The 115343-nt window shown below is 35.4% G+C and carries 88 protein-coding genes and 1 pseudogene (1 of these 89 running past the window's edge); 41 read left to right on the top strand and 48 right to left on the bottom strand.

What is annotated here, in order from left to right:
• The 4 genes from NBX25_RS18720 to NBX25_RS18705 form a co-directional block, all read right to left on the bottom strand.
• Positions 1-93: the beginning of a TonB-dependent receptor plug domain-containing protein gene (locus NBX25_RS18720; protein ID WP_250254893.1), read on the bottom strand. 4404 nt of this gene lie to the left of the window's left edge; 93 of the gene's 4497 nt are visible here — the first part of the coding sequence; the start codon lies at positions 91-93; its stop codon lies off the left edge, out of view.
• Between the two features lie 3 nt (positions 94-96).
• Entirely contained in the window at positions 97-2868 is a 2772-nt protein-coding gene (locus NBX25_RS18715) for a hypothetical protein (protein ID WP_250254891.1), read from the bottom strand.
• 67 nt (positions 2869-2935) lie between these two features.
• Positions 2936-5329 (bottom strand): vWA domain-containing protein, encoded by a 2394-nt coding sequence (locus tag NBX25_RS18710; protein WP_250254890.1) that lies wholly within the window; start codon positions 5327-5329, stop codon positions 2936-2938.
• A 12-nt stretch (positions 5330-5341) separates the two neighbouring features.
• Positions 5342-5860 (bottom strand): RNA polymerase sigma factor, encoded by a 519-nt coding sequence (locus tag NBX25_RS18705; RefSeq protein ID WP_250254889.1) that lies wholly within the window; start codon positions 5858-5860, stop codon positions 5342-5344.
• A 199-nt stretch (positions 5861-6059) separates the two neighbouring features.
• Between NBX25_RS18705 and NBX25_RS18700 the strand changes: the two genes are divergently transcribed.
• The gene (locus NBX25_RS18700; protein ID WP_250254888.1) at positions 6060-7262 is read left to right on the top strand and encodes a C1 family peptidase; all 1203 of its coding nucleotides are present in this window, start codon (positions 6060-6062) and stop codon (positions 7260-7262) included.
• Positions 7263-7368: 106 nt separating this feature from the next.
• Here NBX25_RS18700 and NBX25_RS18695 read toward each other — a convergent pair whose 3' ends face one another.
• Positions 7369-7791, bottom strand: a complete 423-nt coding sequence (locus tag NBX25_RS18695) for a hypothetical protein (RefSeq protein WP_250254886.1) — start codon at positions 7789-7791, stop codon at positions 7369-7371.
• Between the two features lie 198 nt (positions 7792-7989).
• On the opposite strand from NBX25_RS18695, the gene NBX25_RS18690 reads away from it, so the two are divergent.
• The 3 genes from NBX25_RS18690 to NBX25_RS18680 all read left to right on the top strand — a co-directional run bounded on the left by NBX25_RS18690 (position 7990) and on the right by NBX25_RS18680 (position 8642).
• Positions 7990-8145: a hypothetical protein gene (locus tag NBX25_RS18690; RefSeq protein WP_250254884.1), complete on the top strand. Its 156-nt coding sequence runs from the start codon at positions 7990-7992 to the stop codon at positions 8143-8145.
• 54 nt (positions 8146-8199) lie between these two features.
• The gene (locus NBX25_RS18685; protein ID WP_164464470.1) at positions 8200-8361 is read left to right on the top strand and encodes a bacteriocin-like protein; all 162 of its coding nucleotides are present in this window, start codon (positions 8200-8202) and stop codon (positions 8359-8361) included.
• Positions 8362-8486: 125 nt separating this feature from the next.
• Positions 8487-8642, top strand: a complete 156-nt coding sequence (locus tag NBX25_RS18680) for a bacteriocin-like protein (protein ID WP_250254882.1) — start codon at positions 8487-8489, stop codon at positions 8640-8642.
• 187 nt (positions 8643-8829) lie between these two features.
• On the opposite strand, the gene NBX25_RS18675 is transcribed toward NBX25_RS18680, so the two are convergent.
• The gene (locus tag NBX25_RS18675; RefSeq protein ID WP_250254880.1) at positions 8830-9891 is read right to left on the bottom strand and encodes an NADH:flavin oxidoreductase; all 1062 of its coding nucleotides are present in this window, start codon (positions 9889-9891) and stop codon (positions 8830-8832) included.
• A gap of 122 nt (positions 9892-10013) precedes the next feature.
• Here NBX25_RS18675 and NBX25_RS18670 point away from each other — a divergent pair, with 122 nt between their 5' ends.
• Complete coding sequence (locus NBX25_RS18670) at positions 10014-10391, top strand: winged helix-turn-helix transcriptional regulator (protein ID WP_123910875.1); 378 nt, start codon at positions 10014-10016, stop codon at positions 10389-10391.
• A gap of 145 nt (positions 10392-10536) precedes the next feature.
• Here NBX25_RS18670 and NBX25_RS18665 read toward each other — a convergent pair whose 3' ends face one another.
• Positions 10537-11262 carry an HNH endonuclease gene (locus NBX25_RS18665; RefSeq protein ID WP_123910874.1) on the bottom strand — a complete coding sequence of 242 codons (726 nt, stop codon included), beginning with the start codon at positions 11260-11262 and terminating at the stop codon, positions 10537-10539.
• Positions 11263-11506: 244 nt separating this feature from the next.
• Between NBX25_RS18665 and NBX25_RS18660 the strand changes: the two genes are divergently transcribed.
• A complete protein-coding gene (locus tag NBX25_RS18660; RefSeq protein ID WP_250254878.1) occupies positions 11507-11923 on the top strand; it encodes a carboxymuconolactone decarboxylase family protein in 417 nt (138 codons plus the stop codon).
• Between the two features lie 51 nt (positions 11924-11974).
• Here NBX25_RS18660 and NBX25_RS18655 read toward each other — a convergent pair whose 3' ends face one another.
• Together NBX25_RS18655 and NBX25_RS18650 are read right to left on the bottom strand one after the other, a co-directional pair.
• On the bottom strand, positions 11975-12826 hold the full coding sequence (locus NBX25_RS18655) for a GLPGLI family protein (protein WP_250254876.1): 852 nt from the start codon (positions 12824-12826) through the stop codon (positions 11975-11977).
• 161 nt (positions 12827-12987) lie between these two features.
• Positions 12988-15420 carry an alpha-ketoacid dehydrogenase subunit alpha/beta gene (locus NBX25_RS18650; protein ID WP_123910871.1) on the bottom strand — a complete coding sequence of 811 codons (2433 nt, stop codon included), beginning with the start codon at positions 15418-15420 and terminating at the stop codon, positions 12988-12990.
• Between the two features lie 137 nt (positions 15421-15557).
• Between NBX25_RS18650 and NBX25_RS18645 the strand changes: the two genes are divergently transcribed.
• Entirely contained in the window at positions 15558-15851 is a 294-nt protein-coding gene (locus NBX25_RS18645) for a hypothetical protein (protein ID WP_123910870.1), read from the top strand.
• Position 15852: 1 nt separating this feature from the next.
• Here NBX25_RS18645 and NBX25_RS18640 read toward each other — a convergent pair whose 3' ends face one another.
• The 5 genes from NBX25_RS18640 to queA all read right to left on the bottom strand — a co-directional run bounded on the left by NBX25_RS18640 (position 15853) and on the right by queA (position 21253).
• Positions 15853-16830: a polyprenyl synthetase family protein gene (locus NBX25_RS18640; RefSeq protein ID WP_250254874.1), complete on the bottom strand. Its 978-nt coding sequence runs from the start codon at positions 16828-16830 to the stop codon at positions 15853-15855.
• A gap of 73 nt (positions 16831-16903) precedes the next feature.
• Entirely contained in the window at positions 16904-17782 is an 879-nt protein-coding gene (locus tag NBX25_RS18635; RefSeq protein WP_250254872.1) for a hypothetical protein, read from the bottom strand.
• Positions 17783-18074: 292 nt separating this feature from the next.
• On the bottom strand, positions 18075-19022 hold the full coding sequence (locus NBX25_RS18630; protein ID WP_123910867.1) for a sterol desaturase family protein: 948 nt from the start codon (positions 19020-19022) through the stop codon (positions 18075-18077).
• A gap of 75 nt (positions 19023-19097) precedes the next feature.
• A complete protein-coding gene (gene rlmN / locus NBX25_RS18625) occupies positions 19098-20132 on the bottom strand; it encodes a dual-specificity RNA methyltransferase RlmN (RefSeq protein ID WP_123910866.1) in 1035 nt (344 codons plus the stop codon).
• 71 nt (positions 20133-20203) lie between these two features.
• Positions 20204-21253 carry a tRNA preQ1(34) S-adenosylmethionine ribosyltransferase-isomerase QueA gene (queA, locus tag NBX25_RS18620; RefSeq protein ID WP_250254869.1) on the bottom strand — a complete coding sequence of 350 codons (1050 nt, stop codon included), beginning with the start codon at positions 21251-21253 and terminating at the stop codon, positions 20204-20206.
• A gap of 313 nt (positions 21254-21566) precedes the next feature.
• On the opposite strand from queA, the gene NBX25_RS18615 reads away from it, so the two are divergent.
• From NBX25_RS18615 to NBX25_RS18590, 6 genes are all read left to right on the top strand, one after another.
• Complete coding sequence (locus NBX25_RS18615) at positions 21567-22259, top strand: AIM24 family protein (RefSeq protein WP_250254868.1); 693 nt, start codon at positions 21567-21569, stop codon at positions 22257-22259.
• A gap of 54 nt (positions 22260-22313) precedes the next feature.
• Complete coding sequence (locus NBX25_RS18610) at positions 22314-23855, top strand: M61 family metallopeptidase (protein ID WP_250254867.1); 1542 nt, start codon at positions 22314-22316, stop codon at positions 23853-23855.
• A 45-nt stretch (positions 23856-23900) separates the two neighbouring features.
• On the top strand, positions 23901-24974 hold the full coding sequence (locus NBX25_RS18605) for a serine hydrolase domain-containing protein (protein ID WP_250254866.1): 1074 nt from the start codon (positions 23901-23903) through the stop codon (positions 24972-24974).
• Positions 24975-25214: 240 nt separating this feature from the next.
• On the top strand, positions 25215-26612 hold the full coding sequence (locus NBX25_RS18600; RefSeq protein ID WP_250254864.1) for a Gfo/Idh/MocA family protein: 1398 nt from the start codon (positions 25215-25217) through the stop codon (positions 26610-26612).
• On the top strand, positions 26602-27510 hold the full coding sequence (locus NBX25_RS18595) for a sugar phosphate nucleotidyltransferase (protein WP_250254861.1): 909 nt from the start codon (positions 26602-26604) through the stop codon (positions 27508-27510). Before NBX25_RS18600 ends, NBX25_RS18595 begins: the two co-directional genes overlap by 11 nt.
• Positions 27501-28532 (top strand): phosphotransferase enzyme family protein, encoded by a 1032-nt coding sequence (locus NBX25_RS18590; RefSeq protein ID WP_250254859.1) that lies wholly within the window; start codon positions 27501-27503, stop codon positions 28530-28532. The genes NBX25_RS18595 and NBX25_RS18590 overlap by 10 nt, the downstream gene beginning before the upstream one ends.
• Before the next feature lie 150 nt (positions 28533-28682).
• Here the strand turns inward: NBX25_RS18590 and NBX25_RS18585 are convergent, their stop codons facing one another.
• From NBX25_RS18585 to NBX25_RS18545, 9 genes are all read right to left on the bottom strand, one after another.
• Positions 28683-29177, bottom strand: a complete 495-nt coding sequence (locus NBX25_RS18585; RefSeq protein ID WP_250254858.1) for a DNA-deoxyinosine glycosylase — start codon at positions 29175-29177, stop codon at positions 28683-28685.
• Positions 29178-29411: 234 nt separating this feature from the next.
• On the bottom strand, positions 29412-31406 hold the full coding sequence (locus NBX25_RS18580; RefSeq protein ID WP_250254856.1) for a S9 family peptidase: 1995 nt from the start codon (positions 31404-31406) through the stop codon (positions 29412-29414).
• A 289-nt stretch (positions 31407-31695) separates the two neighbouring features.
• Complete coding sequence (locus NBX25_RS18575) at positions 31696-32040, bottom strand: phage holin family protein (RefSeq protein WP_123910857.1); 345 nt, start codon at positions 32038-32040, stop codon at positions 31696-31698.
• A gap of 120 nt (positions 32041-32160) precedes the next feature.
• A complete protein-coding gene (locus tag NBX25_RS18570; protein WP_228412763.1) occupies positions 32161-32559 on the bottom strand; it encodes a PaaI family thioesterase in 399 nt (132 codons plus the stop codon).
• Positions 32560-32913: 354 nt separating this feature from the next.
• Positions 32914-35040 (bottom strand): type IA DNA topoisomerase, encoded by a 2127-nt coding sequence (locus NBX25_RS18565; RefSeq protein ID WP_250254854.1) that lies wholly within the window; start codon positions 35038-35040, stop codon positions 32914-32916.
• 274 nt (positions 35041-35314) lie between these two features.
• The gene (locus NBX25_RS18560) at positions 35315-36196 is read right to left on the bottom strand and encodes an AraC family transcriptional regulator (RefSeq protein WP_250254852.1); all 882 of its coding nucleotides are present in this window, start codon (positions 36194-36196) and stop codon (positions 35315-35317) included.
• Positions 36197-36341: 145 nt separating this feature from the next.
• The gene (locus tag NBX25_RS18555; protein WP_250254850.1) at positions 36342-37229 is read right to left on the bottom strand and encodes a helix-turn-helix domain-containing protein; all 888 of its coding nucleotides are present in this window, start codon (positions 37227-37229) and stop codon (positions 36342-36344) included.
• 185 nt (positions 37230-37414) lie between these two features.
• Positions 37415-37852, bottom strand: a complete 438-nt coding sequence (locus NBX25_RS18550) for a MarR family winged helix-turn-helix transcriptional regulator (protein ID WP_250254848.1) — start codon at positions 37850-37852, stop codon at positions 37415-37417.
• 13 nt (positions 37853-37865) lie between these two features.
• On the bottom strand, positions 37866-38618 hold the full coding sequence (locus NBX25_RS18545) for an SDR family NAD(P)-dependent oxidoreductase (RefSeq protein ID WP_250254846.1): 753 nt from the start codon (positions 38616-38618) through the stop codon (positions 37866-37868).
• A gap of 620 nt (positions 38619-39238) precedes the next feature.
• Here NBX25_RS18545 and NBX25_RS18540 point away from each other — a divergent pair.
• The 5 genes from NBX25_RS18540 (at position 39239) to NBX25_RS18520 (ending at position 45387) form a co-directional block, all read left to right on the top strand.
• Positions 39239-40237, top strand: a complete 999-nt coding sequence (locus NBX25_RS18540) for an EamA family transporter (protein ID WP_250254844.1) — start codon at positions 39239-39241, stop codon at positions 40235-40237.
• A gap of 18 nt (positions 40238-40255) precedes the next feature.
• Complete coding sequence (locus NBX25_RS18535; protein WP_250254841.1) at positions 40256-41284, top strand: methionine ABC transporter ATP-binding protein; 1029 nt, start codon at positions 40256-40258, stop codon at positions 41282-41284.
• Complete coding sequence (gene metI, locus NBX25_RS18530; protein ID WP_250254839.1) at positions 41277-41933, top strand: methionine ABC transporter permease MetI; 657 nt, start codon at positions 41277-41279, stop codon at positions 41931-41933. Before NBX25_RS18535 ends, metI begins: the two co-directional genes overlap by 8 nt.
• Before the next feature lie 100 nt (positions 41934-42033).
• Positions 42034-42840 carry a methionine ABC transporter substrate-binding lipoprotein MetQ gene (gene metQ / locus NBX25_RS18525; protein ID WP_123910848.1) on the top strand — a complete coding sequence of 269 codons (807 nt, stop codon included), beginning with the start codon at positions 42034-42036 and terminating at the stop codon, positions 42838-42840.
• A 288-nt stretch (positions 42841-43128) separates the two neighbouring features.
• A complete protein-coding gene (locus NBX25_RS18520; RefSeq protein WP_250254837.1) occupies positions 43129-45387 on the top strand; it encodes a glycoside hydrolase family 3 C-terminal domain-containing protein in 2259 nt (752 codons plus the stop codon).
• Between the two features lie 424 nt (positions 45388-45811).
• Here the strand turns inward: NBX25_RS18520 and NBX25_RS18515 are convergent, their stop codons facing one another.
• From NBX25_RS18515 to NBX25_RS18480, 8 genes are all read right to left on the bottom strand, one after another.
• The gene (locus NBX25_RS18515) at positions 45812-47995 is read right to left on the bottom strand and encodes an outer membrane beta-barrel family protein (RefSeq protein ID WP_250254835.1); all 2184 of its coding nucleotides are present in this window, start codon (positions 47993-47995) and stop codon (positions 45812-45814) included.
• A 325-nt stretch (positions 47996-48320) separates the two neighbouring features.
• Complete coding sequence (locus NBX25_RS18510) at positions 48321-48875, bottom strand: DUF2652 domain-containing protein (protein WP_123910845.1); 555 nt, start codon at positions 48873-48875, stop codon at positions 48321-48323.
• Positions 48876-48932: 57 nt separating this feature from the next.
• Positions 48933-50345: an efflux transporter outer membrane subunit gene (locus NBX25_RS18505; protein WP_250254834.1), complete on the bottom strand. Its 1413-nt coding sequence runs from the start codon at positions 50343-50345 to the stop codon at positions 48933-48935.
• A gap of 17 nt (positions 50346-50362) precedes the next feature.
• Complete coding sequence (locus NBX25_RS18500) at positions 50363-53503, bottom strand: efflux RND transporter permease subunit (protein WP_250254833.1); 3141 nt, start codon at positions 53501-53503, stop codon at positions 50363-50365.
• A gap of 9 nt (positions 53504-53512) precedes the next feature.
• The gene (locus NBX25_RS18495; RefSeq protein WP_250254832.1) at positions 53513-54658 is read right to left on the bottom strand and encodes an efflux RND transporter periplasmic adaptor subunit; all 1146 of its coding nucleotides are present in this window, start codon (positions 54656-54658) and stop codon (positions 53513-53515) included.
• 215 nt (positions 54659-54873) lie between these two features.
• Positions 54874-55800 (bottom strand): helix-turn-helix domain-containing protein, encoded by a 927-nt coding sequence (locus NBX25_RS18490; protein WP_123910841.1) that lies wholly within the window; start codon positions 55798-55800, stop codon positions 54874-54876.
• A gap of 169 nt (positions 55801-55969) precedes the next feature.
• Positions 55970-56716, bottom strand: coding sequence for a metallophosphoesterase (locus NBX25_RS18485; protein WP_250254830.1), 747 nt, complete (start codon positions 56714-56716; stop codon positions 55970-55972).
• 109 nt (positions 56717-56825) lie between these two features.
• Complete coding sequence (locus NBX25_RS18480) at positions 56826-58214, bottom strand: MFS transporter (protein WP_250254828.1); 1389 nt, start codon at positions 58212-58214, stop codon at positions 56826-56828.
• Positions 58215-58356: 142 nt separating this feature from the next.
• Between NBX25_RS18480 and NBX25_RS18475 the strand changes: the two genes are divergently transcribed.
• Positions 58357-58827, top strand: coding sequence for an Lrp/AsnC family transcriptional regulator (locus tag NBX25_RS18475; protein WP_123910838.1), 471 nt, complete (start codon positions 58357-58359; stop codon positions 58825-58827).
• Between the two features lie 866 nt (positions 58828-59693).
• Here the strand turns inward: NBX25_RS18475 and NBX25_RS18470 are convergent.
• A complete protein-coding gene (locus NBX25_RS18470) occupies positions 59694-60209 on the bottom strand; it encodes a phage tail-like protein (RefSeq protein WP_250254826.1) in 516 nt (171 codons plus the stop codon).
• A 139-nt stretch (positions 60210-60348) separates the two neighbouring features.
• Positions 60349-61248 (bottom strand): hypothetical protein, encoded by a 900-nt coding sequence (locus NBX25_RS18465; protein WP_250254824.1) that lies wholly within the window; start codon positions 61246-61248, stop codon positions 60349-60351.
• A 713-nt stretch (positions 61249-61961) separates the two neighbouring features.
• Here NBX25_RS18465 and mnmE point away from each other — a divergent pair.
• The 6 genes from mnmE (at position 61962) to NBX25_RS18435 (ending at position 67933) form a co-directional block, all read left to right on the top strand.
• On the top strand, positions 61962-63347 hold the full coding sequence (gene mnmE / locus NBX25_RS18460) for a tRNA uridine-5-carboxymethylaminomethyl(34) synthesis GTPase MnmE (protein ID WP_123856873.1): 1386 nt from the start codon (positions 61962-61964) through the stop codon (positions 63345-63347).
• A 267-nt stretch (positions 63348-63614) separates the two neighbouring features.
• Entirely contained in the window at positions 63615-64166 is a 552-nt protein-coding gene (locus NBX25_RS18455; RefSeq protein ID WP_250254823.1) for a helix-turn-helix domain-containing protein, read from the top strand.
• Positions 64159-65385: a site-specific integrase gene (locus NBX25_RS18450; protein WP_250254821.1), complete on the top strand. Its 1227-nt coding sequence runs from the start codon at positions 64159-64161 to the stop codon at positions 65383-65385. The genes NBX25_RS18455 and NBX25_RS18450 overlap by 8 nt, the downstream gene beginning before the upstream one ends.
• Complete coding sequence (locus NBX25_RS18445; protein ID WP_250254819.1) at positions 65382-66455, top strand: hypothetical protein; 1074 nt, start codon at positions 65382-65384, stop codon at positions 66453-66455. The genes NBX25_RS18450 and NBX25_RS18445 overlap by 4 nt, the downstream gene beginning before the upstream one ends.
• Before the next feature lie 201 nt (positions 66456-66656).
• Positions 66657-67019: a helix-turn-helix domain-containing protein gene (locus NBX25_RS18440; RefSeq protein WP_250254818.1), complete on the top strand. Its 363-nt coding sequence runs from the start codon at positions 66657-66659 to the stop codon at positions 67017-67019.
• A 17-nt stretch (positions 67020-67036) separates the two neighbouring features.
• Entirely contained in the window at positions 67037-67933 is an 897-nt protein-coding gene (locus tag NBX25_RS18435; RefSeq protein ID WP_250254816.1) for a hypothetical protein, read from the top strand.
• 73 nt (positions 67934-68006) lie between these two features.
• On the opposite strand, the gene NBX25_RS18430 is transcribed toward NBX25_RS18435, so the two are convergent.
• The 14 genes from NBX25_RS18430 to NBX25_RS18365 all read right to left on the bottom strand — a co-directional run bounded on the left by NBX25_RS18430 (position 68007) and on the right by NBX25_RS18365 (position 81480).
• Complete coding sequence (locus NBX25_RS18430; RefSeq protein WP_184555948.1) at positions 68007-68948, bottom strand: restriction endonuclease; 942 nt, start codon at positions 68946-68948, stop codon at positions 68007-68009.
• A 22-nt stretch (positions 68949-68970) separates the two neighbouring features.
• Positions 68971-69624 carry a hypothetical protein gene (locus NBX25_RS18425; protein WP_184555951.1) on the bottom strand — a complete coding sequence of 218 codons (654 nt, stop codon included), beginning with the start codon at positions 69622-69624 and terminating at the stop codon, positions 68971-68973.
• Positions 69625-69634: 10 nt separating this feature from the next.
• Positions 69635-70366 carry a hypothetical protein gene (locus tag NBX25_RS18420; protein WP_250254814.1) on the bottom strand — a complete coding sequence of 244 codons (732 nt, stop codon included), beginning with the start codon at positions 70364-70366 and terminating at the stop codon, positions 69635-69637.
• Positions 70363-71955, bottom strand: coding sequence for an RNA-directed DNA polymerase (locus NBX25_RS18415; RefSeq protein ID WP_194304317.1), 1593 nt, complete (start codon positions 71953-71955; stop codon positions 70363-70365). The genes NBX25_RS18420 and NBX25_RS18415 overlap by 4 nt, the downstream gene beginning before the upstream one ends.
• Positions 71956-72266: 311 nt before the next feature.
• Complete coding sequence (locus NBX25_RS18410) at positions 72267-72614, bottom strand: hypothetical protein (RefSeq protein ID WP_250254812.1); 348 nt, start codon at positions 72612-72614, stop codon at positions 72267-72269.
• Between the two features lie 3 nt (positions 72615-72617).
• Positions 72618-73064: a hypothetical protein gene (locus NBX25_RS18405; protein ID WP_184555959.1), complete on the bottom strand. Its 447-nt coding sequence runs from the start codon at positions 73062-73064 to the stop codon at positions 72618-72620.
• Positions 73065-73296: 232 nt separating this feature from the next.
• Positions 73297-74565, bottom strand: a complete 1269-nt coding sequence (locus NBX25_RS18400) for a hypothetical protein (protein WP_250254811.1) — start codon at positions 74563-74565, stop codon at positions 73297-73299.
• A 743-nt stretch (positions 74566-75308) separates the two neighbouring features.
• Entirely contained in the window at positions 75309-76301 is a 993-nt protein-coding gene (locus NBX25_RS18395) for a tail fiber domain-containing protein (protein ID WP_250254809.1), read from the bottom strand.
• Between the two features lie 148 nt (positions 76302-76449).
• Positions 76450-76788, bottom strand: coding sequence for a helix-turn-helix domain-containing protein (locus NBX25_RS18390; RefSeq protein ID WP_250254807.1), 339 nt, complete (start codon positions 76786-76788; stop codon positions 76450-76452).
• Positions 76785-77240 carry a helix-turn-helix domain-containing protein gene (locus tag NBX25_RS18385; protein WP_250254805.1) on the bottom strand — a complete coding sequence of 152 codons (456 nt, stop codon included), beginning with the start codon at positions 77238-77240 and terminating at the stop codon, positions 76785-76787. Before NBX25_RS18385 ends, NBX25_RS18390 begins: the two co-directional genes overlap by 4 nt.
• The gene (locus NBX25_RS18380) at positions 77240-77446 is read right to left on the bottom strand and encodes a hypothetical protein (RefSeq protein ID WP_250254804.1); all 207 of its coding nucleotides are present in this window, start codon (positions 77444-77446) and stop codon (positions 77240-77242) included. Before NBX25_RS18380 ends, NBX25_RS18385 begins: the two co-directional genes overlap by 1 nt.
• Before the next feature lie 716 nt (positions 77447-78162).
• Positions 78163-79962 (bottom strand): POTRA domain-containing protein, encoded by a 1800-nt coding sequence (locus NBX25_RS18375; protein WP_123910819.1) that lies wholly within the window; start codon positions 79960-79962, stop codon positions 78163-78165.
• A 141-nt stretch (positions 79963-80103) separates the two neighbouring features.
• Positions 80104-80802, bottom strand: coding sequence for a DUF1826 domain-containing protein (locus tag NBX25_RS18370; RefSeq protein WP_123910818.1), 699 nt, complete (start codon positions 80800-80802; stop codon positions 80104-80106).
• A 204-nt stretch (positions 80803-81006) separates the two neighbouring features.
• Positions 81007-81480 carry a hypothetical protein gene (locus NBX25_RS18365; RefSeq protein ID WP_250254803.1) on the bottom strand — a complete coding sequence of 158 codons (474 nt, stop codon included), beginning with the start codon at positions 81478-81480 and terminating at the stop codon, positions 81007-81009.
• A gap of 391 nt (positions 81481-81871) precedes the next feature.
• Here NBX25_RS18365 and NBX25_RS18360 point away from each other — a divergent pair, with 391 nt between their 5' ends.
• Positions 81872-82681 (top strand): phospholipase D-like domain-containing protein, encoded by an 810-nt coding sequence (locus tag NBX25_RS18360; RefSeq protein WP_123910816.1) that lies wholly within the window; start codon positions 81872-81874, stop codon positions 82679-82681.
• A gap of 120 nt (positions 82682-82801) precedes the next feature.
• On the opposite strand, the gene NBX25_RS18355 is transcribed toward NBX25_RS18360, so the two are convergent.
• The gene (locus NBX25_RS18355) at positions 82802-87712 is read right to left on the bottom strand and encodes a PKD domain-containing protein (protein ID WP_250254802.1); all 4911 of its coding nucleotides are present in this window, start codon (positions 87710-87712) and stop codon (positions 82802-82804) included.
• Between the two features lie 425 nt (positions 87713-88137).
• Here NBX25_RS18355 and NBX25_RS18350 point away from each other — a divergent pair, with 425 nt between their 5' ends.
• The 15 genes and pseudogenes from NBX25_RS18350 to NBX25_RS18280 all read left to right on the top strand — a co-directional run.
• A complete protein-coding gene (locus NBX25_RS18350; protein ID WP_250254800.1) occupies positions 88138-89370 on the top strand; it encodes a BamA/TamA family outer membrane protein in 1233 nt (410 codons plus the stop codon).
• Between the two features lie 155 nt (positions 89371-89525).
• Complete coding sequence (locus NBX25_RS18345) at positions 89526-90830, top strand: ArnT family glycosyltransferase (RefSeq protein ID WP_250254798.1); 1305 nt, start codon at positions 89526-89528, stop codon at positions 90828-90830.
• Positions 90831-91076: 246 nt separating this feature from the next.
• Positions 91077-92090, top strand: coding sequence for a glutaminase A (glsA, locus tag NBX25_RS18340; protein WP_123910812.1), 1014 nt, complete (start codon positions 91077-91079; stop codon positions 92088-92090).
• 907 nt (positions 92091-92997) lie between these two features.
• A complete protein-coding gene (locus NBX25_RS18335; RefSeq protein WP_250254796.1) occupies positions 92998-100041 on the top strand; it encodes a type I polyketide synthase in 7044 nt (2347 codons plus the stop codon).
• Positions 100042-100060: 19 nt separating this feature from the next.
• Positions 100061-104317 carry a type I polyketide synthase gene (locus NBX25_RS18330; protein WP_250254794.1) on the top strand — a complete coding sequence of 1419 codons (4257 nt, stop codon included), beginning with the start codon at positions 100061-100063 and terminating at the stop codon, positions 104315-104317.
• A complete protein-coding gene (locus NBX25_RS18325) occupies positions 104305-104604 on the top strand; it encodes an acyl carrier protein (protein ID WP_002977699.1) in 300 nt (99 codons plus the stop codon). The genes NBX25_RS18330 and NBX25_RS18325 overlap by 13 nt, the downstream gene beginning before the upstream one ends.
• Positions 104595-105377 carry an alpha/beta fold hydrolase gene (locus tag NBX25_RS18320; RefSeq protein WP_250254792.1) on the top strand — a complete coding sequence of 261 codons (783 nt, stop codon included), beginning with the start codon at positions 104595-104597 and terminating at the stop codon, positions 105375-105377. Before NBX25_RS18325 ends, NBX25_RS18320 begins: the two co-directional genes overlap by 10 nt.
• Positions 105370-107772, top strand: coding sequence for a glycosyltransferase (locus NBX25_RS18315; protein WP_250254790.1), 2403 nt, complete (start codon positions 105370-105372; stop codon positions 107770-107772). Before NBX25_RS18320 ends, NBX25_RS18315 begins: the two co-directional genes overlap by 8 nt.
• Before the next feature lie 18 nt (positions 107773-107790).
• Complete coding sequence (locus NBX25_RS18310; RefSeq protein WP_250254789.1) at positions 107791-109062, top strand: condensation domain-containing protein; 1272 nt, start codon at positions 107791-107793, stop codon at positions 109060-109062.
• Entirely contained in the window at positions 109059-110309 is a 1251-nt protein-coding gene (locus NBX25_RS18305; protein WP_250254787.1) for a condensation domain-containing protein, read from the top strand. Before NBX25_RS18310 ends, NBX25_RS18305 begins: the two co-directional genes overlap by 4 nt.
• On the top strand, positions 110306-110839 hold the full coding sequence (locus NBX25_RS18300; RefSeq protein ID WP_250254785.1) for a hypothetical protein: 534 nt from the start codon (positions 110306-110308) through the stop codon (positions 110837-110839). The genes NBX25_RS18305 and NBX25_RS18300 overlap by 4 nt, the downstream gene beginning before the upstream one ends.
• Positions 110840-111017: 178 nt before the next feature.
• The gene (locus tag NBX25_RS18295) at positions 111018-111344 is read left to right on the top strand and encodes a nucleotide pyrophosphohydrolase (protein ID WP_123856911.1); all 327 of its coding nucleotides are present in this window, start codon (positions 111018-111020) and stop codon (positions 111342-111344) included.
• A 6-nt stretch (positions 111345-111350) separates the two neighbouring features.
• Positions 111351-113525 carry a DUF2075 domain-containing protein gene (locus NBX25_RS18290; RefSeq protein ID WP_250254783.1) on the top strand — a complete coding sequence of 725 codons (2175 nt, stop codon included), beginning with the start codon at positions 111351-111353 and terminating at the stop codon, positions 113523-113525.
• Between the two features lie 616 nt (positions 113526-114141).
• The gene (locus tag NBX25_RS18285; protein ID WP_250254781.1) at positions 114142-114783 is read left to right on the top strand and encodes a hypothetical protein; all 642 of its coding nucleotides are present in this window, start codon (positions 114142-114144) and stop codon (positions 114781-114783) included.
• 13 nt (positions 114784-114796) lie between these two features.
• Positions 114797-115343 (top strand): annotated as a pseudogene (locus tag NBX25_RS18280) (hypothetical protein); the annotation flags it as partial.

Here is a 115343-nt window from a genome sequence, read left to right as displayed (position 1 = left end):
TTCAAAATCCTTAAATGAATCCTGTGCCTTTAGCAATACTGATGAAAACAATAGGCTCAGTGATATGATATATGATATAAATTTGAAATTCATGGGTTAAAATTTGAATGAAACAATGCAGCCAAATGTTTTAAAAGAGGGAAGATTAAAGAAATCCAGTCCTCTTCCATTGTCTGTATCATAGAAATTCTGGTTGGGATCTACTCCTTTATTCGCCTGCCAGAGCATGATATTATCTACATACAACGTAATTTTCATAGATCGCTGGCTATTATTCAGAGGAAAAAAAGTGGATAATGAAATATTATTAATCCTTATATGATCTGCCTTCTGAATATAGGTTTCTGCCACCCCAAGATATCCATATCTGGACCATCTGTTTTCATGAACGTTTTGATGAGGATCATAAAAATCCACCAGAGTCTGGTTATGATTACCATTAGCCAATACTCCCTGAAAAACATAATTTTTGATGTTTCTTTCTTCTCCGGAATCATAGGAACGTCCATAATAATCCATAACAGCCTGAGTTCCATCCCAGATCTGGCCTCCTTTTTTCCATTCCCAGTTGATATCTAAAATCCATCTTTTATAGACTAAATTATGATTGAATTTCATTACAAAATCAGGAGTTGGATCTGCAATAATCTTCATTCCGGCAGCCTTTTTCGGGAATCCGGAATCGTCAATAATGAGCTGTCCTTCAGAATTCCTTTCAAAATAACTTCCCTTGACAGCTCCCAACACCTCTCCTTCCGCAAGAGTTTTATAAATATCCTGAAATCCTGAAATCGAAGTATTGTTATAACCGGATATCACACAACCTACAATATCTTTATATTTGAAAAATGAAATTTTGTTTGTTGCAAAAAAATCATTTGCCAGAAAAAGTCTATCATAAGCAAAATTAAATTCATACCCGCTATACGTATGATCTGCCATATTTTTTAGCCTTAACTGATTGTTGTCAAATACCGGAAAAACATCGCCTTCAGTTTTTCTGTTAAAATATTCCCCTTCAAGGCTAATACTATATCCGAAATTGATCTTTCCACCTATTTTCCATTCTTTTGTATTGATATTAGATAGCCCTTTGAAACTTTCCACTTCGTGTACGGGAAAATAACGGTAATAACTTTCTGCTTTCAGTAAAGTAGAAGCATAGGAGGCGTAGGACCGAGTAATTTCAGGCTCTGAGCTGAGATGGCTATAGTTTCCTGAAATTTTAAATTCATAGTTATACCAGTCAAATATATCTTTAAACCGCAAATATCCAGCTGCCTTTGGAAGCCAGTAATTGTTTTTATCTGATGTATTGGAGACATAAAAGGAATTTCCAAGATTAAAATCAGCTTCAAAATCACCGGACCTGAGTCCCATATTATAGTTGAAAATATAATCCTGAGAGGTTCTTTGATAACTATATCTTTTATTGATTAGGCTATTGTAAACGTCAGATTTGATACCATTCAGAATAAAATTAAGATTAAAAACATTCTTAAAATTATAATTACCCAATTCATATCTCCCTTGTATATTAGAGTGATATAACCTGTTATTTTGTTCTCTTTTACTGGTTATTCCATTATTGAATCCATAAGTAGATGGTTGATATTGATCCAGATTCCAAATGAAATTACTTTCGTAAGACTGAACGATATTTAATTTAAAATTTCCAAAGGTTTTATCTGCATTAAGGCTAAACTGCCGCTGCCGGTTTTGATAACGGTATTTTTGATCCTGTACAAAAAGGAATTCCGGATTATCGGCATTTTGGCTGTAGCTTCGTTGCTTTCCATTATCCAAAAAGGTCTGCTGAGCATTTGAGAACGAAACGGGAGTCAGTAAAGAATTTTGAAATGCTCTATTGAAAAGCCCTATCCTATTGGTATTTGTTGCTTTATTCTCTTCATAATTAAAGAAAAACTTCACCAAATAGCCTCCTAAATCTGTGTTCAGCTTTGTTTTAATAGAATTGATCAGATTAAATTGATCAATGAAGTATAATTGATTTTTTTGCTGCCCCAAATCCAATGAAAGGCGAAATTTCTCCTTGTATCCTTGTTTTATAATTGTATTGACATTAAGCTGATTGTTATATCCAACCATCGTTTGAAACAGATTATTATTATAGAGTACAGCCTGCTTATTTCCGTCAGCTAAAGGAACCAGTCTGCCGTTCTGATCGTATTGATAAGGGATTCCATCAAAAGCTAATGTAGAAATATCAGGTCCAAAGCTAAACACTTCATTGGTGCCAGGATCATTCCAGATAAGGGTTCCATTACCGGATCTTCCTTGTACATATTTATTCTGAGTTGCTGGAAGGGCATTATGGCTTTTGACATCCAAAGAAGAGGTAAACCCGCCATTCAATAATAACGTCCACTTCTTTTGCTCTTTCAGGACATACATACTGTCTTTTCTCTGCTTAATCTTTCTTACACTGTTAAAATACCTGTCGGAATTATTATTTAGAATTGTTGAGGCATTCTCAATACTGAACTTATCATAATTCTTTTGTGAAACCAGGCTGTCATATGTTTTATTGTAAATTTCCTGTACATTTTTTTTCTCTACCTGACTTTCAAGAATGTTTTTCAATTCTCTTAACTGATATGATACAACAATCTGGGTACTTTTTCCTTGATTCCAAACTAGAGTATCATAGGGTTTGGCTGCAATGATTGCAAATCCTTCTTCATCAGTTAGTTCATATACACCACTGTTTTTATTATAGACTTTTAAAAAGTTTTGTGGTTTATCTTTATGATTTAAAAATTTTCCTGAATAATATAAGGTTGAATTTTGCGCCTGCAATACCGTAACAGTAAACGGCAGCAGTAACAGTAAATAGTTTTTTCTCATCTTCATGGTAATGTGTACTAAAATAAGGAAAAAGAAATTTCCGGGGAAATTTCTTTTTCTCAGATTTTTATTTTTGTGTTGTTTTATAAGACTCTATCAATCGTATAAACTCTGATCGATAACCTTGTTCATCTTTATTCTTGCCCTGCTTGGCCAGGTTTTCAATATCAGAAAGGTCTTTTTTTGTAATCAGCTCGGAGTTTCTTAGTACCAAACCAAACCATGCTACTGAGGAAGCGAATTTAAAGTCCAAACTGGCAGAAGCCATTCTTTTATCAATGTTTTTAACAATCTGAGTGATTTCACGACTGGTATCTCCATCAGGCTCTTTATATCTGAATTTTATAGTCGCCAGCTCATCTCCGAACTCTTTCGAGGAAGCATTCAGAGTATATTTCAGGTTGCTATCTTTGGGAATGAAGTCTGATTTTATATCTGTAGGAATGACTTCATACAAAGCAGTTACAGTATGTCCGCTTCCCAATTCTCCAGCATCTATTTTGTCATTGACAAAGTCTTCATTTCTCAGTTTTCTGTTTTCGTAGCCAATTAAACGATAAGATTTTACATATTCCGGGTTAAATTCAATCTGAATCTTTACATCTTTAGCAATAGCATACATATTTCCTGCAAATTCTTTCCCAAGGAACTTATTAGCTTCCTGCATATTATCAATATAGGCATAGTTTCCATTTCCTTTATTGGCCAATGTTTCCAAAGTATTATCCTTATAATTACCCATTCCAAAACCTAAACAGGTTAGAAATACTCCAGATTTTCTTTTATTCTCAATAAGAGTTTGAAGGTCTGATCCTGAAGATGCACCTACATTAAAATCTCCATCCGTAGCAATAATAACACGGTTATTCCCTTCCTTTACAAAGTTTTCCTGTGCCATTTTATAAGCCAACTCTATTCCTTCTCCTCCCGCAGTACTTCCTCCTGCCTGAAGACGATCTAAAGCCTGAATAATTTTATCCTTATCACCTGCAAATGTAGATGGCAGGACCACCCCTGCATTTCCAGCATAGACTACAATTCCCACTTTATCTTTAGGCCGGAGCTGGCTCAATAATACCTTGAAAGAAGACTTCAATAATGGCAGTTTATTTTGTTCATTCATGGAGCCAGATACATCAATAAGAAAAATAAGATTAGAGACTGGTAAAAGATTCATCGGAATATTTTTCCCCTGCAATCCTATCTTCAACAGTTTATGATTGGAATTCCAGGGAGCGTCATTGTACTCCGTGTTGATGGAAAACGGATCATTGTTTTTTGGCTGCGGATAATCATATTTAAAGTAATTAATCATTTCTTCAATCCTTACCGCATTCTTATTTATGGTTTCTCCATTGTTAATCATTCTTCTGATATTAGAATAAGATGAATTATCCACGTCTATAGAAAATGTTGACAAAGGTTGATTTTGTGTCAGTTCAAATGGGTTTTCAACAAATGCATCATAACTTTCCTCATTAGGTGTAGATAAAATCTGTTTATGTTTACTAATCTCTTCCTGAAGCTTCTCCATTCTTTTTCTTTCTCTTTTTGAAAGCTTTTTAGTGGTTGCTATGATTACCCCATGTGAGGCTTTACTTCCATATATTGCAGTAGCAGAAGCTCCTTTCAGAATATTCAAACTTCCAATTTTATCAGGATTTAAGCTTCTGAAGTAATCCGCTCCTTCTACTTTTCCATTGATGATATACAAAGGAGTATTTTCTGCACTGATAGAAACAGCACCTCTGATCATTACCGGTTTATTGTCAAGATAACCGGAATTGATATTGTTAAAAGTATTTTTAATCTCATTGTTTCTTTGGAGTCTGCTATCTGATGATGTTATTTGTATCCCTGCCACTCTTCCTTGTAATGTGTTAACAGCAGAATATTGAGGGGAAATATTTGTTGTAGTGACAACAGTTGAGCTTGATGTTGTTGATTCTACCTTTTTTTTAATACCATATCCAGTCATTACAACTTCATCAATACTCTTTACTGCATCAGAAGTTTCTATGTATGTTGGTGGGGAAGCTGTAGACACATGATTAGGCATTCTTAATGGCTCCGGAACATAATTACTATATACTATTGCCTTTTCTACTTTAGGATACACTTTATTCTTCTCTTTCTGAAGATTCTCTTTTGTTGTATGGTCTATTTCCACAATATGCGTATCAGTTATAGGTTCCTGTAATATTTTGTGTTCTGCCATTTCCGGTTTTACAGGCTGCTCTTTTTCTTTTTTATTCAGGAAATATAAAGCACCTATTCCTATCATTAGGCTTGCTGCTATCCCGTAAGGGAACCAGACAGGAATGATTTTCTTTTTTTCTTTTTTTTGATCTAATTTTTCTTCTACTTTGTCCCAAACTTTATCAAAACCAGTAAAAACGGTTGGTTCTTCTGAAAGTTTAGAAGCTTCATTGAATTGTTGATCGATATGATTATTTTCCATTGTTGTAAAAGTTTAAATGTTTTGATTCACCAAAAGTTCCTGAAGTTTTTTTCGTGCAAAATTGAGCTGGGATTTTGAAGTTCCCTCACTAATGGAAAGCATGGAAGCTATTTCCTTATGTGGATATCCTTCAATGGCAAAAAGATTAAAAATGGCTCTGCATCCTTCAGGAAGAAAGTTGAGCAGACTCAGAATATCTTTTTCAAAGGAAATATGCTCTGAAGATCTTTCTGAAGGTTCATTCAGACTTTCTTCCAGGGAAATAAATAAGGCTTTATTATTTCTTAATTTCTGGAGACATTCATTTACTGCAATCTTTTTTGCCCAAGCTTCGAAAGTATCCGGATTCTGAAGCTGGCTTATTCTTGTAAAAATCTTATAGAAGGTATCGGCTAATACTTCTTCTATATCTTCATCGTTTTTCAAATAACGTTTGCAAACTGAATACAGCTTACCCGCCATTTTATCGTAGACTTTCCGCTGTGCTTTGCGATCGTTACGCTGGCATTCTATTAATAATTCTCTTTCCATTGTCAGAAGTTATACTATAATAGATGCAGGAACTTTAGCTGGGGTTGGAAACATGGTCAACTTTTTTAGAACAAAAGATTATTTTTAAAATTAGCTTATTTGTTTTTTTCAACAATATTTTAATTTCAAATTTAACTTTTCCCTTTGTAACAAATCTCTATTATCAACGACTATTAATACAAATAATCTTTTTATAGTAATGAAAAATGCGAAAATTGCATCATTACTTTTTGTTTTGTCTGCAGGAAGTATGATGTTTGCCCAAGATGACTTAATCAATAAGTTAAAAAACAACCACTCACAAAATGCTAATTTTCAGTTCACAACGTTAAAAGACGTTGGTGCTACTTCTGTAAAGAACCAGGGTTCATCCGGAACTTGCTGGAGCTACTCAGGAAACTCTTTCCTTGAATCTGAAATGCAGAGAATGGGCAAAAAACCTGTAGATCTTGCTGAAATATTTACCGCAAGAAATTCTTATCATGATAAAGCGAAGTTATATGTTTTAAATAACGGTGCTATCAGCTGGGGTGACGGTGGAGAACTTCACGATGTCATCAACATGTACAAAAAGTATGGGGCAGTTCCACAAGATGTGTATTCAGGATTAAAAGCTGGACAAACGACCAACAACTTCAAAGAAATGCAAGGGAAGCTAAAGCCGGTTCTTGACAGCCTTGTTCAGGCTTCTTCTAAAGGAAAACTTACTGATAACTGGATGGATTCTGTAGATGCTATTCTTGATGAATATTTAGGAAAAGTGCCTGCTAACTTCACGTATGAAGGGAAAAACTACACGCCAAAGACTTTTGCTAAAGAAGTAGTAGGAATCAACCCTGAAGATTATGTAGAATTATCTTCTTACAAAGATTATGCTTACTACCAGAAATTTGTAGTTCCAATTCCTGATAACTGGAGCCACGATTCTGACTGGAATGTTCCAATGAAAGACATTACAGCCATCATTGACAATGCAGTAACTAAAGGATATTCTGTAGGTTGGGCTACTGACGTTTCTGAGCCTTATTTCTCTTATAAAAATGGTGTGGCATATGTTCCGGATATGGATTTAGATCAGATCAATGCAGAGAACAAACAGACTTTGTTTACAGAGCCTAAAAAAGATAAGACGATCACTGAAGATATGCGTCAAAAAGGGCTTAACAACCTTTCTACAACGGATGACCACGGGATGCACATCGTAGGATTGGCAAAAGATCAGACTGGTAAGGAATATTATATGGTTAAAAACTCCTGGGGAGTAACCAATGACTTCGCAGGGTATCTTTATGTAACAAGACCGTATGTTGAATATAAGTCGACTGCTATTTTGGTTCACAAAAATGCGATTCCAAAGAATATCTTAAAGCAGTTGAAACCAACTAAAAACATTGGTTTATAAGAAAATCACTTCTGTCATTTTAACGTGGCAGTTTTAGATATTTAAATCTGTTAAAAAACGCGCTCCCATCATGATGGGAGCGCGTTTATATTGATCTATATAGAGATTATTTTTCGGTTATATGACGATAATAATCTACTAAAGAGTATATCGTAGGTTTTGAACCTGGTTTATAATCAATGACCAGCCATTTATTTTCGGAGCGGCTTTTATCAAAGACATAGTTTTCTTTTGGAAAGTCAATAATTCGATACCCTGTAAAAATAGTTGCAGGCACAATTTCAAATATTTCTGCTGAATAATAGTTAGCGTCATCAACAATCGTATAGAAATTATCTTCTCCCTGTTTCTTTTTGATTTCCTCTACCTCTTTATCATCAGGACCTAACAGTAATATCGTTGATTTTGTGATGATGGTATCGGCTTTTATTTTTTGACTCTCAATATTATATTCTTCTTTTTTCTGTTCCGGAATATTTTTTTCTACAGCCTGAAACTCTGTTTTCTTTACCTCTTGTTGACAGGACATCAAGAGAAATAGTAATGTAAGTAATAAACATTTATCTGCCATTTTATTAAATTCTTCAATTTGAAAATTAACTGATAGGCAAATAAAGCAAAAAACGTTTCTATCCTCAAATTTTAAATCATTCGCACTATTTCAAACAAAGTATTGCAAGATTAATAAAAAATATTACATTTGTAACCTCAAACAAATCACTACAATATGAAAAACAATAAAAAATTAGCAAAATCAGAATTAAAGAAAATCAATGGTGGAAATGCCCCGGAATGCCCAACAGGAACTCAGGCATGCTACTACACCGGCAAAGACGGATCTCAACGATGGAGATGTATTTCTGAGACTGCAGAGTGTCCTTAATCCGTTAAAAGGATCAAATCAATACTTATAATAACAATCTACAAATTATTACACATGAAAAATTTAAAAAAAATTGCAAAATCAAATCTAAAGAAAATTTATGGAGGAAATGCTCCTGTATGTGAATATGGACAAATAGCATGTCGCTATCCTGCTGCAGACGGTTATCCTGCCTATTGGGACTGTGTGCCGGTAGAATACGGATGCAGACGTTAAAGAAAGCTTTCAGATTCTCTAAATCAGTTTATTTACCCTTCAAGAAAACTGAAAACTTTTTTATTGAGTAAATAGGCCAGATGATTTAGAAAATATAATATTTTCAACCTATACAAACCTTAAACATGAAAAATCTAAAAAAATTAGCAAAATCAGAACTAAAGAAAATCAATGGCGGAAATGCTCCTGTCTGTGAACCTGGAGCAAGACCTTGCCGTTATAAAGCAGAAAATGGGCAACCAGCCTACTGGAATTGTGTAACAAACGAATACGCCTGCTAATAAAAACAAAAACCCGCCTTCAGGAAATCTGAAAGCGGGTTTCTTTAATAAATAGGTGAAAATTAAATATAAAATAAAGTGAATTATGATAATTAATATGAATCGTGAATGATTAATTTGCTTCGCAAGAATAAAATATGCTGTAAAAAAATTGACAGCGAAACTCATTAACTATTCATCATTCCTATTAAAATAATACGCCCATACTTTCTGCTGTAAAGTCCAGAATTTCTCCTGTATTCCCTTCTTTGATCTTTTTTACCCACTGATAGTCCTGCAAAATAGCACGCCCTACCGCAACAAGATCAAATTCTTCATTGTCTAGTCTTCTTATCAATTCTGTAAGATCCGTTTTTTCCGTTCCTTGTCCCGCAAATGCATTCAGGAAATCTCCGTTTAATCCTACAGAACCTACTGTAATGGTTGGCTGTCCTGTAATCTTTTTTGCCCAACCTGCAAAGTTTAAATCAGAACCATCAAATTCAGGTTCCCAGAAACGACGCTGTGAACAATGGAAAATATCAACGCCTGCTTCTTTTAAGGGTAACAGCCAATCTTCCATTTCATTGGGAGTAAGAGCGAGCTTCGTTTTATAATCTTGCTGTTTCCATTGAGAAAGACGGATAATAATAGTAAAGTCATCTCCTACTGCTGCTCTGATGGCTTTCACTACATCAACAGCAAAACGGCCTCTTTCCTTTAAGGTTTTGCCACCATACTCATCTGTTCTAGTATTGGTCACTTCCCAAAAAAACTGATCGATAAGATAACCATGTGCACCATGAATTTCAAGACAGTCGAAACCAAGATCTTTCGCTGCTTTTGCTGAAGCAGCAAACTGTGCAATTGTATCCTGAATATCTTCAATCGTCATTGTGGAAGCTTTTTCCATCGGTAATAACGGATAGTCTTCTGACATTCTGGTATCTCCAACATGCCAGATCTGAGGTCCCATTTTCCCACCATTCTGATGTACGGTATCAATTACGTTTTTCCAGCCGTTTAAAGCTTCATTTCCATAGAAATCCGGGATATTCCGCAGATTTTTTGAACCTGGTCTGTTGATAACAGTTCCTTCTGAAAGTATCAATCCTACTTCCGAAGCAGCTCTTCTTCCATAATAATCAGCTATATCCTGTGTAGGAACTCCATTGTCAGATTGAGCTCTGGTCATAGGAGCCATTACGATTCTATTTTTAAGCTGCAGATTCTTATATTGAAACGGTTTAAATAATGATGATGTGTTCATATTTAAAATAACATTTTATAATTGTTACACAAAGTAACTAATAATAGTTCATTTTTGTATCCTTTATAAAAAAAATAGTGGTAACTTCGCAGTAACTTACATTAGTAACATCAAAGTAACGTATGAAAAAGAACGAATTAATGCAATACAGCTGTCCTTTAGGCAAAGCAATGGCCGCCTTGGGAAGCAAATGGAAACCAATTATTGTATTGGTGATTAAAGACCGAAAGTTACGTTTTGGAGAACTTGCTGTGCGTATTAATGTTATCTCCAGAAAGGTATTGACCGATCAGCTGCGTGAAATGGAGGCTGATGGTTTAGTAATTCGTGAAGAATTTAAGGAACTTCCTCCAAGAGTAGAATATTCTCTTACAGAAAAAGGATTAGCCTTATTACCTATTTTATATCTTCTGGAAGAATGGGAAGCGAAATATCAGGTGAAAGGAACCTATTCGGAAGAGTGTATCGAATTGATAAAGAAAAAGGCCATTAAAATTTAAAATTATATACAAATTCATATTCTCTATTATTCTGACAAAGGAAAAATCTCATTGACCATTAGATTTTTCATTTCACTTTGTTACATTCAAAATGACATAATAGAATAAAACAAATGTATATAATATTGTATATCCTTACCTTTTTTTAATTATTATTAATAATCTCCTTTAGTCTTTCAATAGACATATCTTTAATATTCCTATGGAGCATCCTATGGCAATTTGAACATACCAAAGCCAAGTCTTCCAATGTGGTTTTCTGTTTAGATTCATAAGTCGACAATGGTCTTATATGATGACATTCAATAAATTTATATCCAAGTTCTCCATAGATATCATAGAAATTGAAACTGCAAACTTCACATTCTAGCTTACCCATCTCCTTTAGTACTTTTTGTTTTTTCTTATTTATCAGTCCACTATCTCGCTCTCTTAATTTGTGAAGCTTATATAAAACACCCCCCTCAGAGCCTTCCATAACATGATCAGATTCATTTTCTATACTGTAAAGTTGAATCAATACTTCTTTCTCCTGAATTGAATTCAAAATTAAGTTAGCAATCTGCTTTAATTCATTTATTCTCCCATAAAATTCATTGAAAATTTCTTCATCTTTTTTAGAGTAACTTGATAATCCTCTATTCGTATTATCTATATCAATAGCCATAAAATTACTTAATTTCATAGCCACACCATTGGCATTTCTGAAATTCAAATTTCTCTCTTCTTGTGAATATATGGGAAGGCTATTTAATTGTTTAGACAACTCAATAATCTTAGAATTAGTATTCGTAAATAACTTAGAATCAAGATTATAATACAAATTCAACGTTAAGATCAATTCATCTCTCTGCCACTTAGGGTTTCTCATAAAATATTTTAAAGTAAAATTAACACATATTACTTCAAAAATGTCATTTTGATTAAAATATTAAACACACATTCAAAAACTACATAAGTAATTTAAAATAAATTACTAAATATTAATTATATATTCCTTGATCAATTAAACCATCATAGATAACCTACTTTCAAAAAGGTTAGTATAACACGAAAAAGTAAGGATAGAGTTTCACAACTGTTTCTGGCGCAAATTTGCAGAAAAAATTGTCATTATGAATTACAAAGAAATTGCGAAAGAAACCATTGGTCATCTGTATAAAGCCCATTCCAGCATCAGAAAGTCTGGCATTGATGAAAAACTGATTGCATTAGCAGAACTTCGCGTATCACAAATCAACGGATGTGCTTACTGCTGCAGTTATCACGCCAAAGAACTTCTTAATTTTGGTATTGAACAGGATGTCATTAACAGATTACCCCGGTGGAAACACACCAATGCCTTTGATGTAAAACAGAAGCTTGTTTTGAGCTGGACAGAAGCTATAACTTACCACAATAATAATATACAGGAAATCAGGGAAAGGTTGTTACAGCATTTTACAGAACGGGAATTTGTGGAATTGAATGCAAGTATAACTTTGATGAGTACTTTAAATAAACTGCGGATTACTCTAGCTGAAGAGGATTAATATTAAATGGGCTGTTGCATCAGACAGCCCGTTATCCTAACCTGATATAAGTTATTCCAGTTCTATAGGGTTTAAATACTTTCTGTTCAGATCTAATTCTTTCTGCCTTTGATTGATCTTTTCCTGGCCCCCTAAGATAGTAGTTCCAGAACTAGCCAATACGGCTGCAATATTTTCATTATGGGCTTTTAGTGCCTGTTGAAATTTCGATTGGGTAGTTTCAATAGCTTCAGTATATCGTGTTTTCTTTATATTAATGAATTTTCCTTCCAATTCAGAAGTAGGTACAGATTTTACGAGTTCAAAATCATATTCATTTTTTTCATCTGCTATTTTGATGATTAATCCTGGTAATCCACTGAATTTGTAAGGACCATAAGGAAGTGGAATTTCGGTCGAATACCATGCGATCCAGTTTCTTCCTTTATAGGTAACTGTTGCTTTTTTACAGGTAATTGTATTAATCGTTTTTGTTTCATCAATGAGTTTCCAATTCCCTATTATTGGCTCTTTATAAGTAAGTACTGCCATCCCCACCGGTTGAAAGTACTGTATTTTTTCATTAGATTGTATAATGGTATAAGGAAATTTTGTTTTTGGCAGTGATGTACCGTTTTTGAGACTCATGACTATACTTCCATCAGGGTTTTTGGTGGATACAATAGAGTTTGCCATCACTGTATCTTTTTTAAGAGATTGGACACTCGCAAAAAAAGTACGATTTTCACCTATGTGTAATGAGAAAAGTTCTTCGTGTATATAATCAGGAGTCTGTGTATTTATTTTAGCTTTTAACAGATAGGTAAAATTCCCATGCAAAAGCTCTTTTTTGTCTGATTGAGAATAGAATAAAACACTTAAAAATAAGAGTGATAATTGAAATAATTTTTTATTGTAATCCATGGAGAGCGTTTTCACTATAAAAATGCATATATTTTTTATCATGACAAAAGCAAAACTGAATAACTACTGATAAAAAAACAATTTCTACCTGATAATCCCGGCATTATAATCAAAAAAACCGCTTCCTTTTGAAAGCGGTTCATATTTATCTTTAATCCTAATTAGAATATCGCTGGATATTTCTGAGGATTGGTTTCATTAAACATAGCGTAAATCTTTTCTACCATATCATCTGCAGACGGCTTACTGAAATAGTCACCATCACTTGCATACGCTGGTCTGTGATCGTTAGCAGAGATCGTTAACGGATCTGAATCCAGATATCTGAAAGCTTTCTGTTTTTCTAATATCTGCTGTAAGATAAATCCAGTAGTTCCACCTTCTACATCTTCGTCAATCACTACTAATCTATTCGTTTTCTTAACGCTTTCAGCAATTTCGTGAGATAAATCGAAAGGAATTAATGACTGGATATCGATTACTTCTGCAGAAATTCCTAATTTTTCTAGTTCATTAGCAGCTTCTGTTACAATTCTCCAAGTAGAACCGTAAGTTACCAGAGTAACATCTTTTCCTTCTTTTGTCACTTCAATTTTACCTACAGGAACAGTGAATTCTCCTAAGTTATCAGGTTGCTTTTCTTTTAATCTGTATCCGTTCAGACATTCTACGATGATTGCAGGTTCGTCCGCCTGAAGCATTGTGTTATAGAATCCGGCAGCTTTCGTAAGATTTCTTGGTACCAATACTAAAATACCTTTTGAAAGATTAAGAATTCCCGCCATTGGAGAACCTGAATGCCAGATTCCTTCCAATCTGTGTCCTCTTGTTCTGATAATTAATGGAGCTTTCTGTCCTCCTTTGGTTCTATAATGTACCGTTGCCAGATCATCACTCATTCCCTGTAGACAGTAAAGAACATAGTCTAAATACTGGATTTCAGCAATTGGTCTCAACCCTCTCATGGCCATACCAATTCCCTGTCCAAGAATTGTGGCTTCACGAATTCCGGTATCAGCAATACGCAATGCTCCGTATTTCTCCTGCATACCTTCTAATCCCTGGTTTACGTCACCGATGTTTCCGGTATCTTCTCCAAAGATTAATGTTTCAGGATATTTTTCAAAGATTTTATCAAAATTATTTCTGATCACGACTCTTCCATCTACATCTTCAGAGTTGTCTGAGTAAACAGGTTTAATTTCCTGAATGTTTTCAGCTTTCCACTCAGATTCAGAATATAAGTGAGATGAATAGTTATCTTTTTCAACTTCAGAGGCTTCATTGTACTTCTGCATCAACTGATTTCTTTCTGCAGAATTGGTACCTCTTGTTGCCAATAAAGCTTTTCTCGCCAAATGGAATACATCTTTCTTCGCTTTTGAAACCAATTTGTTGAAGTGAGTAAGCGCTGTTTCTACTTCCGTATTCTGACCTTTAAGGTTTTCTACTAAAGGAACAATAGACTGAATTAATTCCTTGATAGCAGCCTGATAGTTATCCCAAGCTGTTTTTTGTCCAGCCTTAGCAACTTTTTTAGCTTCTTCATCAATAGCATCCAATTCTTCAGCCGTAGCAATTACCTCTTCTTTTCCATCAATTTCAATAGAATAGTTTAGAATCCACTCTTTGAATTTCACCAACCCGTCAAACTCAGCTTCCCAAGCTAAACGCGCTTCATTTTTATATCTTTCGTGAGATCCTGATGTAGAGTGCCCTTGAGGTTGGGTAACATCTACCACATGTACTACTACAGGAACACTTTCTGTTCTTGCAAAATGCTCTGCTTTCGCATAAGCATCCAATAATGCTGCATAATCCCAAGCTTTCACCTGAATGATCTCACATCCTTGGTTCTCTCCTTCTTTTCTTTGGAAACCGCTTAGCATTTCGCTGATATCAGCTTTTGCTCTCTGGTTTTTAGTAGGAACAGAAATTCCGTATCCGTCATCCCAGATTGAAACGATCATAGGAACCTGAAGCGCACATGCTGCGTTCAATGTTTCCCAAAAATGACCTTCTGCTGTAGAAGCATCACCAATTGTTCCGAAAGCAATTTCATTTCCTTCTCTTGAAAACTTCTCAGAACCGTCAAATTTTACATTTTTATATATAGTAGAAGCCTGAGCCAATCCCAATAATCTTGGCATTTGTCCTGCGGTAGGAGAAATATCGGAAGAAATATTTTTCTGTGCCGTTAAATCTTTCCAGCTTCCGTCTTCATTTAAGCTTCTTGTGGCAAAGTGCCCATTCATCTGTCTTCCTGCTGAAGCCGGTTCTCTTTCCACACTGGTATCAGCATACATCTGTGCAAAGAAACTTTCTGCCGTTAAAGCATTAATGGCCAATGCAAAAGTCTGATCTCTGTAATACCCTGAACGGAAGTCTCCATTTCTGAAAACCTTCGCCATTGCAAGCTGAGGAAGTTCTTTACCATCCCCAAAAATTCCAAATTTAGCTTTTCCAGTCAGTACTTCTCTCCTTCCGAGATAAGACATTTCACGAGAAACTCTTCCTAACCTGTAATCATCAAGTATCTGATTTTTAAAGTCCTGGAAGGATATTTGCTGTGTTTCAATATAGGTTGTTTGCATAGCTAAGTAAAAAAGTTTTTGTTCTTCAAGTATTCCGCTAATATACACTTTTTAAATTAATTTTAATTTTTAATAATCTTTTTTAAAAATTTGATAATAAAAAAAATTGTGCTTTATTTTGAAAAAATTTGTAAAAGATGGAAAAAAAATCACCTCATATCCTGAATGCATCAAGCAATCTTTTAGGGTTTTCATTGATAATCATTACCTCTCTGAAGATCGCTAAAATCAGCCAAAATACGTATTTAGATGAATTTGCAGGATTTGCCTGTATCCTTTTTGCATGCAGCTGTTTCTTTTCCTTTCTGGCAATCAGAACAGGGAATAAAAAGCGGGAATACTCGTTTGAGAGTATTGCGGATTATTTATTTTTAATTGCTTTATTTTGTATAGTTCTAGCCGTTATTATTGTAACCCTGAAAATTATTTAATTTAAAATTTTCGCTCAATTACATAATCCAGCATAATGTGTAAAGACGTTCTTGCTTCAGATTCCGGGAATTCATTCAGAATATCTTTTGCCTTCTGCTGGAAATCTTTCATTACGGTGATGGCGTACTCTAATCCACCTGAGTTTTTAACGAACTCAATCAGTTCTTTTACTCTTTTAGGATTGTTATTATAACGCTTGATGGTATCAAAATAGTATTTTCTGTCTTTTTCACCGGCTATTTTCAGCGTATGAATCAAAGGCAAAGTCATTTTCTTTTCTTTAATATCAATTCCAACCGGCTTACCAATGACATTAGAGCTTAAATAATCAAAAAGGTCATCTTTGATCTGGAAAGCCATTCCCGTGAAAGTTCCGAAGTCCTGCATCTTTTTGGCAAGCACTTCATCCGTACTGTTAGACAATACTCCAATTTCACAACAGGCAGCAATCAAAGTTGCTGTTTTCTGACGGATAATTTCATAATAAACATCTTCTGTAATATCCAGTTTTCTGGCTTTTTCCAATTGAAGAAGCTCGCCTTCAGACATTTCACGAATTGTTCTTGAAATAACCCCCAATAAATCGTAATCTTTATGATCTGTAGATAACAATACTGATTTTGATAATAGATAATCTCCTACCAAAACAGCAATTTTGTTCTTCCATAATGCATTAATAGAGAAAAAATTACGACGCTTAAAACTTTCATCCACCACATCATCATGTACCAGAGTAGCTGTGTGAATCAGCTCAATCATGGAGGCACCACGATACGTTTTTTCAGTAACACTTCCTACCAGCTTGGCACAAAGAAAGACAAACATAGGACGCATTTGCTTTCCTTTGGTAGTAACAATAAAACGGGTTACTTTATCCAATAAAGCTACTTTACTCTGCATTGACTCATAAAACTTCTGTTCAAAAAGTTTCATTTCATCGTTGATCGGTCGTTTAATTTCTTCTACTGTATTTGCCAAAATCTGCGAATGCTGGGTGAATAATCATTAATTCTCACAAAGATAATTTTTTTCGCTCAATTTTAAGAGAAAATTAATCTTTGAGTTGCTCTTTGGGGATAAAATAAAGTGAGGGCTTTGTCTTTCCTAATGGAGACTTAAACTTTTCTCCTGAAATAGAAATGCCTGTTTCATCTACTGCTATCCCCTCAATTTGCCCTATGGACAAAGCACTTCCTAAATAATAATGCTTTGGTCTTTCTTTAAAAAATACTCCCGGCTCAGTTTCAGAAAATACATCCATAAAAACCTCTGTTTTCTTGCTATATCCTACCAGATAAAGTTTTTTATCAAAATAAGCGGCATCAGTCACCATGAAGTTTGTCTTATAGGTTTCTGCCTTTAAAGCATCCTGCTTTTCATTCTTTTCAGGATCAATTATATAATGTACCGTTGATTTTGAAACCCATTCTTTGGTAAACAAATGAAGTTTTCCATGAGCATATACCATGGCTTCTGCATCATAATCGGTATTAAAATAGCTGGATTTATAGTCAGTCTGTTCCGGATAATGAAATTTTATCTCCTTTACCTGGCTGTTTTGCAGACTATCTCCCTGAAAAGGAACTTTATAAATGGTAAGATGCCTTCTACTGCCATCGTTATTTCCGAAATCCCCAATATAGAAATTGCTGCCATCATTGGTCAATGCTTCCCAGTCGGTATTTCTGGCATTTACTTTTAAGGTTTTCACCACTTCTCCTGAGGTTTTATTGATTTCAAACAATTCCGGAGCGTTTCCGCTATCATTGAAGGTATATAGCTTTCCATTAAAGAAATTGAGTCCAGATGTCTCCTGGATCTTATCATCCAAATGATTGATTCTGTATTTTTTTATTTTCAGGAAATCTGTTTGTTGAGAAAATGCTGTTTGAAAGGCAAGAAAAGCCAGTAGAAGAAATGTTCTTTTCATAGTGCAAAAATAGGACTTTTAGTTTAAATAGAGGATTTCGGGATAAGAGAGTTTTAGAGTTTGCAGGATGGGAATGAGTAAAATAATGCAAAAAATACGCGGAACTGTTTGGGCGTTTTTTCGTTTTTTAATCAAATCCTTTGTGAACCCTACGCTGAAATACTATGCAGGGTTTAGGTTATTTATTTAAATACTTTACTGTTTATCTATAGATTTTAAGCTTCAAAAAAATAAAAAGGTGAGCCAAAAGCCCACCTTTCTTTATAGATTCTTATTGATTTTCTTTTTGAAATTAAGCAGTTTTCTGTTGCTTCTGATTCTTTTCTTGCTCTTTTCTAGCCTGTTTTGCAAAATATTCTTTCTGATATTGTCTTACTGTTTTTCCGGTTCCGTCATGCCTCCATCCCGGTGAATTGAAAATATAATTAATTCTATCAGTAAATTTTAGGCCGGGCTGTTTAAGATCTTTCCAGATTTTTCTCCATTCATAGAAGAGCACCGTATCAGGTCTGTTGTCCGGCATTTTTGGATAAATTCCATATTTCACGGGAATATTCGGATCTTCTTTCTGGAAGGTCCCAAATATTTTATCCCAGATAATAAGGCACATTCCCATATTTTTATCCAGATACTTGATGTTACAAGCATGATGTACACGGTGGTGAGAAGGGGTTACCAGAATATGTTCTAAAACGCCCATACTTTTTACCGTCTGTGTGTGTACCCATGTTCCATATACCTGTCCAATAGCATAGGCCACCATGATATGCCACGGATTAAAGCCTAAAAATGCTAATGGGGAAAAGTATAAATATCTGTAAAGTGGCTGTAAAACCGGGCTTCTGAAACCTGTTGTAAGGTTAAAGAACTCTGAACTATGATGCGTAATATGAACAGCCCAGAATGCTCTGGAACGGTGATCCACATAATGCAACACATAGTAGGCAAAATCCGTGATTACAAAACAAGCCAGTAAATACCAGATGCTAAGATCCCATGAAAAAAGTCTGTGGTGGTAAAAGAAAAACATGACCCCCATTGCAAACGCCTTCATAATCAGGTCAAGACCAAAGTTCATCAAAGCAAGATAAACATTTGTAGCAAGGTCTTTTCCACTGTATAACTTCGCCTCAGAAACGTGGCTGTAAATCATCTCAGCTAAAATAACCGTAGCATGCAATGGAATGGACCATGCATATACGTTTTCTAGCCCGTTCTCGCTCATAAAATACTCCATCATCACAAAATAATTTTGTGCAAAGGTAGGGTTTTAAGCGATGCTTTAAGAGAATTTTAAGGTTTTTTTAAGGAAATTTTAATCTGCATTTTTGTTGGCTAATTGCCCACAGGCAGCATCAATATCTCCTCCACGGCTTCTTCTGACCATTACGGTAATACCTGCATTTTCAAGCTGACGGATATAGTTTTCTTCAGCCTGCTTGTTGCATTGGTCATATTTTCCGTCCCCGATCGGGTTGTATTGAATAAGGTTTACCTTTGAAGGAACCTGCTTACAGTATTTAATTAAAGCTTTAATATCTTCATCTCCATCATTAATTCCTTTCCATACACAGTATTCAAAAGTGATTACGGAACCTGTTTTCTGATACCAGTACTGAAGTGCCTCCATAATATCTGTCAATGGGAATTTATCTGAGAAAGGCATAATTTCATTACGCTTTACTTCAATGGCTGAGTGAAGGGACAATGCCAGTTTCACACGCAATTCATCATCAGCAAGCATTTTGATCATTTTTGGAATTCCTGAAGTAGAAACAGTAATTCTTCTTGGAGACATTCCCAATCCTTCCGGCTGAGTGATTTTTCTGATGGCTTCCACTACATTTTTGTAGTTCATCATCGGTTCTCCCATTCCCATGAATACAATATTGCTAAGCGGTCTGTCAAAATACATTCTGCTTTGGCTGTCAATCAGGGCAACCTGGTCTACAATTTCCGCTACTTCAAGATTTCGCATTCTTTTCAGTTTTGCGGTAGCACAAAATTCGCAGTTCAATGAACAGCCTACCTGTGAAGATACACAGGCTGTAGTTCTTGTTTCTGTTGGAATAAGAACAGATTCTACCAATAATCCGTCGTGAAGTTTTACTCCGTTTTTGATAGTTCCGTCGGTACTTTTCTGAAGAAGATCTACGGAAACAGGATTAATGGTATATTCTTCGGAAATTTTTTCACGAAGAGATTTCGAAAGATTCGTCATTTCATCAATCGAATGGAGGTTTTTACTCCATAGCCAATCATAAACCTGCTTCGCACGAAACGGTTTTTCTCCTAAAGATACAAAGTAGTCTTTAAGCTGATTTAATGATAATATACGGATATCTTTCATTGTAAGGTTGTAGATTGTAGGCTTGAGGTTGCAGGTAATTACTCCCTGCAACCTGTACCTAATATCTTTTTTTATAGAATTAACATTGCGTCACCGTAAGAATAAAACTTATATTTTTCTCTTACTGCTTCTTCATAAGCCTGCATTACAAAATCTCTTCCAGCAAATGCTGCAATCATCATCAATAATGTAGATTTCGGCGTATGGAAATTCGTGATCATTGAAGTCGCTACTCCAAAATCGTGAGGCGGATAAATAAATTTATTCGTCCAACCGTTGAAAGCAGAGATTTTTTTGTTTGAAGAAACAGAAGTTTCCAATGCTCTCATCGTTGTAGTTCCTACCGCACAAACTCTTCTGTGAGAATCTACAGCTTTGTTAATGATATCAGCGTTTTTCTCATCAATAATGATTTCTTCTGATTCCATTTTGTGCTTAGAAAGATCTTCCACCTCAATTGGGTTGAAAGTTCCTAATCCTACGTGAAGGGTAACTTCAGCAAAATTGATTCCTTTGATCTCTAATCTCTTTAGCAAATGTTTAGAGAAGTGAAGACCTGCTGTAGGGGCAGCTACTGCTCCTTCTACTTTAGCATAAATAGTCTGATATCTTTCTGCATCTTCTGGTTCTACTGCTCTTTTGATATATTTTGGAAGTGGAGTTTCTCCTAATTCCTTCAGTTTTGTTCTGAATTCATCATAAGAACCGTCGAATAAGAATCTTAATGTTCTTCCTCTTGATGTAGTGTTATCGATAACCTCAGCTACCAAAGACTCATCTTCAGTGAAGAATAATTTGTTACCAATTCTTATTTTTCTTGCAGGATCTACCAAAACATCCCAAACTCTTGTTTCCTTATCAAGCTCTCTTAAAAGGAAGACTTCGATTTTAGCACCTGTTTTCTCTTTATTTCCATAAAGACGTGCAGGGAAAACTTTAGTATTGTTGAAGATGAACAAATCGTCCTCGTCAAAATAATCCACTACATCTTTGAATAATTTGTGCTCGATAGTTTGTGTTTTTCTATCAAGAACCATTAATCTAGCCTCATCTCTATGCTCTGATGGGTGTTCTGCCAATAATTCCGCAGGAAGATCAAAATTAAAATCTGATGTTTTCATTTTTTAAATTACGGTTTAAAAATTATTGAAATTACAAGGTGTAATTTTCGGAGTGCAAATATACAACATTGAATACCCCTTTGTCAAGTATTATTTTCAATCAAATGTAAAACAGTGATTAGATGGGAGTTTTTATGTTAAAAAAGTTTATTTTAGTCAAAAAATAAAATAGATTGATGGAATCAGTTAGCAAAATTCACTTTCTAAACGGTTCGCATCTTATTTCTATAATAAAAAAAATAAACAAAGAGAGGTCTACAAGAGCTTCCCTTCCATTTAAAACATTATAACAACTCTAAAACTACGAATTAATATGAGCAAATATTCAATTGAAGCATTTATCAACGAAACGAAGGAGAACCCGCAACAAAGGGATTATTTTGAACTGGAAACCAAACACCTTTTAGAAATTAACCTGAATAATCAGGCAGTGTGGACTAAAAAAGGCAGTATGGTAAGCTATGTGGGAAATATCAACTTTGAACGACAGGGAATGCTGGCAGGGGGTATTGGGAATCTTCTAAAGAAAGCCATCAGCGGAGAAGGAAGTAAACTGATGAAAGCTGAAGGGATAGGAAAATTGTACGTTGCCGACTCTGGTAAGAAAGTTCGTATTCTTTACCTGAATAATGAATCTGTTTGTGTGAATGGGAATGACGTTCTAGCTCATGAACAAAGTGTAAAAAGTGATATTACCATGCTGAAAAGTATTGCAGGAATGATGTCTGGAGGGCTTTTCCAGGTAAAATTATCTGGAACCGGCCATATTGCGATTACCACCCATGGAGATCCTTTAACTTTACTTGTGACTCCGGACGCTCCGGTTTTCACTGATCCGAATGCTACCGTTGCCTGGTCCGGAAACCTCAGCCCGGAACTGAAAACCAATGTTTCCTTTAAAAGCCTTATCGGAAGAGGAAGCGGCGAAGAATTTCAAATGAAGTTCTCAGGACACGGCTGGGTATTGATTCAACCTTATGAAGAAGTGTACTTTATGGAAAAATAAATTCAACTCCACTTGGGCAATTTTTGTATTTTCGTACTAACTAAAACAAAGCGTATGAATACCCTGATCAAGTTAGTTTTCGTACTGATGATCTTTCCTACTACACTTATTGCCCAATCCCAATTATCAAAGAAAAATTACAATTACAATATAGACCTACTTCATATGTCTAATGATGAAGTCACGGTTTCTTTTGCTCCCCCTAAGAACAATCTTAAACAGGGGAAATTTATTATTCCCAAACTGGTTCCCGGGTTTTATCAGGCTATGAATTTTGGACAGTATGTCTCTAATCTGGTTGCTACGGATAAAAATGGAAAAAAAATTTCCACCGAACGTTTGGATCAAAATAGCTGGATCGTACATGATCTTCAACATGTCAAGAAAATATCATATAAGGTAGCTGATGGGTGGGATTCTTTAGAAAAGGATACTCATGAAGCTAAATCTGCCGGCAGTATGTTTATTAAAGATAGTGTTTTTGTGATTAATTATAACTCTCTTGTAGGATATTTTGAAGAAATAAAAGATGTTCCTTATCAGATTAATGTTACAAAAAATAAAGATTTTTATGCTTCGTCTGCTTTGGATTATAAACAGAAAGATAAAAACACAGATATCGTTTGGGCAAAAAATTACCGACAATTGGTAGACTCTCCCGTTTTATATTGTGTTCCCGATACAACCTGGCTGAAAATAGGTCATACCGAGGTGCTTGTCTCTTTTTATAATAAAAAAGAACGACAGTATTCAAAAAAAATAGCACATGAGATAGAGAATATTTTGAAAAACCAGCAAGCCTACCTGGGAGGAACTTTACCCGTAAATAAATATGCTTTCTTAATTTATTATGAATCTTCAAATGAACAGGGATTCATGGGAGACGGGCTAGAACATTCTCAATCTACCGTATGCCTCTACCGTTCGGGAAGCATGAAGTTTCTTCCTAATGCTTTAAACAGAGTGGCTTCTCATGAGTTCTTCCACATAGTGACTCCACTTAACATCCATTCTGGAGAAATTCAACATTATGACTTTCTGAATCCTGTTATGTCTAAACATCTTTGGTTATACGAAGGAATGACGGAATATGCAACCATTCATATGCCTATAAAACAAAAAATGGTCAGTTTGGAAGATTTTGAAAAGACTCTGGAAGAGAAGATAAAAGGGATGAAAGAATTTGATGACCAACTATCTTTCACAGAAATCAGTAAAAATGCCATGGCCAGACAGGATCAATACATGAATTTTTACGAAAAGGGACCATTATTAGGATTATGCCTGGATATAAGGTTACGGGAACTCTCAGGAGGAAAAATGGGCACTCAGGATCTGATGCTGCAGTTGATGAAAAAATATGGAGAAGGCAAATATTTTAATGATGATGATTTATTTGATGAAATTACAAAAATGACTTATCCTGAAATCCGTACATTTTTCAATAATTTTATAGAAGGCACTCAGCCTGTTCCTATTAAAGAATATCTGGCGAAAGTCGGTTTTACTTATGATGAAAATACCGGAAAAGTAAATCTTATTTTAAGCCCTGATTCAAAACAACTGGCTTTAAGAAAAGCTTGGATAAATCAGTAATCTTTAAATTCTTTCATCTATTTACCGTATTAAAAAACTGCTGTTATGAAAAAACAACTTTCAGGATTCTTATTGATTATAATTCATTTTGTTTATCCACAAATACAGAAAGTGGAGCAAGTAATCGATTCCTGTGTAAAAAAAGATAATTTCAATGGTTCTGTTTTATTAGCTCAGAATGGAAAGACTGAATTACTTACTTATAAAGGTTTATCCAACAGACATTATAATATCCCTTTTTCTGATGAAACCAGATTTCATATTTTTTCACTTACTAAGACTTTTACGGCTGCATTAATCATGCAGCTTTATGAAAAAGGAAAAATTAATCTGGACGCTCCTATTTCCACTTATTATCCGGAATACAAAGGTGAGGCAGCAAAGAAAGCAACCATAAGAAACCTTCTTACCTACAGCAGTGGCCGGGAAAATAAGGATATCAGTTCACCGGAACTCATTCATCAGGCTTACGACAATACCCTTTGGAACCTGGACGATTTTATCACAACTTTCCTTTCTGAAAAATTAGCAGACCAACCCGGAACCAAGTTCAGTTATAACAATGGGGATTTTATCCTTCTAGGCAAAATTATTGAGAAAATCTACAACAAGCCTTTTGAAGAGGTGCTCAAAGAACAAATTTTAGTTCCTCTCAAAATGAAAAATACCGGTTTTCTTCATCACAATGACATCATCAAAAATATAGATGAAGGCTACTCAGCAGATCCATCAGATCCATTTGCTCTGCATACTCCTACCAATACTTATATTGATAATTTTTATTCTGCAGGAGCTATGTACTCCACTCCTAAAGATTTATTGATCTTTGACCAGGCAATATTTAACGCTGTGCTGTTTTCAAAAAAAACTTTAGAGATAATGCTTACGGCAGACAAGAAACTAGAGGATACAGCATTAGGTTTTTGGGTATATCCTAAAAAATTCGGCGCTGTCAACACCCTATTTGCAGAACGTCAGGGAGAAGGCTATGGTCATAGTGCGAATTGGGTACATTTAATTGATAAAAACCTCAGCATCATCATATTATCCAACACCAAAGATATCAAGTATCTGAATAAAATGAGAGAAAGGTTAATTAAAGCTTACTATGGACAGTAATTTTTTCAATATTTCAACTTTTTTAATTGTTTAAAAACATTCCTAATCACTCCGTCAAAAATCCTTCGAATTTTTGCTTCCCCTCCAAAGAATGGATATCCTTTGGGATGATAGATTTTGTAGAATTAGCGAGATCTTATGCAATTTACAATCATCCTTTAAAACGGTCATACTCTCAAACCCTGAACTCCCACCCCATCGCCTTTTGCAAAAGTTTTAATATATTTAGGAAAAAAATAAATGGACAATAGCACTTCCCGCAGAAATTTTATCAAAACAGCAGCTTTGGCAGGTTTTGGTGCATTGGTTGTACCCAATTCTTTATTTGCCTATTCAAATGATTTTAAAACAGATAAAAAAGTCCGTGTGGGCTTTATTGGTGTAGGACTTCGTGGTCAGGAACATGTAAAGCTATTGGCGAAACGTAGTGATGTAGAGATTGTGGCTTTTGCTGATCCGGATAAAAGAATGCTGGCCGCTTCTCAAAAAATATTAAAAGACAACAATAAACCGGTCGCTCAGGAGTTTTCAAACGGTGAATATGACTATCGAAACCTTTTAAAATTGAAAACGATAGATGCTGTAGTCATTGCTACTCCATGGGAATGGCATCTTCCTCAGGGTGTAGAAGCTATGCGTGCTAAAAAAATTGTCGGGATGGAAGTTTCCGGAGCCATAAAACTTCAGGATTGCTGGGAATTCGTAAAAGTATATGAAGAAACTAAGGTTCCTATTTTCATGATGGAAAATGTATGCTACCGAAGAGACGTTATGGCCATTCTGAATATGGTCCGTAAAGGTATGTTTGGAGAATTGGTTCATGGAAGAGGCGGTTATCAGCATGATCTGAGAGGTGTACTTTTCAATGATGGAGTTACCCCTTATAATTCAGGAGCTGAATTTGGAGAAAAAGGCTTCAGTGAGGCTAAATGGAGAACTGAACATTATGTAAAACGCAATGGAGAGCTTTATCCTACCCATGGACTAGGTCCTATTGCCATGATGATGGATATTAACCGTGGAAACCGTTTAACAAGACTTTCTTCATTCTCATCCAAATCTGTGGGATTGCATAAATATATTACAGAACATGCAAAAGGTGGGGAAAATCATCCTAATGCCAAAGTAAAATTTAATCAGGGAGATATTGTTACCACACAAATTGCCTGTGAAAATGGGGAAACTATTCTTTTAACTCATGATACCAGCTTACAGAGGCCTTACGATCTTGGATTCCGTGTACAGGGAACAGAGGGATTATGGCAGGACTTCGGGTGGGGAGACTTCAACCAGGGGCATATTTATTTTGAAAAAACAATGAATCACACGCACCGTTGGGACAATACGGAAAAATGGATGAAAGAACATGACCATCCGATGTGGAAGAAGTTCGAAAGCACCGCTGCAGGAGCAGGGCATGGTGGAATGGACTTCTTTGTAATGAATACCTTCATTGAATGCATCAAACGAAATATCGAATTCCCTATGGATGTTTATGATCTGGCTTTATGGTATTCGATCACGCCATTGAGTGAAGAGTCTATTGCCAAGGGAGGCCAGGTCGTTGAAATTCCTGACTTCACGAACGGTAAATGGAAAACCCGTAAACCTGTATTTGGAATGACTGATGAATTCTAAGAAAACATTACTCATTCTGGCAGGTGGATTAGGCAGCCGGTACAAAGGCCTTAAGCAAGTGGATGGAATACTCGATAATGGTTCACCTATTCTGGAGTATTCCATCTATGATGCTCTGCAAGCCGGTTTTTCTAAAGTGGTTATTATCGTTAATACATTGATTCCTCAAAGCTATATTGAACGCCTCGATGCTATTTCTAAAACTAAAGGTTTTGAGCTTCATTGGGTATACCAGGAACTGAATAGTATTCCTCTACAGGGTTTTGATTATCCTGAACGTGAAAAACCGTGGGGAACTGCACATGCTGTTTTATGTGCAAAATATGCAATACAGGCGCCATTCATTATGATTAATGCAGATGATTTCTATGGAAAAGAAGCCTATTTACTCGCTGCTGATGAAATTAATCACCATCATATTTCCGACTCTCAATTGGGCATGATTGCTTATCCTGTAAGTACAACATTGAGTGGTCATGGGACTGTAGCCAGAGGAATATGTACTTTGGATTCTGAAAATAACCTGATCCGTGTAGAGGAACAAACCTCTATTCAAAAGCTTAATGGCTCAATCATTTATAGGGAAAACGGACAGAATATCAAACTGAATCCCGATACATTGGTATCCATGAATTTTTTTATTTTTCATCCTCATATTTTCTGCTCTCTGGAAGCCTATTTTTATGATTTCATAGAGTCTGATCCAACGTCAAAACAGGAATTCTACATTCCCAGCGCAGTGCAAAAAATGATAGATGAAAAGAAAGTAAAAGTAATGGTAAAGGCTTCTCCTTCTCAATGGATGGGCGTAACTTATGCTGATGATAAACAAAATATTAAGGATTTTCTGATGTCAGAAATTCAGAATAACAGATACCCGACAGATCTATGGAAATAAATAATATTGTAACACAGTTTATCAATACTGGCAATTATACTCTTTCTCCTATCAATGACGGCCTAATTAATACGACTTATCTTTTAGAAGATCTGGATCAGCAGAAAAAATTTATTCTGCAAAAGATCAATCACTCTGTTTTTAAGCAGCCGGAAGTGATTGTCAGCAATCATTTAATGGTTAATGAACTTCTTAGATCGAATAATTATGAATTTCAAATCATAGAGCCTATCCCTTCTCTTACGGGCCAACTTCTGGTAAAAGATGCCAATGATGAACCATGGCGAATGTTAAGCTTTGTAGAAAACAGCATTACCTTTCTTACCGTTCCTTCTTTACAAACCGCTTTTGAGGCCGCTAAAGCCTTCAGCTATTTCCTGAATATCGTAAATACTGAAAAGCTGCCCGCTATTGAAGATACGCTTCCTCATTTCCTCAATTTCAAAAAAAGAATTGAAGACTACAAAAAGGCACTAGAAAACGCTGTTCCTCATTTAAAAGAGAGTGCAAAGGCTGAAATAGAAATCACCAACCAGCTTATTTCCTTACCTGAGGAATGGATAGAAATGGAGAAAAGCAATCTGATCCCTAAAAGAATCATCCATGCTGATGTAAAAATCAGTAATATCCTCTTCGATCAAAATCATCAGCCATTAGCGGTAATCGATCTGGACACCATGATGATTTCTACTATTTTATATGATTTCGGAACAATGATTCAGTCTTACACCAATACCACTCATGAAGATGACGGAAGTGCTAAAAACAATTTCAATCCTGAAATGTATGAAGCTGTAAAAAAAGGATTTCTTTTCTATTTAAAGGAAAAACTGACTCCGGAAGAGTATGCCCACCTTGATTATGCTGCACAAGTCGCCATTTATATTCAAGAGGTTCGTTTTTTAACTGATTATCTGAATGGAAGCGTTTATTATTCTACAAAATATCCGGAACATAATCTGGACAGGACAAGAAATCAACTGGAATTATTGAAAGGACTGAGAGCCTATTTAAGCTACTAACTTTTTATTCTTATCAAAATACAATATTGGGATTCCTACGGAATGACAAACAGAGCGTTTAGACTATCCTCACACTTTGTCATTCTGTAGGAGTCTATACTTTTATAACTCAGGATAGATATTAAAACTTAAAATCGCACTCTAATACTCTCAAACCTTCAAAAACTCCAACACCTTCTTCCATTCTTCAAATTTTCTTTCAAATGAAATGGTATGAAGCGGACTTGTTGATGGCATGAGGAAAATAGGAAGTTTATAGTTTTTTCCTAAAAGCTTTTGCAGGTTTTTATACGATTTTCCTCCATTGCAAAAGATGGCTTTCACATTCGGATGATCTCTCAGCAATTCATCAATCTGATTGGCTTCTTCATTTTTAATCTCGGAATCCAGACTTCCTTTTCTTTCGCAGGAATCGATGACATCCCAAAGAGCAATGTGATGTTTCTTTAAGGTTTCCATTCTTTTGGAATAATCTTCGGTAAATTCTTCATTCAGTAGTTCAAGAATAATTCTCCAGAATTTGTTTTGGGGATGGGCATAATATTGCTGCATTTCCAATGATTTTACTCCGGGAATAGAACCCAGAATTAAAATTTCAGACTGTTCATCGATGAGAGGGGGAAATGATGAAATACGGTTTTGCATAATCAAATATATAACTATTTTATTTCCTTGGGTGAAGGAAATTTAAATCATTGGTTTTTAGGTTTCGGCTAAAGCCATTGGAATTTATTGATGATAAACAGAGCGGGCTAAAGCCCGTTCCTATTGATTTTTTGATATTTCTCTACCTTACTAATTAAGAACTATTACATTCTAAAACCATTAGACTTTTCATCATAAAAAAAGCGGGCTAAAGCCCGCTTCTATTGATATCTATTATAAAGTTTCTTTTAACCAGTCAAAGAATTCTCTCTGCCATACCAATCCGTTTTGTGGATGAAGTACCCAGTGATTTTCATTCGGGAAATAAACCAATTTAGATTTTAATCCTCTTAGTTTTGCCGCCTGGAAAGCTTCCTGCCCCTGCTCGTAAGGTACACGGAAATCAATTCCTCCCTGAACGATCATAATTGGCTTGTTCCATTTTTCTACAAAATTGCTTGGGTTAAACTCTGTATAAGCTTTTGGTTGTGGTTTTTCCCATGGTGAACCAAGATCCCAGTTTGCAAACCAAAGTTCTTCAGTCGTCAGGTACCATGATTTCATATCGAATAATCCATCATGAGCGATGAATGTTTTGAATCTGTTTTCATGCATTCCAGCCAACATAAATACGCTGTATCCTCCATAACTTGCTCCAACAGCAGCTACTCTGTCACCATCTACATACGGTAATGTTTTAGCATAATCTGTGGCTGCAAGATAATCTCTCATTGGCTGTCCACCCCAGTCTCTTGAGATGTCTTCATTCCATTTTGTTCCCCAGCCCGGCATACCTCTTCTGTTTGGAGCCACTACGATATAATCGTTTGCTGTCATTAGGGCAAAATTCCATCTTACACTGAAATATTGTGTTAATGCAGACTGTGGTCCTCCCTGGCAATATACTAATGTTGGGTATTTTTTATTAGGATCAAAGTTCGGTGGATAGTGGAACCATACGCCCATTTCTTTACCATCCGAAGTTTTTACCATTTTAAGCTCAGATTTACCTTGTGCTAACTTCGCATAAGTATCTTTATTCGCTTCAGTAACCTGCTTCATTTCTCCGTTTTTAAGGTTTACAGAGAATAATTCTGTAGCATGGTTTACATCTGTTCTTCCTACTATTATTGAAGTTTTGTTGTCTGTGAAAATTTCATTCACATCAAAATCTCCTTTGGTGATCTGCTGTACTTTTGCAGACTTTGAATCTAAAGAAAACAGTTGTTTTGTTCCTCTGTAAGCTGCCGTGAAATAGATCGTTTTTGAATCAGCACCCCAAAGTACATCTCCTGAAACACTATCATCCCAACCTGCTGTAAGATTGGTAGTTTTCCCTGTTTTCCAGTCTAAAATCTTTACATCATTCTTATCCGCTTCATACCCATCTCTGGCCATACTCTGCCAGATCAAAGATTTTCCATCCGGACTGAATTTTGGATTGACATCGTATCCTTTATTTGATTCTGTAAGGTTTTTAGTAGTTCCTGTAGCTAAGTCATAAGCAAAAATATCTGTATTTGTACTTGTAGCATATTCTTTACCGCTTTTTGGTTTGGTAACATATAAAAGCTGTGCAGAATCCGGGCTCCATACAAAGTCTTCAGCACCACCAAAAGGTCTTTGAGGAGAATCCCATGTTTTTCCTTCCAATAAATCTTTAGCTGCTTCTACTTTATCTGAAGTATTTACTACAAATACGTGGTTATATTTTCCTTCATTGAAATAATCCCAGTGTCTGTGGTTAAGGTCTGTATATACCTGAGCGGTAGTTTTAGGGGTATCGCTATACTTGTCTTTCCCCATTAATTTTTCTACCAATACTTGCTTACTGAAAGCAATTCTTTTTCCATCCGGAGAAACAACAATATTGTCAGCCTCACCAATCGTATAGAATTCTGCCCATGTTTTTCCGGCATCTTTTGAAAGATAGATTTTATCTCCTTCCTGAGCATAGATCCCATTTCTATCCCACTGGATCAAAGCTTTTTTTCCAAAATCGATCTTAGAAGCCTGGTGGTTAAGAACATTCAGAAAGTAGTTCTCATTTTTTGTTTTTTCTGTTTTCAGATCTACCTGTCCTACTTTATAAATAAGGGATGCCTGATCGGGAGAAACAGCCTGTACTCCTACTTTTTTCAAAGTCCAAAGAATTTCAGGTGTCATTAATTGTTGTGCATTCATTAAGAGCGGAGCTGCCAGAGCCAGCAGACTGTACTTAAGTTTCATATGTTCATTCATTTTTAGCGGATCTGTAAAACCCTACTGATTTCATCAAATCCTTTCATTAAATTCAAAGATTGCCAAAGTTAGTATTTAAAATAAAAATTACCGAAAGAATTAACAATAAAATTGATGGTCTGAAACAAATATTGAAAAATAAAGATAACCAATGAATAAAATAAAAGGGTGAATACTGAAATTTACTTCCTCTATTCCTGTTTACCTTTACTTTCAGACACAAAAAAAGTCCATTGGTAAAAACACCAACGGACTTTTCAATTTCTATTTTCATCTGCTAATCCCCATCTGAGAACATTGAATTCGCCAGAGAAGTCACGATTGATAATAATATACTGAAGACAAATGCCCACCAGAAACCATCTACCACCATACTGTCTATGAAATAGTCAGCAATCAGGATAATACCTGCATTAATAACCAATGCAAAGAATCCTAAGGTTAGAATGGTAAGCGGAAGCCCAAACAGGCTTAAAATAGGTTTTACAAATATGTTTAAAACCCCAAGTACAATAGCAAAGATAATTGCTGATGAAAAACCTTCAAAGTGTACTCCCGGTAAAATTTTAGTTAAAAGGTACGCCACGATTGCTGTGACGAACAAACGGATAATTAAGTTCATTTCGTAATTTTTTAATAGTTATGGGGTGTATGGAGCAAAAGCCATTCCATTTCAGTGAAAAAAATTTCTTTAAATCCTTTATTTAAGGAAGATTTTGTTCAAAACAATTCAAAAATCGGGTTATTTTATCTTCATCATGGTGACTAATGAAGTCGCTGCATGACTTTCTGATCCGGAGTCTTCATTCTGAACATAAATTTCCGTTCTGATGACACTGATTTTAGAACCACCTTTAATGACATAAGATTTTGAAACCAAAGCATCTCCAATAGCCGGACGCAGATAGTTTACCTTTAATTCTACTGTTACCACGTAGCAGTCTTCCGGATAATGGCTTACTGCGGCATATCCTGATGAAACGTCCACCAGGGAAGCAATCATCGCCCCATTAAACATGCCTGCTTTTCTGGTCATCATTTCCATTTTGGGTATTTTAATAGAAACGAAATCAGTTTCTACTTCCAATAGTTCAGCATTATAGAATTTCAGGGTTTCTGAACGGCCGAAGCTGTCTGTCATAAGTTTCTTTTTCTCTGGGGTCATTGTTTTTTTTAAAATTTTAATGTAAATGTAAAAAATTAATATTCATGCTGCGTAAATGATGAATTTGAAAAATAAGCAGCGCGTTTGACTGGCAGTCAAAAGGTCAAAGGTTCGAATCCCGTATTATTGCAGATAGTTATTCTTGTACTTTGTCATTCTGACGAAGGAAGAATCTCATTAATCTTTGAAAATGAATAATGGTAGTTGGAAGATATATTGTTTTTGAGGGACTGTAAACTCCTCCTATCTTAAAAGCTTTTCATTTTTTTGAATTCATCCCTTCTAAGGAAGTGAGTTATTACGTCTCCAATTATGATATTGGCAAAATAATTAGGTAAGCAGTACCTGGAAATCATCTGTTAAAGAAAGTACTCCTTCTGTCAACCCTTCCTGGTGAGCACTGAACCCTTTCAGTTTAGAAGTTTTTCCTTTTAAAACAAGATCTAAAAGCTGCTTATCAGATAATTTTTTACCAAAGATTTCAAACGTGATTTTAAACCCGCAGTTTTTAAAATCTGAACATCCAACAGCAGCTTTACCTTTAATCAGGTTATGTTCCTTGCATTTCGGGCATTTTGTTTCTTCCCAGGACTGAAGCTCTTTTTTCTGTGCAGGTTCTCTTTTTTTCTTTTCCTTCACCTCTTCTTTCTCTTCGTCCTGCAGGGTAATGACTTTACCTTTTCCGTATACTACTTTATCGGTAAGCTCTGTTACCATCTGAATCAGTTCTTCTTTGAAAAGGTTGGCTTCATACTCCCCTTTTTCAATCTTACGAAGTTTAGATTCCCATTCTCCAGTTAGTTCCGGGCTCTTTAAAAGTTCATCTTCAATAGTATCAATCAGCTGAATTCCTGTTTGAGTGGCAATCAGATTTTTTCGTTTCTTTTCAATATATTTTCTTTTGAATAACGTTTCGATAATGTTGGCACGGGTAGATGGTCTTCCGATCCCATTATTCTTCAACATTTCACGCAATTCTTCATCTTCAACCTGTTTTCCGGCGGTTTCCATTGCTCTCAGCAAGGTTGCTTCCGTGTAAGGTTTTGGTGGAGTCGTTTTTCCCTGGTGAATCATAGGGTCGTGAGGTCCGGTTTCTCCTACGATAAATTCAGGAATAGTTTGTTCTTCCTCTTTTTCTTTTTCCTTATCTGTAGACTCTTCTTTAGGTTCTTTCGCATAAACAGATCTCCATCCCGGTTCCAGAATCTGTCTTCCACTGGTTTTGAAAGGAATAGTTCCTACTTTTCCTTCTACCAACGTATTTGAAATTTTACATTCGGGATAAAAAACCGCAATGAAACGTTTCGCGATCAGGTCATAAATCAGTTTTTCTTCTCTGCTCAGATTTTGGGAAGGAGGAACTTCCGTAGGAATGATCGCATGGTGATCGGTAACTTTGGTATCATCAAACACCGCTTTTGATTTTGGAATCGGAGCTTCCAATAAAGGTGCAATCAACTCCTGGTATGGATACATCTTTCGAAGAATTCCTTCTATTTTCGGATATAAACTATCTGATAAGTATGTAGTGTCAACACGAGGATAGGTTACATGTTTCTTTTCGTAAAGACTCTGAACATAATTCAATGTATTCTCTGCTGAATATCCGTATTTTTTGTTGGCTTCCACCTGCAATCCGGTCAAATCAAAAAGCCGTGGATTTTTTTCTTTTCCTTCTTTAATTTCAAACGAAACGATTTCAAAAGGATTTACTTTAAGATATTCTAACCCTTTTTCTGCACGCTCTAACGTTTTAAGACGATCAATCGCAGCATTGAAAACCACCTCACGATATTTGGTTTTCAGTTCCCAATATTCTTCGGTAGTAAAAGCATCAATTTCTTTCTGGCGCTGAACCAGCATAGCTAATGTAGGAGTCTGTACCCTTCCAATGGAAAGAACAGCTTTATTTCCCCCAAACTTCTTGGTAAAAAGCCTTGTTGCGTTGATCCCCAATAGCCAATCTCCTATTGCTCTGGCATTTCCAGCCAGATATAGGTTTTTATAATCTTCTGCCGGTTTCAGGCTGGCAAAACCTTCTTTGATAGCGTCTTCCGTCAATGAAGAAATCCATAAACGCTGAACAGGTTTGTTGCATTTTGCTTTCTGCAGTACCCAACGCTGGATCAATTCTCCCTCTTGCCCGGCATCCCCACAATTAATGACCTCATCACATTCTTCGACTAGCCTTTCAATCACTTTAAACTGATTTTCTACTCCTTTATTCTGAATTAGTTTTATTCCAAAACTGCTGGGAATAATAGGCAGTGAAAATAAATTCCAGGATTTGAATTGCGGACCGTAATCGTGAGGTTCCTTTAGGGTACAAAGATGTCCGAACGTCCATGTCACGCAATAGCCGTTTCCTTCCATATAGCCCTGTTTAGATGCGGTAGCACCTAATACTTTGGCAATATCTCTGGCAACACTTGGTTTTTCGGCAATACATAATTTCATGAACTCAGGTTTATTGAAGGAGGCAAAAATCGGGATTTTTTTTGACTTTAGCTAATTTAGATTCAGAGTCATTGAATGTCAAAGCTTTTGAAAATGTTCTTAGCTTCGGAAATGGATAAATGTATCAAAATCATCGGAAAGATTGTCTATTTTATTCGAAAACACAGATTGATTTCATGAGCATTGCAGAAGCCTATCCATTTCCAATCCTCCTTATTACACTTTTCCCCCATATAACTTTCTATGTTACGAATTTTCTTTAAAACTCATGTTTTCATTGTTGATTACTCCTTTTCTCGACAGGTATTCCATACAGTTCCCTGAATTTTTTTGGAGTAATTCCTGTATGTTTTTTAACAAAACCTGAAAAATGCCCATAGTTTTGAAAACTAAAGTCAAAGGCAATATCTTTCAAAGGATCAGCTGTCATCATCAGCTTATATTTTATCTTTTCTATGGTTTGATTGTGTATTATTTCGGTGGCTGTTCGTCCCAAATATTTTTTGCAGAGAATATTCAGATAATTAGCATTGATCCTTAATTGGTCTGCATAATATTTTTTGGTTCTCTCCTGTCTGAAGTTTTTATTCAAAAGGTTCATAAAATCAAAAAGAACCGGATGGCTTTCATACACATTAAGGTATTCTGTATTTTTCTGTACTTCTTTAGCAATATTTCTGGCGATAATTTTCATTTTGGAGTAAATAATTTCGCTCATCACCGGCGAGGGAATTTGAAGTTCATCCCGAATATCCTTGAACTCATGCATGAATCTGTTAAAATCCTCATCATCCAGATCAATAACCGGCTTTTTTTTGTACATAAAAATCGGAAACGGCATCAATCGTTCCATTCTTTCAAATATATTCTCGCTTATAAATAGCTGGCAGATCTCATGTTGGCTTTCACAATTCCAATAATGGATCTGACCTGGAAATACCAGATGAAGCTGCTTCCCTTGTATGAGATATTCTTTCCCCTCAATGATATGCTTTCCCTCTGCGCTTTCAAACAATATCAGTGAAAGAAAATCATGACGAATAGGGTTATACCAATAATAAGATCCCTTGGATTGGCAAAAAATAATATCATGATATATTTTCAATCTTTCCTGAACCTCCCGGATCCGCTGAATTGGAATGTTTCTCTCATTCATATTCATCAATACATTTAAATGTTGCTTATTTTTATAAGTATCATACCATTTTGAAATAAAGCGACAGGAATACTTTCTTATCTTAATCGGATAAGAATTCTTTTCTCATAATCGGAGATGTAATGGAAATTATAGTTTTTGAAAATTATAGATCTTCCGGTATTCTATTCAGTACGTTTATGCCTGTATATTGATTTTGAAACTCTTTGGGTGTCATTCCCGTGTACTTTTTAAAAAAAGCATAAAAACTGGTGATTGAACTGAAATTCATCAGAATAGCTAATTCTTTAATTGATACATTGGAAGCCGCCAGATATTGTTTGATTTCTGCTAATAATTCTCGGTTTATGATTCCGGTTGCTGTTTTTCCTAGGTGCTTATTGCACAGAATATTCAGATAATTGGTTGTAACAGACAATTTATCGGCATAAAAACTGACTGTTCTTTGTTCTCGAAAATGTTCGAATACTAATGTAATAAATCTAGAAAGAAGACAGGCAGAATTCATTCTTTTTTCATAATGAAGCCTGTAGATTTCTTTGCTCAGCATCAACATGATGACTTTAAGCCTGAATTCAGAAGTTAATTGTCCTTCCGGCCCACTTTTCACCTCAGCTCCAATATTGATAAATTCATATTGAAATTTTTCAAAACTTTCTGCTGATAAACTAATGTTCCCCAACTTCATATAATGAGTGAAAGGGTATTTTAGATAACTGCCGAAAGTTTCAAATATTTTCCCAGAGATCATTATACGATCTATTTCATAACCAGATTCCAGATCCCATTGGTTGATCTGCCCTGAAAAAACAAAATGCATCTGTCTGTTCTGAACTTCTTTTACTTCTCCGTCTACTGTGTGAGTTCCATGACCTTTTTTTATTAAAAATAATGAAAAGGCCTCTTCTGTTCCTGCAATACCATCCATAGCTTCATTCCGGAAGTTCTGATATGAAATCATATCAGGAACATCCGGAATGAAGTGGTATTTTTGATTTTGTCTATTTTCAAGAGGCTTGATATGTGTACTCATGTAGAAAAGAATCTTATGAAATTTAATAACCGAATATATTTTCCACTAAAAAACCGCAGCATCTATTTTTTCTACCTTCCTTTTAGTTTAATGAAAACAAAATTATTTTTTTCAAAACAAAAAAAACATCACAAATGATTTAAAAAATTATTCAATTCATTTCTTTTTAGATCCTATATTTGAGATTAAATTTTTCTCATTTTTTCCAAAAGGCGGATCAGAGTTTCTGTTTCTTCATCTGTCAATGCATTGTACACATCATCTACCCCCGCTAGATGGTCAGTCACTTTTTTATATAAAGAATCTCCTTTTTTCGTAAGTGCAACATCTATCAGGCGTTTATCTTCTGTATTCACACTTTTTTCAACCAATTCTTTTAGAATCAATCGGTCTACCAGTCTGGATACTCCTGCGTTTTTCTCTAACATCTTTTTCAAAATGGCAGAAGTAGATAATGGCTGACCCGCATCATGCAGGATCGAAAGCACATTATACTGCTGAGAAGTAAGCCCATAACCGGCAAAAAACTCTTGCGATTTTTCATATACATGATGATATGTTTCCACCATGGTAATTCCCAGCTGCCTTCGAAGTGGAAGATCTCCTGCTTTTATTTTTTTCATTTCTTTATTTTAATTATTGTATCAGATAACCTCCATCTACCGGAAGATAAGCTCCTGTACAGAAACTTGCGTCATCTGATGCCAAAAATAATACAGCTTTTGCAATTTCCTCGGGTTTTCCCAATCTTTTCATCGCATGTTTAGATTCCATATAGGATCTGTACTCTGCACTTTGTGCTGCATTGTCCATTAACAAAGGGGTTTCTATATATCCCGGACCAATCGCATTAACACGAATATTATGAGTTCCGTTTTCCAACGCAGCTACTTTGGTAAGGCCTACCAACCCATGTTTTGATGAAGCATACGAAGCAATTCCGAATTCAGCAACCTGGCTCATGATAGAACCCATATTCACAACAGCCCCACCTGTTGACTGTTTTCTCATCTGGGCAATCTGATATTTCATTCCATAAAACACCCCGCTCAGATTGATATTAAGAACTTTCTGCCATTCTTCTATTGTCTTTTCATGAACAGGAGATGCGTCTACAATTCCTGCATTATTAACCGCTATATCCAAACTTCCGAACGCCTCTATCGTTTCATTAACAGCTCTTTCCACTTCTTCATGATTTGATACATCACATGCAATAAATTTTGCGTCGGTTCCTTCTTTCAGAATTTCTTCCAGGGTTTCCCGGTTCTCTTTAAGGTCGGCAATAACAACCTTCGCTCCCTCTCTTGCCATTAAAACAGCCACAGCTTTCCCAATTCCTGAATTTCCTCCTGTAATAAAAGCAACTTTGTTTTCAAAACGTTTCATATTGATTCTTTTTAAAATTAATAAAATTGATATTTCAAATTTAATGATTAGTCATCAATGTCTAATCATAAATATTGTTAAAAATGAAAACTATTTTAAAATTTACAGGAATCATAGGAGTTGAGAGCCAACTCTTTTTATCATGAAGATAAAGTGTTATGATGCAATCCTATTTTATACAATTCTTAAAAATTTTAATTTATTTTATTTTTCTTACAACGTAAAAAACCGGAAATCTCAATGGAAAATGAATTTAAAATGGAAAAACCATATTCAAAACAGCTTAAAATAGAAAAAAATAAAAAGATTAAACAATTTAAAAACAGCAAGTTAAATCGTTAATGATAATTTAACATTCAAAAACCCTACATTTTTAGTAGACTAATAGAAATTATATTATATATTTGCAAACGTATTCAGGAAATAAAATAAAATGAGCACAATAACAAAGAATAATGCAACTCATAAACACATCATTAAAAACATGATGAAGGATATGTGTATGCCTGTGCATAAAGAATACTGTGGGTGACCTTACTTTTAATATGACATACTTTTGAAGGCCCTACCAAGTTGTAGGGCCTTTTTTATTTAAAACCAAAACATTAAAAAAAATAAAAATGAGCAATTCTAAAAACAAATGGCTGGTTCCATTGGCATTTACAAACATTTATGTAATATGGGGGATTACGTTTTTAGCTATTTCATTTGGCTTGAAAGGTTTTCCTCCGTTCATTCTTTCGGGATTGAGATTTCTGGTAGCAGGGGTTTTGATGATGGGGTATTTATTGTCTAAAGGGGAAAAAGCAAATTCTCTGGTCAACTGGAAGAAAAATGCCATTACCGGAGTTCTTATCCTTACCGGAGGAACAGGTCTTGTAGCCTGGGGCGAACAGTATGTAACAGCTTCAGAAGCTGCAATCTCTATTGCCACCGGACCCTTCTGGTTCATTGCCATCGATAGAAAAAACTGGAAATACTATTTTTCAGATAAGTTTATTCCGATAGGTCTGATGATTGGATTCGTAGGATTGATATTCTTCTTAAAAGGAAGTGTAAACTCTACTGCGGCACATGCTTCTGGTGATCCTCAATTACGGATTACTGCTTTTGTAGTATTGGGATTAAGTTCTATTGCATGGGTTTTAGGTTCTCTATATTCCAAGAAAAATCCAGCCTCACATTCTACTTTTATGAATATTGCCCAGCAGCTTATTGTAGCAGGAGTAGCGGCTTTTCTTATTGCCTTATTCAGAGGAGAATGGACTCATTTTTCTGCTTCAAACGTGCCTGTATCGGCATGGGCAAGTGTTCTGTTTTTGATCTTCTTTGGATCGATAGTCGCTTATTTGTCGTACATTTGGCTGTTGTCCGTGAAACCCGCTGCATTGGTAAGTACCCATACCTACATTAACCCTATTGTTACGGTTATTGCAGGATGGATTGTGGCTAATCAAAGTATCAATGGAGGCCAGTTATATGGTTTGGCAATCATATTGCTGGGAGTATTGCTGACCAATGTCACCAAGTATTTCAAGCTTTCCAAACGGTCTAAGGTCAAAATCAGAAGAGTTAGAAGATTTTTTAACAGGGCAGGCAAAAGATATCAGCCTATTTAAATAGTATAAAACATCAGAATGATAGAAATCAGAAACATATCAAAAACATTCCATCAGAAGAAGCAGGCATTTAAGGCATTGGATCAGGTGAGCCTCAATATTGATAAAGGAGATATTGTAGGTATCATAGGCTTCTCCGGTGCCGGAAAAAGTACCCTGATCCGTACCGTTAATCTGTTGGAAAGACCGGATGAAGGGCAGATCATTATTAATGGAAAGGATTTCACCCAATTAAGTTCAAAGCAGCTTGCTGAAGAACGTAAAAAAATAGGAATGATCTTCCAGCACTTTAACCTTCTTTCTTCAAGAACTGTTTTTGATAATGTAGCACTTCCTCTGGAGCTGGACCACATCAGCAAAGATCAAATCAATAAAAAGGTCAACGAATTACTGAAGATTGTTGGCCTTGAAGATAAAGCCCATGATTACCCAAGAAGCCTTTCCGGAGGACAGAAACAAAGAGTGGCCATCGCAAGGGCTTTAGCCAATGATCCTCACCTGTTGCTTTGTGATGAAGCCACCAGTGCATTGGATCCGGTTACCACCCAATCTATTTTACAGCTCCTAAAGGATATTAATGTGAGATTAGGAATTACTATTCTTCTGATTACCCATGAAATGGAAGTCATTAAAGCTGTTTGTAATCACGTTGCCGTGATAGACAAAGGAAAACTATTAGCTAAAGGAACATTAAGTGAGATCATTTCAAACCGGGAAAATCCGGTGATCCAACAATTTATAAATTCAGACATCATGACCCTGCCACAGGAACTCAATACCAGGCTACAGAAAGAACCTCAGGAAGGTTTATTTCCATTGGTCGAAATAGAACTTAACGAAAACATAAGTGTTGAACAGATTCTTTCAGCCTTATACAATGAACATAAAATCCCTTACAAACTTTTGAAAGCAGATGTAGAATATTTTGGGAATTCTAATTTTGGTAAACTACTTTTGCAACTTCAAGGAGAGGCTGAGGAAAACCAGAAGGCCATCTATTATTTTAATCAGAACAAAATTCAAAATACAGTAAAAGGATATGCTTAGTGATGCAGTACTTGCCCTTTTGGCAAAAGGAACCTGGGAAACAATTTATATGACATTCGTATCCGGATTTTTTGGATTTGTTTTAGGGCTCCCCGTTGGAATTCTCTTATTTTTAACAAGAAAAGGACAGTTGTTAGAAAATGTGATCTACTACAGAGCATTATCCATTATTGTCAATATTTTCAGAGCTATCCCTTTCATCATTTTAATTGTATGGATGATTCCTTTTACAAGGGTTTTAGCGGGAACCTCCATTGGAGTCAATGCAGCATTGGTTCCATTAAGTGTGGGAGCAGCCCCTTTTATTGCAAGATTGGTTGAAAACAGCCTTATCGAAGTTCCTCACGGATTAATAGAAACAGCGAGAGCCTTAGGCGCTTCCCCTTTTCAGATCATCAGAAAGGTTTTACTTCCGGAAGCACTTCCTTCATTAATTAATAATGCAACCATTACATTAATCACATTAGTAGGGTATTCTGCGATGGGTGGTGCTGTAGGTGCCGGTGGATTAGGACAGGTTGGATACCAGTATGGATATATCGGTTATGATATTGTGATTATGAATACGGTATTGATCTTACTAGTACTTTTGGTTTTTATCATCCAGTTTATGGGAGATAGACTTTCTAAGAGGTTTGACTATAGATAAGTTGAAGGTAATAGAGTTTTTGAGTAAAGGAGAATAAATAAACGAACGCTGCTTTTGTGATTTTACTATTTTAACTTCTTTACAAATTAAAAAGAATAGAATGAAAAAAATAAAAATTTTAGGTTTAATCGCTGCTGGAGTACTTCTTTTCAGTGCCTGTTCAGGAAGAAAAGATGATCCGAACTTTATCCGAGTGGGAATTACTTATGGACCAGAGCAGGAAGTCGCTGAAGTAGCTAAAAAAGTAGCAAAGGAAAAATACAACCTTGAAGTGGAGCTGATTCCTTTCAATGATTATGTTGTTCCCAATGAAGCTTTGATGAATGGAGATATTGATGTGAATGCTTTTCAGCATGCTCCTTATTTAACCGAACAATCAAAACAAAGAGGATATAATCTTGCTATTGTAGGAAATACGTTTGTCTACCCTATTATAGCTTATTCAAAGAAAATTAACAATCTTAACCAGTTACAAAATGGGAGCACTATTGTTATTCCCAATGACCCTACCAATGGTGGACGTTCCTTACTTCTATTGCAGAAAAACGGTTTACTGAAACTAAGAGCAGGGGTTGGATTGCTTCCAAAGGTTACCGATATTACTGAAAATCCAAAACAGCTGAAAATTATGGAAATTGAAGGAGCACAGATCCCAAGGGTTTTGGATGACAGAGATGTTGTAGTAGGAATCATCAACAATAATTTTGCTGCACAAGCCGGATTGGATTCAGAAAAGCAGGGTATATTTAAAGAAGATAAAGACTCTCCTTATGTTAACCTTGTCGTGGCAAGACAGGATAATAAGAACAGCCAGAAGGTAAAAAACTTTGTTAAAGCTTACCAATCTGATGAAGTGGAAAAGAAAGCCCTGGAAGTTTTCAAAGGAGGAGCTGTGAAAGGATGGTAATGAGCCTGAAGATTGAGAAGTAGAGTGCGAGGTTTAAAGTTCAAGATCGTTATCCCTTCACTCCTAATTAACGATTCACTTGCGAAGCAAAATTGACTATTGACATCAAATATTGCATCTCTCAGTCTATTATCTACAAATCTCTCCCAACAGATTTCTACCTTCCAATAAATAACAAGCTGCCAGCAATTTTGTAGGCAGTTTTTTTATGTTTCAAAATTTATTTTCTCAATTTGAGATAATATAAAAATTTTGTTTATTTTTGCTTCAATCCATTAAAAAGGCAATATGTTAAAGAAAACCGCCATTGTAAGTTTATTCACCTTTATTTCTGTTTCTTATATGGCCCAGAACACTACTCCCATTTATTTAGATGAATCAAAACCTGTAGAACAGCGTATTCAGGATGCCCTTTCCAGAATGACCCTGGAAGAAAAAGTAGCTATGCTGCATGCACAGTCAAAATTCAGTTCTCCCGGTGTTCCAAGATTAGGAATTCCTGAGTTCTGGACGACTGACGGCCCTCATGGGGTACGTCCTGAAGTCATGTGGGACGAATGGGATCAAGCCGGATGGACCAACGACTCCATTATCGCCTACCCTGCCCTTACCGCTTTATCTGCTACCTGGAATAAGAAAATGTCCTGGAACTACGGTAAAGCATTGGGAGAAGAAGCCCGTTACAGAAAGAAAGATATTCTATTGGGCCCAGGTGTCAATATTTACAGAACTCCTCTAAATGGCAGAAACTTTGAATATATGGGGGAAGATCCTTATCTGACCTCAAAAATGGTAGTTCCTTATATCAAAGGGGTACAATCTAATGGGGTAGCCACTTCTGTTAAACACTTTGCCCTGAACAATCAGGAAATGTTCCGCCATACCAGCAATGTAAATGTAGATGACAGAACATTATATGAAATTTACCTGCCTCCATTCAAAGCAGCAGTGACAGAAGGAGATTCGTGGACGATTATGGGCGCTTATGATATGTATAAAGGTCAGTATGCCAGCCAGAATCAATACCTTTTAAATGATATTCTGAAAAAAGAATGGAATTATAAAGGTGTAGTGGTTTCCGACTGGGGTGCTGTTAACAATACTGAGCAGGCTATCCATAACGGATTGGATCTTGAATTCGGATCATGGACGAATGGTCTTTCTGCCGGAACCAAAAATGCCTATGATAATTATTATCTGGCAAAACCATATCTTGACCTGATTAAAGCAGGAAAAGTAGGAACTAAAGAACTTGATGATAAGGTAACCCGACTGCTTCGTCTTGCCTACAAAACGACAATGAACCGAAATAAACCTTTCGGAAATATCGCTTCTGAAGAACATAAAGCTGTAGCTAAAGAAATCGGGGAAGAAGGAATTGTTCTGTTAAAAAATCAGGGAAATATACTTCCAATCGATGTTAATAAGGCTAAAAGAATTGCTGTTGTTGGTGAGAATGCCATCAAGATTATGACTGTGGGCGGTGGTTCTTCATCCTTAAAAGTAAAATATGAAACTCTTCCTTTAGACGGAATCAAAAATAGATTTGGAAAACAAGCTGATGTGCAATATGCCAGAGGGTATGTAGGTGACATTGGTGGAGAGTACAACGGGGTAAAATCCGGACAGGACCTGAAAGACACCCGTTCTGAAGCGGAACTCATCAATGAAGCTGTAGAATTAGCAAAAAAATCCGATTACGTAATTTTCGTTGGCGGATTAAACAAAGCAGACTTCCAGGACAGTGAAGGAAATGACAGAAAGAGCTATGGATTACCTTACAACCAGGATAATGTGATTACAGCATTAGCTAAAGCGAACAAAAATCTGGCTGTAGTTTTAGTTTCAGGAAATGCAGTAGCCATGCCTTGGATTAAAGAGGTACCAACAGTTTTACAGGCATGGTATCTGGGTTCTGAGGCTGGAAATTCTATTGCTTCTATTGTAGCAGGTGATGCCAACCCATCAGGAAAACTTCCGTTTACTTTCCCTGTAAAGCTTGAAGATAATTCAGCTCATCAACTTGGAGAATATCCTGGTCAGAAAGATGAATTGGCTGCAGGAAAAGGAAAAGATCAGAAAAACCCGATCAATATCACTTACAACGAAGGTGTATTTGTAGGATACCGCTGGCATGATACCAAAAACATTAAACCTCTTTTCAGCTTCGGACATGGATTAAGCTATACCACATTTGAATTTGGAAAAGCAAAAGCAGATAAAACAAGTTTATCACAGAACGATACTATTACTTTTACGGTAACCGTTAAAAATACAGGAAAAAAAGCCGGAGCCGAAGTTGCACAGCTTTACATCAGCGATTTGAAATCATCTGTTCCACGCCCTGCCAAAGAATTAAAAGGCTTTGAAAAGATTTATTTAAACCCTGGAGAACAAAAAGAAGTGACTTTCACCATCGATAAATCTGCATTAAGTTTCTTTGATGCTCAAAAACACGATTGGGTAGCAGAACCGGGAGACTTTGAAGCTTTAATGGGTAATTCTTCGGATGCCATCAAAACAAAAATAAAGTTTACGTTGAAATAGTAATGGATAGAAGATGGAAATTACTATTTGACGACTAACTTATCTATCTAATTAATTTTGTAGAATTTATGAAGCAGGTTTCAGTTTTGAAGCCTGCTTTTTTATTTCTCGCAGATTCCTGTGCCTAAGTAGACGTTCTCATCTATCTGTGTAATCTGTGACATTCGCGGGAACTTAAATAATTTTTAACCATCAAGAAAAATAAAAACTTTAAAGAAGCCAGCTTCCCATCGTTGATGAATAAAAAAGGTTCCTTTATCAATAGCGCCGGCTATAATTTTAGTGATTCAAATCTTCAGAAAACTTCCCGCAGATCATACGGATTACACAGATTTTTTTAACTTATCTGCCTATAAAAATACAGTATTGAAATAAAAAATAAAGGTTTCAATTTGAAACCTTTATTTTTTATTGAACTAACTTTTTATTTTGCTCCTCCAGCATTTTTCTCAACATCCGTTTTGGTATTTTCTTTCACTTTCTGGTTCCCGAAACGCTTTACAAAGGTAACATTCACCCCATACCAATCCCATAATTCATATCTTCTGACTGTTCCTCCCTGATTGTAAGTAATATCATCAGAATAAGGTCGTTTAAAGATATTCATCAGCTGTATACTGGCCTCCATCTGTGTTTTAGGAAATATTTTTGTAATGGAAATATTGTGGAACACATTAGTATTATTGGCTTGGGTATTTCCATTGTTCTGATTGGAGATTTCCATCCAGGCACTCAGGTTAATATTTTTATTGAAAAGGTTCGTATAAGAAAGATTGGCAGAACCACCCCAATAATTGATATATGCTCTCCCTCCGATATCATTCTTCAAATTGAAATCATGATTATCAATATAGTACCAGCCGAAGCCAACATTCAGATTCAGCTTATTTTTAAGAAAATTCTGATTGGTATTGGCAAAAATGTAATATTTCTCAACTTTCCCATTAAAGTTTCCGGGGAAAGATACATTTCTTCCTCCTTCACTGGAATAAGTAGTCCAGTAATCCTGATTGGTATACATATATCTTGCAGAAATAAAATACTTTTTCAGGATTCCAAACTTCAGATAAAGCCTGTCGTTAGGGTTTGGATTCAGATCCATATTTCCTCTGGAATACGTTCCGTCAATGGATGGAGTTAAAAAAGGATTGAATTCCGAATACCAGGGTCTCCAGATTCTACGGTCATAAGTAAGGCTCAAATCATATTTATCTGAAAAATTATATTTCAGCAATAAGTTAGGGAGAAAAGTACCATAGCCGTCTTTTCTTTCGGTTCCTGCAACGTCCTGTCTTACCTTGAAATCAATATATTCATATCGAAGACCTATCCTGGTTTCCAGTTTCTTGAAAAACGTTTTGCTATAGTTGGCATATACAGAAGTTATATTATCCTCATAATGGAATTTATCCCTTGTTGAAAGCCCTGCATATTCAGAAGTCCCCAAACTGTATCCATAAAGATTATTAGGAATTACATGATTGTTAAGTTCTGTTTTTCCTCCTACTTCAATTGTTCCCCAGGATTTGCCTAATGGCTGGGTATAATCTACTTTCAGATAATAATTACGCATCTGCCCATTATTTACTGATCCTATTTCTTTAATATTTGGATCATTTAATATTGTTTTATTGATGAGCTCATTATTATCATTTCCGGAGTAATTGGTTCCTAGATTAATATCCAGGATCCTGTTTTTTTCTTTATCGTAATATTTATAAAAAGCATTCGTTCCCAGATTACGGTAAAAGGTATTCGCGTTTTGAGCCTGATGATAATCAATAAAATCTTTTTTCAGATAATCATATTCTCTCCCGTCTGTATCTGATGAAGATAAACCACGGCTTTGATAATACTCCAGGACAACTCCTATATTATTTTTATCATTAAGCTCAAATTCGGAAGTAGAGGAAAGTGATGGCGTTTCACTTCTGGATATGGTTTGATAGCTCAAATCCCTATTGAGGGTATTGTCAGCATAAAACACAATATTACTGGAACCTTTTTGTACATAATTATTATTAGAATAACTTCCTATAAAGGTTTGCGTAAATTTCTTTTTGTGGTAATTCAGGTTGAAGTTGGAATACTGTGTATTTTTTGTACTCTGTCTGTTACTGAGTGAAATACTTCCTTTTAATCCTTCATCATCGCGTTTTTTCAAAACAATATTGATTACGGAACCGGAAGCTTCATATCGTGAAGACGGGCTTGTAATCACCTCGATCTTCAGTAGATTATCTGCCGGAATCGTTTTAAGGTATTCTTTTAATTCTTTTCCTGTAAAAACTGATTTTCTATCATTGATATATACTGTGACCGATTGCCCTTCCGCTTTTATAGCGTCACTATTGTCAATACTTACCAGTGGGGTCATTCTCAGTACATCCCATGTAGTATTTCCAGCTACGATAGCACTGTTTGCCACATTAAAAACAGTTCGGTCTACTTTAGACTCTACTGTTGGTTTTCTCGCTACAATGGTAACCGCTTCTATCTCTTTTGCATTTCCCTTTACAGTATCCTTAGCAACTGGATCTGGAGTCTGAGTCTGGGCCAGAACCAAAGAACCCGTTAATGCTGCTATAGAAAATAATATTCTTTTCATGTGAAATCTTAGTTTTATCTATAAGACCACTATACGCTAACATTTGTTACATCAGAAAAATTAAAGAACGAAATAAACTTCTAGGTTTTAACAGTTTACCAAATTCATTTTTAAAAATAATTTAAAAAAATAACAATTATTAAGATAAAACAAACAATTAAAAACCCTTATTCCCAACATATATACAATAAATCCATCATGATAATAATTTCTATTAACCAAACTTTAACATTATTTATTTTCATTTTACCCATAAAAAAGCCCGGATCTCACCCCGGGCCGCTAGCAATAGCAAATTTACAAGGATTAAAAAATAAAAAATATGCTAGTTTACATTTTCAAAATAATGGATCATACCTACTTCTGGCAGATGATGCTGATCTTCATTAAAATCAGCTTCCTGATTACTCGTACTTTCTAAAAAAGAATTACTGAATAAAGCATATGAAGGTTGCTGTGCCCATCCGTTTTTCAATAACTGATGCGCCTCTACAATCGGTTTCCCGTACAATTTTCTGAAACTTCCAATATTATACTGTGAAAATGCCCCATAATGGACAATAAATTTCAAAGATAAATCTATGGTAGTACTTAAGCTTTTACTCAATTCTTTTATTTTTCTGTTGAATGCATTGCGCATTTTCCAAAGCATTCCTGAAATATTCTGATACGATGGATGTTCATCATACCGATAAAACAAAATAGCATCACCTTCAATTTCAGAAATTTCAAAATACTGATTGTTCACATCAATCAATGTAGAAAGTAGTTGTCTTACAATATATTCTCCTGTATAAAGTTTGGTATTGAACACAAATTCGGTAAATCCGCTAAAATCCGGAATTAAAATAATTCCCTCCTGTATATTTGTATCCTTCATAATAATTTTGGATTAAAAACCTGCTGCATCTAAAGACGAAGCAGGTTTAATTTTACTTTATTGCCATCCGCCACCTACGGAGCGATACAGTGCAGTGATTGCGTTCAATCGCTGAGCTTTCAGAGAAGCCAGTTCCAATTCAGCATTAAGCTTATTGGTCTGTGTCATAATGACCTCTACATAGGTTGCAGAGTTATATTTGAATAACAAATCCGCTTTCTTTACAGCTTCATTAGACTTCACAACCAATCCTTCAGCAATTTTCTGTTGTTCTTCCAGTTTCTGAATCTGTACCAGTGCATCAGAAACCTCTCCTACTGCCTTCAACACAGCTTGTTTAAAACCTATTTCAGCCTGATCTGCCAATACTTTAGACTGTTCATACTGCGTTTTCAGCTGTTTTCCATTCAAAATAGGCTGGGCAATGGCTCCGGCAGCCATTCCGAAAAGAGATCCCGGAATACTAAACCAATGACTGATCTGGAAAGCATTTACTCCGCCCTGAGCCGTAATATTCAATGACGGATACATGCTCATTTTGGCCACATGAATTGCTGCGGCACTCTTCCTCACTTCCAACTCAGCAGTTTTTATATCTGGCCTATAGCTTAATAATTCTAAGGGAACTCCCGCAGAAATATGGTCCGGAGACTGAATAGTATTCAGACTTGCACTTCTTTCGATTTTCTCAGGCATAGAACCCGTTAATAAACTCAAAGCATTTTCCTGGGTAGCCACAGAACTTTCAATCGCCGGAATTGTTTTCAGGATCTGATCTTTTACAATTTCCTGTTGTTGTACCGCTAAAGCTGTTGTTAATCCAAGCTCCTGCTGTTTTACCAAAAATTTCAGGGTAGTATCCGCATAGGTAAGATTGGATTTTGTAATTTCCAATTGAGTATCCAGCATCAAAAGATTGTAATAGCCCTGAACGACTGCTGCCACCACTTGTGTTTTTACCGCTTTCGCTGCTTCCTGGGTTTTTAGATAGTCTGCTAATGCCTGCTCCTTTCTTCCTTTAATTTTTCCCCAGATGTCAGCTTCCCACGAAAAATTGAGCCCTGTCGTATAATCTTCTGTATACCTCTTTCCCATAAACTGCCTCCCCATCATTCCGTTCATACTGTTATCTGAAGCACGGTTGATAGTGGCATTCGCAGTGGCATTGATTGTAGGAATATTTCCCCATTTGCTTTGCGTATACGCTAATGAAGCAAATTCTATTTGTTTTAAAGCTACCTGCAAATCATTATTCTGCACCATTGCTTTATCAATCAATTTTACCAAAACCGGATCTTTGAAAAAGTCTTTGTAACCGATCTTCGCAATATTGTCATTCTGCTCAACCACAACACTGTCACTTCTGAAAGCTTCAGGCATTTTCACTTCAGGCTGTTCATACTTCTGGACTCCGCAAGAAACAGCGGTTCCCGAAATGAATGCGATATATGCTATATTTTTAATTTTCATTGTTAAAATCATTTGAATTAATATTCCCAATCTGCATCAGTTACTACTCTTCCGTTGATTTTCTCATGCAAAGCCTGGAACATCACAAAAAGTACCGGAACTACAAAAATCCCTAAGATGGTTCCAAAAAGCATCCCTGAAATTGCCGCATATCCAATAGAATGATTACCCATTGCTGACGGTCCTATTACAAAAATCAATGGAAGCAATCCTGTAATGAATGCCAAAGAGGTCATCAAAATCGGACGTAATCTTGCTTTTGCTCCTTCCACCGCTGAAGCAATAAGACTTTTTCCAGCTCTTCGTCTCTGGATAGCAAATTCCACGATCAAAATACCATTCTTCGCCAAAAGCCCGATCAACATTACAAGAGCAATCTGAACGTAAATATTATTAGATAACTCTGCGAAAGTAATTCCCACAAAAACGCCTGATAATCCTACAGGAATAGCGATCAATACAGCTAATGGAAGAATATAACTTTCATATTGTGCTGATAAAAGGAAGAATACAAATACAATACACAACCCAAAAATCATTACTGACTGCGAACTGGAACCTGCCTCTTCACGGCTCATCCCTTTATAATCATAAGTATATCCAGGAGGAAGAACCTGCTTGCTTACTTCTTCTACAGCCGCCATAGCTTGTCCTGTACTGTAACCCGGCGCAGCCATTACTGTTAAATTGGATGAATTGAAAAGGTTGAAACGGTCTACCACCTCAGCTCCTGTTGTCTGCTTTAAACTCACCAAAGTATTGATAGGAACCATTTGTCCCAGGTTATTTTTAACAAAAAGTCCATTCAGAGATTCTTTATCCTGTCTCGTTTCTGGAGTAGACTGTACTAAAACTCTGTAATATTTCCCAAATCTATTGAAATCTGAAGCCTGAATACTTCCGTAGTATCCCTGCATCACTCCCAATACATCAGAAACATTCACTCCAAGCTGAGCGGATTTCACCTCATCTACAAGCACTTCAAACTGAGGATAGGTAACATCAAAAGTGGTAAATGCGACCGCCACTTCAGGTCTCTGCATCAAAGCACCCATCATTCCGTAGGAAATATTTCCAAGGTTCTGAAGTTCTCCATTGGTACGATCCTGAAGCACCAGCTCCATTCCACTCGTATTTCCGAAACCATCAACCGTTGGCGTATTAATTACAAGGAAATTCGCTCTTTTATCTTTGGAAAGCATTCCCTGCGTCTGCCCAATAATGTCATTGATATTGCTAACAGCTCCTCTTTCTCCTGAATTTTTTAATTTAACGAAAATAGAAGCTGCTGAGGAAGACATTGATCCACTGAATAAGTTCAGCCCATCTACAGAAATCACTTTATCTACCGCAGGATCTTTCATCAAAAGATCTTCCGTATCAGATACTACTTTGGATGTTCTGTCTTTAGACGCTCCAGGTGCCAGGTTAGCCGTTACAATAATAAAACTCTGATCTTCATCAGGAATAAATCCTTTTGGAGTGGTCATAGACATCCAGGCAAACAATCCTCCAAACGCTACAATCATGGCCACTGCAATCCACTTTTTCTTCAAAAGAAACAGTACCGCTTTTCCGTAACGGAATGTCAGCTTATTAAAACTCGCATTAAATCCAGCAAAGAAACGGTCTTTAAAGTTCATTTTTTCATGAGTTCCCCCATGATGCTGTTTAAGAAATAATGCACATAAAGCTGGACTTAAAGTCAATGCATTGATAGCAGAAATTATAATAGCAATTGCTAATGTTAAAGCAAACTGTTGATAGAACAGCCCTGTGGAACCACTCATAAATGCTACCGGAACGAATACCGCAGACATAATTAAAGTAATGGAAACAATAGCTCCTGTAATCTCACTCATCGCAGACATGGTAGCTGCTCTTGGATTCAGTTTTTTATGCTCCATTTTAGCATGAACGGCTTCTACCACTACAATGGCATCATCCACCACGATACCAATCGCGAGCACCAGGGCAAACAATGTAAGAATGTTGATAGAGAATCCAAAAATCTTCATAAAGAAGAACGTTCCTACAATCGAAACCGGTACTGCAATGGCTGGAATTAAAGTAGATCGGAAATCCTGTAAGAAAATATACACTACAATGAATACAAGAATAAATGCTTCAATCAAGGTATGAATTACCTGTTCAATTGATTGGTCTAATGCCTCTTTAGTCGCATATGGAATTTCATAATCCATTCCTGCCGGGAAAGATTTTTCCAATTCCTTCATTCTTTCCTGTAGTGCAATCTGAACCTCGTTCGCATTGGAACCCGCCATCTGGAAGATCGCCATCGTTACAGAAGCTTTTTTATTAAAGTTAGAGGAAACCGTATAACTGTAAGCTCCAAACTCTACTCTGGCAACATCTTTTAATTTCAAAACAGACCCGTCGCTTAATGCTTTAATGGTAATATTTTCGTATTGTTCAGGCTCGGTAAATTTTCCTTTATACCGGAGAACATATTCCATTACTTCTTTACTTCTTTCCCCTAATCTTCCGGGTGCTGCTTCGAGATTTTGGGTCTGAATCGCACGGGAAACATCAGATGGAGTAAGATTATAGGAAGCCAGTTTATTCGGATCAAGCCATACTCGCATAGAATAATCTTTGTTACCGTACACCATAGCATCACCTACTCCTTTCACCCTTTTCAGTTCCGGAACAATATTGATTTTTGCATAGTTTTCAAGGAAAAGATCACTCATTGAACCATCTTTACTCGTTAAGGAAACCATCGCAATCATACTATTCTGTCTCTTTACCGTAGTAATTCCGGCCTGGATCACCTCAGCAGGAAGCTGGTTGGTTACCTGTGCTACCCTGTTCTGAACATTAATCGCAGCCTGATCCGGATCTGTACCCAGTTTAAAGATCACAGTAATACTCAATGTTCCATCATTACTCGCTGTAGAAGTAATGTAATCCATATTTTCTACTCCATTGATGGCGTTTTCCAATGGTGGAGCCACAGATCTTGCAATTGTTTCAGCATTAGCTCCGGGATAGGCAGCCGTTACCATCACGGTAGGCGGTGCAATATCCGGGAATTTTGTAATCGGCAGGCTGACCATACCGACAATCCCGAGAATAACAAGCAACACGGAAATAACCGTGGCCAGTACGGGTCTTTTTATAATTTTCTTTAACATGATTTCTTCTTACGATTTTTTCTGTTGAGCATTTTTCTTTTGTGCCACTACAGGAGTTCCCGGCTGTAATCTGTCGAAACCGGAAACGATATACTGATCTCCAGCTTTCAACCCTTTGGAAACAATGAAATTATCACCCGCTTTTCCACTGACTTCTACAGGAAGCATTTCTGCTTTTCCATTCTTGATCGTAAACACAAAAACTTTATCCTGAATGGTTCTGGTAGATGCAATCGGAAGCAACACAACATTGCTATAGAACTGATCCAATAAGATCTTTCCTGTATTTCCGCTTCTCAGGATATTATTCGGGTTGTTGAATTTTGCTCTTAAAGTAATAGAACCCGTAGTTTTATTAAACTGCCCTTCAACAGCATCAATCCTTCCTGTCTCAGCATACTTTTCACCACCGGAAAGTAATAGAGATACTGCCGGAGTGTTTTTAATAACCTCATCAATACTGCTTCCTACATATTGTTTCCGGAAGTTATTAAAGTCATTTTCACTTAAGCTGAAATAGGTATACACCTGATGAATATCTGACAGTAGGGTAATCGCTTCCTGGTTGCCTGGTGTCATCAAGCTTCCTAAACGATAATTGAATCTTCCGATAAATCCGCTTACCGGAGCTTTAATCGTAGAAAAATTAAGATTGATCTTTGCCGATTCAATGGAAGATGTTGATTGGCTTACTGCTCCTCTAGCTGCATTATAAGCCGCTTCAGCTTCCTTCACCTGTATTTCGGAAACCATTTTATTTTTTAAAAGTTCCTTTTTTCTGTCCAGATCAATTTTAGATGTCGAAAGATTAGCCTGCGCTGTAATCAATGCAGCCTGCGCACTTTTCATCTGTTCAGTAAATATTCTGTCTTCAATTTTAAAAAGTGGTTGCCCGGCTCTCACATAATCTCCTTCATCTACAAAAATTTTACTTAGGTATCCTGTTACCTGAGGTCTGATTTCTACATTAGAGATTCCTTCAACCGATGCTGCATATTCTCTGGAAACTGAAGCGTCTCCTTGTTGTACTATTTCTACAGGAAGTTCTGGTGCCTGTTGCTGATAAGCCTGGTTTTGATTCCCTTTCTTACATCCCGCCAATGCAATGAGTGCAAGAAAAAGTAGTGTTGATTTTTGAACAAAAAATCTTTGCATAACTCTAGTCATTTAAATTTTCGCCACAAAATTCGAACGAAAAAAATTCAATAGAATTATTCAAAAAACCCCTTGTTTTGTCAAAAAGACTCCTTATTTTAAAAAACATGAGAAATATCATTCATAGATAAATTGAATGATATATTTCTAAAATTTAAATCAAAAATAAGTCAATTTTTTATCAAAAAGACACCTTAAACACAACTCATTGATTATCAATACAAATCATCTTTCCTGTACTCCAGAGGAGCTCTCCCTGTATGTTTTTTGAAAAATTTACTAAAGGACGCCTGATCTGAGAATTTAAGCTTTGAAGCTACTTCATTGACATTAAGATTCGGATTTCTGAGCAATAATCTTGCTTCTACTGCCAATACCTGATGAATAATATCCCTAGGTGTTTTGAACATTGTTTTATTGATCACTTTGGTAAGATATTTCCGGCTAATAAATAACTTGTCCGCATAGAATTGTACATTGTGTTCGTCTTTAAAATACTGCTGAACAAGTATAAAGAAACTGGTGGTCAGTTCGTCTTCCCTAGGGGTCACCGAATGCGGCTTTTCAATTTTTTTGAAATAATTATCGATTTCATAGATAACCAACGAGAAGTGGTGCCAGATCATTTCGTTAAAATAATAATTATCTTTCTCCTTGTTATTCAACATCTTCAATTCATCAAGGTAGAATTGTAACCTTTTATAAAGTTCCGGTTCATTCCTTACAATATGAGTAGGGTCTGATGACAAACTCTTCAGAACATTATTAGATTTATAATTAAAACCAGCCTGGGAAATAAAATCTACCGAAAAGAAAATATATTTGGCATTATAATCATCCGCAATATCATCTACCCAAAAAGTCTCTGCCATAGGACAAAAGACAATATCTCCTTTATAGACCATATATTTTTTATCATCCAATCTAAACCCCACACTCCCCTCCTGAACCAAAAAAATACAGAAATAATCTGAGCGATAGGGCATATTAGGTTTGATAATATAATTTGCTCTGTCAATTTCCATTACCACAAACTCTTTGATCCTGAGATCAAATTCTACTTGCTGTAACACTTCATCAAAAGCCAGCTGTGAAACAAAATCGGGTTCCTGGAGAGATTCTTTAGGGGACTTTTTAGCCATAGGAAATGGATTGTAGGGCACGAAGGTAGTGAAAAAGAGGAAACCGGGAAAAGACAAAAGAGGCATAGTAAAGCAAAAACGACACATTAACCACTTCGTCAAAGGAAAGGAATAGCAGAAGTTACTTATCACCAATAATAGTAAACCTTTTAAGCCAACCTAATTCTTCCTATATTTCAACAATCAATTCTTTCTCATATCCATTATACTTTTCATCGATATATCCATGGGGATTACAAATGATTTCGGTCTTTCCAATATGATACCTGCACGGTGTATGAATATGCCCATGAATCCAGTATAATGGTTGATGCTCAAGAATCATATGCTCCAGATTGGATGCATAAGCAGAGGTCAATGGATCTTCCTTATAATGTTCCGGTACAGATTGAATGCTTGGTGCATGATGGGTAACGACTATATTTTTAAGTTCTTTTGAAACTTCAAGACTCTCCTGCAGCCATACTTTTGAAAGCTGATGAATTTTGAACGTGTCTATGGTTCTCATTTTTGAGTAAGACGGATCACGCCTGATCTTTTTATAATCGTTCATCTTCGGTTGACAGATCATTCCGTATTTCACAGGATTTCCAAAGATTGAAAAATCGGTCCATAAAGTAGTTCCATGAAAACGAATATCTTCAATGTCTACAAAAGAGTTTTCAAGCACTAAAACATTGGAATCTTTGGCCACTTCTTTTATTTTATGAAGTGTTTTCGGATATGCTCCATTATAATATTCATGATTCCCCAATACATATATTACCGGTTTATCAGGAATAATTTCCTTGATCCATTCAATTCCTTTAGTTCCCAGATTAATATCACCAGCCAGCACAATAACATCTGCATTATCAAAACATAATTCAGTTCTTCCAAATTCATGATGAAGGTCACTAATGATTTGTATTCTCATGCTACAAAGGTAGTAAAGAAGGGCGATACTGTGAAAAGCAAAAAAAAGGAACCGGTGCCTAAACACCAATTCCTTGCTCATATAGTTTGTGTAATTTTAAGGTCGCTTATCATGAAACAGCCACTTCTGTCTGCTTCATTTTTAAGCTTTTTAATATAAAATAGAATAACATTCCAAGGGCTAAAAGAGCATAACTAATCAGTACGATCAGATTCAGACTTCCCACTGCAAATTCTGAAGGAAAGACCTGACTCATTAAAGTCATGAATGAAAGCCCGATTCCAGCTCCCAGGAAGTAACTTGTAGAACTCAAACTTGATGCCAATCCGTAATTGGAAGGTTCAACATCCTGAATTCCCATCACTGAAAGTGCAGTAAAGCAGAACGTCATCCCTATTCCCGAAATACAAGCAGATCCTAATAAAACCATAGTTAGCGGATGACCTGTATACACTGAAATCAACAGCAATAATCCCCCTGCCAGCATAAATGACCATCCTAATACTCCCATTTGAGATGAACTCAATCGTTTTGAAACATGAGGCAGTATAAATTTAGCCGTTAAAGCTGAAAGAACACTAAATGGTACAAGCATCAATCCTGCTGAAGCTGCGCTACATCCCATATCCCTCTGAAGCATTAAAGAGATCAGGAATAAAAACCCGATGAAAAATGCTCCCAGCGTGAAAAAAGCCGCATTGGAAACCACCAAGGAACCATGTCTGAATAACTTCAAATCAAATAAAGGTTCTGCAACAGTTCTCAACCTGAAGAATACCATCACTAAAAACAGTACAGCAACCACTAATGAACCTATCACAAGAAAAGGCTGCTCTTTGATATGAACCAGCTCATGTGTCCCATAGGTAAGGCTTAAAAGTCCAACGACCATTAATATTCCGGAAATAACATCTGTTTTTTGTGCCTTTTCATTTTTCTCATCTTTTGGTAAGTAATAATAAGACAAAATCAATGTGATGAGAAGAATCGGAACATTAATAAGGAAAACCCAGTGCCAGCTTAGGTATGTACTGATAATCCCTCCTACAGAAAGGCCACTTCCCGAACCAATAGCAGCAAAAGAACTGAAGATTCCAATCGCCCGGTTTCTTTCTTGTTCTTCCCTGAAAGTATTGGTTACAATAGACAAGGCTGCAGGCATCACCAATGCAGCCCCCAATCCCTGCAGAGCACGGAATATGGCTAATATATTAAAGCTTTCGGAAAGACCGGCTCCTAATGAAGTGAGCATAAAAATCAGAGCTCCCAATAAGAACATTTTCTTTCTTCCTATCTGATCGGAAAGTTTTCCGCCAATAATCAGAAAACCTCCAAAAAACAATACATACAGCGTTTGCAACCACTGAACAGTTCCCGCTCCGATATGAAACTGCTCCTGAATAGAAGGAATGGTTAAATTAATAATGGCAATATCCAAAGCCTCCACAAAAGTTCCCACCGATGCTAAAATTAATATTACATTTTTCCTTGTATCCATATATTCAAATTTCCTGCAAAATTAAAATTAACAGAACGTAAGTAAAAATTTTACATTAAATTTGGAACAATAAAATTAAATAAGATCAATTAAAAGAACAAAACAACTAAAATCATAAAATTAATCCTATAAAACAGAACAAATGCCAACAGAAAATTACACTCCCGACGAAAAAGACCTTTCTATCCTGCGGCTCCTTCAAAAAGATGCAAAGATGAGCGTTCGTGATATTTCAGCAAGAATCAACCTGAGCCCTACTCCTACCCATGAACGCATTAAGCGTATGGAAAAACAGGGAATTATCAAAGAATATACTGCTGTAGTAGACCGAAAAAAAGTGAATAAAGGGATGATGGTTATCTGTATGATCGCCTTGAATGTTCATAATAAAAAAACGGCAGGAAAATTCATTGAAGAAGTCAGCAAATTGAAAGAAGTGGTTGAATTTTATAATATCAGCGGAGATTTTGACTTTATGCTAAAGATCCTGGCTCCTAATATGGATGAATTTCATGAATTTTTCATTAATAAGCTATCAGAGATTGAAGGAATTGGCCAGACTAAAAGTATTTTTGTGATGAGCAGCATTAAAGAAAGTGCCCAAATTGTATAAGTAAAAAATAACACTGTAAATCAATACATCAAACCCTAAAGCTTACCATAAACCTACTCTTCAAGGGCAGGATTTTTCACGCTGCTTAAGGCGATAAAAAAGCTGATTATATATTAAAATTCCCCGCTCTTTTTAATCGTATCTATTCCATAATATAGGGTATAAAATTTACATCGTAAGGAGTATTTTCATTAAAAAAACAACTCATATTAAAGCTAAAAAATGATTCTTCTAAGAAGGATTATCTATTTTCATTTTACAAAAAGCAATTTTGCCATTCTTACCAATAAAAATATAACAATATAAAAATCAATTAATTACAAACTAAGTAGTATCTATAGTGTAGCTATGTCGTATGTTGTATTTTGGAAAAATTTATCATTATTGAATATGTTTGTGATGTGAAAAATATAAACCATTACCATAATAAAAAAACACTTCTAAAAGAATAAACATCAAATATAAAATTTACCCCGCTACAAACTACTCTCATTTTATTTAATCTAACAAAAGTATTACGAATACAAAAAATAACAAACGGTAGAAATCAAGAGGGATGAGATTTATTTAATAATCTAAACAAATAATATCAACTAAAAACACAAATAAAAAAGAGGCCTATTTAACACGATATTCTATGATGAAATAATATCTCAGCATTATGATACACGTCCTTTCATAGAAAACTGAGAATATTATAATTTATATTATTTGTTTAACTGAGAGATTACAGCTTTTCAAGTGTAGTCTCTCTTTTTATCATAATAACCAAAAAAAACAGTGATATATATTCATATACCACTGCTTCAATACACATTATAAACTTATACACTTCTGGTTTCCCCGGAAATTATTTCATTTCAGGTTTATTTCCAGTAATTCCATACTGATCCGTCAAATATTGCCAATGTTTTACTGGTTGTATCATAACACATCATTCCTGGATATGGGTTTTTCACATTAATATGAGGAGTTGCAATCTGCGGAAGGATCATTGCTTTATCCGGAGACTCCAATACCAATACTCCATCTGCAGTACTGGATGATACCCCGATAACTACACCTTTCCCTACTTCTGCGGAATTGTTAGCAATAACAGCACTTGAATTCCCTGCATCAGATAAAGATTTCCATACATCATTTTCATAAACCTTTACTTTATTATCTGTTACATCAAAAACAAATGTTCCGTTCACTAAAGACCCTGTTGGTAGTCCAGAGGTTGCAGGAAGAATCAATCCATTTGTATTTCCCGATACATTATTGAAATCCAACACTGTACTGTTTCCATCTACCACTTGTTTCCCAATTGCTACCTGAGCAATAGAGGTATTAAAAATAAAAAAGGCAATTGCTATGCTTATATTTTTTATGCTTTTCATTCTTTTCCTAATTTTTAGATTAATTATTACAGCTTCGTTCTACACACTTCCATGCTGTTCCGTTGTACAATTTCACGCATTTATCCTGAAGATCATACAAAAGCATTCCTTCTTTCGGGTCGGCAATCGCATCTCCCGGCTATGGAGTCTGGCTTACATGCTGAACTCTGGTAATCACGAAACCTTTATCTTTTGCTTCCATCGCAACAAATCCGTTGGGAACATTTTCTGGCCATGCATTGTTTTTCTGCTGTATTGTAATTCCAAACTTGGTAAATCCATCAGGAGTTCCCGTAGTACCTGCTTTTGTACAAAAGGCATCCATATCATCAATAATTGTAGGCGCATTACCACAACTAGTTTTATCATTAGATAATCCTGCCGGCCAAAGCGATGGACATGTAGCGGATGTAGCATTAGGACCACAGAAACTTGCATTTCCCATACCAAGGCCTGTCACACTTCCCATAGCAATAGCCACAATCTGGCTATCATCACTGATGATAGAAGCTCCGCCACCACCACTTACATCAGCTTTCGCAATACAATAGGCTTTACCGGTAGGAATCCCAACATATTCAACAGATGGATAAGTTGTTGACTGTTGGGTAAATGTTCCACATATCTCCACTACACTGCTGGTTCCCATTTCAATAACTGCGGTAGTTCCAGGATAAAGTCCACCAAAAGTTGGATCTCCTTGAGTAACCGACCCTGTAAGAGAAAGAAAAGATTTTGTCCCTAGCTTAACTTTTGAATTCTGTTGAGAACCAAATGTTCCAATCTGAATAGAACCGTTAGACTTAACGCTTGCTCCATCTCCAATTTCCAGATCGCCCATTACCTGAATACCGGAAACCTGAAACTGTCCGGATTTTACAATAAGCGTTGCTCCATTCGGAATCGTAACGCCACTCACTGTAGTATAGTTACCATCAATACAATACGTATTTCCGCTTACCATTGCCTGCCCTGTGTAAGGCGTACAGGTCTGGGCACTTACAACCCCATAGAAGGCAATCATTAATAAAAAAATCATTTTTTTATTAAAATCGAAAAAAAATAATTTATTCATATATTTTTATGCTAAATTAACGGATTATTCATATTTTAATTATAAATATGTGTTTTTTTCACATCTTCGAATCCCTACCCAACAATTAATATACCAAACTTCATTACTATTTTAAATAACAATGCAACGCTACTCCAAAATTCATTTTCAACAAAAATATTTTTTTACAGTGTTAGAATTTTAAACAAAAACAACTTATTGATAAACAATATTCTATATAAATCAAAACTACATATATTTCATATTTTTTTTCATATTATTTAAAAATTCAATATTATTATATGTTTATATTGATTTTTCATCCCCAAAAAGAACAAATCAATAAAAGCATAAAGCAATATGTATCAACATTCTACGATTTATAAAACATTTACCTCATTCTGTCCATAAATCCTTCTGAAATCCGATATAATCCATAAATAATTCCACGTTTTCGTCCTTCACTGTCTTATTACTCATATAATAAAATTTATCTATTGGAATATGCTCATTTGCACAAAAAGAGAACTTCTTTTTATCCGATTTTGTGAAAATATTAATATAATGTAACCGGTTTTTCTGTTTAAGAGATAATTTCAGCATCTAAATAATTCCGGAAACTTCTTCATGATAAGAAGTATAGACAATCCAAATTGTCACCTCTGTAAAATTTGCATTAAAAAGCGTAAATTTGCAGCATGAATAACGATACTATTTGTGCACTGGCTACCGCTAATGGAATAGGTGCTTTAGGCATTATCAGAGTTTCCGGAAATGATGTTTTACCTATAGTTCAGAAGAGTTTTCCTGCAAAAAAGCTGGAGAAACAGAAGTCTCATACGATCCACTATGGGTATTTTATGGATGGCGAGGAAGCGATTGATGAAATTATGCTTTCCATTTTCCTGGCACCGAAAAGTTTCACTACAGAAAACTCTGTAGAAATTGCTTTTCACGGTTCACCACACATCGGAAAACGTATTCTTGAAACTCTTATTAAAAATGGGGCGAGAATGGCTAAAGCGGGAGAATTTACACTTCGCGCTTTTATCAATGGAAGAATTGACCTTTCCCAGGCAGAAGCGATTGCTGATGTGATTGCCTCTGAGAATGAAGCATCCAGAAAAGTAGCCATCAACCAATTAAAAGGTGGAATTACTAACGAAATATCATTATTAAGAACTGACCTTCTGAATTTTGTTTCCCTTATAGAATTGGAACTTGATTTTGCAGAAGAAGATGTAGAATTTGCTGACAGAACTGCTTTAAGCGGACTATTAGATAAAATTGACCTTAAATTAAATTCTCTTATTGAGAGCTTCCAGTATGGAAACGCTATTAAAAACGGTACTGCTGTTGCGATTATCGGGAAGCCTAATGCAGGGAAATCTACCTTACTCAATGCTTTACTGAAAGAAGAGAGAGCTATTGTAAGTAATATTGCCGGAACCACAAGAGACACTATTGAAGAGGTTCTTCACATTAAAGGTCATGCTTTCCGTTTGATTGATACTGCCGGACTGCGTGAAACTGTAGATGAAATTGAAGCCATTGGAGTAAAAAAAGCGAAGGAAAAGGTAGAAAATGCCAATATTTTAGTGTATCTGGCTGATGCTGCTACTGAAGATTTCTCAGAAGATATTGAAATGATCCAGTCATTATTAAGAGAGGATCTGAAATTAATCATCTGTGCCACAAAAATTGACGAAGTTACTCCTACCAAATATGAAACCGTAGAAGATGTCTTCAGAAATGCTATTTCTCATGAACTTGATTTCATTAAGATATCGGCTGTTGAGAATCAAAATATCCAGGATCTTAAAAATGAATTATCTTCTTACGTAGAACAATTAAAATCACAAGAGAATAACGTGGTTATTACTAACCAACGTCACTTCGAAGCTTTACAAAAATCTTTGGATGCCGTAAACAAAGTAAAAGAAGCTATTTCTTTTAAGATTTCTACGGAATTATTGGCTTATGAGCTTAGAAATGCATTGGAGCACCTAGGTGAGATTTCAGGTGAGGTTACCAATGATGAAGTGTTAGGGAATATTTTCTCTAAGTTTTGTATCGGAAAGTAGGCTATGTTTTAGATTGTATATAGATTACAATTACAACAATACGAAAAACCCTTTAAATGCAATATTTAAGGGGTTTTTTATTTGTTTTATATTTTATTTCAAAATTTAACATTGCATAATATATACATTCTATTTGTTTCTATTCCGTTTCTATTAATTTGATTTGGAATAAAATTTGTAATTTCATCGTTAAAAAATGTTACATTTTGAAACAATGAGAAACATGGGGAAACAATGTGAAACATTTTTAGGGAGAATTTAGACATTATGGAAGTCAATAAAATTTGCCAATTCTGCGGAAATAGGTTTGTAGCTAAAAAGACTACAACAAAATGCTGTTCCGATGACTGTGCTAAGAAATTCTACAAAAAGAGAAAGCGTGATGAAAAGATTCAAGCAAGTGATAAGGATTTGGAAGTTCAAATTAAAGGTTATGATATTGAAGAAATTCAAAAGAAAGATTACTTATCAATCAAAGAAGTTATGTTTTTACTCAATATTAGTAGAACATCAATTTATCGAATGTTAAAAGATGGCAGACTAAGCAAATTAGAAGGCTTTAAATCGGTTAGAATTAGGAAAGTAGACTTAGATGTACTCTTTAGGCAAAAAGCCGAAAATAACGAAGAAAAACAATATAATTTACCATATTTCTGCGATGATAATTATTACACGATTAATGAGGTCTTAGACGCATTTAAAGTGAGTTCAGGTTCATTTTATCATTTATGCAAAAAACATAATGTTCCGAAAATTCCAAAAGGTAAAAATGTGTATGTTCCCAAAAACTTAGTAAATACAATCTTTAATAATGAGTAAAAAAGTAACTGTACTGAAAAAACTTGTAAAAGACAATAAAAGTAATCTTTCATTAAATTTCTATCCTCCTGTTTTCAATAGAAAGACTGGAAAATATACCCGTTATGAAAAAACAAGTTACTTTTTATATAATGATTTTCAAAGTGAGATTATTTATTACAACGATTCAAAAGGTAAGAAACAATCTAAAGTTGAAATTATTACAGATAAAACGGGTAGCCCTAAAAAATTAACTCTTACTCCGGCGCAAAAGCACCACAATAAAGAAATACTTGAAGCTATTGAATTACTTAGAGCCAAAAGATTCAGGGAAATTACGAAGCCTGATATTTATACAGAAGCGGAGCTGAAAACATTAGAATTAGCTGAAAATAAAAAGAAAATATTTACACAATATTTTAAAGAGAAAACGGAAAACGCAACTAGTTCAGTTGGCGCTTGGAAAGCTTGTTACGGATATTTTGTCAAATATTATAATAATGTTCTTTTCAGTGATATTAATAAAACTTTAATCGAAGATTTCAAAAATAGATTACTTGACTCATTTCAACTGAAAAGTACCAAACATAAACTAAGAAGAAACTCCGCGGCAAGTTATTTTATTCGATTTATACAAGTGTTAGAAATGGCTTATGAAGATAATTATCTATCACAAAGTTTTAAGGGACGTATTGGCTGGATTGAAGAAGAGGAAGTCATGAAGAATTTTCTTACAATTGATGAATGTAGAACTCTTTTCACAACGGAATATTCTGATGAAACATTAAGGAGATATTGTATGTTTGCATTTTTAACAGGTCTTCGTTATAGTGATATTAATAATTTGACATGGGAAGATGTTGTTATAAGGGATGGTGTAAGCTATATATATTTCAAAATGCAAAAAACCTCAGCATTTCAATACCATCCTATTTCAGAAGAAGCCGTAAATTTAATGGGAGATAGAACAAAAAAATCAGATTTTGTTTTTAATAGAATTGCATATCATTCACTCAATGATAATTTAAGGAAATGGTTGTTGAAGGCAGAAATAGACAAGAAAGTCACTTTTCATAATTTCCGAACATCTTATGCTGTTACACAATTAGAAGCCGGAGCAGATATATATCTTATTTCAAAAATGCTTGGTCATAAAAATGTAACTACAACCGAGATTTATGCTAAAATAGTGGATAAAAGAAAAGTAAGTACAATTAATAATATAATATTGGGAATATGATAGAATTTTTACCTGTTATAGATAATGATTTTGATTTCTCTCCGCTATTTCAATATTTTGAAGAAGGGAATAAAGAAGAAGAACAATTCGATGTATACCCATTTTCAAAGTTTCGTTATTTCTTTTGGAATAAAGAAAGTTTACGTCCAAAAGGTTTAAATATTGATGAGACGAAAATAGAAAACTTTGATATGTTTAAAAATATTTTCATTAGAGGTGATTATTTTTATCTTATAGCATATCATTACTTTATCAATGTTAAAGAATATAAATTTGAGTATAAAGTTGAAGGTAAGATGAGAATTGAAGGTGAAGACGGAGAACTTAAAATGGTTTCATTTTTTGAACCTTTATATAATGCTTTATTAAAAGAAAAGACAAAATCACAAACTTTGCTTCGGCATGAGTATATCCTGTCAAAGAATAAGTTTAACTACATTAACAAACTTACTAAACTTTTGTTGAATGATTATAATGATTTAGATGACGCAATTCGCAAGGAAAAAAATGTATTTTCCAAATATGGAATTGCTGTTAAAGAGATCTATTTAGATATTTTTCGTGATTTCTATTCTAATTTTGTTGATTATTTATCTAAAGATAATTTTAATGCTTTAAAAAAACTTGTTTACCCCTCTAAAAAAGAAGTTCAATCTTTTCAGATAGAAAATAGACCTAATTTAAAAAAGGGATTAACTGATGAAGCGAGAGAAGTTGTAATAAATTCAATTAAAAACAGCTTGATAGAGAATGAGTTCATTGCAAATGTGACAACTTATGAACAAATTGATGATTTGTTCAATAATCGAAGAAGAGAAAGGGATAAAATCATTTGGCTTAAAACACCTTCATTACTAAAAAGTTTTTATAAAGTTTTGAATGATAAAAATATTATTACTTCAACAAATAACACACATTGGAAAATTTTATCCGATTTTTTCACATATCGCAATGATGCTGAAGTAAACTCTGATAAGCTAAAAGATTTGAAATATTCAACAAGTCAATTAGATGTTTTGAACTTAGAAAATTGCTTTAGGATTCTTGATGAAATAGTAAGCATAAAATAAGAAACTCCTACTTTGTATTTTTTTATAAAAAAATTACATTTTATTAATAAAATCAGATATTATAAATGAATTGATATTTTATTTTAAATCATAATTTGTTGATTGTCAATTGCTTAAAACTCCTATCGTAAAGTGGGAGTTTTTTTGTTTTTGGCACAATTGCTAAATTCTTGATGCACTCGTGACATGAACAATAATGTCATGACGGTAAAATCCAGCCATAACGAAAATTTCGGTTCTATAATCGAAAAATTGGTGCAAAAAATAGTAACCAGACTATTTTATGTTTATGTAGCAAAACTAGATATTTTTAGTCGTATTGCGCACACGAAAGAAGTTTTAACAACAAAAGAGGTTGCTGAACTTCTTGGAATGAATGAAAGAGTTGTTAGAGACAAAATTAATTCTGGATTGATTCCAGCGTACAAACCTGAATTTGCAAACAAATTTCTTGTATTGAGAAAAGATTTAATGAATGAAATTGTATCTGGACAACGATATAAATCTCTTTCAATGATAGAAGCAGAGGTTAATAGCGGATTTGATAGCAGAAAATATGTTTAATCTTAATACTTCTGAAAATGTTAGATTATATTAAAGCATATTTTCCCGATAAAAATGAAATTTTTGGAATTATGAAAGATAATTACAACCTTGAAAAAATAAGTTATACCAGATTTGATAAAGCTGAGAATGCACTTGTTTCATATGAGACATACAAAAAAGAATTTGAAAATATGGAACTTAAAATCACAAATCAAGGAGCATATATTCATAACTCTTTACATCATTTTTATAATAAAACGGTGTATGGAATTGATGGGAACTATAATGATTTTAAGCATTCTTCTCTTGTTAATGCAATTGATTTTCTAGAGGATAGGATTAATTTCCCGGTTGATAAACTAGAGCTTTCACAAGGTTTAGAATTTGGATTAAATCTAAGAGTACCATTTGATTTGGATGAATTTATATTGGATCAATGTATTCTCTATGATTTTTGTGAAGTCTCAGAATTCCCTCCCCCCACAGAAGAGCAAGTCTATAAAGAATTTCAAAAAGGTAATTATAGACTTAAAATCTATCATAAGGGTAGACAACAATGTAAGGGAGAAGTTATTTTAAGAATTGAGATTAAATTTTTAGATAAAAGAGATTTCAACAAAAACGGAATTTATTTTTTGAGCGATTTGGATGATCGAGATAATTTAATTTTTCTCTATGACAAATTGTATAGTATTGTGAAATTTAAGCTAATGTGTGTTGATAATATTGAGGTTAGAAATTTTTCGCATTACAAGAAAAATAAGCTTTATAAATATTGCTCACACAAGTATTGGGGTGAGCTAAGTAAGGATAGCTTCAAGTTAGAATCAAAAAAAGTCTATCCATACTTTGAAAAAAATAAATTATTAGAAAATAAAAAAATACTCTTATCGCTTATGGATATTAAGTTTACTGAATTATTAGATAGTTAGTTTACGGGCATTGTATAATAGCCGTAAGGATATTAGCTATATTAAAAACAGGCTTGTTTTTGAGCCTGTTTTATCATTCAAAAGTTTCAAAAGTTTCAGTATTTTTGTCATACTTTGCAAGTAGTGTTAATTCTTTTATTTTGTCATTTGTTGTATCAAAGAAATGTGCTTTATTAGCAACATCAATAACAATGCTTCCACTATACTGACCATCATTAAACGAGATTGTTTGAGCTTTAATTTCACCACTTGAAAAGTTTTTGTATTCTTTTGTTTCTGTTTCAGCACTTATAAATTCATATTTAATTTTTGCATGACAAACTAATTGGTTAACGGTAATTTTTTCATTTTCAAATTCAAAAAATATTCCCTCAAAATTAACTGCAAATTGAATTTGATGCTCAATTGTATTATTTTTCAACCAATTATTAAATGCTTGCCAGCCAATATATTTCCAGTTTGGTATGACGGCTTCTTCAAGTAGATCATATAAAACAAGTTTTTCTCCTGAAATTGAAATTAATTGTAACTCTTGAATATTATTTATTTTAATTTGTGACAATTTTGGATTCTCATCACAATAAATTTCCTCAATTCCAAAACCATGAAAAACAGGGTTTATTCTTGATATAGGAAATAATATACTATTAGCATTCTTACTGATATCATCAAAAGTATAGAGACTAATTCCAAAAGATTTAGCCGCATCAATTGCATCCTTTTGAAATCCAACTTGAGATACAAAGATTTTTTTATTAATAGAAGGTATCCTTAGACACTTAGAATTAAATGCTTCAATTTTTTCAACAGAAACTTTATTGCTATATTCTTTGCATTCAATCGCAATCTTAATGTCAAAGTTATTTATTGTTGATTCAATTAAAATATCTATTTCTCTTTTGTTGCCACTTTCATTTGGAATTTTATAATTACTGAAAATTTTTGTTTGAGTATTCGTTTTATAGACTTCTTCAACAATTCTTATTAATTTTTCTAAATTTTTACCATCTTTCATAATAACTTCTGTTTATTTAAATTTATTCTTCACGTCTAGGCATTACTATGTATTTTACTTGTTGTTCAAACTGATTACACCAAAAGGTTTCATAAATATTGTATGAATTACTATTATCAAGCATTTCATTAATAAATATATTGATAGCTGTTTCTATAGTTTTCTCTCCATTTTCAAATGGATAAGTTATAATTGGTAATCTTTGATCCTCATCAATATCACCTTTAATGACTATTTTTTCAAAAAACTCAAATGCTTCTGGTGTATTTGTACGAAAAACTCTCCCAAAGTTGAATGGTGAACTTTCTAATTTTGTACACTCACTAAAATCTTCTAATACTTGTAGCTTAACATTGACTATAGCGTTAGCAGTTTCTAATCTTACAGGTATTTCGATTATATTTTCATTCTGCGAATATATATTTTGAAAAACTCCAGAGAACTCTGATCCTGTATCAATATTAGAATTTTTTAGATAAAATTTTTTTTGAAAACTTTCTTGCAATGCTTTATGTAAAATACTTCTCAAAATTTCAGAGTTATTTTCTAATAATCTAAAGCTATCAGTATTTCTAGTCACGTCAATATTTCCTATGATGTACTGATTATCATTTGTATTATTAAATGATATGCTGAATTGATAATCTACATTATTAATAGTTTTTTGTATTTCCATATTAAAATTTTTAAAAATTACTATCTATTTGCACCTCTCTTACCAGTCTATTTAAAAGGCTTTCAAATGCTTCGCTTGGTGACTTTCCACCGGATATTTTAGAAATAAGTTCTTTAAGTTCAAATTCAAAAGCTAACCCACTCCTTGGATTGTAAAGTTGTCCACATTCCCAATTTGCTTTATCAGACATTTGTTTTAAAGCAAAATATATTAATAACTGCTTTAGGTCACTATTCTTAAAATTTCTATTGACTGTTTTAATCTCAACAATAGTATTATCTATTAATAAATCAGCTTCCAAGTTGGGAATAAATCCATATCCTCTTAATGTTGGTCTAAAAGTTATTTTTTTGGAATTTTGTTTATATATGAATTCTAAAGTGTTATTTGAAATTTTTTCAATTTCATTAATTTCAACTTTGCTTAAAATAAGATCTTCATCTTTATAATTTCCATTTTTCCAGATTTTACTTGCAACTTCCTTTGTAGTATTTAACATAGCTTTATTATCTGATAAAATAGTTTTAAGTTTTTGATCCGATGTAATTACTCGTTCGGATAAGGTAAATGCGAGCTCAGAAACAATATCATAACGAGCTTTTTGAAGTGAAGGGATAGGTATTCTATTTACTTCAGTAAGCTGAGTACCATTTACCATTCTTATGAAATTAGGAGTCAAAAATGGAAAACTTTGTTTCCAAATCGGGGAAAATTTTTCTGCAATATCTCTTTCATTTATCATACTAAAACAGGTTTTGTTAATTGTTTTCTATCTGCAAACCAATCTCTCATCAGTACCTCTTCTTTACTAAATAAATTCTTATTATGGTCTCTCCAATGTTTGCCTTCATCTCCTAAATAATAAGATGAATAAATAATTGATCTTCTTTCCCACATTGTAAGCGTAGTGAATTGACTTTTTACATCTCCAAGCCAAAAATCACAATCCCAATTTGTCATTGCTACAATTATTTGTCTTTTTAATAAGTGATTAGTTTCTGTTTCAAAGAGGTTAATAAAAATAGTTTCTTTAGCCGGAGAATGTCTTAACGATAGTATTTGAACAATATAATTTAAATTTATTTCAATTTTAGTTAAATAATTTTCCTCAGCAAATAGTTCTAATAATGCACTATCAACAAAATCTTTTCCAGCATCAACTAAGTCATCATAGACACTTCTAACTGCTCTGATTATAGTTGTAAAAACAGGAGATAGGTTTAGTAGGTTATTACTGTCTAATAAAATTTTCACTGCATTTACTTGGTTTTCTTCTGTCAAGGCTTTTATTGAATTTATCGCTTGCTTGGTAACAGTTTGATCAATTCTAGTCTTGTTTACTTCTCTAGATAGTATTCCAATAATATCTATTTGACGGATTGACTGTTTAATTGTTTCATAATCCTCATCAGCTGTAGCCGAGTAAGGATCAAATCTAATAGATATGTTTAAAAGTTTTTGCTCTTCTTCAGGATTATCTATTTCATCAGATATTGGATCTAAAAAATAGTGAATTTCTCTAAATTCTTCTGAAGACATAATCTTTGTTTTATCCTTTTGAAGGCTAAGTTGAGCATTTGATAATTTTTCAGACAATAGAATCAAAGATTTATATGCTTCAGATTCACTGTTACAAAAGATTGTATAATCATCAACATATCTACAAAAAACAATACCTTTCGATTTCAAATTAAGATCTGTATTATTTAAAGCTAATTCAGCTAAAATTCTTGATGCGGGTCCGCCAACAGGTAATCCGTATGATATAGTGCCAGAAAAAATACTTAATAATCTCAATATTCTTTTAGGAATATCTGTGGTATCAATTTTTTTTAAAGCATTTTCAAGTTTATGATGATTGATTCTTGGGTAAAAATTAGAAATATCAGTTTGTAAAACATAATCGAACTGTTTGGAGTATTCTACACATTGCTTTTTATAATCTATCCAATTGGCATCTTTAAATAATGAGTTCTTTTTTGCGTTCCATTCATACCTATAAGAAAAGACATTTTTTTCTACCTCTTTAATTCTTTTATTTTCAATTTTTTCAGCCAAGGATATTACGATTCCTAAATAATATGCGTTCCAAAAAGGTTCTATTAATGTTGCTTGCCGAAATCCATAATATCCTACTTGGCTAAGTGTTTCAAGATTTATGGGAGGAGAAAGCGATAAAGATTGTTCAAAATTTTTGTGATAATCCTCTAGTATATCTAAGCACTCTTCTAATTTATCTTCAAAGAGATATCTTTCAAAAGGAAAAGGAAATATATCTGTATCCCCGTGTTTAACAATATTTAATAATGCTTTTTTAAAATTTTTTCTCATTCAGGATTATTTTTTTGTATAAAGTTTTCCAATTTAAATAAAAATTCTATTGTTTTACTAGGTATTTTCACGGTATTTATATGAAACTGAAAAAACCTGTTGTAAACAGGTTTTAAAGTATTAGAATTTTTCTTTCTTGAAAGTATTTTTTAACTCATTAATAATGAATTTTAAACCTCGCATGAGATAATAAGCACAACCAATATACAGAATGAGGTATGCAAATAGTATAAAAATAAATGATACATCATCCCAAATGTTGTATTGCTTAAATTCAAATGTTGGTATACAACTCCCTTGAAACTGCAATATCATTTTGCTACATCAAAGGGGTTTTCAGTATTTTTCATAAACACCGAACCCATCCTTTTGTATTTCTGGGATTTGCCCTTAACGCACACATCATAAATTCCATTTCCTTTTTGTTCTAATATACGCAAGAAAACAACATCACTTTCGTTGCAGTCATTATCTATCGCAATGTGTTTTCTAAGATCAGAAATAGTTGCATCTACCTTCTTCAAAAAAGATTGTATTTTCTTATCCGGTGCTGGTTCTTGGTAAGTTGAGGGTAGATCACACTTCTTGTCTTTTTGAGAGTCTTGTGCAAAATAAAGAGTTGGTACTATCAATGCCAATGTAAAAATGATTTTTTTCATAAATTAAAATATTTTGTTAATAACTTTTCTTCTGTATTCGTCTGGATCAAACATCAAATCAAATGCTTCTACAAAATAAAATGGAGAAAACATCTTATTTAGATTTTGAGAGTATATAGGTTGATTTACTATTCTATTAAAATCTGGTTTACTTCCATATATGGTAAAAAACATATTTTCAATTATTGCGCTTCTGCAAGTTGTATTTTGTAATTCCACATCTTGAATTGCATAAGTATTGAGAAGCTCAAAAGTATTTTGTGAAAATATTCCGTGATGTAAGTTTAAGATAGATTTAGCAATGAAGTTGCTATATCGTACGCTTTCAATCTTATTATTACTAATAAAAATGTTATTCTTATAATCTTTGTCAGATTTGGGCAAAGTATAAAGGATTTCTCCAATGTTAGCCAAATTTATTACCTCTTCTCTCAGTTTAAAAATATTCATACTTTAAGTTTTAGGAAATAAAAAAGTGTGAGCAATTCACACTTCGTATAGGAGGTATTTGGCGTAACCCACAAACACAAAAGCAGAACGCCCACACAGTCGTGTGGTGTCTGACTTTTGCTTTCGTGTTGTATTTTTAAATCGCCAAATTTTCCTATACAAAGCAAATAAGTCTACACTTATTAAATTTCGTTAATGTCTTTGCGCAAAACTACAAATTTTGTGCCTAGTATTAAGAGTCATTTTTATTTACTTCAAAATTTAATGTAAGATTAAATTCACGCTTTTTATTATTTGAGAAATCATTATAGGCACAATTATACTGTTTTTCATAATGATTAAAGGTTTTTTTGAATTTTTCATAATTCTCAGATTGAGAAAAATCAACCTTATCTTTATCAGAAAAAGGGATGATAAAAATCTTTTTTAAGCAAGTAAATTGAAGCTCACAAACTGCGTAAGGTATATTTTCATTATCGTTATTCCTTATATATGTGATTAGTTGAGGTTGTAAGCCAAAATGTTCATAAGTCGTTATTTCTATTATTTGGGGCAGTTTTTCAATTTCTACATTGCCATTTATCCATTCAATTGTATTTTCAAAATATCCTAATTCTTTGTCATCAATAACAGACAAGAAATATTTACATAATGTTTTATAAATATTTTGCAAAGAAATTGGATTTTGAGATTGTAGTTTTACTTCATAGTTTTCTTTAGGGTTTTTAGGTCTATCATCTAAACTATCAAACGTTAATTTCAATCCATCATCATTCAATAGAGTAAAGTTCTTTCCTTTATATCTTTTTAAACCATCTTTCCCTTTAATACTGAAAAACGCCCTATAGAGAGATAGATATTCAATAATATCACCTTCAATACATTCGCTAAATCTCTTATTGCATGAGTCACATTCATCAAAAAGTATTAATGTTTTATTTCCTATTGCTTCAGAAATTGCATGTGCCTTACTCTTGAAAGTTACATCCGGTGATTTTTTTTTGCAAAATCTACATATCCTTTGCGACCTGTTTTTATTGCCTATATTTCTTCTGTACTCTCCAAACGTTAAAACTTCGTAGTTATCAATAATATTTTTAAAATTTACTTCAAAATCATTTTTTAACTTCTCAAAATCTTGTCCCTTGTTTTGAGACTTTAAATAGAATCCCATTATAGTTCTATCTTTAAAGCTATATTTATTTGAAGGTATAAATATAAAAATCTCGCCTTCGGACAAGGAATTTAGTTGTGCTTGTAATGCGTTTAATTCGGGGAAATCAATTACATATTTATTGACGAAGCTTAATAATGCTTCTCGAAATTCAATATTGTTTTGAGTAATACCATTAATTACATGAATATCCTTTTCTTCATCATAAGTAGAAAAAATAGAGAATAAATCATGTAAAAACTCATCTAAATATTCTTTTTTTGAACATCGCACTTCAAATTCAAATCTTCTTCCAGTCAATACAAATTCTACACAGTATTTCAGCATTTTAATATTTATACACAAAAATATTGTTATAAATTTTCATTTCAAAATTTCACAGCTAACATCTATATCTATATATAACCTATCTATACATTTGTGCCCCCCCAAAGGTCGCTTTTCTACTATACCCCCATGCATCAGGTTTTAAAAGTAAAAGTTGAGCCACCATGATTGGATTACAGAGATTTTTTACACTTTATATCTGTAATAACAAGGGTAATACATTCAAAAAATTTGTAATTTCTATTTGAAGAATAAAGGAAATCATCACTATATAAAGATTTTCGGGTTAAAAAAAATCTTAACCCCTTATTATTCTATATGTTTAAAATGGTACTTTTGCCTTGATGGAATGCCCTATAACATTTTATAGACTTTATCAGTTTTTATAGAAAAAACATTCTAATTGATTCTATATTGCTACTATTTATTTTAATATTCTGATAATCAGCAATAACTATTTTTGTATCGGGAAATAATTGTCATTGCGAGTCGAAAGAAGAAGCAGTCTCATCAGTAACTTTATCGTTATTTTTCTCTTAGAATTAATTTAGAACATAAAAGTTTATTATAAAATTAAAGCGAGTTATTTACTCGCTTTTTTTTGTTTACGCTTTACTATATAATGAGCAACGAGCGGGACGCTCGCGCCAGCATGGAGAAGCTAAAATACTCTTTAGATAATAGTTAGATTTTTGCCGATTCACATAACAAAATAGCAAGCGAAATTTAATTTTAAGTATTTTTTATTTTTTTAATCTTTTTTCTAGTTCAGTGATTCTACTCTCAAGATTTTGATTTTTTTGATGTAATGCTCTTACAGCTTCCACAAGTATGGCATCATAGTCTCCATAAGCTGTTTGAAGATAACCATTAGAATCTGTGGTTACTTTATCTGGAAAAATCTCTTGTATATTTTGAGCTATAAATCCCATTTGCTTTTCTTTCGGACGACTAATTCCCGTATTATTATCGTTCCAATAATAATATACCCCTTTCAATTTTAATAGTTTATCTAAAGCTTCATTACTGGAAATTTGTTGAACATCCTTTTTAAGACGTACATCAGAGTTGGCAACCCATGAGCCTGCAGTATTCTTAGATGCTTCTCCCGCTATTTCCAAAATGTTTGTAGCAGGCACTCTTCCTATTCCCACTTTCCCATCATTAGCAATTGTCATTCTCACCGCATTTGTTGTCGTTCCATTAGTCGTGGTAAGGAATCTAAGCTCAGCTCCCTGTGCTGTGGCAGAAAAATTTTGTGTTGCGTAGGCTATGATCATAGGATACATGTTAATGAAAGCTCCTGTTTCATTATAGCCATCTCCTGAATTTCCGGAAAAAAGAACCGCACCTAAAGCTTGCGCTGATACTACTGCTCCATTAACAGAAGGATTCGTAGAATTATTTCGCCTCAATATTAAGTAGGAATGAGCGCCGGTTGTGCTATTAGATGATCTTTCACTGATAATTCCCATAACGTCGGTTGTGGCCAGTTGAAGGGAGCCTGCCGGATTTACTTTTCCAATATCTACTCTTCCTGCATCTGTCACCGTTATCATCTCGGTATTGTTTGAGTTGTTGATTCTGACAGCTTTGGTTGAAGCTGTATTCCCTTTACTTAATATATCTAATGTTGCTTCTGGTGTGTTTGTGTTAATCCCAACCTGGCTGTACAATTGAGCACTTGTAAGCAAAATCAGATAAAAATAATTTTTGAAAATAATTTTTGGTTTCATAGTTTTATGTTTTGTAATTTAGATTTCTTATTAATCAAAAAGATATTGATATACTTAAAGTACCATTGTCTATTAAATTCCAGACTCACTTTTTGAGATATTGTGATTTAGCTGGTGCATTTAAATATATCATTATTTTATATAAATTTTATATAAATCTTCTTTTCCATTTAGTAACCGTATTTCTACTGAGGTTAAAATGAGTCGCCAATTGAGTATTATTCAATCTGTTTTTTTTCTGATAATCTAACATCCTGATAATAGTTTCTTTATCATAGGCTTTTAGTTTCTGATTATGTTGCTGATCACCAAACAAACTGATATTCAACCGTATCAAGTCGTAGTCTGTAAGCTTTTCTTTGTCTAATATTTCACAAAGCTCTTTTCTTTTATCCGGATATTTAAAATGAATGAGATCTTCATAGATCCTTTTAAAGTTGGGTCTACTCTTTTCATTTTTAACAGTCCTGTCAATCAAAATTTTCATCCTTTTGTTCTGGTATTAATTAGTGCTTGTTTATTATATTTTTCAAACCATTTATAAAGTGTTGTTTTAGGGATTTTATACTCTTCTATTATCTGAGCTCTTGTTTTTTTACCCTCATTGACCATTTCAATCATAAATTCTATAATCTCTTTAGTATATATATTTTTCCTGAATACGGGAAGCAAAGATGAATGCTTTATTTTATGTTCAGAATCACGGCATTTAGGTGGCGCATAGAGAATTAAATGTTGAGAATAAATTCTGAAGAAATCATATTCAAGAACTTTTGACCATTTCAGCAGCATATGGGTGGTAATTTCTGGTTCTTTGTACATTTTTAATATTTCTTCTTCTGAGACATCAAGGAAACGCATAAGGCGATCCATCTCAATATTCTCCTGTTTTACTTTCTCCTCTATGCATTCGCCAATATGTATTTGTTTATATAGCATTATGAAAATGTTTTGAATATGAAATAACTGTATTTTTCGGAGTTTTCACTGATGTATTGCCATTTAGAAGTTCCTCGTATCGCAGAAAAGATACTTCTGTCATCTAAATTAGCTGAGCGATCAAGTTGTACCGTATTCCCTCCCACTTGATCAAAGGTCAAACCGGAGAAATACAACCCAATCAAAAGGACAATCATTCGTTTCATTGTAGATATATTTTGATTAAAATTTATGTAACAAATATATCCTCAAGCGAAAATAGCACCTAAAATCAGCCTACTCTATTTCTACTCTTTAATTAAAACACTAATACAAAAGCTTGATTATCAAATAAATAAAAACAAAACAAAGTATAACCTATTAGATAACTCTAATAGATATATATTAAAAATGTATTTAAATCAATTGAAGAATCTAAGTTGAATTTTTTACGAATTCGATATTTTCTATTTTCAATAGTTCGGATGGAAGAATGGGTATAGACTGCAATTTTTTTTAGTCGAAAAATTCAAATGTATCATGGCACAACATCACCTTTTGCAATATGAGTGATTCTCAATCTATTTTTTTACCGGATAATTTTGCTTTATTTAGATTAAGAATGGAATATTTGTGCATCTTTTTTATCATCCGCATACAAAGAAATCTGAAATCCCATACCATATATATAAAGGTAACTTATTTAAGTGATCATTCGGTTCTATTAAAGCCAATGTGTCCCCGAGCATTTCAAAAGCAAGGTTTGTAAAATTTTCTCATTATTTTTTTGCTTTTACAGACGAATCTAGCCTCTAAATAAACAAAACCTTTTTACTACAGAGATAAGCCTGAATTAAGGAGTTATGAAAACAATAAAATCTTTATGAAACCCCGTTAGAGACAGCTCATTCAATATTAGAAAAATACATATTCATCCTTCTCATCAATTCCCAAAATTCACAAAATGAGGCACCTCCGTAGCAAAACTGTTCATTGGGAGAAGATTGTTTCGGTTGCTGTTAAAATCAAAAACAGAGTTATTATCAAATGGAACACGAGGATAATAGGTAAAAGAAACCTGAATCCTGTTGAACACCAAAAACGGATTATTAATCAAAACTCCCACTCCTATTTTAGTATTTGTACGGGTATTGAAAAGCTTTTCATTGGGCATACCCAGCCATCCTACTGCCATCGTTAAATAAGGGCTGAAATGGAAGTTTTTCCAGGTTTTATTAACAAACATCTGAAGCTGATACCTTAAGACCATTTTTTTAGTTCCAATGTAATCAGCATTATAAACAGGAAATTCATCTGGCGAAGTGAGATTGATTCTATCTTTATAAGAATAATTATGTTGTGGATTCCCCAAAGCTAAAGTTGGAGAAAAGAAGTGTCTTACTTTCGCAAACTTCCAGTCCATAAGATTCGTAAAATACGTTCCATCTATACGGAAAGACTCTCTGTTTTGGCTGTCTTCATTAAAAAATCTTCCAAACTGTGCTTTCAAGGTAAAATATCCCAACTTTGTAAAGCTGCCGTAAGATGCAGAAACTCCTGCATAAGGATTTACTTCTTTATTTCTGGATAAACCACCTGCAATAATGTTCACAGAGTTCCCATAAGCGATATCCTCCGGTAAATCATACTGAAAAATATTCTTCTGCACAGAAAACCGCCTGTTAATAAGCCCCACAGACATCAAAAAACTGTTGTAGGAACTAAAATATTTATACTGATCGATTCCAGGACTGTCTTTATACTGATAGTTTTGGAATCTTCCTATAACAGCAATATTACTGCTAACTTTTTCACTGGGATCTGATGACACCGGGATCTGATACCCACCCCACAAATCCTGGCTGTATACTTTGATCTGAACTTCGGGAAATGCAGTATCCGTTTCTAAGGGAAGTAAAACATTCCGCATAAAATATTCAAAAGTAAAACCACCCGCCCATTTTGTTAAAGGGGAGAAAAAATCTCTTCTGACATTAAAATTGATTCTTTCATTTCTCAAAAAATCCCGTTCTCCGAGGATTTGAGCACTAATGTAAGATCCAAAAAGATTGTAGGTGGTATAACTTCCTAAAACATAATCCTGCTTTTCTTTAGAGTCATTTCTGTAAAGGAAATCAAAGGTGTGGCCTAGTCCCAATACATTTTCTTCAGTAACTCCAAGGCCAATCTTACTTCCTGAGTAACTGATTCTTGGCTTTAAGCTCCAGGAATCAAGAACTTTTACCACCACATCAATAGAATCTTTGTTGGAAGTATCGTCGGCAACACTGATATTCACTCTGTTTATAAAAGGCATTGTTCTCAACAAACGTTCAGATTCGTAGAGTTTCTGGGCATTATACTCTTCCCCTTCTTTAAAAAGCAAATAATTATTAACAGTAGAAGTTCTTGTTGTGGAATGAAGGTGGTCTGTAAACCAATCGTACCATTTCAATTTTTCTTTCTGATCTTTAGAATCATATCCAAAAGGGTCAATGGTTTCGATCCTGATGTTTCGGATATATTTTTTATTATAGGCTTCCTGTGGAAGTTTTTCAGTTCTGGACTTCACGGAAGTAGAATCTGCTTCCCTACGAAATATGAAACGATGAAGGAATTTAGTGACTTTTCTTTTATCCGAAAATTCTTCTATTTTGTAATAAAGTGAATCTTTCTTTTCCTGGGCACTTAACAATAAAAAACCACTTAAAAAGAAAATTAAAGTTACAATTGATCTAGTCATTAGTCATCAAAATTCAATACAGTTTGTAGTATCAATTTACAAGCCAACAGACCGTAAATAAAGGATAATTTATTTTAAAGGTACTACTTTTGAATGAGAAATCCCAACTACAATAAAACAGCATTACCTAATCAAAGTGATTTAACAGATCAAAAGCAGACGATATTCACCTTCATTTTCAACAGGAGCCCTATGCACACAAGGTAACACTTTCTGTGCAGGATGATCTACCGCCAGTCGCCAGAGATGTCCTATTCCAAGGTTTGTAGGTTGTGCATTAGGCTGAGCCTGATAATGCAGATCGAAGAAACAGTCCTTCAAAAAACCGTCAAATTCTTCTTCCGGCCCATCATGTAATTCCTTGAGTTTTTTCCGGATTTCAGGAACCTGTATTTTTTGTAGCGCCTGTTCATTGGGCAAAATATCACTCGCCGCACCATGATAGGTACATAAAAAAGTATCTGTTCCAATAGGTGAACGATCCACGTGATACGAATAAACATCCGTTGAAATAAAATCGAACTCCTCGTCCCGTTCGTAATTTTTAAGCAGATTAAGGGAAGGCAATGCTCCGAAATCCGTTAATAACTGTAAATCATTCAGGATTATTTCTCTGGCGGTATTTCCTTTCTCCGATAACTCCAATGCTAAAAGATCTCCCGCAGAAATTTCGGTAATATTCTCTTTCAAAGAAAGCTTAGATACAATTTCTTTAAAATCACCGTCTAAATTCCTGTACCAGCACATCGCATTAATCTCTCCCTGAAAATGAGTATTTATAAGTTCAGAAAATGTAGAAACAACTCCTATTTGATGATTGTCAGAGAATGTATTGTTCATATGTTGAAATAAACAGTTTAGTCGCGTATGCTCTGCAAAAATAAGAAATAGGCTGGAAGATAACACTAAGATTAAGTTTCCTTTTTAGACTATGATTTAGGAAATAATATACTCAAAATCAAACGTCATCTTTCAATTTTCATCATGAAAAAAGGCTGTCTTAAAAATCAATTAGCCTGACTTTTGAGACAACCTTCCTTTTTTCTAATTTCTATCGAATGTTTTCGGGATTAAATTCTGGTCGGTTTCCCCACTGAATATCCAAGCAATGATATACCATCGGTTATTTTCAAAAATGAGTTGAATACTGTTGATTCCTCTTCTTGCCACTTTACCATTTTTTTCCAGTCTTGTCTCGTAAGTACTCCAAACCTGGGCGATATTACCAAAAATTCTGACTTCTCTGTTAATTTCGTTCTCATAAAATGCAGTGCTAAAAACCATATCATCCGTTGCCTGATGAAACTCTTGTAATGTCAAAGTTACCTGCTCTTGCTTTACCTTGTCAAAATAAGAATATACCGCTTTGGGATGATGCAAATAGTGATCTCTTTCCCATTGTCTTTTCGCTCCTTTTTCACCTGATACCACCTCATAACTTGCTTTCATGATAGCATCAATGGTTTTTGCATCGTTTTCAAATGTTTTGTTCTGTGCCTTTAAATTTCCTGTTGTCATAAAAAATATAGTTATCGTTAATCCGTAAAATAAAAATTGTTTCATGTTTTTTTTTGACAAAGCAACACCTATAAATTCTTTCAAAAAAATAAATTATTTACCTTATTCCAGTTTTTATGTAATCCGTTTAGTTTCTTATTTAAAGTATTTATTAAGTATGATATACTTAAGGGTCCTAAGGCAGTATCAGATAATGTCAGAGTGCTTAAGGCCTGATGCTAAAAAGATATCAGTTTTTTATGCTTTCCCGTAAAGCAAACAATAAAAAGAAACGTAAATTTGGCGCCTAAAGTACAATATCAGGCTTAGTCTGCGTTTTTGGATCTGATCTTGTTAAAAAACAGAGACATCCGAAAACATATAATTTCAATACCATTTAAGAACAACAAACGTGTATTATAAGGAAAACAAAAAATATTATTTTAAAATTGATACTGAAAACAGTGAAGGCGTTGAAGTATTTGTCGGGCAAAACGCAGGCAATCAATTGAATAAAGATATCCTGAATGCAAAAGCAGAAGTCCTTATCGTTTCCCCTTATATTGATGAAGTAAAATTGGATGATCTTCTTATGCTGAAGAACAGAAATATCAACGTGAGACTGGCATTCAGTGATCTCCGACCTGAGCAATATGGAAATATATTACGAAAACTTATCCATCAGAACCGGGTGACAGATGTAAAGAAAAAAGAGAAAAGGGAAAGTCTGAAGAGCCTTTTCTTTTTATCCTCTATTGGACTTTTCTGTCTGGGAATCTTTTCGCTCATTTACTTCGGAATACATCTTGTTGATGACCTTACCAATTCCAATAATTTCATTGCTCTTATAGTTGCTGTTGCCTCTCTATACGGATTCTTCAGATGCTGGGAAAAGAAAACCGAAATAGGAAAAATGGAGATCTACACTTACCATTACTCCGAGAAATTAAATTTTAAGTATGTCCGAAACAATCGTTATGACAACAAATTCCTGCACTCAAAAATTTATATAATCGACAGAAAAGTAGCCTATCTCGGATCATTAAACTACACTAAGAGTGGCTTTACTTCTAATTTTGAATCCCGAATAAGAATTACCCAAAGGGAAAAGGTAAACGAATTGGTGCGCTTTGTTCATGATATTTTTGAGGATAATGTGAATCTCAAGAAACATGAACTTTTCTACCTTGGAAAACAGGTATATAGTGAAGAAACATATTAATTGATCTTGTCTGTAAAAATTAAAAACGGCCATTATCATTATGGAGACAAAAGTTCTCCTTTAATTATAAAAAAACAGTGTTCTCTTCCGAGAACACTGCTTATTAAAATGAAGTATGGATTAATTTTTAATCAATTTGCCTTGCAATGATTTTTCTCCTGCCTGCACAATAACGATATACGTACTCTGCAACCAGTTGGAGACATCTACATTCACTTCTCCTGAAGATGACTTCAGTTCTTTATGGAATTTAACATTCCCCATAGTATCAAAAACTTTGATCTGTGTTGCCGGCAATTTCTCATTACCGGTATTATATGAAACCTTCACGATATCCTTTGCTGGATTTGGCATCAATTTCAGAGAAGACGCTGTCGTAAGACTTGGTTTTCCTGCATTGGCAATACTAGGTTTACCTATAATCTGTGGCTCAGCAACAAATTTACAGTCTTCCTGACCCATGAATAGGATTGCATCAGTTCCACCAGGGAAGTTTGCATTTGGATAGAACATCAATGGATTGCTATTCATATCATAAGTACCTCCTGCCGGAATGGTAATCATAGATGGTAAATAAGTTCCATATCCATTAAGACTTGAAATGTTAAGCATGATCGGCATTCCACCGTTATTGTATATCATTCCATGAACATTATAATGATCTCCATCCCATTTGAAGGCTTCGATCTTAACGTCAACGTCACATTGTGTCTCTACTCCACAGTCTTTGCCTGGATAATAGTTCAATGGTCCTGAATAGAATTCACATTTTTGCCCTGATGGCATGTTCTGTTCAATTTTCAGTCTATAAGTTCCTGCACTGCTTACATAATAGAACGGATAAATGATATCATTGGTTCCATTTTGAAGCGATGTTCCAAATAGTTCCCATTGATGATAATCGAAAGTACCTTTTGGTCCCAGTACATAACGTTGTTTATCTCTACAGTAATCATAACAACCTGTAGGGAACACCCACATAAGGCTTTCAATGCTTAATGGTACAGCTATTTCATTATCTGTTTTACATCCAGTCGGAGCTGTATATATCACTTTATACACGCCTCCTTCTCCTACAACAATGCTTTGTCCTGTCATTCCATTGCTCCAGTTATACTCTCCATTTGCCGGTCCAGATGCTGTTAATTTCACCTTATATGGCGTACATTCTATTTGAGTATACGTTATTGTTGGCTGTGCTGGCGGATTGCTTACAGTTACGATAAAGTCTTTGGATGAAGTACAATCTGTTGTTCCAGGGCTACGTACTTCTAACGTAAAGGTATAAGTACCTGCAGACAACGCTCCTGTATTGAAAACAATTGGGAAGGTATTAGACCATAGTGTACCAATTGGAGCACCATTTTTCTTCCATCTGTACTCTAAGTTATTAGCTGTCACAATACCATTAAGTATTGCTGAACTTCCTGAACAAATATTTGTTTGTCCTGAAATACTAACATACGGAGGTTTTTTGATCGTAATAGGCACCGCTTTTTCGCTCATGATATTAGATCTACATCCTTCCGGTGATATTAATATTGGCCAATAGCTTCCTGATTGCGTAGGAACAAAGCTCATTGAATTAGGAGCTCCAGGTACTTGCTGAGAGCCATTCATCCAAATATAACCTGACGGTGCTGTACCTATCGGCGAAAAGGACACTACCGGAGCACTTCCTTCACATGCAACAGCACTTAATGGAAGAATATTTCCAGTAAAATTAGCATCTTTTACCATAATATTAACGGTAGCAGAGGTATAAACACATCCCTGTGGAGTCCTAACTTCCAGCTTTACAGTTTTTGTTCCGGTAGTATTAAATGTAACCACCGAACCTGGCTGTGAAGTAATAAAAGCTGTTCCATCAAAATACCATGTGTAAGTATTTCCAGAAGTATATGACACAGGCGAAAGATTAATCGCTTCTCCTTTACATGCAATAGCCGGAAGTAAGAAATCCGTACTAGGAGTCGGTGCCAAAGTAATTGTTTTTGTAATCGTACAAGGAGGATAAAGATACGATGGCGCAAACATTGACATTGTAAAGGTGTATGTTCCTGGTGGCAGATTATTATAAGTTGCTGTCTGTCCTGTCTGTGTAGGAAGTCCTGGTGAACTAAATTTATACACAATAGCATTCGGGTTTATATCGAATATCGTAGAGGTATTGTAAAGAGTTACATTATATCCGTTACCATTACAAGTCTGAGAAATCTCAAATTTAGGTTCATAATGTTTTCGAACCTCAATGCTTGTTGAATACCAGCATGTACCATATCTTAAACGAACACTCACAATGTGTGCTCCAGCAAGATTGGTTTGGAACTCAGGTGAAGTTGTCCCTTGCCCGTTAATTATAGTAAGGATATTATTAGACACCCACTCAATCTGATCCGGCGTATTATTTACGCTGAAAGAATTCACAGTAATCTTATTACAATCAGTCCATTCTGCGGCAAAATAAACCGTAGGTGGTGTTGTACAGTTATTGCCTGTAGGACAAGCATTGGTTACTTTAATCTCTTGTGAGTACACATAACATCCATTGATATCTTTAGCTCTTACCTGATAAGTTCCTGCAAGGCCAACTCCTGACAATGTATATGAATTTGTAGTAAATCCATTCAATGGTAAACCATCTCTGAACCATTGCCACTCTAAAATATTGGTAAGCCCTGTTGAACTGTTAGCGGTAAGAGTATAAGGTGCTAAAGGCTGACTATCACAAACCTGAAGATTATATACTGGTGAAACCGTAATAATTGTTTCCGGAAGGATAATAAAATTAGCACTTGCCGTTGGTTTGTATGAACATGAATTAGCCCCGTTAATAGTTACTGTAACGACTTGCGAAACATTACCTCCGGTATTATTCTGAATATATCCGTTATTCGGAAAACTATAAGTTCCGAACTGATTAAAGTTTTCTGTATGACTGCCATTAGCAAAAGTAAACGTTACACTTGTTGCTGTAGTAATTCCCCCTTGATTAATAGTGAAATTAAGATCTGAACCTGGACAAATTTTTCCAACATTGGTAAAGTTTATCACTGGAAGAGCCATCTTTTTTATCGGCATAGAAATAATCTTCACCTGACCACATTTTACAATTTTTAAATTCAGATTAGTATCATATACCCCGCCTGAAACTTCGTTAATATTTACCACAATATTAGCCGTTCCCTGTCCAGATGAAAAACTTCCGAAATTAGGTTGATCAAAACTCCATTCCATAGAATCCGGAACAATATTTCCTAAAACCGCACTGAAGTTCTGCGTGCTGCTTGGGCAGAAAGGTCCCATATTCTGAACAATAGAAACCTTATTAAGATCTACTGCTTTTATGTTTTTTGTAATCGCACTGGAAAGACAACCAGCCTGACCTAGTGTTCTATAACGAACAGACACTGAGAATGTAGGGAACCCGGTATCAAATACAACTGAGATAGAATTTCCTGCATTACTCCCGATAATTGTACCATTTGTTACAGTCCATACCGGAATCACATTTGCTGGAGTTAAACCAATTGAATAAACATAAGGTCTTCCCGTACATACCACATCATCCCCAACAATTGGTCCTTTCGGAGGTTTTGGTGGTGCTACTACATTAACAAGTATTCCCTGGCTTTCACAGCCTCCACCTGCTTTAACTGCTGTTACAATATAAGTACCCGGTGTTGCAAAATTATAACTAAAAGGTACACTGATTGGTTGTGGCGAAGTATACACTACCCCACCATCTAAAGTTACATTCCAAATAACAGGAACATTAGGACTAGCTGTAAATGTTTGAGATGTGCCTACACAAATTTCAGGTGTTCCACCTGATATGGTTACCGGCTGTTCTACAACAATTTTTTTTGCTGCTTCTCCACCGCATAACATTAAAGTATTGAAATATTTACTTGTCAAAGTATAAGTACCTGGTACTGTTGCCTTGAAAAGAATTTCATTTCTTTGTTGGTTATAAGTCAGTTCACCTAGTCCAGGACCTGTTACATCCCAGTCAACACTGGTAGTAGGCCACTGTGGAAGTGAATATGTATATTGTCTGCCAGTACATACTACACTTTGCCCTTTAATCTTTGCGGCTTTCAAAATTACAGGAATTTTAACCGTAGTCCACTCTGGACATCCACACTCTGATTTATACATTACGTATCCAAAGCCGTCCTCCGGATCTACCTGATCCCATCTAACTTCGATTTCATTTCCATAATTATTTAAAAGTGTTCCACCAATTACTTTCCAGTCTCCCTTACATCCATTCAGTACACTGTACTTTTCAACACTTCCTTCACACACTACCGAGGCACAGTTGATCTGTACAGGTGGTGATTCCAGAATTTCCAGTTTTTGAGAAACAGTTTCTGAGCAACCACATTTATTGGTTACAGTCAGACTAACAGTAAGCCCTGCTGCTGAAGTATATGTGTGATTAGGTTCAAAGGCTGTGGAAGTTGTTCCATCTCCAAAATCCCAAAAGTAATTGACAATATCACTTCCTCCATTTGCCTGAGAAAGGTTTTGAAAATGAACCTCCGTATTCTTACAAACTCTATCCTTCATATTAAGGACCGTAAAATTGGGAATCGGCTTGTTTATTTTCTCGATGCAAATATTTTGGGTCTCAGTTGTTCCATCAAAAAATTGAATAACTGCATGTACAAAGCCGCCTCCAGCAGCCCCCCAAGCTATAACAGCTTGTGTATTGGAAGCACCTGAAACACTTTGCACAGTTCCTCCCGCAGAAGTCCATTGCACATTTAAAATATTAGATCCGTGGACCGTATAAGTCACATTGGAATTCTCACAGACACGGATACATGTACCAGTCTCGACGCTTGCAGCAGCAACAGAATTGTCGCCATTGCCTTTTTCGCCCCGATGGACTTGGCATCCGACCTGAGAGTCCCAGGTAACATGAGTTGATGATTGTGCTTGCAGACCCCAAGGTACCAGGAGCCAACATAGCAGGAGCCATCTGAAGACGTGCTGCCTACTAAGATAAGTGATGTTTTTCATGGTTAATAAAAATGTATTAATTTTCATTTGGAAATTAATGAAAATTTTAACAACAAAATCATTTATAAGTGAAAAAAATTGTATTATAAAACATTTAATATCAATAAAACACCATCATTACTGACTATACCTCAATTAACACACCCAAAAATAATTTACAAAAAAGTCAAATTATCACCTTTTTATACCACAAAAACAGAATTTAATACTATTAAAATATACTTTTTAAAGAAAAAAATTAACCAAAAATACAACAGGTAATCTTATTTTTTATTTTTTAATAATATTTTAAACCCAAAATGATCTTTATTACGATTAATCACAGCATATTTGAATAGCAACAGAATTATCTAATACAACACCCTGATTACAGATTATTTTGCCTAAGAATTTATATGTATTATTGTTATTACAAATTCACAACCATGAAAAGAATTCTCACCTCCCCTCTGTTTATTCTCTTTTCCTTTTTCTGCCACGCTCAGAGCAACCAATCCCGGTTTTTATCCGATACTCTATATGAATCTAAAAGACCTCAAAAAGACATTGTAGATATTTTTCATAACGTCTTTCATAAAAAAAATAACGGTGACACCATTCGTGCTGAGAAGAAATTCAACTGGTCTATGATTCCAGCTGCAGGATATACTCTACAAACAGGATTTGCTGGGGTTATAAGTGGTAATATTGGGTTCTACCAGCAAAGATCCAAAGACCAGAAAATTTCTAATATTTCTACCAGCTACACCTATTCACAATATAAACAGACGATCTTTCCTCTCTATGCTAATATCTGGACAAAGGATAACAAAATCAATTTTATCAGTGATTTCAAATACCTTAATTACCCCTCAGAAGTATATGGACTGGGAGGAAAAAGAATTTCAATTGAAGCAAACTCAAACACCGCTTATACAGTTAACTTTAAATATATAAAATTGCATCAATCCGTTATGTTTAATGTATTAAAAGACTTTTACGTGGGCGGAGGAATTTATTATGATCAATTTTGGAGTATTAAGGTCACAGATTCACTGGGAACAAGAATCAGCCGCCTTCTCACCCGGGATTTAAAAACATCCGAGAGAGCATCAGGATTGGCAATAAAAGCTCTATACGATAATAGAATCAACCAGATCAACCCTCAGAACGGTGAATACTTAAGCATTACTTACCGTCCTAACTTTACCTTCATGGGAAGCCAGTCCAATTGGGCTTCGCTTCAGATAGACGCAAGAAAATACGTTCACTTCCCGGCTAATTCAAAAAATATTCTCGCATTTTGGGGATTCGCCTGGCTAACTACAAGTAAAACAACACCACCCTATCTTATGCTTCCCAGTACAGGTTGGGATGACCAGAACAACACAGGAAGAGGATACATACAAAGCAGGTTTCGTGGAAAAAACATGTATTATTATGAAAATGAATACCGTTTTGGGATTACCAGAAACGGTTTGTTGGGAGGGGTCGTTTTTGCAAATGTTCAGTCTTTCTCCGCAGATCTTTCCGATGAATACAAAAAACTCCTCTTTGGATACGGAGTGGGATTACGCATCAAACTTAACAAACACAGCAACACCAACCTATGTATAGATTATGGTTTCGGCCAAAATAATTCACACGGTTTTTTCGCCAACATTGGAGAAGTTTTTTAACTCACTATATTCTCAGGATAAATTGCAGGAAAAGGCGAAATACTTTATTTTATCTATAGATAAGCCTCAGATCATCCTTTTATTAAGTAAAAAAGAACTTATTTTGTGTCAGAAAACAATTAACAGGTAAAATGAAAAAATATGGTAAGGAAATAATGATAGTTTTAATAGTATTACTGTCACGGTTACCTTTTATTTTTAATAGTTTAGGTACTGATTTGGATGCCTGGAGAGAAGTATATACGGGAAAAGTACTCTATGAAAATCATATTTATAATGTTTCCCGTTTTCCCGGATATCCATTACCGGAATTTTTATATTCATTAGTATATCATTATCCTTATTGGCTTATCAATTTACTGTCAGTTTTATTTACAGCCGGTTGCTGCCTATATCTTTTTAAGATTTTGAACTTTCTTAATATCAAACTTTCCTTTCTTATCACCATCGTATTCCCATTTGTACCCATTATCTACCTCAACAGTACAACAGCAATGGAATACAATTGGTCTTTATTCTTTTTACTGGCGGGCGTTTATCATCTCCTCAATAAAAAGATCTGGCTTTCCGCTTTATTATTGGGACTTATGATAAGCGCAAGGTTCAACAATATTATTTTTCTTCCGGCCTTTCTTTTTCTTGCATACATTTACCTTGAAAAGGATATAAAAAAAATCTTACAATTCTCCGTTTTAACCGGTATTTTTACCTGTATTTTCTTTTCACCTGTTATTTTAAAATATGGCATTAATTTCCTTCAAAGTTATGGAGACTCAGAAGTTAATCTTGCAAGTATATTAAGTCTGGGTACAATATACATCTATGGAACTTTAGGAATACTAGCTATTATTCTAGGCTTAATCATCCAATTGTTTAGGGGAGGCTATCAAAGGCTAAAAGATGTATCTAAAAATCATTTTGCCCTATTCAGCATTATGATGATTATTTCCAATCTGATATTCTTTATCAAGTACCCATTGGAACCAGGCTATTTAATTCCATCAGTCCCTTTTATCCTTATCCTTCTTCAATACATAATGAATGAAAAAGTAATGAAACCTGTACTATTTGCATTATTCCTATCCCCATTTTTGATTCACGTAACCGCAAAGAAAGTTCAGTTTACAGGTAGCGTATTTATTAATGAAGAGTACGAAGATCAGGAATTGGCCTATTGTAAAGAGGTTATACAGGAAATTAAAAAACGTTCCGAAAATCAACCTGCCATCTTCCACTTAGGTAATTTTTCCGAACAAATTTCACTGATGGGAAATTTTGACCAAAACAGCAATATAAAGATCGTTAAAACCCTTAGCCCGAAAGATCAGGAAGACATTATTAACAAAAAGTTCCCTCTCTATTATATTGATACTGGAAATGCAAAGGAAGAAAATAGCAAAACCCATATGCTTGATCAATATGGAATATTATTCCACAAAGATTTTGAACTAAAAAGATAAATCAGCATTTGGAATTAAAATTAATTTTTGTCCATACCCCAAGGATTAAAACACAAGAGTCATTCACTACAACTCATATCACAATTGAAAATGTAATATTTCCCTATTTCTGAGGAATAACTAATCCTTCATGCCATCTCCTCTCCATCTTCCCAGTATACCTACAACCAATCTTGCACAAAAAATGAAATACCTTATCTTTGTTTTTTCGAGGCTTATTATAAACTTTTATTCGAAAATATTTACATGAAAAAAAATAGCTTTTTATTTTCCGCCAAAGGAATTCTTATTGCAGGATTTTTGTCCTTAAATACAGTGATGTACGCTCAGAAAACGGCAGACCTTTCTACCATTTCAGAAAAAACCTTAAGCAGCATCCTGGAAAAGAACAGAAATTATTACACACAGGGTAAAGTAGCAGATTATATTCCTGAATTGGGTAAAATGGACGCTAAAGCAATTGCTTTTTCAGTAGTAGATAAGAACGGTAAAATATTGAATACGGGTGACGTTAGCAAAAAATTCACTATGCAGAGCATTTCCAAGATCATTGCTTTAATGGTTGCCGTCAATGAAAGAGGAGAAGCCCATGTTTTTGACAAAATGGGATATTTCGGATCAGACAGACCTTTTAACCATTTTGCCAATCTAGAAACAACAGGAAAGCCACTCAATCCAATGATGAATGCAGGAGCCATCCTTACTACTTCTTTAATTCCCGGTGAAGGCGAAAAACCATTCCTTAAAGTATTGGATATGGTTCGATACATCACCAAAAACACTACTATTGATTACAGCAAATCTGTTTATGAATCCGAAAAATCTACCGGGCACCGTAACCGTGGAATGTTCTATATCATGAAAAATAGCGGATTGATTTCAGGAAATGAAGACCAGTTAGACAACTATTTCAAACAATGTTCTATTGAACTTACGGCTGAAGATCTGGCGAAGATCGGCTATTTCTTCGCCAATCAGTGTGTACGTTTTGATGGAGATTCCCAATATAAAAACGCTGACCTTGCTAAACTTATTGAATCCCAAATGCTAACTGCCGGGATGTACGAATTCAGTGGGGAATATTCCCGCATGGTAGGATTACCAAGCAAATCCGGCGTAGGAGGCGGAATTACCGTAAGCGTTCCCGGAAAAATGGGTATCGGTGTATTCAGCCCTGCATTGGATCAACATGGAAATTCATTGGCTGGATACCATATTATTCTAGATCTGGCAAAACAGTACAACCTGAGTATATTTTAAAACTTACTGATTATAGAAAAAGCGGAAAGCATTTTAAGCGTGAATAAATCCTTATAAAATTCAATTAAATTTCTACTTTTTGACCTTTTTATAAAAACTAAAGCAGCATTTCGCTGCTTTTTTTCATTTATATTTCATATTTCCGTAATATGTTTACTCTATAACATAAAATTATCCTTCTTTTCAAAATCCCAATCTGGATAAAATAACTCACAAAAAGCAATTCTCCAATACGTCAATAATATGATATAAATCAATTTCATACAAAATCAACTCAAAATTTCATGCTTTTCAAACATCCGGTTTTGCTGATTTTATGCGGTAATCATTTATGTTATCTTTTTGTAATATACAAAAAAACAAATCTCTTCTTTTTGAAATATTTTATTTTTTATTTCTATATTTGCTTAACATTTCTTTAACTATAATTATTTATTTTTATGGTTACGCAGATTGTGCCGGCTTGTTTATAACGAATAAGAAAATAAACCGTATACTTTTATAACATTTGAACAATTAACATTTGTTTGTTAAAAAAATTATTATCGAATTTCATTTATGATTAACAAAATATCATAAATTTATTATTTTTATTCATGCATCACAAACAATCAGTCTTTATTACCATTAGATTGATGTTTTAATGCAAAATCGCATATTATTATTTTAATACTAAATGCAATGAAAAACTTGACCATTATTAGGCTAATGCCTTTTGAAAAGCCGGACACAAATCACAATCCTAATCACTTTAGGACCCATCACGTGTTGTTGAAAAATCTTCAACAAATAAGCTTTACCAGTGAAAATATAATAAAAACCAATTTTATGGTTTTGTAATAAGACATTCTTCTTTGTCTCAAAGACTTATGTGTTTTTTGCAAAATCTTTACTAACATATCACGCCATGAAAAACTTAACCATCATTGGACTAACGCCATTTGAAAAGCCGGATGTCAACCTTATGCCTAAATTGCATCAGGCGGGTATATTTCCTGTCCTCAGCTTAGGCCAAGAGTTAACGAATGCCCAGGCAGCACTTAGCCAACTGGAAGAAACAGACCTACCCTCTTATGGTATTTATGTTTCTAATGAAAAACTATCAGCGCTTCAACTTCCTGAAAGTGTAAGATTTGCGATCTTACCATTCGGAATGAAAGTTCCTCAAAACCCAGAACTGGATATTATCTATCAGGTAACCAGTTTAGAAGAAGCAAGACAGGCTGAACAATCAGGAGTTAAAGGAATTATCATCAAAGGAAATGAAGCAGGAGGTCAAATCGGCTACGAATCTACATTTGTATTATTCCAGCGCATTATCAAGGAAATCACAAGCATTCCAGTTTGGGTACAAGGAGGAATAGGACTCCATACCGCTGCAGCTGTGAAAGCGTTGGGGGCAGCAGGTATTGTACTGGACAGTCAGCTTGCTTTATTCCCTGAAAGTTCAGTTCCAAAAGACATTAAGGATTTATCCTCAAAACTGAACGGAACCGAAACCAAAATCATTGCTAATCACCGCGTATTGGTAAGGCCTAATTCGCCTTCACTACCGGATGATATCAATGCTGAAGATCTTAAACAATATTTTACTGATCTCGATATCAGCAAAAGCTATATCCCAATGGGACAAGACATTTCGCTGGCTACAGACCTTTATGAAGAGTTCAGAACATTGAAAAAAATGGCTTTTGGATTCAAAGAAGCCATGTATGGTCATCTGAAGCAGGCAAAAGCACTTCAGGTTATTGACCAAAATAATCCATTAGCTCAGGAGCTTGGTCTTACCTATCCCATTGCACAGGGGCCAATGACCCGTGTAAGTGATGTAGCAGGATTTGCCAATGCCGTGGCCGAAGCAGGTGCTTTACCATTTATTGCCCTATCATTATTGAAAGGAAACTCTGCCAAATCTTTGGTGATGGAAACAAAAGAATTGGCTGGTAATAAAACCTGGGGTATAGGTATTTTAGGATTTGCGCCTCAGGAATTAAGAGACGAACAAACTTCTTATATCCTTGAAGCACAACCTCCTGTAGTGTTGATCGCCGGAGGAAGACCGGCACAGGCTAAAGTATTTGAAAAAGCAGGCATAAAGACATTCCTTCATGTTCCATCTCCTGCCCTGTTGGATATTTTCCTTAAAGAAGGTGCAAAAAATTTCATTTTCGAAGGCCGTGAATGTGGTGGACATGTGGGTCCATTATCCAGTACAGTTCTTTGGGAAAAGCAAATTGAACGGATATTAAAAGAAGACCATCCGGAAAATATCAGTGTATTTTTTGCCGGTGGAATCCATGATGATTTCTCAACAGCATTCGTTTCTATTATGGCTGCTCCATTAGCTGCCAGAGGAGTGAAAGTGGGTGTATTGATGGGTACTGCTTATCTGTACACTCAGGAAGCTGTACAAACAGGAGCTATTCAAGAAGAATTCCAGTTACAGGCAATGCAGGCTAAAGATACCGTCTTATTAGAAACAGCTCCGGGACATGAAACCCGTTGTTTAAATACTGCATTTGCCAACCACTTCAATACTGAAAAAGCTAAACTTTTAGCTGCCGGAACAGATAAAAAAGAAGTATGGGAAAAACTGGAAAAATTAAACGTAGGCCGCTTAAGAATTGCTGCTAAAGGAATTGAACGTCAGGGAGATCAGCTAGTAAATATTCCTAAAGATAATCAATTAGATCTTGGAATGTACATGATCGGCCAGATTGCAACGATGCAAAACAAAGTGCTTACTCTTGAGGAACTTCATCAAAATGTAAGTATTGGCAATTACGAATACATTCAGAATGCTGAGTTGGCAGAACAACCAACATCCAGCGAAAAACCTTTAGACATTGCCATTGTCGGAATGGAATGTATTTTTCCGGGTGCTAAAAACCTGGATGAATTCTGGAGAAACATCATCTTAGGAAAAGACAGCGTTACCGAAGTTCCGGACGAAAGATGGAATAAAGATCTTTATTACAAGCCGGATTCAGATGAAGCAGATGTATCCCATTCAAAATGGGGTGGTTTCATTCCGAAAATTGATTTTGATCCACTTGCATTCGGAATTCCGCCACAATCTCTAGCTGCTATTGAACCTACACAATTACTGACTTTATTGGTAGCAAAACGTGCGATGGAAGATGCAGGATATGGTGAAAAACATACTAATAGAGAAAACATTTCTGTAATTATTGGAGCTGAGGGAGGTAATGACCTTGCCAACAGCTATAGTTTCAGAGGATATTATAAACAAGTATTCGGAGAGCTTCACGAAGAAGTAAAAGAGGCTTTCCCTCATACTACAGAGGATTCTTTCCCTGGTATTCTGGCCAATGTGATCGCAGGTAGGATTACCAATCGTCTGGATCTTGGTGGTAGAAACTTCACGGTAGATGCAGCGTGTGCTTCATCTTTAGCAGCTATTGACCTAGCATGTCAGGAGCTTGTGTTAGGTAAATCTGATATGGTTCTTGCCGGAGGTGCAGATTTACACAACGGAATCAACGATTACCTCATGTTCTCCAGTACTCACGCTCTTTCCAGAAAAGGAAGATGTGCGACCTTCGATAGCGACGCAGACGGAATCGCTCTTGGAGAAGGAATTGCAATCCTTGTATTAAAAAGATATGAAGATGCTATCAACGATGGCGACCGCATCTACTCTGTCATCAAAGGAGTGGGTGGATCCAGTGATGGCAAAGCGCTAGGTCTTACTGCACCAAGAAAAATCGGTCAGGTAAGAGCCTTAGAACGTGCTTATACTCAAGCCGGAATCAGTGCCGCCTCTGTAGGATTGGTAGAAGCTCACGGTACAGGAACCGTTGTAGGAGATAAAACAGAATTAAGTGCTTTAACAAACCTATTCAGTCGTTCGGGAGCATTACCGGGACAGACGCATTTAGGTTCTGTAAAAACACAGATCGGACATACTAAGTGTGCTGCAGGTTTAGCAGGTTTAATCAAAGCTTCTTTGGCCGTTTATCATGGAGTAAAACCTCCTACCCTTCACCTTAAGCAGCCGAATGCTTATTATAACGCAGAAACCAGCCCGTTCTCTTTCCATGCGGAAACGGGATTATGGACAGAGAAAAACCGTTATGCAGGAATCAGTGCTTTTGGATTTGGAGGTACTAACTTCCACACCGTAATTGCTAACCATCCGAAACAGGATGACTCTATTGCGATGCAGTCATGGCCTTCAGAATTATTTGTATTCCGTGGGGATACGTATGAAGAAGCAAAAGGGCAATCAAGCCAGATCAAAACGTTATTGGAAATCAATGATGAGATTCCATTAAAAGATATTGCTTACAGTTTAAGCATTTCTTCAGAGAAGCCAATTCAATTCAGTGTCGTAGCGGATAACGCTGTAGACCTGATGATGAAGCTTGAACTGGTATTGCTAGGGATTGAAACCAAAGATACCTTCACTGTTAATAAAAAAGAAGGTAAAGTAGCGTTCACATTCCCTGGACAAGGAAGTCAGAGAATCAATATGGCTCGTGATCTGTTCGTAGTTTTCCCGGCAATGCGTAAGGTTATTGATAACTATCCTGAGCTTGAAAAAGTAGTATTCCCTTCAACAACATTCAATGAAGCGGATTTAAAACAACAGAAAGAAACTATTAAAGACACCCGTTTAGCACAACCGCTTCTAGGAATCGTTGATCTTGCATTGGCTAAATTCTTAGAATCATTAGGAATCATTCCTGATATGCTGGCTGGACATAGCTATGGTGAAATACCTGCTCTATGTTTCTCAGGAGTATTTGGTGAAGATAAATTGGTTGATTTAAGTATCCAGAGAGCTCAATCTATTTTAAATTCAGTAGAAGGCGGAGATCCAGGCTCAATGTTAGCGGCAAGTGCTACTCACGAACGTTTACAGCCTATCATTGCTAAAGTGGAAGGATGCTATCCGGTTAACTTCAACGCTCCTAATCAATGCGTCATTGCAGGAAGCACACCAGCCATCAATACATTATTGGATGTCCTTAAACAGGAAGGGATTTCTGCTAAAAAATTAGAAGTGGCATGTGCATTCCATAGTCCGTTATTGGCAAAATCAAAAGGTTTATACGCTGATGTATTAAAAGATGTTCCTTTTGAGGAAATGCAGATCCCTGTATGGTCTAATACAACAGCTGAAGTATATCCATCGAATCCTTCAGATATCAAAGAAAGATTAACTGACCACCTGGTACAGCCAGTAAGATTCGTGGAGCAGATGCAAGCGATGTATAACGATGGAGCAAGAATCTTCATCGAGGTAGGACCTGGAAAAGTCCTTACAGGATTGGCAAAATCATGTATTGAAAAAGATCAGTTGACTTTATATGTTGAAGACAGCAGCCGTAACAAGTTTACTCATTTACTGTGTATGTTAGCTCAGTATTTAGGAACAGGGCGCAACTTCAATATTGAAAAACTTTTCGATGGCCGCTTCGTTCAGCTCGTTGATATCAACCAGCCTGAATCGTACAAAAAAAGCCCTGCCATCTGGCGTGTTAACGGACAAGCTGCACATCCGACAACAGGCTCATTACCTGCTAATGGTGCACTCCCTATCATAAATCCTATTCCTATGAACAATTTTACGACTCATAATACGCAAGCTCCTGCACCGGAAAGCCTATCTACGGCAGAACGTATGCTGCAGGAATATTTAAACAGCATGAAATTAATGATACAGGCACAACGTGATGTGATGCTTTCCTTTATGGGACAGAATCCTCAGGTGAATCCAATGCCTGTTTACAATACTCCAATGCCGGCTCCTTCTCCGGAACGTACAATCCCTGTACAGCAGGTTCAACAAGCAACAACAGTTGCCGTTACAGCTGCTGCCGTTGCAGTAAAAGCCGCTCCAACAAGAGATATCAAAGCTTTATTACTACAGGTTGTAAGTGATAAAACAGGATATCCTCAGGAAATGCTGGGTATGGAAATGGACCTTGAAGCAGACTTAAGTATCGACTCTATCAAAAGAGTGGAAATCATCGGAACACTTCGTAACGAATTGGGAACTTTAGCAAAAGGCAACACCAATGAAGATATGGTGATGGAACAATTGGCAGGAATCAAAACCCTGAGCGGATTAGTTTCATGGCTTACTGAATTCTCAGGAGCAGATGCAACACCGGCAACTCCTGAAAAAAACGGAACTTCAGCTGAAGCAACTTCAACGCCACAAGCAAAAGCGACTTTATCATTAGAAGACCTTCAAAATGCAATCCTGAATATCGTAAGTGAAAAAACAGGATATCCAAAAGAAATGCTAGGTCTAGACTTAGATTTGGAAGCAGATCTTAGTATCGATTCTATCAAGCGTATGGAAATCATTGCTGATCTTAAAAACAAAATCGGTTTCGGTGAAAACCTTGAACAGGCTGATGATGTAATGGAAAAACTAGCGGCTATTAAAACCCTTCGTGGATTGGCAAGCTGGATCAGTGAAATGAGCGGTGACACCAGTGAAGTAAAAAACGAAGTAAAGGAAAAAACAATTTCTGAACCGACAAATAACGTACTATCACGTCTTCGTTTTGACATTACTCCTACAGATGCTTCAGCAGTACAAAATACTGATATTCTTCAAGGAAAACGTTTCGCCATCACTCAGAATGACAGCCAACAAACCTCAGCAATTAAAGCTGAATTGGAAAAACACGGAGCTATCGTGGAATTGGTAGAGGCAGATAAAGATCTTTCTAATGTTGATGGATTAATCATGTTAGACCTATTCTCAGCTACAGATAAACCAAGCATCATCGATCACGTTGATTTAATTAAAAAACTTGATTTTGATAAAGCAAAATGGGTATATCTTATTTCTGATATTCCTGCTCATATTCAGGAAATCAATAATGTAAGTGTATTGCGTCATCACCAGGGTTATCCTGGACTATTCAAAAGTTTAGCGAGAGAATTCGATCATACAACTTGCAGATTAATAAGCTTGAGCACTCCTCAGGAAGTAGATCAGATCGCTGAAATCACTTTAAAGGAGATTCTTACAAACGACAAACCTGCTGAAGTGATTTATAAAAACGAAACAAGACATAAGGTAGATATCATCCCTTCCCCCTTGTCGACAAGTTTAAATGAAGCACACATTCAGCTAGATCAGAAATCTGTAGTATTGGTATTAGGCGGAGCACAGGGAATCACTGCAGAATTAGTGAAACACATGTCTCAGGCTTACCCATGTACTTATATTTTAGTAGGAAGATCAGCAGATCCAAGAAATGAAGTTTCTGCTAAAGAATTCGAAGGAATGAAGACGAAAGAGGAAATCAGAGCATTCCTGATCAAATCCGGAAAATTCACTTCACCTGCTGAGATCGAAAAAGAAACCACAAAAGTTTTCAAAAATAATCAGATCCTACGCACCATCCGTGATATGGAAGCGCTTGGAAACACGATTATTTATCAATCATTAGACCTTTGTGACGAAGAAGGATTAAGCAATCTGATCAGCGGTATTTATGAAAAATACAACCGTTTAGATGGTGTAATTCATGGAGCAGGTCTTTTAGAAGATAAATTATTCAAACAAAAAACCACTTCATCTTTTGGGCGCGTATTTGATACCAAAGTAAAACCACTTCGTGTATTGGCTGAACAACTTCGTACAGACTGTCAGTTTGTGGTATTATTCTCAAGTATCGCATCAGTATATGGTAACAAAGGCCAGACAGATTATGCTGCTGCCAACAGTGTACTGGATGATTACGCTAACGCTCTGAATAAAAGATTAAAAGGAAAAGTAATTTCCATCAACTGGGGACCTTGGAAAGGAGCCGGAATGGTTTCTTCTACCCTTGAATCTGAATACGAACGTAGAGGTATTTCTATGATCCCATTGGATGAAGGAAAGGAAATCTTCCTTAATGAAATAAAATACGGAACTGAAAGCCAAGTGCTTATCATGTCAGGAAATAATTGGTAATCCTCTGTATACACTAACCATGAAAAAAATAGATGTTGCTGTAGTTGGACTATCCTGCGTCTTTCCCGGGGCGCAGGATGCCCATACTTTTTGGCAGAATATTGTCAATAAAGTAGACTCTACCCAATCGGCTCCGGCTGATCGGATAGATCCGGTACACTTTAGTGATGCCACGAACCCTGTCGATCGTTTCTATTGCCAACGAGGCGGGTTTATTCCTGATTATGAATTTAATCCTACCAGCTTTGGAATTTTACCTCTTGCTGTGGAAGGAACTGAACCCGATCATTTACTGACCTTAGATTTAGTTCAAAAAGCTTTGGAAGATGCCGGAGTATTTCAAAAGAATACTTCCCTTGAAAAGACAGGAATTGTCATCGGGAAAGGAAATTATACCGGGCCGGGAGCTACCCGTGCCATTGAAATTGTAAGAACCGGAGAACAGATTTCCTCATTATTGCAGGAACTCTTACCTCAGGTATCTTCCGCTGATATTGAAAAAGTAAAACATGCTTTCCAGGAAAGAAAAGGACGTTTTGCTGCCGATACCGCCATGGGATTGATTCCCAATCTGGTAGCTTCATTAGTAGCCAACCGTTTTGACCTTGGAGGCGTTGCTTTTACTGTAGATGCTGCTTGTGCCAGTGCTTTAATCGCTGTAGATCACGCTGTACAGGAACTTCAGAGAGGCCGTTCTGATATGATGATCGCCGGCGGAGTTCATACCGGACAAAATGCTGCATTCTGGAGTATTTTTGCTCAATTGGGAGCGATGTCCCGTCAACAGCAGATCAAGCCCTTCAGTATGGATGCTGATGGATTACTGATTGGAGAAGGTTGTGGTTTCGTCGTGCTAAAACGATTGGAAGATGCCATTCGCGATCAGGATAAAATCTATGCAGTGATCAAAGGTGTGGGTGTCAGCAGTGATGGTAATGGAACCAGCGTGATGAGCCCATCCGTAAAAGGTCAGCTGAAAGCGTTAGAACAAGCCTGGATCAATGCTGATCTGGATAAAAATAAAGTAGGTTACCTTGAAGCTCATGGTACCGGAACTCCGCTTGGAGATAAAACAGAACTTCAGACCTTAGCACAGTTCTTTGGGAAAGAAGAAGCTGCTCAGGTGGCAGGAATCGGATCCGTAAAATCCAATATCGGGCATGCTATGCCGGCTGCAGGAATCGCAGGACTGATTAAAACCTGTCTTGCTTTACACCACGATACATTACCACCAACATTGTACTGTGAGAATCCAACGGCTGAAATGCAGAATACAAGATTCGAACCGGTACAGGAAGCTAAAAACTGGTCAAAAACCGGATTGCCAAAAGTAGCGGCAGTCAACGCTTTCGGATTTGGAGGAATCAATGCTCACGTTGTTCTTGAAGGCTATGATATGCCGAAAAAAGACACCGTATTGCTATTGGCAAGACCTACTCACGCAGAACTCGTTGCTGCATTAAAAAATAATGAAACAACAACAGGTGAAGGAGATTTCAGAGTAGCGATATTCGATCCTACGCCTGCAAGAGTAGAAAAAGCCCTTAAAATTGTTTCTAAAAACCTGATCTGGAAAAACAAACAGGACATCTGGTACACTTCTACCCCATTATTAAAAGATGGTGGCAAAGTAGCCTTTGTATTCCCTGGATTGGATGGTCTGGCAAAAGGTGAGGTGGAAAGTGTAAGCCGTTATTTCGGATTAACAGCGCCTATAGAAACTGAAGGTGAAGGTCTTTTAACCGATGCTTTAAATATCTTCAACAATTGCAGCATCCTTGATAATTCATTGAAAAAACTGGGAATTATCCCGGATATGAATGCAGGACACAGTTTAGGAGAATGGCTGGCAGGATATTCATCAGAACTGGCAGAAGCCAATTCTGTAAAAGCTTTAATTGATGTATTGAATCCTGAAACTTTTGAATTAAAAGATTCCAAGTTCATTGCCATCGGAGCAGGAATTGATGTCGTACAGCCTTTTATTACTGAAATTTCAGATTTATATATTTCTAATGACAATTGCCCTAATCAGGTTATTCTTTGCGGTAGTAATGCTGCATTGAACGAATTGGTTCCTTTGTTAAAAGCAAAACAGATCTTCCATCAGGTACTGCCGTTCCAATCCGGATTCCACTCTCCTTTTATCGCTGATAAACTGGATGTGATTCTTGCCGGAATGGAAAAAGCACAGTTCCAGAAAACGAAGATCCCGTTATGGTCAGCCACTACTTTAGAACCTTATCCTGCAGATCAGGCAGCCATCAGAAAACTGAGTGCCGAGCATTTGGTAGAACCTGTTCGCTTCCGTGAACTGACGGATAAATTATACGAAGAAGGCGTAAGAGTATTCATTCAGGTGGGTACCGGTGGACTGATTGGATTTATTGATGATACTTTGAAAGGAAAAGCATTCAGCACGATTGCATCCAGTGTTCCTGCCCGTTCTGCATTAGCGCAGTTACAGCGTGTGGTTGCATCCCTATTTGTAGAAGGTAAAACCGTTGCGCTTGACTTTTTAGAACTTCACCATGAATCCAAAAAATCATCAGGAAAAGGCATTAAACTGGAATTAGGCTCACCTATTATCCGAAATTTTAAAGAAGTAAAAGCATTAGCTCAAGCCTTTGAAGCCCCAAAACAATATACTGCTTCCGCTTCAGCCATGACTGCCAAAAGTGGTCACCCGCTGGTACAAGCATTTCAGGACAATGTTACGGATATGATCCGTATGCAGGAAGAAGTCTTGACTTTATTCCAGAACCGTCCGGAAATCACCATTCCACGTCCGGCTCCTGTAGTACAACAAGCAGCTCCCAAAGCTCCAAGAAGCACAACTTTCTCAAAAGATCTGTATGTGACGCTTGAAAGTCATCCTTATCTGATCGACCACAGCTTATTGAGACAGCCCAAAGGATGGGCTCATGTAGCAGATATGGAACCGGTAATCCCGATGACCATGATCTTTGAGCAGCTTGCAGAAATTGCAGAAGCGGAAATTCCGGGAACACAGGTTCATAAAATCATGAACGTAAGTGTATTCCAGTGGATGAATGTAGCACAACCTTTTGAGAAAACCGTAAAAGGACAATGGCGTGGCGAAAACCATGCGTATCTGGATATTGAAAACTTTGCCAATGCTGAAGTGATCTTAAAATCTTCACCTGTCCCTACTCCAACATTCAACCTTTCTGTCGGTGACCTTTTACCAATTGAAAGAACCCCTGAAGAAATCTATGATGCCCACATGTTCCATGGCGATAAATACCAGGGAATTACGGAAGTTTCAGCGGTTGGAAACAAAGGAATTGTAGGAAAAATTAAAGGAAATGGCGGAAAAGGATCTCTGCTAGACAATGCCGGACAGTTATTCGGGCTTTGGTTACAGCTTACACTGGTGAAAGACCGTATTGCATTCCCTGTGAAGATCAGAGATATTGAATTCTTTGGCGATATGCACGATCAGGAAGGTATTTTTGAATGCACCTGTATGCTGACTGAGCTTAACGATGAATTTGCCATTGCAGATATTATCCTGAAAAGAGACGGAAAAGTATGGTGCGCGATCACCGGATGGCAGAACAGAAGACTGGAAATTGATGCCGCTTTATGGAATGTTTCCATGTCGCCATTGCATAACCGCCTTTCTGAAGAAATTGCTCCGGAAGTATTTTTCTTCCATCAGGCGTATACCAGAGTAGCTTCATGGGATTTTATCCTGAAAAGATATTTCAACCAGACGGAAAAACAGCATCATCTGCAATTATTACCAAACAAAAAGAAAAACTGGATGGTAAGCCGTGTTGCCGTAAAAGATGCCGTTAGAAACCTTCTTCGTCAGGAAAAAAATCATGCGTGCTTCCCAATCACCTTTGAAATACGTTCCGATGAAGTGGGGAAACCTTACCTCATCAGTGATTTCACAGAAAACATTCATATTTCATTGGCTCACAAAGGAAAAGAAGCTGTGGGGATTGCGAGATATGGCAAATCTGTAGGAATCGATATGGAACTCATGGAAGAACGCAGTGAAGGATTCTATGATCTGGTATTTACAGACCATGAATTAGCCTTATTAAAAGGAAAAGACCAGGCAGAATGGACCACTCGTTTCTGGGTAGCCAAAGAAGCCTACGGAAAATTCTTAGGAACCGGATTGAAAGGAAATCCAAAAGCCTTCGAAGTCGAACTTATAAAAGACGATCACTTGTGGATCAACAATACTGAAATCAAAACTATTAAACATAAAAATTATATTATCGGATGGACACTGTAAACGCAACATTAAAAATGAACCACGAGGAACTTTTTACTTTATTAAAAGGTTTTATTACTGAAGTGATAGGTGCTGAATTTGTAGAGGAGATGGACATTACTCCGGAAAGTTCATTCACCAAAGATCTTGAAATGGACAGCATCGAGATTGTCTCTTTCTCTGAAAAGATCAAGGCGCATTTTGGCGATCAGATCGACTTTACAGGTTGGTTATCTTCTATGGATCTTGACCAGCTTATTAATCTTGACCTTAGTATGATCATCAATTATATCTACGAATGCCAATAATCACTGTCAATAATAAACAAGTTCATATACAGGAACTCAACAAAGGAGCCGAACAAACCGTGGTACTGATCCACGGTATGTTCAGTAACCTGTCCATTTATTATTTTAATATTGCCCCAATTTTGGCAAAACATTTCCATGTGGTGATGTACGATCTGAAAAGTCACGGGATGAGTGAACGCTTTTTGGATGGGTACGACCTTGAAAACATGTCATCCGATCTGATGGGTTTAATAGATCACCTTCAACTGGAAAAAGTACATCTTGTAGGCTATAGCTTCGGCGGTCTTATTGCTTTGAAAACAGCATTAATATATCCTGACCGTGTCAATCAACTCGTGGTGATGGAAGCCCCTGATCCACAAGACGAAAAAGCCCGTAACATTATTGATGAATACAGCAAGGAATTCCTTGAGCATTATGTAGCCAATTTTACAGATACTACCAAAGTCCAGATGGGCAAAAGACAAATGGAAAAGAACCATCGCATGTATGAGTTTTTGTTTAATCAAACCAGCATCAAAGCAGATATGATCAGGGAAAAACATTTCCTTGGTGAAGCTGATTTCAGTCAACTGAAAGCTTCTACGTTATTGCTTTACGGTGCGGATTCCAACTGCAGACCTACAGGAGAATGGCTGCAGTCTCAAATCAGTGAATCCGAACTTGAATTAATCTCCGGCGATCACAATATTCCCATTCAGGAACCTCAGCTCATCGCAGAGACGATCGCTCAGTTTTTATCTAATATTTTAACGAAGAACCATGGCTAAATTTGCATTTATAGTTCCACCCTTGACAGGACATGTCAACCCTACCCTAAGCATCGGTGCTACGCTGTTGGAAAGAGGGCACGAAGTAGCCTGGATCAGCCTTGACCCGACTTTAGAGGCGAAACTTCCGGAGGGCGGAAAATTATTACTGATCCAATACGATCAGACCGACGCAGAAAAGAAAGAAAGCGAACAGTATCTCGATATTATTTCCAAAAAAGTAGTCTACGGAATAGACAGCGTGAAGTTCCTTTACGAAGAAGTGCTTATTCCACTAAACAGACACTGCTATAATGGAATTGTTGCTTTATTAAAAACATACCAACCTGATTTAATCATCGGTGACCATCAGTTATTTGCGGCTCCGGTAGCGGCAAAAACATTAGGAATTCCTTGTGCAACTTCCGTTACCGCTCCGGCTGCCATTAAAATCATGAATGAACTGCCTAAAATTCACGAATGGGAAGTCAATCAGGTCATTGATCTGCAAAAAGAACTGGGCTTTAATGAAGAGCGTTCTCTGGCCACTTCAGATTTGTTGACGCTTGTTTTAACTTCAACCTATTTCTTTGGGGATATGGAAGATCTGGCTCCTCAATATCAATTCACGGGACCAGTTCTTACAGAGCGTCGCGTTTCCTGTGAATTCGATTGGGATAGATTAAAAAGTGCTACTAATAAAAAGATTTTAGTAAGCATCGGAACTACTTTCGATCACGATCATAAAAAGGCATTTTTCCAAAAGGTAGTAGACGCTTTCAAAGACGAAGACTTAACGGTTGTCGTGGTTTCTGATCCGCAGCTTTTCGAGCAGTGGCCGGACAACTTTATGGTGTATCAGCAGGTTCCGCAATTGGATCTGTTACCTCATCTTGATGGCGTCGTTTGCCATGGCGGTCACAATACCGTTTCCGAAACCTTATCCAACGGAATTCCTTTGGTAGTCATTCCGATTGCGTATGACCAGTCGCATGTGGCAGGACGTGTGGTGCGTACAGAGGCAGGTGAAAGACTTAATTTCAACCGATTCAAAGCCAATCATCTGAGAGAAGCAGTACAACAAATTTTAAACAACCCGAGCTACCGTGAGGCCGCTCAAAAAGTAGGACAATCTTTTATGGAAGCAGGAGGAGCAGCTACAGCAGCTAATTTATTGGAAACGGCGATTACTAAAGCCTCAAAACACGAAAAACCATCTAAATTTTTATTCGTTGTTCCGCCATTTTTCGGACATGTAAGCCCGACATTAAGTGTAGGTGCTAGTCTTATTGCGCGTGGTCACGAAGTAAAATGGTTTGGAATTACCCCATTAGACAATAAACATATTCCGGAAGGAGGTTCTTACTACTATCCAGAAGAAGATCTTATTCCCTATCAGGAAGAAATCGCCCGTATTTTAAAAAGACAGGATGATGGCCCGGCTTGTTCAGGCCCTGAAGTGATGAAATTGGCATTGGAAGAAACGTATGTTCCTTTTGCTAAAATGATGATGCCTGGATTAACCCGATTAACAGAAAGCTGGATGCCTGATGTAATTGTGAACGATTGTATCACATTCGGAGGTGCGCTTTTCGCTCATAAACATAATATTCCTTGCGTAACAACAACACCAGTACCACCGGATGTGATGGGAGACACCGAAAAAAGTGCCCCAAAAATCTGGGAATGGCAACAAAACCTGATCAAAGATCTACAAAAAGAAGTAGGCATTCACGAGGAAGGAATTTACATTCATTCCCATAAACTGAATATGGTATTTACGTCGCAAGCCTTTGCCGGTTTTGATACCGTACCATCGCATATGAAATTTGTAGGCCCGGTAAAAGGCCGTCCGAATGATGCTCCATTTGACTGGGATAAATTAAATGCTTCTACTACTCCAAAGATCTTTGTATCCCTGGGAACTTTATTGGTAGACATCAGAAAAGCATTCTTTGAAAAGATCATCGCTGCATTCAAAGACCAACCGGTTACTGTGATTGCCGCTACTCCACCGGAAATTTTTGAAGAATGGCCGGAAAACTTTATCGTGAACAGCTTCGTGCCCCAATCTGCGGTAATGCAAAGAATGGATATGGTAATTTGCCACGGTGGTTTTAATACTGTAAATGATACTTTCCGTAACGGATTACCAATGTTAATCACGCCTATCGCTTACGATCATTTCCATATTGCGAAATTAATTGAGCAGGCAGGTTGCGGAATCAGTATCCGATACAAAAGACTTCGCGTAGATGCCCTTCGTGAAACTGTTTTTGAATTATTGGAAAACCCTAAATACAGAGCTGCAGCCCAAGAGGTTCAGAATACCTTCAACCTTGCCGGAGGTAATGATAAAGCGGTAGAATTGCTGGAAAACTTTGTACAGGAACATTCCACATTAGCTTCAGTATAATAAGCCATACATCTACATATGAAAAGAAGATTGTTATTTGGCGAACGAATGTTACTGGGAGACGGAACAGAACCGTTCAATGCGGTGATCCCTTTCAGACTCAGAGGTACCTTTGCATTAAAGGATATCCAGCAGGCTTTGGCTCAAATCCAGAAAAAGCATCCGTGGTTAAAAGCGCTGATCGCTCACGATGAGAAAAATATTCCCTGGTTTGATGTTCCTGAAAACCCAATTTCCATTCCGGTACGTATCGTTGCCCGAAAAAGCGACGATCACTGGCAGGAAGAATCCAGAAGAGAATGGAATACCTTATTTGACCCTAAAAAATTACCCCTGATCCGATTTGTCTGGCTTAAGGGGGAAAACGTTTCTGACATGCTTTTTGCATTCCACCATTGTTTATGCGATGGTGGTTCTGCAATGGCTTTTCTCAACGAATTTTTAAAAGTACTGGATAATCCCAATGCAGATATTGGAATAGAAAACCCTATTTTAGGTATTGAGGATGTAGTTCCGGCGAATATTTTAAACAACCGTAAGCAAAAGCTTAAAGCAAAATTTATTGGAAGGCTGGCTGCTACAGCCATTAAGATTATACCTACCGGTAAAAAATCCATTGATCGCAAGGACGACTATCTGCTTCATTGGAAAGTGGATGAAACGGTATGCCAGCAACTGGTTTCTTATTGTAAATCCAATGGCGTAACGGTGAATACGTTCTTAAGCGCTGCTTTATTGCAGGCTTTTAAAGAAGTAAAAAAAGAGGGCGCTTTTAATAAAGTTTCCTGTCCGGTAGACATCAGACGTTTTGCTTCACAGATCAAAAATGACCATATTTTCGCTTTCGGGCTGATGATTGTGGTTTCAGCGAATGAAAAACTGAGTTTCTTAGAAAATGTACGTTCGATGCAGACTTCTGTGGAACGTAAAACGTCTAAACTCAATCCTTATATTACCATGATGGTGATGGAATCCGGTCATGACGCGTTGAATAATTTCACCAAGCTTTTAAAGAACGGAAAATCATCTAATGACTGTATGTTTTCCAATCTGGGACGCATTCAGATTCCGCATGAGTATAAAGAATTTTCAGTAGATACTATTTTCAGTCCGTCTGTGATTGGCCCATTGGGAAATACAACGACATTGGTAGTGTCTACCTACTGCGGGAAAATGGATTTTTCCTTTGTGGGAAGCGAAGGCTATTTACCTTATATTGATGCCATCGCCATCCGTGATGAGTTTATGCAGATTATTAAATTACAACTGGAATACATCCCTATATCATGATCAAAAGAAAACTAATGATGGTGGAAAGGATCATGTATGTAGATCCGGAAACCCCCGTAAACTGTATATTTGCAGCCAAAATAAAAGGAGAACTTCCGGAGCAGAATTTTAAAACTGCTCTGGAAAAAATCCAGCAAAAACATGCGTTGCTAAGAGTGGTTATCGACTCCAAAAGTGAGAAATATCCCTTTTTTATAGAAGAAAAGGAGATCGCTCCTATCCCACTCCGCATCGTAGAAAGAACAACAGACCAGGATTGGCTCACAGAGTCTCAAAAAGAATGGAAAATCTTATTTGAGGAAGAAAAAACACCACTAGCCCGTGTAGTATGGGTAAGAGGACAGGATTTTTCTGAAGTCTTTTGGGCGATCCCGCATTGTATTTCAGACGGAACTACCGGCGTTACCTTAATGCAGGAACTTCTTCAGCTGTTGGATAATCCAGATCTGGAGTTAGAACCTTATGAAGCATTCACCTCCGTAGATGAATTTTTACCTTCCAACTTTAATGTAAAAACTAAGAAATTTAAGGCAAATCTTTATCTGATGTTTGCTAAATTCTTCTTCCTTTTACAACCAAAAAGTAAAAAGAAAAACCTGGGAAACAATTATGTTCTTCACCAAAAGCTGGATGCGGAAACCACTTCTCAAATTACTGAGCGATGTAAAGCCAATGGCGTTTCCGTCCATGCTTTATTGTGTGCTGCGTTTATGCAGGCCTTTCAGGAAGTAAAAGGGAAAGAAGCCAAAGGTAAGGTGATCAGTCCCGTAGATGTGCGTCATTTTATTCCGGAGATCAAAGAAGATCATTTATTTGCCTTTGCTCCAACAGTTGATCTTGCTCTAAAAAAAGGAAGTTCTGATCTGTTGAATAATGCCCGACACATCAAAGAAGACCTTGTCCAAAAGATTGGTAAAATGGAAGCCCGCGAACTGCTATGGATGGGTGAACAGATGCACCCGATTGTAGACCGTATGATCTCCATGCTTAAAACCAGCAATGGCGGTCATGATGTGACTTTATCCAATATGGGAAGAATCAACATCCCAAGTGAGTATAAAAACTTCAAAGTAGATACCATCTTCAGTCCTACGGTAGCCTTCCCATGGCTGAACTCAAATACTTTGACAACAAGTACTTACAATCGTCAGATGGATTTTATATTTTTGTCCAACGAAGACTTCCTGCCCAAAGCGGAAGCTGCCCAAATAAAAGAGAAAGCTATAGCGCTAATGACCACCTCATGAAATTGAAATTTAAGCCGAAGCCGCCTAAAAAGCTCAAAAAAACTACCCTTAAACGCTTTCTCATCAAGCGGACGATCTATTATGTCCTTCCGAATGTATTTTTCAATTTCATCATTGCCTATGCCAGCTTCAAAGAATTAGGCTACACTCATTTTTTCTCCGGCGAACAGAATCTGGCCCGCCTTACTCTTCCTATGGCCCTATTTCTCCCCGTTGTCCTCACCATAGACATCATCAAAAGAGTCACCGATGCCGCCGGACAAGGCGCCATTGAGTTTACCGTAGATGAAGCATTAAATATTAAAAAATTGATGACCAAGCTGAGTATTCTGCATGGAGTGATTACTTGTTCTTTAGTATTAGCAATGCTTTTTCTAGGGCAGTATAATTTTTCTAAGGATTATAGGCTGGATGCTACGGCGATGGCTGTTGTTGTGGGGATATTGGCAGGAGTGCTGTCCGTGGTGTTTGTGTATTTGCCGGTTTGGAGGTTGAGGAGGTGGATGTGTAGAATAGTAACAGTAGTATAGGTAAAAAGCATTAAGATTTCTCAATATATTATTTGTTAAACTTCTTTTGTATTTAAAGTCTGGGACGAATATCTATATGTAAAAAATTACTGAATAAAAGCTACATTTTCAAGATTATTATACTAAAATTTTACTATTTTTAAGGTTGAATTAAATTTCAACTTTATTAAATCGTACTATGATAGACAAAAGTACAATAGAAAAACTTATAAAATTTCGCGATGAACGAGATTGGGAACAGTTTCATAATTCAAAAGATTTGGCATTAGCTTTATCTATTGAAGCATCCGAGCTTTTGGAAGTATTTTTATGGAAAAAAAACGAAGATTTTAATAAGGATAAATTAGAAGAAGAATTAGCTGATGTATTCATGTATGGTTTACTTCTTGCCCACAAAAATAATATAGACATTAATGCTATTATTTTAAAAAAACTACAGAGAAATAATGAAAAATATCCTGTAGAAAAGGCAAAAGGAAAATCAAATAAGTATGATGAATTGTAGTACTAAATGAAGAATTTTATAATTACAGAGGAGTATAGCTTTAACAACCTCATAGAAACTAAAATAATTAACAATCACAAAGACTATCTCTCTTGGCCGATAGTTTATTTTTTGAAAAATAAAAAGACTAAATCTGCCTATGTAGGAGAAACTACAGATGTAGTAACTCGAATTAATACACATTTAAAATCTGAAGAAAAGAAACAACTTTCATCAGTAAATTTCATTTTAAGTGATTTATTCCATAAATCTGCTACGTTAGATTTGGAATCCAATCTTATAAAATACATTTCAGCTGATGGACAATACAATTTACAAAATGGTAACCTTGGTATTTCCAATCATCAATATCACGAAAAGAAAATATACTGGGAACTATTCAAAGATATTTGGGATGAACTTATACAGTTAGGTATTGCGCGACACTCATTAAATCATATTAATAATTCTGATCTTTTCAAATACTCTCCTTATAAATCGCTTTCAAAAGAGCAAATTAAAGGCTTAAAAATGATTTTAAGCTGTTTGTTGGATGAAGGAGCTAAAGTAAGTCTCATTCACGGAGGGGCTGGAACGGGAAAATCTATTTTAGCTATTTTTTTATTCAAATTACTGAAAACAGATTTAGAGGACTTTAATTATGCAGATTTTGATGAGGAAGATAAAGAACTTTTTTATTTATTAGAAAAGGTTAAAGACAAATTTTCTGATTTAAATATGGCATTGGTCATTCCAATGGCTTCATTTAGAAAAACAATTTCTAATGTATTTAAAAACGTGAATGGTTTGTCGACTAAAATGGTCATTGGACCATCAGAATTAGCTAAAAATAAATATGATCTTATCATTGTTGATGAAGGACACCGCTTAAGAAGGAGAGTAAATTTAGGGTCTTATTATGGCACATTTGATGTTAATTGTGAAAAGTTAGGCTTGGATAAATTCGCTTCCTCAGAGTTAGATTGGGTTCTCATGCAAAGTAAAAAATCTATCATCTTTTATGATGAATATCAATCTATAAAACCTTCAGACACTCTTAAAGAAAATTTTAAAAAGCTAGAGTTAGAATCTTATACTCGGGTTGAAAAATTAAAGACCCAACTTCGTGTTCGTGGTGGGAACAATTATATAAAACTGATTCATAAACTCTTTGATGAACCGTCAAAGCTTCCTGTGGGAAAATATAAGACTGATGATTATGAATTTTATCTTTTTGATGATTTGGGAGACATGGTTGACCGCATAAAAAAGAAAAATGAAATTCACCGTTTGTCAAGAATAGTTGCAGGATATGCTTGGGAGTGGGTTTCTAATAAAAATCCTGACTCCTATGATATTATTATTGGAGACAACAAATTAAAATGGAACAGTGTTTCTGTAGATTGGGTCAATTCTTCAAACTCTATCAATGAAGTTGGGTGCATTCACACTACTCAAGGGTATGATCTAAACTATACTGGAATTATTATAGGGCCGGAATTGGATTATGATTTTGAACTCGGAAAACTAACTATAGACAAGCAAAAATATAAAGATAAAAATGGGAAAAACTCCATTAAAGATGATGCTGAGTTATTGGACTTTATTATCAATATCTACAAAACAATATTATTGAGGGGCATAGAAGGAACTTATATTTATGTTTGTAATGATAATCTAAGAACGTTTCTAAAACAATTTATACAGTCTTTTAATACTATATCTAATAAAAATTCAATAAAGTTTCTAGATCATCCAACTGAAACTACTATCCCTTTTTATGATCTCAATATTGCAGCAGGATCTTTTTCTGAATTGCAGGAATTAGAAAACGTAAACTTCATTGAAGTGGATGGAATAGATAATAACAATGATTATTTTGCTTGTACTATAGTAGGTGAATCGATGAATAAAATTATACCTAATGGCAGTATTTGTATCTTTAAAAAGTATAGTGGAGGTTCACGTAATGGTCTGATTACTTTGGTTGAAGGCAGAAATATTACTGATATAGAATTTGGAAGTAATTATACTATTAAAGAATACTCAAGCAAAAAAGTAACAGATGAAGAAGGTTGGCATCATGAAGAAATAATCCTGTTACCCAGATCAAATGATTCTAGGTTTGAATCTATTATTCTCAGGGACGAGGAAACGGTTGATTTTAATGTCTTGGGGATTTTTGTGAGAGTGTTAAAATAGTACTTATTTTTAATAATTTATAAAACCTTTATTTAAAAGGTTTTTATTTTTGAAAAAGATTATACACCACTCTTATAATTTACTAATTCATAATTAGACACTGTAATTATGGAACCCCGTAAGGCATAGTAAATAGCCTGAGATATATTTGAAACAAAATAATATTATGAAAATAATTTCTTTTTAGAGTAAATAATTTTAGATGTATTTCAGGTGGAATTGAGAAAACACAATTGAATTTAATAAACTTTGTATATACAAACGTTTTTGACTGCATGCATTAGTTAATGTGGTTCACTAATAATTAAAAATATAAGTTTCCTAATTTAAACATTGTTCATAAATTACAAATTAAAACGTGCTATTAACACTTTAATAAATTATTATATAATATATACAAAATGATTTTTAATATCTACTATATAAACTTTCCTAAAGTTTATGAAATAAAAATGATGCTTAATAATATACTTCTTGCTGGACAGACAGTTGAAAAAGATAAAAGTATTGAAGGAGAGGCTTATCTAAAAACAAAATTAGGTTTAATATTCTTGATATTTTTAAACTTGGTGAAGCTGAAGTAGGTGGAAATATAAAAGGTTCAGGTTCTAAAAAAGTGTTAGAAACTTTCGAAATAAAAACAACAAAATCTGTAATTCTAGATGAAGTTGTTAAAAACTGTAACAAATTTAATGGTTTTGACAATGTTTCTGAAGGACAATTAATAAAAATTGATGATGTAAAACTAACTTTGGAAAATGAAGCTGAACTAAGGATAGTAAAATTTATGAATAGTGGAGCTATGAAAGATTTAGTCGTTCCAGGTGCAAATGGATTGGACATGAATAATCTTTTTAATTCCATGTTTAAGGACTATGCATATAAAATTAAAGGTGCAATAAAAAACGATGAAAACATATTAATAAAAATTCCATTAACATTTGAGAGTGAATTTGAAAGTTCTTACAGTGTTGATGATCTATTTGTAGGAAAAGTTTCTATAATTGGATTATATAAGGGAAAAATAAAAATTGATGATTTAAAAAATTCTTTCCAATATTTTCAAGAACTAGGACAACTTCAAAATACTTTTCAAACAACAGTGACGGCTGCTAATACTGATGATTCTGAGATTGAAGAAAGTCATTATACAACGAATGAGGAAAATCAATCTTTCAGTTTTACAAGTTCAGGAGATGGGAAAGAATATTATTATATTGATTTATTGGCAATTATTCAAAATGTAAATATTAAATAATAATATATTAACAATGACTTTATTATTTTACGAAAAAGATGACTATTATGATTTTAAAGAATCAAAGGAAGTAGAAGGCTTTACAATAATTAGCATTACAAAATTTTTACATAATTTTTCTTTAATAGATGAAATAGATACACAAACAGAAATAATCGATATTTCTGCAATGACTGAATATAGCAAAGCACAGTCAATATTTGAAGAGGTAATTGGTCGTTTTAAAGAAATGCCAATTTTTATATGTGACATTTCAAAACGAGAAGCTCTCGAATACGAACTACGTTTTGTATTTGACAGTTTTGAAAATGTTGATAAAGATTCATTTATTAGAAAAGAAAGAAATTTAACGCCTGTTGAGGAGAATTCTATAATTTCAAAAAGACACAGAAAAATAACTGACTTAACTGATCCAGAATTATTTGAATTTTTTGAAAATGCCGGTAATACCATTGCGGATATTGAGGAGAGAAAGGCACTTAAAACCATTGGAATAGGTACACCAGCTACCCGTGCTTCGGTTATTGAAACGCTTTTCGACAGGGATTATATCCGCCGGG

The sequence above is a fragment of the Chryseobacterium sp. Marseille-Q3244 genome (assembly GCF_940807095.1).
GTDB lineage: Bacteria > Bacteroidota > Bacteroidia > Flavobacteriales > Weeksellaceae > Chryseobacterium.
The sequence above is the reverse complement of the archived record's forward strand: the minus strand, read 5'-3'. Positions and strand labels throughout refer to the sequence as shown.

What these genes read in the sequence shown, in the direction of transcription:
- NBX25_RS18715 (WP_250254891.1), bottom strand. Translation starts at nt 2,868, where the DNA reads ATGAGAAAAAACTATTTACTGTTACTGCTGCCGTTTACTGTTACGGTA.
- NBX25_RS18710 (WP_250254890.1), bottom strand. Translation starts at nt 5,329, where the DNA reads ATGGAAAATAATCATATCGATCAACAATTCAATGAAGCTTCTAAACTT.
- NBX25_RS18705 (WP_250254889.1), bottom strand. Translation starts at nt 5,860, where the DNA reads ATGGAAAGAGAATTATTAATAGAATGCCAGCGTAACGATCGCAAAGCA.
- NBX25_RS18700 (WP_250254888.1), top strand. Translation starts at nt 6,060, where the DNA reads ATGAAAAATGCGAAAATTGCATCATTACTTTTTGTTTTGTCTGCAGGA.
- NBX25_RS18695 (WP_250254886.1), bottom strand. Translation starts at nt 7,791, where the DNA reads ATGTCCTGTCAACAAGAGGTAAAGAAAACAGAGTTTCAGGCTGTAGAA.
- NBX25_RS18690 (WP_250254884.1), top strand. Translation starts at nt 7,990, where the DNA reads ATGAAAAACAATAAAAAATTAGCAAAATCAGAATTAAAGAAAATCAAT.
- NBX25_RS18685 (WP_164464470.1), top strand. Translation starts at nt 8,200, where the DNA reads ATGAAAAATTTAAAAAAAATTGCAAAATCAAATCTAAAGAAAATTTAT.
- NBX25_RS18680 (WP_250254882.1), top strand. Translation starts at nt 8,487, where the DNA reads ATGAAAAATCTAAAAAAATTAGCAAAATCAGAACTAAAGAAAATCAAT.
- NBX25_RS18675 (WP_250254880.1), bottom strand. Translation starts at nt 9,891, where the DNA reads ATGAACACATCATCATTATTTAAACCGTTTCAATATAAGAATCTGCAG.
- NBX25_RS18670 (WP_123910875.1), top strand. Translation starts at nt 10,014, where the DNA reads ATGAAAAAGAACGAATTAATGCAATACAGCTGTCCTTTAGGCAAAGCA.
- NBX25_RS18665 (WP_123910874.1), bottom strand. Translation starts at nt 11,262, where the DNA reads ATGAGAAACCCTAAGTGGCAGAGAGATGAATTGATCTTAACGTTGAAT.
- NBX25_RS18660 (WP_250254878.1), top strand. Translation starts at nt 11,507, where the DNA reads ATGAATTACAAAGAAATTGCGAAAGAAACCATTGGTCATCTGTATAAA.
- NBX25_RS18655 (WP_250254876.1), bottom strand. Translation starts at nt 12,826, where the DNA reads ATGGATTACAATAAAAAATTATTTCAATTATCACTCTTATTTTTAAGT.
- NBX25_RS18650 (WP_123910871.1), bottom strand. Translation starts at nt 15,420, where the DNA reads ATGCAAACAACCTATATTGAAACACAGCAAATATCCTTCCAGGACTTT.
- NBX25_RS18645 (WP_123910870.1), top strand. Translation starts at nt 15,558, where the DNA reads ATGGAAAAAAAATCACCTCATATCCTGAATGCATCAAGCAATCTTTTA.
- NBX25_RS18635 (WP_250254872.1), bottom strand. Translation starts at nt 17,782, where the DNA reads ATGAAAAGAACATTTCTTCTACTGGCTTTTCTTGCCTTTCAAACAGCA.
- NBX25_RS18630 (WP_123910867.1), bottom strand. Translation starts at nt 19,022, where the DNA reads ATGATGGAGTATTTTATGAGCGAGAACGGGCTAGAAAACGTATATGCA.
- rlmN (WP_123910866.1), bottom strand. Translation starts at nt 20,132, where the DNA reads ATGAAAGATATCCGTATATTATCATTAAATCAGCTTAAAGACTACTTT.
- queA (WP_250254869.1), bottom strand. Translation starts at nt 21,253, where the DNA reads ATGAAAACATCAGATTTTAATTTTGATCTTCCTGCGGAATTATTGGCA.
- NBX25_RS18615 (WP_250254868.1), top strand. Translation starts at nt 21,567, where the DNA reads ATGAGCAAATATTCAATTGAAGCATTTATCAACGAAACGAAGGAGAAC.
- NBX25_RS18610 (WP_250254867.1), top strand. Translation starts at nt 22,314, where the DNA reads ATGAATACCCTGATCAAGTTAGTTTTCGTACTGATGATCTTTCCTACT.
- NBX25_RS18605 (WP_250254866.1), top strand. Translation starts at nt 23,901, where the DNA reads ATGAAAAAACAACTTTCAGGATTCTTATTGATTATAATTCATTTTGTT.
- NBX25_RS18600 (WP_250254864.1), top strand. Translation starts at nt 25,215, where the DNA reads ATGGACAATAGCACTTCCCGCAGAAATTTTATCAAAACAGCAGCTTTG.
- NBX25_RS18595 (WP_250254861.1), top strand. Translation starts at nt 26,602, where the DNA reads ATGAATTCTAAGAAAACATTACTCATTCTGGCAGGTGGATTAGGCAGC.
- NBX25_RS18590 (WP_250254859.1), top strand. Translation starts at nt 27,501, where the DNA reads ATGGAAATAAATAATATTGTAACACAGTTTATCAATACTGGCAATTAT.
- NBX25_RS18585 (WP_250254858.1), bottom strand. Translation starts at nt 29,177, where the DNA reads ATGCAAAACCGTATTTCATCATTTCCCCCTCTCATCGATGAACAGTCT.
- NBX25_RS18580 (WP_250254856.1), bottom strand. Translation starts at nt 31,406, where the DNA reads ATGAAACTTAAGTACAGTCTGCTGGCTCTGGCAGCTCCGCTCTTAATG.
- NBX25_RS18575 (WP_123910857.1), bottom strand. Translation starts at nt 32,040, where the DNA reads ATGAACTTAATTATCCGTTTGTTCGTCACAGCAATCGTGGCGTACCTT.
- NBX25_RS18570 (WP_228412763.1), bottom strand. Translation starts at nt 32,559, where the DNA reads ATGACAGACAGCTTCGGCCGTTCAGAAACCCTGAAATTCTATAATGCT.
- NBX25_RS18565 (WP_250254854.1), bottom strand. Translation starts at nt 35,040, where the DNA reads ATGAAATTATGTATTGCCGAAAAACCAAGTGTTGCCAGAGATATTGCC.
- NBX25_RS18560 (WP_250254852.1), bottom strand. Translation starts at nt 36,196, where the DNA reads ATGAATGAGAGAAACATTCCAATTCAGCGGATCCGGGAGGTTCAGGAA.
- NBX25_RS18555 (WP_250254850.1), bottom strand. Translation starts at nt 37,229, where the DNA reads ATGAGTACACATATCAAGCCTCTTGAAAATAGACAAAATCAAAAATAC.
- NBX25_RS18550 (WP_250254848.1), bottom strand. Translation starts at nt 37,852, where the DNA reads ATGAAAAAAATAAAAGCAGGAGATCTTCCACTTCGAAGGCAGCTGGGA.
- NBX25_RS18545 (WP_250254846.1), bottom strand. Translation starts at nt 38,618, where the DNA reads ATGAAACGTTTTGAAAACAAAGTTGCTTTTATTACAGGAGGAAATTCA.
- NBX25_RS18540 (WP_250254844.1), top strand. Translation starts at nt 39,239, where the DNA reads ATGAGCAATTCTAAAAACAAATGGCTGGTTCCATTGGCATTTACAAAC.
- NBX25_RS18535 (WP_250254841.1), top strand. Translation starts at nt 40,256, where the DNA reads ATGATAGAAATCAGAAACATATCAAAAACATTCCATCAGAAGAAGCAG.
- metI (WP_250254839.1), top strand. Translation starts at nt 41,277, where the DNA reads ATGCTTAGTGATGCAGTACTTGCCCTTTTGGCAAAAGGAACCTGGGAA.
- metQ (WP_123910848.1), top strand. Translation starts at nt 42,034, where the DNA reads ATGAAAAAAATAAAAATTTTAGGTTTAATCGCTGCTGGAGTACTTCTT.
- NBX25_RS18520 (WP_250254837.1), top strand. Translation starts at nt 43,129, where the DNA reads ATGTTAAAGAAAACCGCCATTGTAAGTTTATTCACCTTTATTTCTGTT.
- NBX25_RS18515 (WP_250254835.1), bottom strand. Translation starts at nt 47,995, where the DNA reads ATGAAAAGAATATTATTTTCTATAGCAGCATTAACGGGTTCTTTGGTT.
- NBX25_RS18510 (WP_123910845.1), bottom strand. Translation starts at nt 48,875, where the DNA reads ATGAAGGATACAAATATACAGGAGGGAATTATTTTAATTCCGGATTTT.
- NBX25_RS18505 (WP_250254834.1), bottom strand. Translation starts at nt 50,345, where the DNA reads ATGAAAATTAAAAATATAGCATATATCGCATTCATTTCGGGAACCGCT.
- NBX25_RS18500 (WP_250254833.1), bottom strand. Translation starts at nt 53,503, where the DNA reads ATGTTAAAGAAAATTATAAAAAGACCCGTACTGGCCACGGTTATTTCC.
- NBX25_RS18495 (WP_250254832.1), bottom strand. Translation starts at nt 54,658, where the DNA reads ATGCAAAGATTTTTTGTTCAAAAATCAACACTACTTTTTCTTGCACTC.
- NBX25_RS18490 (WP_123910841.1), bottom strand. Translation starts at nt 55,800, where the DNA reads ATGGCTAAAAAGTCCCCTAAAGAATCTCTCCAGGAACCCGATTTTGTT.
- NBX25_RS18485 (WP_250254830.1), bottom strand. Translation starts at nt 56,716, where the DNA reads ATGAGAATACAAATCATTAGTGACCTTCATCATGAATTTGGAAGAACT.
- NBX25_RS18480 (WP_250254828.1), bottom strand. Translation starts at nt 58,214, where the DNA reads ATGGATACAAGGAAAAATGTAATATTAATTTTAGCATCGGTGGGAACT.
- NBX25_RS18475 (WP_123910838.1), top strand. Translation starts at nt 58,357, where the DNA reads ATGCCAACAGAAAATTACACTCCCGACGAAAAAGACCTTTCTATCCTG.
- NBX25_RS18470 (WP_250254826.1), bottom strand. Translation starts at nt 60,209, where the DNA reads ATGAAAAGCATAAAAAATATAAGCATAGCAATTGCCTTTTTTATTTTT.
- NBX25_RS18465 (WP_250254824.1), bottom strand. Translation starts at nt 61,248, where the DNA reads ATGATTTTTTTATTAATGATTGCCTTCTATGGGGTTGTAAGTGCCCAG.
- mnmE (WP_123856873.1), top strand. Translation starts at nt 61,962, where the DNA reads ATGAATAACGATACTATTTGTGCACTGGCTACCGCTAATGGAATAGGT.
- NBX25_RS18455 (WP_250254823.1), top strand. Translation starts at nt 63,615, where the DNA reads ATGGAAGTCAATAAAATTTGCCAATTCTGCGGAAATAGGTTTGTAGCT.
- NBX25_RS18450 (WP_250254821.1), top strand. Translation starts at nt 64,159, where the DNA reads ATGAGTAAAAAAGTAACTGTACTGAAAAAACTTGTAAAAGACAATAAA.
- NBX25_RS18445 (WP_250254819.1), top strand. Translation starts at nt 65,382, where the DNA reads ATGATAGAATTTTTACCTGTTATAGATAATGATTTTGATTTCTCTCCG.
- NBX25_RS18440 (WP_250254818.1), top strand. Translation starts at nt 66,657, where the DNA reads ATGACGGTAAAATCCAGCCATAACGAAAATTTCGGTTCTATAATCGAA.
- NBX25_RS18435 (WP_250254816.1), top strand. Translation starts at nt 67,037, where the DNA reads ATGTTAGATTATATTAAAGCATATTTTCCCGATAAAAATGAAATTTTT.
- NBX25_RS18430 (WP_184555948.1), bottom strand. Translation starts at nt 68,948, where the DNA reads ATGAAAGATGGTAAAAATTTAGAAAAATTAATAAGAATTGTTGAAGAA.
- NBX25_RS18425 (WP_184555951.1), bottom strand. Translation starts at nt 69,624, where the DNA reads ATGGAAATACAAAAAACTATTAATAATGTAGATTATCAATTCAGCATA.
- NBX25_RS18420 (WP_250254814.1), bottom strand. Translation starts at nt 70,366, where the DNA reads ATGATAAATGAAAGAGATATTGCAGAAAAATTTTCCCCGATTTGGAAA.
- NBX25_RS18415 (WP_194304317.1), bottom strand. Translation starts at nt 71,955, where the DNA reads ATGAGAAAAAATTTTAAAAAAGCATTATTAAATATTGTTAAACACGGG.
- NBX25_RS18410 (WP_250254812.1), bottom strand. Translation starts at nt 72,614, where the DNA reads ATGAAAAAAATCATTTTTACATTGGCATTGATAGTACCAACTCTTTAT.
- NBX25_RS18405 (WP_184555959.1), bottom strand. Translation starts at nt 73,064, where the DNA reads ATGAATATTTTTAAACTGAGAGAAGAGGTAATAAATTTGGCTAACATT.
- NBX25_RS18400 (WP_250254811.1), bottom strand. Translation starts at nt 74,565, where the DNA reads ATGCTGAAATACTGTGTAGAATTTGTATTGACTGGAAGAAGATTTGAA.
- NBX25_RS18395 (WP_250254809.1), bottom strand. Translation starts at nt 76,301, where the DNA reads ATGAAACCAAAAATTATTTTCAAAAATTATTTTTATCTGATTTTGCTT.
- NBX25_RS18390 (WP_250254807.1), bottom strand. Translation starts at nt 76,788, where the DNA reads ATGAAAATTTTGATTGACAGGACTGTTAAAAATGAAAAGAGTAGACCC.
- NBX25_RS18385 (WP_250254805.1), bottom strand. Translation starts at nt 77,240, where the DNA reads ATGCTATATAAACAAATACATATTGGCGAATGCATAGAGGAGAAAGTA.
- NBX25_RS18380 (WP_250254804.1), bottom strand. Translation starts at nt 77,446, where the DNA reads ATGAAACGAATGATTGTCCTTTTGATTGGGTTGTATTTCTCCGGTTTG.
- NBX25_RS18375 (WP_123910819.1), bottom strand. Translation starts at nt 79,962, where the DNA reads ATGACTAGATCAATTGTAACTTTAATTTTCTTTTTAAGTGGTTTTTTA.
- NBX25_RS18370 (WP_123910818.1), bottom strand. Translation starts at nt 80,802, where the DNA reads ATGAACAATACATTCTCTGACAATCATCAAATAGGAGTTGTTTCTACA.
- NBX25_RS18365 (WP_250254803.1), bottom strand. Translation starts at nt 81,480, where the DNA reads ATGACAACAGGAAATTTAAAGGCACAGAACAAAACATTTGAAAACGAT.
- NBX25_RS18355 (WP_250254802.1), bottom strand. Translation starts at nt 87,712, where the DNA reads ATGAAAAACATCACTTATCTTAGTAGGCAGCACGTCTTCAGATGGCTC.
- NBX25_RS18350 (WP_250254800.1), top strand. Translation starts at nt 88,138, where the DNA reads ATGAAAAGAATTCTCACCTCCCCTCTGTTTATTCTCTTTTCCTTTTTC.
- NBX25_RS18345 (WP_250254798.1), top strand. Translation starts at nt 89,526, where the DNA reads ATGATAGTTTTAATAGTATTACTGTCACGGTTACCTTTTATTTTTAAT.
- glsA (WP_123910812.1), top strand. Translation starts at nt 91,077, where the DNA reads ATGAAAAAAAATAGCTTTTTATTTTCCGCCAAAGGAATTCTTATTGCA.
- NBX25_RS18335 (WP_250254796.1), top strand. Translation starts at nt 92,998, where the DNA reads ATGAAAAACTTAACCATCATTGGACTAACGCCATTTGAAAAGCCGGAT.
- NBX25_RS18330 (WP_250254794.1), top strand. Translation starts at nt 100,061, where the DNA reads ATGAAAAAAATAGATGTTGCTGTAGTTGGACTATCCTGCGTCTTTCCC.
- NBX25_RS18325 (WP_002977699.1), top strand. Translation starts at nt 104,305, where the DNA reads ATGGACACTGTAAACGCAACATTAAAAATGAACCACGAGGAACTTTTT.
- NBX25_RS18320 (WP_250254792.1), top strand. Translation starts at nt 104,595, where the DNA reads ATGCCAATAATCACTGTCAATAATAAACAAGTTCATATACAGGAACTC.
- NBX25_RS18315 (WP_250254790.1), top strand. Translation starts at nt 105,370, where the DNA reads ATGGCTAAATTTGCATTTATAGTTCCACCCTTGACAGGACATGTCAAC.
- NBX25_RS18310 (WP_250254789.1), top strand. Translation starts at nt 107,791, where the DNA reads ATGAAAAGAAGATTGTTATTTGGCGAACGAATGTTACTGGGAGACGGA.
- NBX25_RS18305 (WP_250254787.1), top strand. Translation starts at nt 109,059, where the DNA reads ATGATCAAAAGAAAACTAATGATGGTGGAAAGGATCATGTATGTAGAT.
- NBX25_RS18300 (WP_250254785.1), top strand. Translation starts at nt 110,306, where the DNA reads ATGAAATTGAAATTTAAGCCGAAGCCGCCTAAAAAGCTCAAAAAAACT.
- NBX25_RS18295 (WP_123856911.1), top strand. Translation starts at nt 111,018, where the DNA reads ATGATAGACAAAAGTACAATAGAAAAACTTATAAAATTTCGCGATGAA.
- NBX25_RS18290 (WP_250254783.1), top strand. Translation starts at nt 111,351, where the DNA reads ATGAAGAATTTTATAATTACAGAGGAGTATAGCTTTAACAACCTCATA.